The organism is Amycolatopsis suaedae (genome assembly GCF_004214935.1).
Classification (GTDB): Bacteria; Actinomycetota; Actinomycetes; order Mycobacteriales; family Pseudonocardiaceae; genus Amycolatopsis; species Amycolatopsis suaedae.
In genome coordinates this window covers 1-115,343 of record NZ_SFCC01000008.1, presented here as the reverse complement: position 1 = coordinate 115,343, position 115,343 = coordinate 1, and the positions used below count along the sequence as shown (strand labels likewise).

The following is a 115,343-nucleotide window of genomic DNA, read 5'->3' as shown; positions in this document are numbered from 1 at the left end:
GCTGCTGGTCGACGTCCCGCACTCGTACACGCCGTTCGACTTCGTGGCCTGCATCGGCGTGGCGGCGGCGGTGATCGGCGGCTGCCAGCTGCTGGCGGCGCGGTTCCCGGTCGCCGTGCGGCCGCTGGCCGACCTCGGCGGGGTCATCCTGACCGCGTACGCGGCGCACTTCGTCGCCATCTGGCTGCTGTTCGGCGACGAGGAGACCTCGCCGTTCAGCCTCGCGCACTTCCTGTGGTTCGGCGGGGTGGCGCTGGTGGCGGCGATGCTGTGGAAGCGCTGGATCGGGCGGGGCCCGCTGGAGTGGCTGCTGCACGTGGTGTCCCGGCTGCCGGAGCGGCTGCTGTCCGCGGCCGCCATGCCGGTGCGCCGCCTAGCGGCCGCTGCCCGCTCGCCGAGATGACCCTCGCGCCTTCGTTCTGCCTGTCCGGCTCGCCACAAGCGGTGTCGATGCCGTGAAGGGGCCCTCACGGCACTAGGTGCCAGGGCCCCGGCAAAGCCCGGGGTGCGGCGGGGCAAGGTGGGTGGTCCCGAGCGCAGAACTCACGATGTGGATCGGGTTCTCACGTGGTGCCGGTTGCCCGTGTGAACGGTCCGTTCGCGCGAGTCGTCCGTTCCGACCGGGGTAAAGCACGTGAAGGCCACCTTCACCACGTCTCACGTAATGAAGGTGGCCTTCACGTGCTTTGACCGGCCACCGGAACCACATCAGCCACACCAGCCCCACCAGTCACAGGCGTAAGGGAGCAAGGGAGCTTTACTAGCGTCTTAGGGTAGTAAAGCTCCCTTGCTCCCACTTCGGGGCGAGCCGGGCGCGGCGGCTCAGGCGTCCAGCTGTTCCAGTTCGTCGAGGGAGGTCGGTACGGCGAACGGGGGCGTGCTGGTGCCCATGATCCGGTAGCGGTCCCAGGTGTCGGGGTCGGAGATCTCGCCGTCGGCGGCGCCCTCCGGGGTGGTGATCCGCGCGGGCCGCTTCTTGCCGCCTGCCAGCGCGGACAGCTGCTCGTTCGCCGCGATCCGGCCGTACCAGCGGTAGTAGCCGTCGATCGGCTGGAAGTGACCGCGCAGCTCGACCTCGACCGTCAGCTCGGTGCCGTCGACGGACAGCGTCGCGGGCCCGGCGTAGCCGTCCTCGTCGTGCTCGTGCTCGCTCATGTCTCACTCCCGGTTCGCTTCAGCTTGATGACCTTGTTCTCGTCGAGCGGGACGTTCGGGTCGATCACCACGCCCTGCCTGCGCAACAGCCCGTCGATGGCGGCCCAGATCAGCTGGGTCAGGTACTCGACGACGCTGTCCCGGCTCATCGACTGACGCTCCAGCCACCACTCGCCGGTGTTCTGCACCAGTCCGACCACCCCGTACGACCACGGCTCGGCCGCGCCGGAGTCCATGTCGAACCGCCGCATGTAGTCCCCGAGCAGCGCGCTCAGCGCGTTGGCGATGAGTTCCTTGTCCTCGGCGACGACGTCGGACTCGATCGGCTTATCGGCGAACTTGGCCCGCACGAGCAGCCGGTACAGGTTCGGGTGCTCCTCGATGACGCCGAAGTAGGCGTCGACGGCCATCCGGATCCGCGGCAGCGGCGCCAGCTCGGCGTTGATCGCGGGCATCAGCCGGTTCAGCAGCATGTCCGTCCCGCGCTGGCCCAGCGCGAGGAACAGGTCGGCCTTGTCGTCGAAGTGCCGGTACAGCACCGGTTTCGTGACACCGGCCTCCGCGGCGACGTCCTCCATGCCCAGGTCGGGCCCGTGCTTGGCGAGCGCACGCAGCGCCGCCTCGACGAACTCCGCCCTGCGGGCGATCCGGTGCTTACGCCAGCGGTCCCTCCTGGCATCTCCCGCTGGCTCTTCCGTCTGCTTGCTGCGCTTGACACGGCCGACCATGGACCGCATGCTACCAGAGGTAACTGTTACCAATGGTTACAGAGACTTGGCTCACGAAAGGGGTGGTCGGCAATGACGCGGACCCTGAAGGCCGACGGCAGCAGGGAAAAGACCGCGGAGCGGCTGCTCAAGTCATCCGCCGGCAAGTTCTACGACCCCGAGGTGGACATCGACTGGGAAGCGCCGCTCGTCGAGGGTAAGCACTTCATCCCGGAACACCGGTCCACCCTCTACGGCACCCATCTGTGGGACCGGCTGACGCCGGAGCAGCGCATCGAACTGGGCAAGCACGAGGTGGCCAGCGTCGCCACCAACGGCATCTGGTTCGAGGTGCTGCTGATGCAGATGCTGCTCAAGGAGGTCTACAAGGCCGATCCGACGTCCAGCCACGCCCAGTACGCGCTGACCGAGATCGCCGACGAGTGCCGCCACTCCACGATGTTCGCGCGGATGGCCGAGCGCATCGGCTGCCCTGCCTACGGCCCGGTGAAGTGGCGCCGCAGGCTCGGCAAGATCCTGCCGATCATCGGCTACGGCCCCGCACTCTACGGCTCGATCCTCGTCGCCGAGGAGGTCCTCGACCGGCTGCAGCGTGAGCAGATGAACGACCCGGAGATCCAGCCGCTGGTGCGCATGGTCAACCGGATCCACGTGCTGGAGGAGGCGCGGCACGTCACGTTCGCCCGCGAGGAGGTCACCCGCGGGATGGCGAAGCTGAACAAGGCCGAGCTGGCCTACCAGCGGCTGCTGATCGCCATCGTGTCGCACGAGGTGGTGCACAGCCTGGTCAACCCGCGGGTCTACCGGGCGGTCGGCCTGGACCCGCGCGAGGCCTACCAGGTGGCGATCAACAACCCGCACTGGAAGGACACCCTGCGCTACGCCGGTGAGCGGATCATGCCGTTCCTCCAGGAGGCCGGTCTGGTCGGCGGGCCGGGCATGTACTTCTGGCGCAAGGCTCACCTGGTCCCGGCGGCATGACCGCCGTGGCGACGGCGCCTGCGCACAGCAGGGGTGTGCGCAGGCGCCACAGCGTGTTCACCGTCGCCGACGGCACCCGGCTCACCGTGGTGGAGTCCGGGTCCGGGCCCGCCACGGTGGTTCTCGTGCACGGCTGGACGCAGGACCACACCTGCTGGGACCCGGTGGTGCGGCGGCTGGAGGGCGTGCGTGTCCTGCGCTACGACCACCGCGGCCACGGCACGTCCGACCCGGCGAAACCGGGAACGGCCACCATCGAGCAGATCGCCGACGATCTGGCCGAACTGCTCGCCGACCGGGTTCCGGACGGCCCGCTCGTGCTGGCCGGTCACTCGATGGGCGGCATGACGATCATGGCGCTCGCGCAGCGGCATCCCGAGCTGGTCGAGCGGCGGGTGTCCGGCGTCGCGTTCGTCGGCACGTCGTCCGGGCAGATGGACCGCCTCACGCTGGGCCTGCCCGGCGTGGCCGGCCGCGCCGCGCCCCGCGTCGAGCGGATGATCCACGTCCTGCTGGAACGGCGCCGCAAGGACACCCTGCCGGGCAGCCCGGCGTTCCTGGCACCGTTCACCCGGTGGCTGGTGTTCGGCCGCCGCGCCGCGCGGGCCGACGTGCTCGCCGTCGCCGCGCAGGCGCTGCGCGGGCATCCGAACAGCCTGGCCGGCTTCCGCACGTCGATCGCCCAGCACGACCGCAAGGTCGTACTGGGGTCGCTGCGAGGCAAGCCCACGGTCGTGCTCGCCGGCGACCGGGACCGGCTGTGCCCGCTGGCGCACGCGAAGGTGATCGCCGGGGAACTGCCGGACGCGGTGTTCGTCCGCTACCCGGGCGCCGGGCACATGCTCAGCTACGAGCGGCCGGGCGAGGTCGCCGCCCGCATCGCCGGCGTCGTTCAGCTCTGCGGCTGACCCGGCGGGTTCTGCAGCGGGAAGCCACCGCCGATACCGCGCCACGCCAGCGTGGCGGTCAGGTCGACGGCTTCCTCCTTGCTCAGCGCGCTGTGGTGGGCCAGCCAGAAACGGGCGCTGACCTGGCTCAGCCCGACCAGCCCGACGGCCAGCAGCCGTGCCTTGTCCTCGTCGAGCCCGGCGTCGGCGGTGATCGTCTCGGTGATCGCGTCGACGCTGGCCGACGTGGCCCGGTCCACGGCCTGCTGCACGGCCGGCTCGCCGCGCAGGTCCGACTCGAACACCATCCGGAACGCGCCGGCGTCACCGTTGACGAAGTCGAAGAACGCGCCGACCGTCGCCGGGACGCGCTGCTTGTTGTCCGTGGTGGACGCGAGTGCCTCGCGGACCCGGCGGACCAGCTCGTCGACGTGGCTCTCCAGCAGCGCGATGTAGAGATCGAGCTTGCCGGGGAAGTGCTGGTACAGCACCGGTTTGCTGACACCGGCCTGCTCGGCGATCTCGTCCATGGCCGCCGCGTGGTAACCGTTGGCGGCGAAGACGCGCTGGGCGGCGGCCAGCAGCTGTGCCCGCCGTTCGGTCCTCGGCAGCCGCACACCCCGGCCGACCTGCGCCGCTTCCGTCATCCGTCCTCCCACATCTGCTCCACCGCGAACCCCGGGATGGCCGTGCTCGCGGTTGGTACGACATTACTCGTCGGTAGAGCCAGAACGCCATGCGTGGGGCATCCTTGGGGAGTGACTGCGACCGCCTCTTCCCGGGGACCAGCGCTGTCGGAGACGCCGCTGCCACCCCTCGACGGTACGGCCAAGCCGTGGCCGGGCACGCACGAGGTGCTCGGCGGAGTTCGCCTGCACGTGCGCCGCACGCCCGGGCCCGGTGGCGTGCGGGTGGTCTACGTGCACGGCCTCGGTGGCTCGTCCACCAACTGGACCGACCTGGCGGCCCTGCTCGCGCCGTTCGCCGGCGGGGTGGCCCTGGACCTGCCCGGGTTCGGTTTCTCCGAGCCACGCGAGGGCTTCGATTTCAGCCTCGCCGCCCACGCCGCGGTGGTCGCGGACGCGCTCGGCGACCTGGCCGACGGTCCCGTGCATCTCGTCGGCAACTCGATGGGCGGCGCGATCGCACTGCTCGTCGCCGCGCGGCGGCCCGAGCTGGTCCGCACGCTCACGCTGATCTCGCCCGCCATGCCGGACCTGCGGCCGCACCCGGGCAGGCTGTCCGACCCGCGGATGGCGCTGGCCTACCTGCCACTGGTCGGTGGCCGGATCCGGCGTCAGCTGGCCGCCATGGGCGCGCGCGAGCGGGCCCGGCAGGTGATCGCACTGTGCTACGCCGACCCGGGCGCGTTCCCCGAGCACCGGCTGGAGGAACTCACCGAGGAACACGGCGCGCGGGCGAGCCTGGCGTGGGCGGGTCCGGCGATGGGCCGGACCACGTTCGGCATCCTGCGGGCCTGGCTGGCGCGGGGACCGGCGTCGCTGTGGAACGTCGCGCCGCTGGTGCGGGCGCCGTCGCTGGTGGTGTGGGGCGAGCAGGACCGGGTGATCTCGGTGCGCAGGGCCGTGCGAACGGCCCGTTCGCTGCCGGACGCGCGGCTGCTGGTCCTGCCGCGAACCGGGCATGTCGCTCAGATGGAGCAGCCGGTCACGGTCGCCCAGGCGGTGCTGGGTATGTGGGAGGGCGTCGACGCCGGGACGTGGTGAGCCGTTCGGGTGAGTGCAATCAGTCCATGATGCGCCAGTCGCCCGCCGGATAACGTTTTGGATATGGCACCCTGGGTGCGTGGTTGATCGGGCGACGTACAACGCGCGAAGCGGACGGGACCGGGCCGCCGGTTCGTCGTCCGCGCGTCGTTCCCCGCACACCACGCAGAGCCGGGCGTCCCATCTGCAGGGCGACCGCCCGCGCCGGACCACCGCCAGGGCGGGCGACGACCGCTACCGCCCGGGCAGCCGCCGCACGGCCGCGGAGCCGCTGACGGCGTCCTGGCAGCCGACCATCGACGACGACGAGGACGACCGCCCGCGCAAGCGGGGGCGCCTCGCCCGGATGGCCAAGACCTACGGCTGGCGCGTGTACGCGCTGCCGGTCCTGCTGGTGATCACCGGGCTGGTCGTGTTCGACACCGCCACCAAGGAGCCGGAGACCCAGCAGATCGCACAGGAGCAGGCCAGCGGATCGGACGGTTCCGGCGGCGCCGGTGACGCCCCGATCGGCGGCGAGATCGCCGCGCAGCCGGTCAAGCTGGACATCCCGACCGCCGAGCTGCCCGCCGGTGGCGAGTACCCGGACGCGGGCAAGGGCACCTGGCACGTCGTGCCGGTGCCGAAGGACCGGGGCAAGCGGGCCGGTACCGGCGGCAAGCTGTTCACCTACTCGGTGACCGTCGAGGACGGCATCGACCCGAGCGTCTACCAGGGCGACGACCTGTACGCCAACGTCGTGGAGAACACCCTGCGCGACCCGCGCAGCTGGACCGGCTCCGGCGAGCTGAGCCTGCAGCGGGTCGACAACAGCGCGCCCGAGCCGGACTTCACCGTCGCGCTGACCAGCCCCGCGACGACGAAGAAGATCTGCGGCTCGTCCATTCCGTACGAGGCGTCCTGCCGCAAGGGCGACACCAAGCAGGTGGTCATCAACCTGGCCCGCTGGGTGCGGGGTGCCAAGGCGTTCAACGGCCAGATCGGCATCTACCGCGAGTACGCCATCAACCACGAGGTCGGGCACGCGCTGGGGCACGGGCACGTCGGCTGCGAGACCAACGGCGCGCTGGCGCCGGTGATGATGCAGCAGTCGTTCGGGGTCGCCAACAACTACGTGGCGCAGCTGAACAACGTGCCCGGCGGCGACCGCAACAGCGTCCCCGCCGACGGCAAGGTCTGCACCGTCAACGGCTGGCCCAACCCGCAGGGCCAGGCCGGCTGATCGTCCCGCCATGTGGACCCGGGAAGACGGCGCCCGCGCGGTGCGTTAGGCAATAGCGAAGGCACCACCCTCGGATGGAGGATCCCGATGTCAGCCAGCCTGCCGCCGCTCGTCGAGCCGGCCGCCGAGCTCACCAAGGACGAGGTGGCGCGGTACAGCCGGCACCTCATCATCCCGGACGTCGGGATGGACGGGCAGAAGCGGTTGAAGAACGCCAAGGTGCTGGTCGTCGGCGCCGGCGGGCTCGGTAGCCCGGCGCTGCTCTACCTGGCCGCCGCCGGGGTCGGCACGCTCGGCATCGTCGACTTCGACACCGTGGACGAGTCGAACCTGCAGCGGCAGGTGATCCACGGGCAGTCCGACGTCGGCAAGCTGAAGGCCGCGTCGGCGCAGGAGTCGATCGCCGAGGTGAACCCGCACGTCAAAGTGCACCTGCACACCGAGCAGCTGACCAGCGTCAACGCGCTGGACATCTTCCGCGGGTACGACCTGATCCTGGACGGCACCGACAACTTCGCCACCCGCTACCTGGTCAACGACGCCGCCGTGCTGCTGGGTAAGCCGTACGTGTGGGGGTCGATCTTCCGGTTCGAGGGCCAGGTCAGCGTGTTCTGGGAGGACGCGCCGGACGGCCGTGGCCTGAACTACCGCGACCTCTACCCCGAGCCGCCGCCTCCCGGCATGGTCCCGTCCTGTGCGGAGGGCGGCGTGCTGGGCGTGCTGTGCGCGTCGATCGGCTCGATCATGGTCAACGAGGCGATCAAGCTGATCACCGGCATCGGCGAGCCGCTGCTGGGCAGGCTCATCACCTACGACGCGCTGGAGATGCGGTACCGCGAGGTCAAGATCCGCAAGGACCCGGACACGCCGAAGATCACCGAGCTGATCGACTACGAGGCGTTCTGCGGTGTGGTGTCCGACGACGCCCAGAAGGCGGCGAGCGGGCACACGATCACGCCCGGCGAGCTGAAGGCCAAGTTCGACGCCGGTGACAACTTCGAGCTGATCGACGTCCGTGAGCCGCACGAGTACGAGATCGTCAGCATCAAGGGTGCCAAGCTGATCCCGAAGGACCGGATCCTGTCCGGTGAGGCGCTGGCCGAGCTGCCGCAGGATAAGCCGATCGTGCTGCACTGCAAGTCCGGCGCCCGGTCCGCCGAGGCCCTGGCCGCGCTGCACCAGGCCGGCTTCGCTGACGCCACCCACCTCGGCGGCGGCGTCCTCGCCTGGGCCCGCCAGATCGACCCGAGCCTGCCCACCTACTGACCGCCCGGAAAGCGGAGCAAGGGAGCTTTACTAGCGAAGAAGGGTAGTAAAGCTCCCTTGCTCCCTTACGGGAGTGACTGGTGGGACTGATGTGACGGCAGTGACGCGACGGTCGCCGAATGTGAGCCTGCGTGACGGTGGTGGGCGCTACCGTGCTGGACGTGACCCCGAGACGCGAGCCGCCGCCCGAGCACGTGTGTTCCGCATTCGGTGGACGGGCGGCGGACGTGGAGCCACTGCCGGGCAGCGACACGGCGTGGCGCTGCGATTCGGTCGTCCTCAGGCGGGTCACCGACCGGGCCCGCGCGCTGTGGACGGCGCGGACACTGGACAGCGTCAACGTGCCGGATCTGCGGATCGCCAAACCCGTCCGGTCCACCGACGGCCGGTGGATCGTCGCGGGCTGGTCGGCGAACCGGTATCTCAGCGGCACGCCGGAGCACCGTCCGGACGAGGTGGTGCTGGCCGCGGTCAAGCTGCACCAGGCGACGGCCGAGGTGGCCGCGCCGGACTTCCTCACCGGCCGCACCGACGTCTACGCCCGCGCCGACCGCATCGCCTGGGACCACGACGAGGTGGACCTGGACGAGAACCGCGGCGGCCGCTGGTTCGAGGTCCTCGCCGGCGCACGCAGGCCGGTCGCCCAGCCCAGCCAGGTCGTGCACGGCGACCTGTTCGGCACGGTCCTGTTCGACGGCGACGCCCCGCCGGGCATCGTCGACTTCCCGCCGTTCCACCGTCCCGCCGAGTGGGGCGCGGCCATCGCCGCCGTCGACGCGGTGACCTGGGGCGGTGCCGACGCGGGCCTGCTCGCCCGCTGGGCGCACCTGCCGGAATGGCCGCAGATGCTGCTGCGCGCCATGCTCTACCGGCTGGCCGTCAACGCACTCGACCCCCGATCCACCCCCGCGGCGCTCGACGCCCTGCGAGCCACGGCGCGCGAGGTCAGCGCCCTGTTGTAGGAGCACGCCGTGACGGCCCGGCGCCCTCACCGCGACGCGCCCGCATTGCCGGAGCAATGTCAAACGCCTGAAACATTCCGGCACACCCGAGTAACACTCGCTGCTTAGTTTCGGGAACGTCCCCGCCGAAAGGACGTGCCCGTGACGCCCAGCCAGTGCCCCTACTGCGCCCTGCAGTGTGGAATGGACCTGCGCGCCACCGCCGGTGGCGTGCGGATCTCCCCGCGCGCCGGCGGCCTGTGCCAGAAGGGCTGGACCGCGGCGGCCCTGCTGGACTCACCGCGGCGGCTCACCACGCCGCTGATCCGCAGGGACGGCGAGCTGACCCCGGCCGGCTGGGACGAGGCACTGGACCTGGTCGCCGCCGAGCTGATCCGGTTGCGCGGCGAGTCCGGTCCGGACGCCAACGCCGTGTTCGGCGGTGGCGGCCTGACCAATGAGAAGGCCTACCTGCTGGGCAAGTTCGCGCGTGTCGCGCTGGGTACCTCGCAGATCGACTACAACGGCCGGTTCTGCATGTCCTCGGCCGCGGCCGCGGGGAACCGGGCGTTCGGGATCGACCGCGGGCTGCCGTTCCCGCTCGGTGACCTCACCGACGCCGACACCGTGTTGCTCGTCGGGTCGAACCCGGCCGAGACGATGCCCCCGTTCCTGCAGCACCTGCGTTCGGCTGAGCTGATCGTGGTCGACCCGCGGCGGACGGCCACCGCCGAGCGGGCCGCCCGCCACCTCGCCCCCGCGCCGGGCACCGATCTCGCGCTGGCGCTGGGAGTCCTGCACGCCGTCGTGGCCGACGGCCACCTCGACAGGTCCTATGTGGACAGCCGGACCATCGGGTTCGACGCGGTGTGGCGGATCGCCGCGGGCTGGTGGCCGGAACGGGCCGAGCGGGTGACCGGTGTCTCCGCCGCGGACCAGCGCTGGCTGGCCGCCCGGCTCGCCGCCGGAAACGCCTACATCCTCACCGCCAGGGGCACCGAGCAGCACTCCACCGGCGTCGACACGGTCAGTGGCTGGATCAACCTCGCACTCGCGCTCGGTCTGCCCGGCGGGACGCGATCCGGCTACGGCTGCCTGACCGGCCAGGGAAACGGCCAGGGCGGACGTGAGCACGGGCAGAAGGCCGACCAGCTTCCGGGGTACCGCCGGATCGACGATCCCGCCGCCCGCGCGCACGTCGCCCGAGTCTGGGATGTCAGACCCGAGGATCTGCCGGGTCCCGGCCGGTCCGCGTTCGAGCTGCTGGATGCCCTCGGTACCCCGGACGGACCCCGCAGCCTGCTGGTGTTCGGCAGCAATCCGGTGGTCTCCGCACCACACGCGTCTCGGATCTCAGACAGGTTGTCGGCGCTCGACCTCCTGGTGGTCTGTGACCTGGTGCTGTCCGAGACCGCCGCCATGGCCGACGTCGTGTTCCCCGTGACGCAGTGGGCCGAGGAGGACGGCACGATGACCAATCTCGAAGGCCGGGTACTGCTGCGCCGCCGCGCGGTCGATCCGCCGGACGGGGTACGCACGGACCTCGACGTGTTGTCTGGGATCGCAGACAGGCTGGGGCAGCCCGCCCATCGGTTTCCCGCCGACGCCGAGACCGTCTTCGCCGAACTACGGGAAGCCTCCCGCGGCGGGCTCGCCGACTACTCCGGCATCACCTACGAACGGCTTGCGGCGGGCGAACGGCTGCACTGGCCGGTCTTGGATACCAGACACCCGGGCACGCCACGGTTGTTCGCCGACCGGTTCGCCCACCCGGACGGCCGGGCCCGCTTCGTGCCGGTCGACCACACCGGGCCCGCCGAGCCGACGGACGCCGGTTTCCCGTTGCACGCCACCACCGGGCGGGTCCTCACGCAGTACCAGTCCGGAGCGCAGACCCGGCTGGTGACCGAGCTGAACGACGTCGCGCCGGAGGTCTTCGTCGAGGTACATCCGGACACCGCCGCCCGCGCCGGCCTGGCCGACGGGGACCTGGCGAAGGTGACTTCCCGCCGCGGCGAGACCACCGCCAGGGTGCGCTGTGTCGCCACGCTGCGTCCGGACGTGGTGTTCCTGCCCTTCCACTTTCCCGGTGCCGGGCGGGCCAACCTGCTGACCAACCCGGCGCTGGACCCGACCAGCCGGATGCCCGAGTTCAAGACCTGCGCCGTCCGGATCGGAGCCGACCGGTGAGCGCGCGCAGGGTCGTCGTGGTCGGTTACGGCATGGCGGGCGCCAGGCTGGCCGAGGAGATCCGCCGCCGCGACCCGGCCGGTGCCGTCGTCGACCTGACCGTGATCGGAGGTGAGCCGCGGCCTGCGTACAACCGGGTGCTGCTGTCCGCGGTCGTCGCCGGGACGATGACGCCGGACTCGGTCGCGCTGCACGACGAGGACTGGGCCGAACGACACCGCGTGGACCTGCGTCTGGGAACCCAGACAACGGGGATCGACCGGGACAACCGCGTCGTGCACCTGGCCGATGGGTCCACAGTGGACTACGACGTGCTGGTGCTGGCGACCGGCGCACGTCCCTGGCTGCCGCCGGTGGAGGGACTGGCCGACGCCGACGGCGTCGTGGCCTTCCGGAGCCTCGACGACTGCGACCGCATCCTGGCCGCCGCCCGGGTGGGCGCCCCCGTCGCGGTACTCGGTGGCGGACTGCTCGGCCTGGAGGCGGCCAGGGGACTGGCCGGCCGCGGCAACCTGGTCACCGTCGTGCACCCGGTCGGCCACCTGATGGAACGCCAGCTCGATCCCGAGGGCGGCCGGGTGCTCGCCGGAACGCTGGCCCGGCTCGGCATCGAGTTCCGCCTCGGGGTCACCGCGGCCCGTTATCTCCCCGGCGACGGGCTCAAACTCGACGACGGAACCCTGGTTCCCGCCGACCTCGTCGTCGTGTCGGCCGGGGTGCGAGCCGACACCGCACTGGCCGCCGGGGCCGGGCTCGACGTGGACCGCGGCATCCTCGTCGACGACGCCCTGCGCACCAGCGACGGCCGCATCCACGCGCTCGGCGACTGCGCCCAGCACCCCGGCACCGTCTCCGGCCTGGTGCAGCCGGCCTGGGAACAGGCGGCGGTACTGGCCGACCTGCTCACCGGAACCGACACCGCCGCCCGCTACCGCGGCACCCCGGTGGTGACCCGGCTCAAGGCACGCGACATCGACCTGGCCGCGTTCGGTGATCCGCACACCGCCGACCCGGCGGACGAGGTGGTCACGGTCAGCGATCCTGCCCGTGGCCACTACGCCAAGCTCGTCGTCCGCGGTGACCGCGCGGCCGGCGCCATCGTGCTCGGCACGCCGGCCGCGGCGGCGCGGCTGGTCCAGCACTACGACCGTGGCATCCCGCTGCCGGCCGACCGGCTCGGGACGCTGCTCGGCCGGGTCGGCGACGACACGGCACCCACGACCGACAACCCTGCCGACCTGCCCGCGTCGGCGGTGATCTGCCGGTGCAACTCCGTGACCAAGGGCCGTCTCGTGCAGTGCTGGCGCGCCGGTGCGACCGGCGTGTCCGAGCTGGCCGAGGCGACCCGTGCCACCACCGGATGTGGCACCTGTGCCGACACCGTGCGCGGCATCGCGGACTGGCTGGCCGAAACGTCCTGAAGGAGCGAGAACATGAGCAAGCGCTGGATCCAGCACTGGGATCCCGAGGACGAGGGGTTCTGGGAATCGAAGGGCAAGCGGATCGCCACCCGCAACCTGTGGTTCTCCATCCTCGCCGAACATGTCGGGTTCTCCGTCTGGACACTGTGGTCGGTCATGGTCCTGTTCATGGGACCGGAGTACGGGCTCACCGCCGCCGACAAGTTCCTCCTGGTGTCGACGCCGACCGTGGTCGGCGCCCTGATGCGGCTGCCCTACACGTTCGCCGTGGCCCGGTTCGGCGGCCGCAACTGGACGATCATCAGCGCCACGCTGCTGCTGGTCCCGACGGTGGCGGCCGCGATCGTGATGCAGCCGGGCACCTCGCTCGGCACGTTCATGCTGGTGGCCGCGCTCGGCGGCGTCGGAGGCGGCAACTTCGCCTCCTCGATGGCCAACATCAACACCTTCTACCCGGAACGGCTGAAGGGCTGGGCGCTCGGCCTCAACGCCGGCGGCGGCAACCTCGGTGTCGCGGCCGTGCAACTGGTCGGCCTGCTGGTGATCGGCACCGCGGGTGCGTCCGCGCCGCGGGTGGTGCTGTTCGTCTACATCCCGCTGCTGGTGATCGCCGCGGTCTGCGCCGCGCTGTACATGGACAACATCGCCAGCGTCCGCGGTGACACCGGCGCGCTGCGCGAGGTGGTGCGTGAGCCGCACTCCTGGGTCATGTCGCTGCTCTACATCGGGACGTTCGGCTCGTTCATCGGCTACAGCTTCGCGTTCGGCCTGGTGCTGCAGAGCCAGTTCGGCAGCACGCCGCTGCAGGCAGCCGCCGTCACGTTCCTCGGCCCGCTCATCGGATCGCTGATCCGGCCGGTCGGCGGCAGGCTGTCCGACCGCCTGGGCGGTGCCCGGGTCACCTTCGTGACGTTCGCCGGCATGGCCGCGGTGACCGTGGTGGCGATCGTGGCCTCCAACGCCGGTTCGCTCCCGCTGTTCACCGGCGCGTTCATCGCGTTGTTCGTCCTGTCCGGCGTGGGCAACGGGTCGACGTACAAGATGATCCCGGCGATCTTCGTCGCCAAGGCGGCGAACGCGATCGCCGCCGGCGGCGACCGGGAGGCCGAACTGCTCCGCTCGCGCAGGCTGTCCGGTGCGCTGATCGGTCTGGCCGGAGCGATCGGCGCGCTCGGCGGGCTGTTCATCAACCTGGCGTTCCGGACGTCGTTCGGCCAGAGCGGCAGCGGGGTTCCCGCGTTCGCCGGATTCCTGGCGTTCTACGGCCTGTGCGGCGTGCTGACCTGGGTGGTGTACCTGCGCCGCTCGGCGGCGACCGCCGCGACGCCGTCCCGGCTGGCCCTGGCGGGCGCCGATGTCTGAGACACGCAGGCTGGTCGTCGCCGGGCACGGCATGGTCGCGCACCGGCTGGTGGAGACCGTACGCAAGCTCGACACCGACGGGCAGTGGCGGATCACCGTGTTCGCCGAGGAGTCCCGCCCCGCCTACGACCGGGTCGCACTCACGTCCTATGTGGACGGCTGGGATGCCGGTGCGCTGGCCCTGCCCGGCGCCGACTACGCCGGTGACCCGCTGGTCGACCTGCGCCTCGGCGACCCGGTGCTGGCCGTCGACCGGGAGCGGCGGACGGTGCGCTCGGCGTCGCTGGAGCTGGGCTATGACGCACTGGTGCTGGCCACCGGCTCGGTACCGTTCGTCCCGCCGGTGCCCGGGCGCGACCTGCCCGGCTGCTTCACCTACCGCACGATCGACGACCTGGACGCCATCCGCGCCGCCGTCGAGCGGTCCGGCCGTGGCAGGCGGGCGGCACTGGTGGTCGGTGGCGGGCTGCTCGGACTGGAGGCGGCCAAGGCACTGCGGGACCTGGGTTTGTCGCCGCACGTGGTCGAGATGGCGCCGCGGCTGATGCCGCTGCAGGTCGACGACGGTGGCGGGGGACTGCTGAAGGACCTCATCACCGAGCTGGACGTCACCGTCCACACCGCAACGACCACCGAGCGGATCGAGGCCGACGGCGACCGGCTGCTGGCCACCCTGGGCAACGGCACCGAACTCGACCTGGACCTGGTGGTGTTCTCCGCCGGGATCCGGCCGCGCGACGACCTCGCCCGCGGCTGCGGACTCGACGTCGGGCCCAGGGGCGGTGTGCTGGTGGACAGCTCCTGCCGTACCGGGGACGAGGCCGTCTACGCCATCGGTGAGTGCGCCGCCGTCGAGGGATCGGTGTACGGCATCGTGGCCCCCGGCTACGCGATGGCCGAGGCGGTCGCCGCCCAGCTGCTCGGCGGGCAGGCTGCCGTCCAGGAACCGGACACGTCGACGAAGCTGAAACTGCTCGGCGTCGACGTCGCCAGTTTCGGCGACGCGCACGCGAGAACCGAGGGCGCCCGCGAGGTGGTGTTCGCCGACGCCGTCGCCGGCAGCTACCAGAAGCTGGTGGTCGACGCCGACCTGACGCTGCTCGGCGGCGTCTTCGTCGGGGACGCCAGCCGCTACCCACTGCTGCGCACGCTGGTCGGCAAGCCGCTGCCGGGCGACCCGGCATCGCTGCTGGCACCGTCGGGCGGTGGCGGCGTCGGCGTGGACGCACTACCGCCGTCGGCGCAGGTGTGTTCCTGCAACGCGGTCACCAAACAGGACATCACCACGGCGATCCTGGAGAAGGGCTGCTCCGACGTCGCGTCGGTCAAGGCGTGCACCCGTGCGGGCACCGCGTGCGGGTCCTGCGTCCCGATGCTGGGCAAGCTGCTCGACTCCTGCGGCGTTCAGCAGTCGTCGGCGGTGTGCGAGCACTTCGCGTTCTCCCGCAGGGAACTGTTCGAGATCGTCCAGGCCACCCGGATCACGACGTTCGGCGAACTGGTGAGCAAGCACGGCACCGGATCGGGCTGCGCGATCTGCAAGCCCGCGGTGGCCTCGATCCTGGCGACGCTGGGCAACGGCCACATTCTCGACGGCGAGCAGGCCGGGCTGCAGGACACCAACGACCGGTTCCTGGCCAACATCCAGCGCAACGGCAGCTACTCCGTCGTGCCGCGCATTCCCGGCGGGGAGATCACGCCTGCCCGGCTGAAGGTCATCGCCGAGGTGGCCGAGGAGTTCTCGCTGTACACCAAGATCACCGGTGGCCAGCGCATCGACCTGTTCGGCGCGACCGTCGACCAGCTGCCGCTGATCTGGCGCCGCCTGGTCGACGCGGGCTTCGAGTCGGGCCACGCCTACGGCAAGGCGCTGCGCACGGTGAAGTCCTGCGTCGGCTCGACCTGGTGCCGCTACGGCGTGCAGGACAGCGTCGGCATGGCGATCGAGCTGGAACTGCGGTACCGCGGCCTGCGCTCGCCGCACAAGATCAAGGCGGCGGTGTCCGGGTGTGCGCGTGAGTGCGCCGAGGCAAGGGGCAAGGACTTCGGCGTGATCGCCACCGAGTCCGGCTGGAACCTCTACGTCGGCGGCAACGGCGGCACGACACCGCGGCACGCCGAGCTGCTGGTGTCCGATGTGGACAGCGAGACGCTGATCCGCACCATCGACCGGTTCCTGATGTTCTACGTGCGCACGGCCGACCGCCTGCAGCGCACGGCGCCGTGGATCGAGGAACTGGACGGCGGGCTCGATCACCTGCGTGAGGTGATCGTCGACGACCGGCTGGGCATCTGCGAGGAGCTGGACGCGGCGATGGCCAAGCACGTCGACGGCTACGCCGACGAGTGGCGCGGAGTGCTGGAGGACCCGGAGAAGCTGGCGCGGTTCAGCTCGTTCGTCAACGCTCCCGGCACGCCCGACCCGACGATCTCGTTCCGGACCGAACGGGAGCAGCCGGTGCCGGTCCTGCTGGGTGTCCCGGAGGTACGGACATGAACGTCGTCCTGTGCGCGGCCGAGGACGTGCCGGTGGGCACCGGTGTCGCGGCCCTGCTGCCGACCGGTGAACAGGTCGCGGTGTTCCACTACGCCGACGGAGAGTTCTACGGCCTGGCCAACACCGACCCGTTCTCCGGCGCCGCCGTCCTGTCGCGCGGCATTCTCGGCGACCACGCCGGGACACCGGTGGTGGCCTCGCCCATGCACAAGCAGCGGTTCGACCTGCGGACCGGCGAGTGCGTCGACGACCCCGCGGTGCGGGTGCGGACGCATCCCGTCGAGGTCCGCGGCGGGACGCTGTACCTGGCGGGGCCATGACCGAGGTGTCGCCGCTGGCCGGGTACGCCATCGGGATCACCGCCGCGCGCCGCGCGGACGAGCTGGGCGCGCTGCTGGTGCGCCGCGGCGCGACCGTGCGGTACGGGCCGGCGATCCGGATCGTCCCGCTGGCCGACGACACCGAGTTGTACGCGGCCACCCGCAACCTGCTCGACCAGCCGCCGGACGTGGTCGTGGCGACCACCGGGATCGGCTTCCGCGGCTGGATCGAGGCAGCGGAGGGCTGGGGTCTGGGATCCGAGACACTGGCCGCGCTGGGCCGGGCCGCGGTGCTGGCTCGCGGCCCGAAGGCACGTGGTGCGGTGCGGGCGGCCGGCCTGGCCGAGCGGTACTCGCCGGCGTCGGAGAGCAACGCGGAGCTGCTGCAGTACCTGCTGGACTCCGGTGTGGACGGTCTGCGGATCGCGGTGCAGCTGCACGGGGAGCCGCTGCCCTACTTCGCCGAGTCGCTGCGGGCAGCCGGTGCCGAGGTGCTCGAGGTGCCTGTCTACCGCTGGGTCGGGCCAGCCGACCCGGGACCGCTGGACCGGCTGATCGACGCCGTGCTGGAGGGTTCCGTCGACGCGATGCCGTTCACCAGCGCGCCCGCGGCCGCCAGCGTGCTCGCCGTCGCGCGGCGCACCGGCAGGCACGCCGAGCTGGTCGACGCGTTCCGGCACCGGGTGCTGGTGGCCTGCGTCGGTCCGATCTGCGCCGGCCCGCTCGCCGCGCTCGGTATCCCGGTCGTGCAGCCCGAGCGGGCGCGGATCGGGGCGCTGGCCCGCACGCTGACCCAGGCACTGGTGGACCGCTCGCCCCTGCTGCGGGTCGCGGGCAGGCAGGTACAGCTACGCGGGCAGGCGGCCGTCGTCGACGGTGAGCTGTGCGGGGTGGCCCCGGCGCCGATGGCCGTGCTGCGGGCGCTGGCCGCCGAGCCCGGCCGGGTGCTCTCCCGGCGGGAACTGATCGCGGCACTGCCCGCCGGTGGCGAGGAGCACGCGGTGGAGACCGCGGTCGGGCGGCTGCGTACGGCGCTGGGGGAGGGGCGGATGGTGCAGACCGTGGTCAAGCGGGGGTACCGGCTGGCGGTGGAGAAGGAGACGGCGTGATCGTTCTGGTGGCACACGGAACCAGGGACCCGGCGGGCGCCGAGGTCAGCGAGCGGCTGGCCGCGCGGGTGCGGGAGAAGGGCGTACCGGTCCGGCTGGCCTACGCCGACGTGCGCGCGCCCGACGTCACCACGGTCTTGTCCGATGTGGACGGACCGGCGGTGGTCGTCCCGGCGTTCCTGGCCGCCGGCTACCACGTCCGGTCGGACGTTCCCGCTCAGGTCGCCGCGGCCGGCCGGTCCGATGTCTGGGTCTCCAGACACCTCGGCCCGGCGCCCGAGCTGGTGGACGTGCTCGCGCGGCGGCTGCGGCGGGACGGATACCGGCCCGGCGACCGGGTGGTGCTCGGCGCGGCGGGGTCCAGCGACCCGGTCGCGCTGGCCGACGTCGCCGTGGCCGCCCGCTCGCTGGCCGCCTGGCTGGGCACGCCGGTGCGGACGGCCTACGCCGCCACCGCCCGGCCGTCGGTCGCCGACGTGGTGGCCGAGGGCGGCCGGGTCGCGGTGGCGTCCTGGTTGCTGGCGCCGGGCCTGTTCCAGCGGCGGCTGCGGGAGTCCGGGGCCGCCGTGGTCACCGAGCCGCTCGGTGACCATCCGGCTGTGGCCGACCTCGTGCTGCGCCGCTACGCGGAGGCACTCGACGGCCAGCTCACCCGGACGTCGGCATAGCCCCGGGCCGCCGCCACCCGGGCCGCCTCCTCCTCGACGGCGGCGCGAACCCGCTTCGGGACGCTCCACAGTGGCGTGATCTGGAATCCCAGACGCTGCCCGGATGCCTTGGCACGCCAGGTGCCAGCGAGCTCACCATCGGCGAGCACCGCACCGGGGTTGCCGAGAATGCGCCAGATCTCCTTCCGGAAGCCGCGGTCGGGGACCAGCAGGGCACGGTCCTTGGCCTGCAGCAGCGGATCCTGTGGCGGCAGGAGCCGGACCAGGTCGGGTTCGGGCGGGTTCTCCAGCGCGTCGAGCCGGTCGGCGGGCAGGTACCGGCGCTTGCCGTCCACCCTGACCTCGGCGAGGCCGTCCGGCCACATCGCGCCGAGTTCCTGCCGGGTCGTGCCGACGAACCCGGCGGCCTCCGTCTGGCCGGCCGGACCGTGCAGCCGCAGGTAGGCGGCCACGATCGCGGTGGCTGCCACCGGGTCGGGTTCCAGGTCCGGCCGGTGCCCGGCCGGGGCGAGCGTCGCCGGAGTGGCGCCCGGCACCAGCCGCAGCCCGGCGTGCGGTGCGGCGACCCGCATCAGCTGTTCGGAGATGTGGGTGGCGCCGCAGCCGCGGCACCAGCCGGACAGCTCCGGCGGGATCCGCGCGGTGACCTCCGTGCTGGCCGCGCCCTTGGTCATCGGCGCGGTGACGACCTCGCGCAGTGCCTTCGCCGCGGTGGCCAGTGCGTCGGTCGCGCCTGCCTGGGACCGTTGCCAGAGCAGCCGGGCCCTGGCGTCGTCCTCCGACAGCGGTACCAGGCCCGCGACGACCCCGGGGAGGTCGGCGGCGCGGTGCAGGTGTGGTGCGCCTCGGTGCGTCCAGGCCAGCACGAACCGCGGGTCGTCGGCCAGCGCCTGCCCGAGCACGGGCTCGGGCAGGCGTGCCGTCAGCGCCAGCGCGGGCCCGCCGCGCTGGTTGTCCTGCACGCCGAGGTCGAACACCGCCAGGGCGGCCGGGTCCGTCCCGGCGCGGTGCAGGCCGTGCTCGGCGATGCGGTAGGCCAGCACCTGCGCCCTGTCCACGGTGAGCATGCCGCCTCCTGGACCTAGAACGAGTAGTCGAACGTGTACGGCATGTCCTTCTCGCCGTGCGTTCCGCCGATCGTGCCCGTTCCGGACAGCCCGGCCAACTCGCCGGTGCCCGAACCGGACAGCACGGTCCAGCGCCCGGCGATGCCGGTGGCGTCGAAGTCGACCACGTGCCGGATGACGAAGCTGCCCTTGCGGCCTGCCACGCTGCCCTCGATGCGTTCCAGCCCCGGCGACGGGTGGTCGCCGACGTAGCCCGCGCCGCTGTAGAACATCAGGTAGTCGACGGTGGACTCGCCCTCGATGACACCGGTGTAGGCCATGCGAGCCCTGGCGTGGGCGTAGCGGGGGCCGTTCTCCTCGCCGCTGACGACGTTCTCTTCCCAGCTGATCATGCGGTAGGTGTTCTCGCTCATGGGGACCACCATGTCGCCGATACCTGTCAGCCAGTGTCAGGTTTTTGGCGGATAATCGAGAACGTGCGTGCGAGCAGGCTGCTGTCGGTGCTGTTGCTGCTGCAGAACCGCGGCCGGATGACCGCCGACGAGCTGGCGGCCGAGCTGGAGGTCTCCGTCCGGACCGTGTACCGCGACATCGAGGCGCTCTCGGCCGCCGGGGTGCCGGTGTACGCCGACCGTGGCCGGACCGGCGGTTACCAGCTGCTCGGCGGCTACCGCACCCGGCTGACCGGGCTGAGCGAGGAGGAGGCCCGGTCGCTGGCGCTGGCCGGACTCCCCGGCGCCGCCGCCGAGCTGGGCCTCGGGACGGTGCTCGCGGCCGCCCAGCTGAAGCTCTACGCCGCGCTGCCGGAGCGGTTGCGGGAGGGCGCGGGGCAGGTCGCCGAGCGGTTCTACCTCGACGTCCCTGGCTGGCACCGCGGGATCGAGAGCCTGCCGTACCTGTCCGTGGTCTCCTCCGCGGTCTGGGATACCAGACGGCTGCGAGTCCGGTACGTGCGCTGGGGAAACCGCGAGGTGGAGCGCGTGGTCGACCCGCTCGGCCTGATCCTCAAGGCCGGGAACTGGTACCTGGCCGCGCGGTGCGACGGCACCGACCGCACCTACCGGGTGTCTCGGATACGAGACATCAGCGACACGGGCGAGACGTTCGAGCGGCCGGCGGGGTTCGATCTGGGGGAGTACTGGCGCCGGTGGTCCGAGCAGTTCGAGCGGCGGCTGTTCTCCCGGATCGCGGTGATCCGCCTGTCGCCACACGGGCAGGCGCTCGTACCGTTCTACACCGGTGTCGTCGGTGCGCGGGCGCTGCGTGAGTCGGCGGGGCCGCCGGACGCCGACGGCTGGGTACGGCTGGAACTGCCGGTCGAGCCGGGCAGGCAGGCCATCGGTGAGCTGCTGCGGTTCGGTCCGGACCTGGAGGTGCTGGAGCCCGCCGACCTGCGGGCGGAACTGGCCGAGGCGATCGCGGCGATGGGGAGACGGTATGTCTGAGATGCCAGACACGGTGGTCGGCGTGACCGCCGAGCGCCGGGCGGAGGAGTTCATCGCCGCCCTGGAGCGCAACGGCCTGACGGTGTGGCACGCGCCGACCATCCGCATCGTGCCGCTGGCCGGTGACGAGCTGCTGCGGCAGGCGACCGAGCGGCTCGTGGAGCGGCCGCCGGGCCTGCTCGCCGTCACGACCGGCGCCGGGTTCCGCGGCTGGGTGGAGGCGGCGGGCGAGTGGGGCCTCGCCGACAAGCTGCTGGCCGGGTTCGGGCAGGCCCGGGTCCTCGTGCGCGGCCCGAAGGCCCGCGGCGCGGTGCGTGGTCTCGGCCTGCGGGACGACTGGTCGGCGCCGGACGAGACGAACGCGGAGCTGTTCGGCACGCTGGCGTCGATGCTGACCGGCGACGAGCGCGTCGCCGTGCAGTTGCACGGCGTGCCGTTGCCGGAGCACACCGATCCGCTGGTGGCGGCGGGCGCCGACGTGGTCGAGGTGCAGCCCTACCGCTGGCAGTGGCCGGACGACCTGGAGCCCGCGCACCGCCTGCTCGACGGTGTGCTGGACGGGCGGGTGCGGGTACTGGCGTTCACCAGTGCCCCGGCCGCGGCCAACCTGCTCACGCTCGCCGAGCGCCGGGGACTGCTCGACGAGCTGCTGACGGCGTTGCGGGGTGACGGCGTGCTGTGTGCCTGTGTCGGCTCGGTGACCGCCGCGCCGCTGACCGAGCGCGGTGTGCCGACGGTGCAGCCGGAGCGTTCCCGTCTCGGTGCCCTGGTGAAGCTCATCGCCGCCGAGCTGGAGCGGCGCTCCTGAGTTCTCAGCGGGATTCGAGTAATTCGGCCAGCCGGAGGGTGTCCGCGAGGTAGCGCTCGTAGGGAAAGCCTGCCGCCACCAGTGCCGCGCGGAGCTCGTCGTAGAGCGGTTTCCCCGCCGCGTGGAAGGCTTTCCGGCCGGTGCCGGTGAGCTGGACCAGCCGCCGCCGCGCGTGTTCGGGGTCGACCGTGATGCGCACCAGGCCGTCCGATTCGAGCGGTCGCAGCGCCCGGCTGATCGCCGGATCGGACACCGACAGTGCCCTGGCGAGCTGGTGCTGCGTCGCAGGCTCGATGTCCTCCAGCGTGCCCAGCAGCCGTATCTGGCTGTAGGTCAGGCCGCCGAGGCCGTCCGTGCGCCGCCGGGCGGCCTCGCCCAGCAGCATGACCACGCGGTGCAGCAGGTCTGCGAGTTCGTCGTCCACGGCGCCACCTTACCTGAGTGTTGACATGTTAATATTAACTAGGTAAGACTGAAGTCATGGACAACCTCTCCTACCTCGCCCAGTCCGCCTTTCCTCTCGTCTGGATCCTGGTGCCCGCCATCGGGGCGTACCTGCGGGCCCGTCGCGCCCGGTCGCCCCAGGAGTCGCTGGAAATCTGGCAACGCTGGTGGGCCATCGGTGCCATGGGCTTCGGCAGCCTGTGGATGACGGTCGCGTTCCTCGCCTTCCCGGACGTCATGGCCACCGCCATCGGCTTCGACCGGACGCCGTTCATGTTCGAGATCGCCTTCGCCAACCTCGGGCTGGCCGTCATGGGGTTCCGGGCGGCGTCGGCATCGGCGCGCGAGCGCATCACCATCGGGCTCGGCGCCGGGATGTTCCTCTGGGGCGCCCTGGCCGGTCACCTGTACCAGTGGTTCGCCAACGGCGACCACGCCCCCGGCAACACCGGCGGTGTCCTGGTCACCGACCTGCTGATCCCGGCGGTCATGATCATCCTGGCAATGCGGTCCCGCCGCCTGGCGGCCGCGCCCAGGCCGGTCGCCCACGCTGCCTGATCCCGCTCGCCGAAGTGGGAGCGAGGGAGCTTTACGACCCTAAGACGGTAGTAAAGCTCCCTCGCTCCCTTACGGAAGTGGCACGTGGGGCTGGTGTGACCGCTGTGGCTCCGGGACCGCGGCTACGTGGTGTCACGAGGGGCACCTTGGTTGCGAGATTCGCCAGGTTGGTGCCGTTGGCTGCGGGTGTGGGTCTCGTTCGCGGTGACCGGGGTGCTGTTGTGGTGGCTGGGAGGGTGGGCACCCTGGGTTCGGGCGAAGGCCGAATTCTTGTCGTCTGGCGTGATGAAGGTGGCCTTCACGCGCGTCGCGGCCCGGTGTCGCCACCTCGATGAGCACAGCGGGCACAACAGGCACAACAAGCTCAGCAGCCTCACCGGCCACCACGAACGAGACAAGCCACCCGCACCGACTGTGCTGTGAAGGAGTCCTTCACGGCAGAGTCCGCTGGGCGCGCGGGGGTCAGAGGTCGTCGGCGGGCGTTTCGCCTGCCTCGAGCTTGCGGACGTTCTCCCGGCCGGTGTCCTCCTCGCTCTGGCCGACGCGCCAGTAGCCGGTGAACGTGATGGCCCGCTTGTCGACGGACCGTTCGCGCACCAGGTGACGGCGGGCGAGCTTCACCATGCCCGCCTCGCCGGACAGCCAGGCGTACGGCTCGCCCTCGGGGAACTCCAGCTCGCGCAGCGCCTCCAGGACCGCCTCGCCGTGCGGACGGCCCGCTCGGTGCACCCAGGTGACCCGCAGGTCCTTGCAGCGGGTGTCCCAGAGTTGCTCGTCGTCGGCGTCGTCGACCTCGATGAGCGCGCGAACGGGCACCTCGGGCGGCAATTCCTCGATGATCGCGCCGATCGCGGGCACCGCGGTCTCGTCGCCGACGAGCAGCTGCCAGTCCGGCGACGACGGCACGTACAGCGCGTGCGGCGGGTACAGGAACGCGACCTCGTCACCGGGCTGGGCCTGCAACGCCCAGCGTGACGCCGGGCCGGTGTCGCCGTGCAGCACGAAGTCGATGTCGATCTGGCCGTCCTCCGGACGCTGGCCGCGGATCGTGTAGGTACGCATCGGCGGGCGGACGTCGTCGGGCATCGCCAGGTAGGTGCGATACCAGGACAGCACGCCGTCCGGGTCGGCCGGCGGTGGCGTCGTGGGACGTGACTGGCCGGGCAGCGGGAAGAACACCTTGACGTACTGGTCCGGACCCGCCGGGCTGAACGATCGCAGGTCGTCGCTGAGAAAACTGATCCGCGTCATGTGCGGGGTCAGCCGCCGCACGGCTGCCACGTGGATCGGGTGATACGTCATGGTCGCCGTCATCGGCACCCCCAAACTGGCTGATTAGGCAAGGCTAACCAACCCTAACTGCTGCCGGGGTTCCAGCGATAGGTGCGCAAGTTCACTCGCTCGCCGTCGGCGAGCACGCCCTCGGCCCGCAGCAGCTCCAGCTGCCTGCGCCGGATGTGCGGGGCGGGCACTCCGCCTGCCCGCAGGATCCGGTGCCACGGGATGTCGGCGCCGTCCTCCGACAGCACCCGCCCGACCAGGCGCGGGGTCGACGCACCGGCGAGAGCCGCGATGTCACCGTACGTGGCCACCTTGCCCGCCGGTACGGCCGCGACACACTCCCGGATGCGCTCGTGCAGGGCCTCGTCCATGTGGACAACTGTGCACGAACGGTCAACTCGCGCGTAAGGGCGTGGCCCTCCGCGGTGTCGGAGGGTACGCGTGATTCCATCGCACATGTGAGCGGTCGGAGTTCCGGGGTGGTGGGCGCGCGGCTGGTGCGCCGGCCGGTTCACCCCGCGCCCGCACGCGAGTGGCCCGACGGCGCACGCCGGGTGATCGACGGGCCCGCCGGCTTCGTCCGGATCCTCGGCGGCCCGGGCACCGGGAAGACCACCCTGCTCGCCGAGACGGCCGCCGCCCGCGTGCGGTCCGGCGTGGACCCGGAGCGGCTGCTGGTGCTGACCACCTCGCGGCGCGCGGCCGAGTCGCTGCGGGCCGACATCACCGCGCGGGTCGCCACCGACAGCACCATCCGCGAACCCGTCGTGCGCACCGTCCACTCCTACGCCTACGCCATCCTGCGCCTGCAGGCCAGCGCCGACGGCCTCCCGCCGCCGCGGCTGCTGTCCAGTGCCGAGCAGGACGTCGCCGTGCGCGAGCTGCTCGCCGGCGACCTGGAGACCGGCGCCGCCGACTGGCCGGAACAACTGCGGCCGGCGCTGTCCGTCCCCGGCTTCGCCGAGGAGCTGCGGGACCTGCTGCTGCGCGCGGCCGAGCGCGGGCTCGGCCCGGACGACCTGGTCAAGCTGGGCCGTCACCACGGCAGGGAGCAGTGGGTCGCCGCGGGCAAGTTCTGGCGGCAGTACGAGGAGGTCACGCTCCTGCAGGCGGCCGGCGGGCACGCGATGGCCCTGCCCGGCGCCCCCGCCTACGACGCCGCCGAGCTGGTGGCGATGGCCCTGTACGCACTGGACTCCGACCCGAGCCTGCTGGCCAGGGAACACCAGCGCATCCGGCACCTGCTGGTCGACGACGCCCAGCACCTGGACCCGCTGCAGCACCGCCTGCTGCAGCGCATCGGGTCGGCCGCGGACGACTTCCTGCTCGCCGGCGACCCGGACCAGTCCATCTTTTCCTTCCGCGGCGCCGATCCCGGGCTGCTGGCCGACGCCGACCCCGGCGGTGACCGGACGGTCACGCTGCGTACCACGCACCGGCACGCCACGGCTGTGCTCGCCGCACTGTCCCGGATGCGGGCCGGGCTGCCCGGCCCCGCCCGTCCCGTCCTGCTGCCGGCGCGCAACCAGGAGGAGGGCACGGTCAAGGTCCGGCTGCTGCCCACACCGGCCGCCGAGGCGGGCTGGGTGGCCGACCAGCTGCGCCGCGCCCACCTCATCGACGAGGTGCCGTGGTCGGAGATGGCCGTGCTGGTCCGCTCGCCCACCCAGTCGTTCCCGGTGCTGCAGCGGGCCCTGCGCGCGGCCGGGGTCCCGATCGGCTCCACCGCCGAGGAACTGCCGCTGGCCCGCCAGCCCGCCGTCCGGCCGCTGCTGACCCTGCTCGCGGCCGCCGCCGAACCGTCCACACTGGACGCCGACCGCGCCGAGCTGTTGCTGTCCTCGCCACTGGGCGGCGCCGATCCGCTGGCCCTGCGCAGGCTGCGCCGCGGCCTGCGCAGGCTGGAGCTGGCCGCCGGTGGCGAACGGTCCAGTGACGAGCTGCTCGTCGAGGCACTGCTGGGCAACGACGTCCTCGCCGGCCTGGCCGACGCCGAGGCCGCACCGGTCCGCAGGGTCGGCACGCTGCTCGCCACCGCCCGCGAGTCGATCGCCAGGGGCGCGGGCGTCGAGGACGTGCTGTGGGAGATCTGGCAGGGCAGCGGCCTGGAGGCCAGGCTGCTGCGGATGACCGCCCGCGGCGGCTCGCTGGGTGAACGGGCCGACCGCGACCTCGACTCGGTCGTCGCCCTGTTCCATGCGGCCGGGCGATTTGTCGACAGGCTGCCGCGGTCGACCGTCACCGCGTTCACCGAGTACCTGTCCGCCCAGCAGATCGTCGGCGACAGCCTGGCGCCGACCGCGCAGCGTTCCGACGGCGTCGCGCTGCTCACCGCGCACGGTTCGGCCGGCCGGGAGTGGACGGTGGTGGCGGTCGTCGGCGCGCAGGAGGGCAGCTGGCCCGACCTGCGCCTGCGCGGCTCCCTGCTGGGCGTGGAGCGGCTGGTCGACCTGCTGTCCGGAGTGGACGACGACACCACGTCGGCCCGCGCGCCGCTGCTGGCCGAGGAACGCAGGCTGTTCGCCGTCGCGGTCGGCCGTGCCAGGAGAACGTTGCTGGTCAGCGCCGTCGCGGGGGAGGACGAGCAGCCCTCGCGGTTCATCGACGAGGTCGACCCGCGTGGACCCGACGAGTCCGCCGCCGACCCCCGGCTGCGGTCGGAGGGGCGCGGCCTGGTGCTCGCCGAGCTGGTCGGCTCGCTGCGCAAGGCCGTCTGCGACGCCTCGACCGAACCGAAACGCCGCGACCTGGCCGCCCGCCAGCTCGCCCGGCTGGCCGCTGCGGGCGTGCCGGGCGCCCACCCGGACACCTGGTACGGCGTGGTGACGCCGTCCACCGACGTCGCGTTGTTCAGCCCCGGCGAGGTGGTCAGCGTGTCGCCGTCCACCGTCGAGGTGCTGGCCCGCTGCCCGCTGCGCTGGCTGCTGGAACGCCACGGCGGCAGCGATCCCGCCCAGCTCGCCGCCGTCACCGGCACGCTCGTGCACGGCCTGGCGCAGGCGGCCGCCACCGGCATGGGCCACGACGAGCTGCGCCGCGCACTGGACGAGGCGTGGACCCGCGTCGACGCCGGGGCGCCCTGGTTCTCCCGCAGGGAACGCCGCCGGGTCGAGGCCATGCTGGAGAACTTCCTGACCTGGCTGCGGGGCAGCCGTTCCGAGCTGACCCAGGCCGCGGTGGAACGCGACATGTCGGTCGAGCTGCCCGCCGAGAGCGAGGACGAGCTGCGGGTGCGGCTGCGTGGCCGGGTCGACCGGCTGGAGACCGACAACGAGGGCAGGGCGGTGATCGTCGACCTCAAGAGCGGCAAGGTCCCGGTCAGCGCGGCCGACGCCGAGAAACACCCGCAGCTGGCCGCTTACCAGCTGGCCACGCTGCTCGGGGCGTTCGGCGAGGGCGTCGAACCCGGCGGCGCGCGGCTGGTCTACGTCGCCAAGAGCAACAACAAGACCGGGGCCGCCGAGCGCCTGCAGGCGCCGCTGGACGCCGAGTCCGGCCCGCAGTGGCTCGACCTGGTGCGCACGGCGGCGGCGTCGGCGACCGGGCCGGACTACACCGCCACCGAGACGCCGGACTGCCCACGCTGCCCGGCCCGCTCGGCCTGCCCGCTGCGCCCGGAGGGACGGCAGGTGACCGGCCCGTGACGACGCTCGAACGCCCGCAAGTCCAGGTGAGCCCAGCCGAGGTCGCGTCGGCGCTCGGGCTGCACCCGCCGACGCCGGAACAGGCCGCGGTCATCGCCGCGCCCACCGAACCCGCGCTCGTCGTCGCCGGTGCGGGCGCCGGTAAGACCGAGACCATGGCCGCGCGGGTGGTGTGGCTGGTGGCCAACGGCATCGTCACCCCGGAACGCGTGCTGGGCCTGACGTTCACCCGCAAGGCCGCCCGCCAGCTCGGCGAGCGGGTGCGGGCCCGGCTGCGCAGGCTCGCCGGATCCGGGCTGCTGGACCGCGTCGACCCGGGGGGCGGGCTGCGGGCCGCGGTGCTGGCCGGGGAACCGACCGTGCTCACCTACCACGCCTACGCGGGCAGGCTGCTCGGCGAACACGGCCTGCGGCTGCCCGTCCAGCCGGGCGCCCGCATGCTCACCGAGACGGCCTCCTGGCAGCTGGCACACCGCGTCGTGTCCACATGGGACGGTGATTTGGAGACGGACAAGGTGCCGGTCACCATCACCGGGCACCTGCTCGCGCTGGCCGGTGAGCTGGGCGAGCACCTGGTGACGCCGGAACAGCTGACCGCCTACACCGAGCGCCTGTGCGAGATCGTCGAGAACGCGCCCCGCGCCAAGGGGCAGCGGGCCGGGTTGCCGGTGAAGATCCAGGAAATGCTTGCCGCGCAACGGTTCCGGCTGTCACTGCTGCCGCTGGTCGACGGCTACCGGCAACGCAAGCGTGGGGAGGGCGCACTGGACTTCGCCGACCAGATGTCGCTGGCCGCCCAGCTCGCCGAGGCCTACCCCGAGGTCGCCGCCGGTGAGCGGGAACGCTACGGCGCCGTGCTGCTCGACGAGTACCAGGACACCGGTCACGCCCAGCGGGTGCTGCTGCGGTCGCTGTTCGGCATGGGCGGTGAGCCGATGCCGGTGACCGCCGTCGGCGACCCGGCGCAGGCCATCTACGGCTGGCGTGGCGCGAGCGCGGCCAACCTGCCCCGGTTCACCACCGACTTCCCGCGCGCCGGGCGGCGGCCTGCCGCCGAGTACGGCCTGCTCACCAGCTTCCGCAACCCGCCGGAGGTGCTGGCGCTGGCCAACGGCATCGCCGAACCGCTGCGCGCCGCCGGTCTCGGCGTCGAGCGGCTGCGGGCCCGCGACGGCGCGCCGCCCGCGGACATCGAGTGCGCGCTGCTGGCCGACGTGCGCACCGAGCGGACCTGGCTGGCCGACGCGCTGGCCCGGCGCTGGTTCGCCGAGCTGGAGTCGGCCGGGCGGCCGCCGACGGCCGCCGTCCTGGTCCGCAGGCGTGCCGACATGGCACCGATCGCGGCCGAGCTGCGCGATCGCGGCATCCCGGTCGAGGTGGTCGGTCTCGGTGGCCTGCTCGACGAGCCCGAGGTGGCCGACCTGGTCGCCACCCTGCGGGTGCTGGCCGACCCGCTCGCCGGAACGGCCGCCGCCCGGCTGCTCGCCGGAGCCCGGTGGCGCATCGGCGCGGCCGACATCGCCGCGCTGTGGCGCAGGGCCGTCGAACTCGGCGGCGGGCAGCCGCTGCCACCGGCCGACAGCCCGATGCTCGTCACCGAGCGCATCGAGCAGACCGGGCTGGTCGACGCACTGGACGACCTGGGCGACGCGGCGAACTACTCGGCACAGGGCTACCAGCGGATGCGCAAGCTGGCCGCCGAGCTGACCGCGCTGCGGCGCAGGCTCGACCAGTCGCTGCCCGAGCTGGTGGCCGACGTCGAGCGCACCATGCTGCTCGACGTCGAGTCGCTGGCCCGGCCCTACGTCGCCGGCCGGGCGCACCTGGACGCGTTCGCCGACGTGGTCACCGAGTTCGCCGAGTCCTCGCCGACCGCGACGCTGATGTCGTTCCTGGACTACCTGTCCACGGCGGAGCACGCCGAGGACGGCCTGGCGCCCGGCGAGGTCGAGGTGGTTCCGGACCGGGTGCAGATCCTGACCGTGCACTCGGCGAAGGGTCTGGAATGGCAGATCGTCGCCGTGCCGCACCTGGTGCGCGAGGTCTTCCCGAGCAAGCGGCGGTCGTCGTCGTGGCTGCGGACCGTCCAGGACCTGCCCGCCGCGCTGCGTGGTGACTCGGCCGACCTGCCCAGGCTGAACCTGCACGGTGGCGAGGACCGCAAGGAGGTCCTGGCGGAACTGGAGGCACACGAGGCCGGGTTCGCCGAGCGGGAGGCCGGTGAGGAGCGGCGGCTGTGTTACGTCGCGCTGACCAGGTCGGAGAAGTCCCTTTTGGTGTCCGGGCACTGGTGGAACGAGACCAGCGCACAGCCGAAGGGGCCGTCGGAGTTCCTGACCGAGATCGTCGAGCTGATCCGCGAATCCGAACAGGACAGTCCACTGGGGACGATCCCGGAGTGGGCGGAGCAGCCGGGGGAGGACGAGGAGAACCCGCTGACCGCGCAGACCCGGTCCGCCGCCTGGCCCGCCGATCCGCTGGGGGAGCGCCGCGACGCCGTCACCGAGGGCATGGAGCTGGTCCGCGCTGTGCTGGCCGCACCCGCCGAGCAGCTCACGCTCGCCATGGCCGCCGAGCCGGACGAGGAACCCGAGGACGACCCGGACGGCTGGATCGTCGACACCGACGTGCTGCTGGCCGAGCGGGCCAGGGCCGCCGCGCAGACGGTGCGGGTCGAGCTGCCCGGCCAGCTGTCGGTGAGCCAGCTCGTCGAGCTCGCCGCCGACCCGGAGGCGCTGGCCGCCCGCCTGCGGCGGCCGTTGCCCGCGCCGCCGAACATGTTCGCCCGCCGCGGCACCGCGTTCCACGGCTGGCTGGAACGCCGCTTCGGCGCCGACCGGCTGCTCGACTTCGACGACCTGCCCGGCGCGGCCGACACCGACCCGGCCGACGACACCGAGCTGACCCGGCTGCAGGAGGCGTTCGAACTCAGCGAGTGGGCCACCCGCAACCCGCACGACGTCGAGGTTCCCTTCTCCACCGACGTCGGCGGCGTGACCGTGCGCGGCCGGATGGACGCCGTGTTCGCCGACCCCGACGGCGGCTGGACCGTCGTGGACTGGAAGACCGGCGCCGTGCCCGACGCCGACCGGCTGCCCGCGCTGTCGGTGCAGCTGGCCGCCTACCGGCTGGCCTGGTCGGCGCTGGCCGGGGTGCCGCTGGAGCGGGTGCGGGCCGCGTTCCACTACGTCCGGCACAACCACACGGTCGCCCCGGTGAACCTGCTCGACGCCGACGGCCTGCGGGCCCTGCTGGCCGAGGTGCCATCCGGGTAACGGCCGGGTCGACTACGCTTCGGCGCGTGATCAAGCGGCTCCCGTTCGGCGACCGGCTCGCCGAGCAGCCCGACCACGAGCTGGTCGGCGTGATCAGAATGCCGGAGACGACGGTCAGCCCGTTGCGCTCCATCGGCAAGCGCGTCATCGGCGCGATCCTGGCGCTGCTGGCCACCGTGCTGATCGTGTACCTCGACCGCGACGGCTACCGCGACGCCAACGGCGACGGGCTGACGCTGCTCGACGCGTTCTACTACGCCACCGTGTCGCTGTCGACCACCGGCTACGGTGACATCGCACCGGCCACCCAGTCGGCGCGGCTGATCAACATCCTGGTCATCACGCCGCTGCGGGTGCTGTTCCTGATCGTCCTGGTCGGTACCACCCTCGAGGTGCTCACCGAGCGGTCGCGGCAGGCGTTCAAGATCCAGAAGTGGAGGCACAAGGTGCGGGACCACGTGGTGATCGTCGGGTTCGGCACGAAGGGCCGCGCCACGGTCAAGACGCTGCTCGGCGACGAGAAGGTCGAGCCGAACCACATCGTCGTGGTCGACACCAACCAGGAGGCGCTCGACGCCGCGGGCGCGATGGGCCTGGTCACCGTGCACGGGTCGGCCACGCGCAGCGACGTGCTGCGGGTCGCGGGCGCGCAGCGGGCGCGGGCCGTGGTCGTCGCGGCCAACCGCGACGACACCGCCGTGCTGGTCACGCTGACCGCACGGGAGATGGCGCCCAAGGCGCACATCGTGGCGTCGGTGCGGGAGGCGGAGAACGTCCATCTGCTCAAGCAGTCGGGCGCCAACCAGGTGGTGATCTCCAGCGAGACCGCGGGCAGGCTGCTGGGCATGGCGACGTCGACGCCGGTCGTCGTCGACATGGTGGAGGACCTGCTGACGCCGGAGTCCGGGCTGGCCATCGCGGAACGCGACGTGGAGCCGTCCGAGCACGGCGGCTCGCCGCGGCACCTGCCCGACATCGTGCTGGGCCTGGTCCGCGACGGAACTCTCTACCGGGTGGACGCGCCGCAGGCCGACGCCATCGAGCCCGGCGACAAGCTGCTGTACGTGCGCAAGGTGACGCAGGTCGAAGAGGTGAACGGGCAGTAACCGGGCCGTGATCCGCGGCCTGTGCTTTGCCCCGACATTCTGGAACGATTGGCGCCGTGCATGCGAGAGCGGGTGGTCCGGTGCGGCGGGTGACGCTGCACTGGAAGGTGCTCGTCGTGCCCGTGCTGGCCGGGGTCTTCATCGTCGCCGGGGCCTTCTTCGCCGGACCGGGCCTGCTCGGTGCGCCGGCGCAGGCGTCGGACCGGGTCGGCAGGGCGACGGTCGTGCAGGCCGTCCCGTGCAGCAACACCGGCGCGCGGGAGGGCGTCCGGGTCGAGTTCGAGGGCCAGCGCCGCGACGCCACGCTCAGTGCCTGCGGTCACACCGAGGGTGAACAGTTCGACGTGACCGTTCCGGAGAACTTCACCGGGGGCGACACGCCGGAGGTGCGGATCGCCACCGCGGTGACGGAGCCGAGCGGGCTGTTCCGGCCGGTCGGCTTCGGCCTGCTGGCGCTGTCCTGCGCCGCCGGTGGCGTCTACGCCTACCTGGTCCTGCGTGGCCCGCGCCGCCGGGCCGTGCTCATCTAGCCGTCGAGGCATCTGACGTCAGGGCCCCGGCAAAGGCCGGGTGGCGGCCAGGCGAGGTGGCTGGTCTCGAGCGTGGAGCTCGTGTACCGGAACGTAGAACTCGCGTGCCGGAAGGCAGAACTCGCGTGCGTGAGCGCAGAACTCACGATGTGGATCGGGGTTCTCACGTGGTGCCGGTCGCCCGCGTGACCGGTCCGGTCGCGCGAGTCCTCCGTTCCCGACCCGCGAGTCGACCGTTCCGGACCCGCGAGTTGCACGTTCCCGCCGTCCTGGTCCCACTGTCCGGCGCGCCAGTCCAGATCACGGGACGAGCCCCTGTCCTCGGGTGGCCGAACGGGCCGTTCGCGCGACCGCGCCGGGCCGGAGCACGAGTTTCGCGTTCCTGAGCACGTCATTCGCGTTCCCGGACACGACACTCACCATCCAGACCCCGCATCCCAGCCCGTGAACCGTACCCGCGCCACCGGCCATTCACCGCGAGTCTCGTCTTCCGGAACGCGAATGACGCGCTCCGGACCACCCGACTTTGCCGGGGCCTTGACGTGAGACGTGGTGAAGGTGGCCTTCACGTGCTTGGGACGGGTCCGGTCTCTCGCCATCTGGAACCGGCGTGCCGGACAGTGGGACCAGGCGGGCGGGAACGGACAACTCGCGGGTCCGGAACGGACGACTCGCGCCTCAAAACGTAGGACTCGCGCCCCAGAACGGACGACCCGCGCCAACGGACCGTTCACACAGGGGACCGGCACCACGTGAGAACCCGGTTCACATCATGAGTCCTGCGCTCACGCACGCGAGTTCTGCGTTCAGGACCGCGAGTTCTGCGTTCGGGACCACCTACCTTGCCCTGCCGCGCCCCGGACTTCGCCGGGACCGGGACCCTGGCGCCAGATGCCGTGAGGCCGCCTTCACGGCATCAGCGGCATCACCAGCCCCACCAGTCACACCCGTAGGGCAGCAAGGGAGCTTCACTACCCTTCTTCGCTAGTAAAGCTCCCTTGCTCACGCCCCGGCATCAGCTCAGGAGACCTCGCCCGCGGGGGCGGCGAAGGTGTTGCAGTCGACGATGCGGTTGTCCTTGGCGCCCGCGCGCCACCAGGCGGCGTAGTGGGCGTTGCTGCCGTGGTCGCGGCTGCCCGACGTGTTGTCGCCGCGGGTCTCCTGGTCGTTCCACGCCTTGTTGTACATGTCCCGGGTGATCGTGCCGCCGCGGTCGACGTGCGCGCCGAGGAACATCCCGGAGAAGCACTGCGCCTGCAGCTCCTTGCGCCGCGCCATCTCCAGGCCGGCCGGGCTGTTCTGGCCTGCCTCGTAGATCTTCTCCCACGCGGCGTCCATCAGCCCGGAGACCTCCTGGACGTGGTGGCCGTACTCGTGCGCGAACAACGCCAGGTAGACGCCGGGGTTGTTGCCGTACTGGTCGGTCTGCAGCCCGCGGAACGGCACGTACAGGTTGTTCTCGCAGTAGTAGGCGGCCGTGGCGATGCCGACCTGGATCGTCCCGCACTCGGTCTGGAAGCTCGAGCCGGTGGGGAAGTGCAGGTTGGGCGGGCTGAACGGCAGGTTGTAGTACCGCAGGAACGGCCCCCACGCGGCGTCCAGGCAACGGCTGGCCGCGGTGAAGAACGCTTCGGCGGCGGCCTGGTTGCTCTGCCAGCCGGGCAGGTTGCACGCCAGGTTCTTCAGCCCGGCGTCGGGGTTCTGCAGGATCGGGTGATCGGCCAGCTTGAACACCTTCGCCGGGCCCGCGCTGCTCGTCGGGCTGCTCGGGCTCGAGCTGGAGGTCGGTGTCTCCGACGACGTCGAGGTCGGTGTGTCGCTGGTCGTCTCGGTCGGGGTGATCGACGCCCTGGGCACGGAGCCGCCCGCGCTGTCGCTGGAACTGCCCGACGTCGCCACCAGCACCACGACCAGGCTGACCACCAGCAGCCCGGCGACGCCGAGGCAGATGGCGATGATCGGCCCGTTCGACTTCTTCGGCGGCTGCGGGAAACCGCCGAAGCCCGGCTGCGGGGCACCCCAGTGCGGCGGGGGCGACGGGAATCCCGGGCCCGGCGCCGGTGGCGGCAGCGGGCCGGACGGTGGACCCGCCGGCCCCTGTTGGTGCCACGGACCGTGTGGCGGTTGCGTCATCGTGTGCAGTCCCCGTATCGCCGTGCCTGTCCGATGAAGCATAACCAGCGACCGGCGGCCAGGGGTGCCAATCGGGCCAATCGCCACACCCCGGGCGCCTTCGCGGTGGTCAGCCCGGTCTGACACAGTGTGCGCAGCGTGTGGGGATGGGAGAAGAGAGGCCAACCGACATGAGCGACTCGCAGGGGTGGGCGAGCCCCGATTCCTCCGGTGACAAGGCCGACAAGCCGGCCGACCCGCCGCAGCCCGCCCCGCCGCCTCCCGGGCAGGGCGGCTGGAGCCCGCACGGGCTCGGCAAACCCGGTGTCATCCCGCTGCGGCCGCTCGGGCTGACCGAGATCCTCGACGGCTCGATCACCACGATCCGCAGGCACCCGGGCATCATGCTGGGCTTCTCCGCGGTGGTGGTCGCCGTCACCCAGCTGCTCGGCCTGGGTTTCCTGTTCCTGCTGCTGCCCGCCGTCGACGACGTGCCGCTGCCGGACCCGCAGGCCACCCCCGAGCAGATGCTGTCCGCGCTCGGCGACCTCTACGCCAACATCGCCATCACCAACGGGCCGTTCCTGGTGCTGACGTTCATCGCCACGACGTTCCTGTCCGGCGTGCTGACCGTGGTGATCGGCCGCGCCGTGCTGGGCAGGCCGATCAAGTTCGGCGAGGCGCTGGCCGAGGCCCGGTCGCGGTTCCTGCCGCTGCTCGGCCTCAGCGTGCTGTACCTGCTGATGGTGGTCGTCGGCGGGGTCCTCTGCATCATCCCCGGCATCTTCCTGTACGTGTGGTTCGCGCTGGCCACGCCGGCGCTGGTGCTGGAGAAGGGCTCCATCATGGAGTCGTTCCGCCGGTCGACGGTGCTGGTGCGCGGCGCGTGGTGGCGGGTCTTCGGCGTCCTGCTGCTGGCCTGGGTGATCACCAACGCGATCACGTTCGTGATCGGCCTGCCGTTCGGCGCACTGGCCGGGATCAGCACGGTGAGCGACTCGGACAGCCTGGCCGACCTGCTGGCCGTCCAGCTCCTGCCGTCGCTGGGCAGCGTCATCGCCGGCACCATCACACTGCCGTTCACCGCGGCGGTCACCTCGCTGGTGTACATCGACCAGCGGATGCGCCGGGAGGGCATGGACATCCAGCTGGCGCGGTCCGCGGGGATCTAGCCGTGGAGGTCCCGGTTGACGTGGACCGCGACGAGGCCGCCCGGCTGGCACGCGAAGAGCTGACCGACCCCCGGTACGCCGCGGCCGAGCCGTCCTGGCTGCAGCAGGCCGCCGACTGGCTGGGCGAGCGGTTCACCGACCTGCTCACCGGGACGATCCTCGGCCTGGAGGCCGGCTGGTTCTGGCTGCTGGTGCTGGTGGTCGTCCTCGTCGTGGTCCTGGTGGCCGTGCGGCTGCGGGTCGGCCCGCTGCGCGGACGGGCCCGCGTGGCCGCCCCGGTGTACGCCGGGAAGGCCCGCACCGCGGCGGAGCACCGGGCCGCCGCCGAGTCCGCCCTGGCCGCCGGTGACCTGGGAACGGCTGTGCGTGAGCGGTTCCGCGCACTGGTGCGCGGGCTGGAGGAGCGCGGCATCCTGGACGAACGGTCCGGCCGCACGGCCGACGAGGCCGCGCGCGACGCCGCCCGGCTGCTGCCGGACCTGGCTGGCGACCTCGCCGCCGCGGCCCGGCTGTTCGACGAGGTCCACTACGGCGACCGGGCGCCGACCGCCGACGGCTACCGCGAGCTGGCCGCACTCGACGACCGGGCCAGGGCGACCCGGCCGGTGTCCGCATGACCACCATCTCGCCCGGCGCCGTCGCGCTGTGGCGGCGGGTCCGGCTGCCCGCCGCGATCATCACGATCATCCTGGCCGTCAGCCTGCTGGCCGCGTTGCTGAACAGCGGTGACAGCACCGAGGAACTGGCCCCGGAGTCCTACCGGCCCGACGGCGCGCACGCGCTGGCCGAGCTGCTGACCGCGCAGGGCGTGCGGGTCGAGGTCACCCGCACGCTCGCCGACACCGAGCGGGCGCTGGCCGGCGGCCCGCCGGCGACCCTGCTGGTCACCCGGCCCGACCTGGTGCCGGACGGCAGGCTCACCGGGTACACCCGGACGGCCCGCGAACTGGTGCTGGTCGGCGCCGGGCCGGGCACGGTCGCGGCGGTGCTGCCAGAGGTGGCCGTGGCCGGAGCCGCCGAACCCGCGGCGCGGCAGCCGGACTGCGCACTGGAGGCGGGTGTCGCGGCGGGGCAGGCCGACACCGGCGGCCTGCACTACGCGACAACGGATCCGGCCGTCGTCGCCTGCTACGAGGACACCGTCGTACGCCGGATGAACCCACCGGGTGCGGCGGTGACTCTGCTCGGCGACGGGACACCGCTGGTCAACGAGCGCATCGCCGACAACGGCAACGCCGCGCTGGCGATGCGGCTGCTCGGCGGCCAGCCGCGGCTGGTGTGGTACCTGCCCACGCCCGGCGACCCCGACTTGGCCGCCGAGGAGAAGACGGTCACCGGCCTGCTGCCGGACGGGATCGTGTTCGGCGTGATCCAGCTCGCTGTTGCCGTCGTCCTGTTCGGACTGTGGCGGGCACGGCGGCTCGGCCCGGTGGTCACCGAGCCGCTGCCGGTGGTCGTCCGGGCGGCCGAGACGGTCGAGGGCAGGGCCCGCCTGTACCGCCGGTCCGGCGACACCGCCCACGCGGCCGCGGTGCTGCGCGCGGCCGTCGTCGCGCGGCTGGCGCCACGGCTTGGCCTGCCGCCCGACGCCGAGCCGGACGCCGTCGCCGCCGCCGTGGCGGCCCGCACCACCCGGCCGCCGGCCGAGGTGGCCCACCTGCTGTACGGACCGGCCCCGGCCGGCGACGCCGACCTCGTCCGGCTCGCCGCCGGGTTGGACGCACTCGAGACGGAGGTAACCGCATGACCGCCGGGAACACGAAGGCACGGGAGGCGCTGATCGGGCTGCGTGCCGAGGTCGGCAAGGCGGTGGTCGGCAACGACGGCGCCGTCACCGGCCTGATCGTCGCGCTGCTGTGTGGCGGGCACGTGCTGCTGGAGGGTGTGCCGGGGGTGGCGAAGACGCTGCTGGTGCGCACGCTCGCGGCGGCGCTGGACCTGAAGACGGCCCGCGTGCAGTTCACCCCGGACCTGATGCCGGGTGACGTCACCGGATCGCTGGTCTACGACTCGCACACCGCCGACTTCTCCTTCCGCGAGGGGCCGGTGTTCACCAACCTGCTGCTCGCCGACGAGATCAACCGCACCCCGCCCAAGACCCAGTCCTCGCTGCTGGAGGCGATGCAGGAGCATCAGGTGTCGGTGGACGGCACGCCCCGGCAGCTGCCCGCGCCGTTCGTCGTGGTCGCGACGCAGAACCCGGTCGAGTACGAGGGCACCTACCCGCTGCCCGAGGCGCAGCTGGACCGTTTCCTGCTGAAGCTGACCATGCCCGCGCCGTCGCGCGAGGACGAGTGCGCCGTGCTGCGGCGTCACGTCGACGGCTTCGACCCGCAGGATCTGCGGGCGGCCGGGGTTCAGGCCGTGGCGGGTGCCGCCGACCTGGACGCCGGGCGGGCCGCCGTGCGCGAGGTGACCGTTCGCCCCGAGGTGCTGGCCTACATCGTCGACCTGTGCCGGGCCACGCGCAGCTCGCCGTCGGTGCGGCTGGGGGTGTCGCCGCGTGGTGCGACGGCGTTGCTGGCGGCGGCGCGGGCGTGGGCGTGGCTGAGCGGGCGCGACTACCTGACCCCCGACGACGTCAAGGCGCTGGCGGGCCCGGCGCTGCGGCACCGGCTGGCGCTGCGGCCGGAGGCCGAGCTGGAGGGTGCCACCGCCGACGGCGTGCTCGACCGGGTGCTGGCCACCGTGCCGGTGCCGCGCTGAGCCATGGCGCTCACCGGAAGGGCCGGGCTGGTCGCGCTGGCCGGCGTGCTGCTCGTCGGGCTGGTGCTGCCGAGCTGGGCCGGTGTCCTCGCGGTGACCGCGGTGGTGGTGCTCGGCGTCGCCGTCGACCTGCTGCTGGCAGGCGGGGTTCGCGGGCTGGTGCTGAGCCGGGCCGGTGACACCGCCGTACGGCTCGGCGAGACGGCCGAGGTGGTGCTGACCGTGCGCAACCCGGGCAGGCGGCGGGTGCGCGGGATGCTGCGGGACGCGTGGCAGCCCAGCGCCGGCGTCGAGACCGACCGGCACGCCGTCGACGTGCCGCCGGGTGAGGCGAGGCGCATCGTGCTGCGGCTGCGGCCTGTTCGCCGCGGCGACCGGCCGGCGCACCGGGTGACGGTCCGGTCCACCGGGCCGCTCGGGCTGGCCGCACGGCAGGGTTCGCACGCCGTGCCGTGGACGGTGCGCGCGCTGCCGCCGTTCACCAGCCGCAGGCACCTGCCGTCCCGGCTGGCCCGGCTGCGGCAGCTGGACGGGCGGCAGGCCATCCGGGTACGCGGGCAGGGCACGGAGTTCGACTCGCTGCGTGAGTACGTGATCGGCGACGACGTGCGGTCCATCGACTGGCGGGCGTCCGCGCGTGCGACCGACGTGATGGTCCGGACCTGGCAGCCCGAACGCGACCGGCGGCTGGTGGTCGTGCTGGACACCGGCCGTACCTCGGCGGGGCGGGTCGGTGACGCGCCGCGGCTGGACGCGTCGATGGACGCGGCGCTGCTGCTCGGCGCGCTGGCCGCCAGGGCCGGCGACCGCGTCGACCTGCTGGCCTACGACCGGGCGGTGCGGGCGTCGGTGCAAGGTGCGTCGGCGTCGGAGCTGCTGCCCGCGCTGGTCGGCGCGATGGCGACGGTCGAGCCCGCGCTGGTGGAGTCCGACGCGCAGGGGATGGTCGGCGAGGTGCTGCGCCGCGCGGGCAGGCGGTCGCTGGTCGTGTTGCTGACCGGCCTGGACGCCGAGCCGCTGCGGGCCGGGCTGCTGCCGGTGCTGGGTGCGCTCACAGCGCGGCATCAGGTGATCGTCGCCGCCGTCGCCGACCCGCGGGTGGCGGAGCTGGCGGCGGGGCGGGGCGACGGTGCCGCGGTCTACGGCGCGGCGGCCGCCGAGGGTGAGCTGGCCGACCGGCGCGGGGTCACCGCCCTGCTGGCACGCCGCGGCGTGGAGGTCGTGGACGCGGTCCCCGCGGAGCTGGCTCCCGCACTGGCCGACCGTTACCTGGCGCTCAAGGCCGCCGGCCGGCTGTAGCGGAAGGCGTCAGCCCGCGGCCGGGGCGGTGTGGCCCGCCAGGTCGTCGTCCAGATCGGCCCGTTCACCCGCGCGGTGCGCCCGCCTGCCGAGGATGAACACGTAGGCCAGGAAAGCCAGCTCGGCGGCCACGCCGATGCCGACCCGGGCCCAGGTCGGCAGCCCGGACGGGGTCACGAACGCCTCGATGATCCCGGACACCAGCAGCACGCAGGCCAGCCCGAGCGCCATCGCCACCACGGTGCGGCCTTCGACCGCCAGCGCCCGCGCACGGGTCAGCGGTCCCGGGTTCACCACGGTCCAGCCGAGTTTGAGACCGGCCCCCGCGGCGACGAACACCGCCGTCAGCTCCAGCAGCCCGTGCGGGGTGATCAGGCCGAGGAAGATGTCGAACCGGCCGACCGAGGCCATCAGCCCGCCGGACACGCCGACGTTGAGCATGTTCATGAACAGGATGTAGACGACCGGGATGCCGAGCAGCACGCCGAGCAGCAGGCAGCCCGCGGCCACCCAGGCGTTGTTGGTCCACACCCGCGCGGCGAACGAACCGGCGGGATCGCTGCTGTAGTAGCTCTCGAAGTCGCCGCCCGGCTGGGTCAGCCGCCGGATCTCCTCCGGCGCCGCGACGCTCGCCTGCACGTCGGGACTGGCCGCCACCCAGGCCGCGATCGCGCCGCCGACCAGCAGGGAGATCAGCGCGGCCGGTACCCACCAGCGCCAGGACCGGTACAGCGCGGCGGGAAAGCGGCGGGCGAAGAACAGGCCGAACTCCCGCCACGCCGGGGTGTGCGTGCCCGCGATCGCCGCGCGGGCACGGGCGAGCAGGCCGGACAACCGCGCCAGCAGCGCGGGATCGGGAGCGCGGGACCGCAGGATCGACAGGTGGGTTCCGGTGCGCTGGTAGAGCCGCACCAGCTCGTCGGCCTCCCGGCCACGCAGTGTCCGGGCCCTGACCAGTTCGGCGAGGCGATCCCACTCCGCGCGATGTGCCGCGACGAAGACGTCGACGTCCACGGTCACCCCCTGTTCAGGCCGCACCCTACTACCCTTGAGCAGGGGGAGTGCCGGACACGGGATGGAGTGCGATGTCGGACCTGGTGACCGGCGAGGCGGTGGTGCTGGAGCTGCGGCTGGCGAGAGTGCCGTCGCGGTGCCTGGCGTTCCTGCTGGATCTGCTGGTGCAGCTCGCGGCGTTTCTGGTGCTGTTCCTGTTCACCACGATCGCCACCGTCGACGCCGACCAGGCGCTGCGGATCACGCTCACCCTGGTGATCGTCGTGCTGACGCTGGTGGGCTATCCCGTGCTGCTGGAGGGACTGACCGGCGGGCGCACGCTGGGCAAGATGGCGCTCGGGCTGCGTGTGGTGCGCGACGACGGCGGCCCGATCCGGTTCCGGCACGCCCTCACCCGTGGTCTCGCGGGGTTCTTCGTCGACTTCTGGGCGCTGGGCATGGCCGGCGCGGTGGCGACGATCGTGTCGCTGGCGTCGGCGCAGGGCAAGCGTGTCGGTGACTATCTCGCCGGGACGGTCGTGGTCCGTGACCGGGTGCCCGCGGCCGAGTTCGAGGGGGCGGCGCTGTACATGCCGCCGCCGCTGGCGCAGTGGGCCGGGCAGCTCGACCTGTCCGGGCTGACCGACGACCTCGCCCTGTCGGCACGGCAGTTCCTCGGCCGCTGGCACGAACTCAACCCGGACGCGCGAGCGCATCTCGGTGAGCAGCTGGTGACCGAGGTGACCGAACGCATCGGGGCCCAGCCGCCAGCCGGTGCCCCGCCGTGGGCGGTGCTGACCGCGGTGGTCGTCGAACGGCGCAACCGTGCCCACGCCCGGTACGCGCCTCCGCCTCCGGTCACCCTGCCCGGCAGCGAGGTCGCCAGGCGGCCGGGGGACGACCCGTTCGCGCCGCCGTCCTGACCGTCAGGAGACGTCGCCGGCCGACGCGGCCCGCGGCCCAGCGGGGGTGTGACTTCACCGGTTGTGGCCGCAGCATAGCCGCGCGTGGTCTAGGGTCTGACACCGTGCTCAGGAAGGTGGGGGTGTTCGCGGCGGTCGTCACACTGACCGTCCTGACCGGAGCGGCAGCGCATGCTCAGTCGTCCATTCCGGACGGTCCGGAGGGCGGCCCCTCGGTGGAGTCCGCTCCGCCGGATCTGCCGGTGCCCTCGCGTCCGGACGAGGCCGTCGGACGGCAGCCGGCGCCCGGTGGGCTGAGCGTCGACGTCGCGTTCAAGGTCGGGCGGGACGGCACCCTCGCCGTCACCGAGACCATCACCGTGCCGGGCGCACAGCAGCTGGAGCGCACCGCGAACCTGCGTGTCCCCAACGACGACGAGACTGACCGGGTGTACACCGTCCGCGACGTCACCGCCGAGGGCGCCGGAAGTGCCGAGGCCGACGGCGAGACGCTGCGCGTCCGGGCCGGCCAGGGCACCACGACCGTGCGGTACGTCGTGGAGGGCGCCGTCGCCGACACCGCCGGGCAGCAGGAGGTGCGCTGGCCGTCGGTCAGTGGCTGGAACCACGTGCTGCCTGCCGTCACCGGCTCCTTCGTGGCGCCCGTCCAGCAGACCTCCTCGGTGCGCTGCCTTGCCGGGCCGCCGGGCAGCGGCCTGCAGTGCGCGCTCGCCGAGGTCGACCACTCCGGCGTGATCCGGTTCGCCCACAGCGGGCTGGAACCGGGGCAGCGGATCGAGCTCGCGGTCACGCTGCCGGCGGGCACCGCCCCCGCCACCGCCCGGTTCGCGGACGTGCCCGGCCTGGCGAACGCGTTCGACTTCACCGTGCCCGCCGCGATCGGGCTCGGGGTCGCGGCGCTCGGCATCCTTGGCTGGTTCGGCTACCTGCTGGTCGCCCGCAGGCGCGACTCCGGTGCGGTCGCGGCGCCCGCCGCGCGGCTGGAGGTGCTGCTGCGGGAAGGAGACCGGGTCTACTTCGCCTCGCCGGACGGGATCCTGCCCGGTCAGGTGGGCACCGTGATCGACGGCACGGTCGACGTGGTCGACGTCAGCGCCACCGTGGTCGATCTCGCCGTCCGCAACTACCTGTGGGTGGCCCCGGTCCGCGACGCCGACGGTGTCACCGACTGGCGGCTGGCCCGCCGCAACCCGCCCGACGACGACCTGCACCCGTACGAGCGGGCGGTCTACGAGGCGCTGCTGCCCGGCGGTACCGACGCGGTGCTGCTGTCCGAGCTGCGGTCGCGGGGCGTCGACCTGTCCGCTGCCGACACCGCCCTGTACGCCGACGTGGTGCACCGCCGCTGGTTCTCCAGGCACCCCGGCGCGGCCTGGAGCGCGGGCACCTGGATCGGTGCGGCGCTCGCGCTGGCCGGGGTGGCGGCGACGGTCGTGCTCGCGCTCACCGTCGGTCATGCGCTCGCCGGCGTCGCCGTCGTGCTCGCCGGGATCGCCGTTGCCGCGGGCTCGATCCTGCTGCCCGCACGCACTGCCCGGGGCCGGGCGCTGGTGCCCCAGGTGCGTGGGCTCGCCGAGTACCTGCACACGGTGTCCCCCGACGACGTGCCGGCCGCGGACCGGGAACTGGTGTTCTCCCGGTCGCTGCCCTACGCGGTGGTGCTGGGTGAGACGGAGGGCTGGCTCGGCCGGTTCGCCCGGCTCGACCCGACCGCGGACGGGGCGGGAGGGCTGTACTGGTTCGGCGGGCTGGAGAGCGACCGCGACCTGCGGCGGCTCGGCACCCACCTGCCCGCGCTGCTGACCACGCTGGACGGCGTTCTCGCCGAGTCCGCCCACCTGCGTTCACTCCGGTGATCCTGGCTGCCATCGCACTGACGGTGCCGCTGCTCGTGGGCGGCACCGGACCGGGCACGCCGCCGTTGCCGACCCTGTCGCAGAGCGCCGAGGTCGAGCTGCGGGTGGAGCGGGACGGGACGCTGTCGGTCGCCGAGGCGGTGGCCGTACCCGCCGACCGGGAGATGACCAGGGTCCTGCGGCTGCGCGAACCGGCCGGCGGTCACCGCGACCGGCTGTCTGGGATCCGAGACATCAGCATCGAGGGTGCCGGCGAGGCCGAGCTGACCGACGAGACGCTGACCGTACGGCTGCGACCGGGGACATCCATCGTCCGGTACACAGTGGACGGTGCCGTGTCGCGGGGCGCCGGTGGGCCCCGGCTGAACTGGGACGTCGCTTCCGGCTGGGACGCCGAGCTGAAGTTCGTCCGCGCGTCGCTGGCGGCGCCGAAGATCCCCAGCGGAATCCGCTGCGACGCGGCGGGCGGGCCGTGTCTGGCCGCCCAGACAGACCACGCGGGGCTGACCCGGGTCAACCACCGCAACCTGCCGGCCGGGGCGGCGCTGACCGTCGGCGTCGATCTGCCGGACGGCTCGGTGCCGGTCACCGAGCGGCTGGTTCCGGAGGACTCGCTGGCCGGGGCGTTCCTGGCGACGCCGCCGGTCGTCGCGGCGTGGGCCGGGCTCGGCGTGCTGTTGCTGGCCGGGGCCGCGTTCCTTGTCTGGTATCGCAGACAGTCCGGTGCGGGGCCACGATCCGCCGCCGGGACTGGCTGGCGCGCTGGCCACCGGCAGGGTCGACGGGGTCGACGTCGCCCTGACCGTGGCTAACCTGCGCGACCGTGGCCTGGTGGAGGTCACCGGGCACCGCACCGCCGACGGTCTGGCCGACTGGACACTCACCCTGCGCGACGCCGGGGAGCTGACCGGGATCGACCGGGCCGTGGCCGGCGAGGTGTTCGGCTCTGCGCGAACGGTGCGCCTGAGCGAGCTGCGGATCGACCCCGCCCGGCTGGACGCCGCCGCGCTCGCGCGGCTGCGCGAACTGCGGCTGCTGCGCGGACCGCGACTGCGCCGGGCCGGGCTGCGGGTGATCGGGTACGGCGTGTTCCTGACCGTGCTGCTCGCGCTGACCGTCGGGTATGCCCAGCTCGGCGTGGTGCTGGCGGTGGCGGGTGCGGCACTGGCCGCGGGTGCGGCCGGACTGCCCGCCCGAACCCGTCTGGGATCCCAGACGCTGCGGCGGCTGGCGGCGTCCGCCCCGGGCGACCTCGGCGAGTTCGGCACCGCCCTCGCCGGGCGCTCTCTGCGCCGCCACGGCAGGCCGTAAGGCCGTCCTCAGCCCCACCGCCGCCTCAACGGAGACGCTTCGCGTCGCGACTAGGATCGAAGCATGGCCGCACCCGAGCTACACCGATTCACGTTGGACAACGGGCTTCGCGTGGTCGTCGCGCCGGACCCGACCGCACCGGTGGTCGGCGTCAGCGTGCACTACGACGTGGGCTTCCGTTCCGAGCCGGAGGGGCGCACCGGGTTCGCCCACCTCTTCGAACACCTGATGTTCCAGGGCAGCGAGAGCCTGGAGAAGCTCGCGCACTTCCGGCACGTGCAGGGCAGCGGCGGGACGTTCAACGGCTCCACCCACCCGGACTACACCGACTACTACGAGGTGCTGCCTGCCGCGGCGCTGGAGCGGGCGCTGTTCCTCGAGGCCGACCGGATGCGCGCGCCGAAGCTGACCGCCGAGAATCTGGCCAACCAGATCGACGTGGTCAAGGAGGAGATCCGGCTCAACGTGCTCAACCGGCCCTACGGCGGGTTCCCCTGGATCCTGCTGCCGCCGGTGCTGTACAAGACGTTCGCCAACGCCCACAACGGCTACGGCGACTTCGTCGACCTGGAGCAGGCCACCCTCGACGACTGCGCGGCCTTCTTCGACACCTACTACGCCCCGGCCAACGCCGTGCTGACCGTGGCCGGTGACGTCCGGCCCGAGCAGGCCCGGGAGCTGATCGACCGGCATTTCGGCGACGTCCCGGCGCGGCCCGCTCCCGTCCGGCCCTCGTTCGCCGAGCCCCGGCCGACCAGCGAGCAGCGCGGTGAGCACAAGGACCCGCACGCTCCGCTGCCCGCGCTGGCCATCGGCTACCGCATGCCCGACCCGGTCGGCGAGCTGGACGGTTACCTGGCCCACCTGGTGCTGGCCGGAGTGCTGTCCGACGGCGACGGCTCCCGCCTGCAGCAGCGGCTGGTGCACCGCGACGCGATCGTCACCGACGCCGGAGCGGGCGCGGGCCTGTTCGGGCCGTTCGAGGCCCGCGACCCGGACACGTTCAGCATCACCGCCATCCACGCCCCCGACGTCACGCCCGAGCGGGTGCTCGGCGCCGTCGACGAGGAGCTGGAGCGGCTGGCCGCGACCCCGCCAGGCGAGGAGGAGCTGGCCAGGGTGCGGGCCCGCTGGACGGCGAGCCTGCATTCCGAACACGACCGTCTGGTATCCCGGACACTCGCGCTCGGCGCGTTCGAGCTGCTCTACGGCGACCCCGGCCTGGTCTACGGCCTGGCCGACCGGATGGCCGCGGTCACCGCGGCCGACGTCGCCGCCGCGGCCAAGGCGTTGCGCCCCGATTCCCGTGCGGTGCTGGTCGTCCAGCCCGAGAGTGGAGGTTCCCAGTGACGACAGCCCACCGCGGCGCCGAGGAGATCGGCCGCACCGAACGCGGCCCCCGGCCGGTTCCCGAGCTGGGTGAGCACCGGCCTGCCGCCGATCTGTCCTCAGTGGACACGACGCTGGGTAACGGGCTGCGGGTGCTCGCCGTCCGCAAGCCGACCGTTCCCATGGTCGAACTGCGGATGACCATCCCGTTCGCCGGTACCGACCCGCTGCACCCGGCCACCGCCGAGGTGCTGGCCGAATCGCTGGTCACCGGCACCGCCACCCGGGACCGGATCGCCATCGACACCGAGCTGGCGCTGATCGGCGGCGAGCTGGGCACGGTGGTCGACCCCGAATCGCTCTCGATCAGCGCGTCGGCGCTGGCCAGCGGCTTGCCCACGCTGCTCGACGTCCTCGCCGACCTGCTCGTCAACGCGTCCTATATGGACAGTGAGGTGACCAGGGAGTCGGAACGGCTGATCGAACGGCTCGCCATCGCCAGGACGCAGCCGCGCACGATCGCCAGGGAGGCGTTGCAGCGCAAGCGGTACGGCGATCACCCGGTGGCCAGGGAGACGCCCTACGCCGAGGACGTCGCCAAGGTCGTCCCCGAGCGGGTGCGGCTGCTGCACCGCGCGGCCGTGGTGCCGAGGGGGTCGTCGCTGGTGCTGGTCGGCGACATCGACCCGGAGCGTGCCGTCGCCGACCTGGAGAAGGCGTTCGCGGGCTGGGAGTCGCAGCTGTCCGCGAACGTCCTGCCCGAACTGCCCGAGGTGACCGGCGGCGACATCGAGCTGGTGCACCGGGCCGGTGCGGTGCAGTCGCAGATCAGGCTGTCCGCGCGTGGCATTGGCCGGTCCGACCCGCGGTACGCCGCGCTGCAATTGGCGAACCTGGCCTTCGGCGGCTACTTCTCCTCCCGTCTGGTGGAGAACATCCGCGAGGACAAGGGTTACACCTACGGTGCCCGGTCCGGGTTCGAGTTCACCGGTGCCGGAGCGACGCTGGTCGTCGACGCCGACACGGCCAGCGACGTCACCGCCGCCGCGCTGCTGGAGACCCGCTACGAACTGGGCCGCTTCGGCCTGGTGCCGCCGACCGAGGAGGAGCTGGAGTCGGTGCGGCAGTACGCCGTCGGCTCGCTGCTGATCTCGACGGCGTCGCAGACCGGCCTGGCCGGGCAGCTGTCGGCGCTGGTGGACGCGGGCCTGGGGATGGACTGGTTCCTCGGTCACCCGGACCGGGTGGCCGCGGTGACGGCGGAGCAGGTGACCGAGGCGGCGCTGGAGTTCTTCGCGCCCAGCAGGTTCACCGGCGTCGTCGTGGGCGACGCCGACCTGCTCGGCCCGCAGCTGGCCGGTCTCGGCGGTGTCATCGTCGAGCGGTCATGACGGCTCCGTTCCAGCTGAACACGCTGCCGACGCTGTCCCGGTCGACCGCCGACCGGCAGGAGACGCTGCGCACCGACCCGGACCGGCTGCACGCGCGGTGGCCGCAGGCCGCTGTGGTGCTGCTGGACGACCGTGGCCGCATGCCGGTTCCCCGGGACGGCCGGACCCTGGCCACCCGCAAGGCACGCGACTACGGCGAGATCCCGCCGGAGGACGCGGTCTTCCTCGGGCAGTGGGAGGAGACCGACTACTGGGCCCTGCCCGGCGAACCGCCCGAGGACGCCGATCAGGTGCCGATCACCGGAAGCTGGGGCCTGCGCCTGGAGGCGCCACTGGCCGACGGCGAGCTGTGGCTGGACCTGCGTGGTCACGGTGACCTGCTCGACGACACGTCGGCGGGACTGTTCACCACGGCGCTGGCGTTGCGGCACTGGCGCCGTCGCGCGACGTTCTGCGCCGTGTGCGGCGGGCGGACGCGGCTGGTGCAGTTCGGCTGGGCCACGAAGTGCGAGTCGTGCGGCCGCGAGGAGTACCCGCGCACCGACCCGGCGGTGATCTGCCTGGTGCACGACGACGCCGGGGTGAACGGCGAACGGGTCCTGCTCGCGCGGCAGCCGATCTGGCCGCCGGGCAGGTACTCGATCCTCGCCGGGTTCGTCGAGGCGGGGGAGTCGCTGGAAGGCTGCGTCGTGCGGGAGGTCCGCGAGGAGGTCGGCGCCGAGGTCAGCGACGTGCGGTACCTGGGCAGCCAGCCGTGGCCGTTCCCCCGGTCGATCATGCTCGGCTTCGCCGCGCGGGCCGACGCGGACGCCCCGCTGCGCCTGGCCGACGGCGAGATCGAGGCGGCGCGCTGGTACACCAGGGCCGAGGTCGTCGAGGCGCTGGAGGCCGGCCGGGACGGCTACCCGGACCCGGAGGCCCCGGACTTCGACCCGACGCGGCTGGTCATGCCCGGCAACTCCTCGATCGCCCGCGTGATGCTGGAGTCCTGGGCGACGGCGTCTCCCTGACCCGCATGCCGTGAAGGGGGCCTCACGGCGTCTGATGCCAGGGGCCCGGCGAAGTCGTGGGCAGCGCGACGTGGGCAAGGGGCGCTGTGGTTGCGTCTCGCGCAAGTACGGTGCCGTTGCTGGCGGCGGGGTGCGGGGGGTGTTGTCTCGTTCGTGGTGGCTGGTGGGGTGGGTGTGCTGGCTGGTGCCGGTGTGACAGGTGTGCCCGCCTGACGGGTTCGCGTCAGGTACGTGAAGGCCACCTTCATCACGTCTGGCGACAGGAACTCGGCCTTCACGCGAGCCCAGGTGTCCCGTTGGCATCGCAGGCCCCACCAGTCACACCCGTAAGGCAGCGAGGGAGCTTTACTACCCTTCTTCGCCAGTAAAGCTCCCTTGCCCACGCCGACGCCCGACTTTGCCAGGACCCTGGCAGCGGACGCCGTGAGGGCCCCTCACGACGAATCCGGCAGGGACCGCAGCGCCGCCTCGACCAGGTCGGCGGGGGAGCGGGCGATGTCCAGCACCACACCGGCCTCGTCCGGCTGCAGCGGCTCCAGGTCGGCGATCTGCGAGTCGAGCAGCGAGACCGGCATGAAGTGCCCGGACCGCTTCCGCATGCGCTCGGCGATCAGCTCCCGGTCGCCGTGCAGGTGGACGAACCACACGTCGCCCCCGCCACGCAGCACGTCGCGGTAGGACCGCTTCAGCGCCGACGACGTCACCACGCCGCCCGGCCCGGCGTGCCTGCCGATCCAGCGGGCGATGGCGTCCAGCCAGGGCCACCGGTCCTCGTCGGTCAGCGGCGTTCCGGCCGACATCTTGGCGATGTTGGCCTCCGGGTGGAACTCGTCGGCCTCGGCGTAGGGCACCCCCAGCCGCCGCGCCAGCTCGGTGCCGACGGTGGTCTTCCCGGAGCCGGCCACCCCCATCACCACGACGACCGGCATGCCGGCTCCCTTCGAGATCGAACCGTTACCCAGCCCGGCGGGGGACCGGCAACCCCGAAAGGTAGTACACGCGTGCTCGGGGTGCGGGCGGCCCGAGTAGCCTCGGCTCTCGAACCGCGGGGGAGGATGTTTCGTCGACATGGGGAGTCGCAGGTGAGCGCGGGGCGCGCGGTCGGACTGGTACTCGGCTTGGCCGCCGACGGCATCGTCGGCGACCCGAAGAACGGCAGGCCGGTCAACGGCTTCGCCCGGCTGGCCACGGCGCTGCAGCGGCGCCTGCCCGCCGATCACCCGCTGGCCGGGTTCCTGCACGCGGGCGCCCTCGCCGGCGGCGCGGTGCTGGTCGGTGTCCTCACCGAACGGGCCGGTCGCCGCAGCCCGGTCGCCGAGGCGGTCGGGACCGCGGTCACCACCTGGGCGGTACTCGGCGGAGCCGGGCTGGCCCTCGACGGCGCCGAGCTGGCCCGCGACCTGGAGACCGGCAGGCTGGAGACCGCCCGCCACACACTGTCCACCCTGGACCCACGGCACACCGACGGCCTCGACGTCATCGCGCTGTCCCGCGCCTCCGTGGAGACCGTCGCCGAGAACACCTCCGACGCCGTCGTCGCCCCGCTGTTCTGGGGCGCGGTCGCCGGAGCGCCCGGCATGCTCGGCTCGCGCGCGGTGTCCGTGCTGCGCAGGGTCGCGGGCAGGCGTCGCTACGGCTGGTTCGTCGTCCGCCTCGACGAGCTGGTCAACCTGCTGCCCACCCGGCTTGCCGCGCTGCTGACCGTCGGCGGCGCGCCCGTCGTGGGCGGCTCGGCCGGTGGTGCCTGGCGGGCGTGGCGACGCGACGCGTCGGCGCACCCCAGCCCGAACGCCGGCCGTGTCGAGGCCGCGTTCGCCGGGGCGCTGGAGATCCGCCTTGGCGGGCGGACGGTCTATCCGCACGGCGTCGAGGAACTGCCGGTGCTCGGTGACGGCCGCAATCCGGACGCCGGGCACGTCACCCGGGCCGTCGAACTGTCCCGTGTGGTCGGCTGGCTGGCCGGAGCGGGTGCCGCGGTGCTGGCCGTCGGCCTCGGCCTCAGGAACCGCTCCTGACCGGTTCCTCGTCCTCGGCCAGCATCTCGGCCACGGACTTGCGCCGCGTCCGCTCGCGGGTGAGCGCCCCGCCCGGCTTCAGCTCGCGGATCGTGAAGTAGCCCCAGCCGAACAACGCCATCACGCCGAACGCGATCCACTGCAGGGCGTAGGAGAAGAACGGCCCGGCCTCCAGCTTCGGCAGCGGCAGCGGGGACAGCACGCCCGGCTGCCCGGCGTCCAGCTGCAGGTAGCCGGGCTGGATGGGCAGACCGCTGGAGCGCGCCACCACCCGGGAGTCCACCGAGTAGGAGTGCAGGCGCCCGTCGGTCGACTCGTCGGCGAACGCGTCCCGGCCACGCGGGTCGGTCTCGTCGGCCCGGTTGCGGCCGACGATCGTCACCACCCCGGCGGGCGGTGCCGCGTAGGGCGGTACGCGGGTGCGGTCGTCCGGGGCCACCGAGCCGCGGTCGACCAGCACGACCTCGCCCGAGGTCGTGCGCAGCGGGGTGAGGATCTCGAACGCGGGCTCGCCCTGGACGGTCCGCAGGCGCGCGATCACCTCGGCCTGCGGCAGGTAGGTGCCGGTGACCACCGTGCGCGACCACTCCGGGCCCGGCCGCGGGGTCCACGGCGCCGGCTCGGCGACGAACGACGCCTGCAGGGCCGCGTTCTGCGCCTCCCGGTCGGCGTCGCGCTGGAACTGCCAGGGCGCCAGCAGTGTGAAGCAGGAACCGGCGAAGGCGAACACGGCCAGCGTCAACGCCAGCCAGCCAGGTCTGAGCAGGAACCTCCACCGCACCCCTCCACGGTAGAAGGTCGGCGCGGCGGTCAGGCCGGTGCCCCGGCGAACGCCCGAGTCAGCGCGCTCACGCACGCCTCGCTCATGTCGTCGCGGTACACCAGGCTGCCGGGCACCGTGACCTCCGGGTCGAGCGGCACACCGACCACGCTGGACAGCCCGGCGCGGGCGACCTCGCCTGCCGGCAACAGCGTCCACGACCAGCGGTCCGCACCCACCTCGACCAGCGTGCTGCCGATCGTGCCGGTGGGCCTGCCCAGCGTCGGGGTCAGCCCGAGACCGGCGAACGTGGACATCATCGTGGCGTGCAGGGACGGCTCGCAGGACCGGTTGGGGTAGCGCAGCGGGAGCGGGGCGAGGTCGGCGACCCGCACCGACGGCTTCCCGGCGGCGGGATGCTGCACCGACAGCACCGCCACCAGCGGTTCGCTCCAGATCGGGTGCACCCGCAGCCCCGGCGCGTCCACCACGCCGCGGACGAGCGCGAAGCCGACCTCGTGGCGGCGCACGGCCTCCAGCCGCGGCGCCACCGGCAGCTCCACCAGCGTCGCCCGCAGCTGCGGGACGTACTCCCGCAGCAACTCGATCCCGCGCTCGATCCGGGCGGCGAACTCCGGCCCGGTACCGATGCGCAGGTCACCCGGCACCGGCTCGACGGCCACCGCCCGCACCCGGTCGGCCGCGACCAGCGCCTCCCGTGCGGCGTCGAGCACCCGGGTTCCGGCGTCGGTGAGCCGGACACTGCGCCGGGTGCGGTCCAGCAGCCGCACGCCCAGCTCCCGTTCCAGCCGCGCCACCTGCTGGCTGACCGCGGGCTGGACGATGTGCAGCCGCTCGGCGGCCCGGCCGAAGTGCAGTTCCTCGGCGACCGTGACGAAAGCACGGAGTGCCCGCAGCTCCATGGCGTCCACACTAATCACATTTCGTGATCACAGTGCGGGACAGCCGTGCATGGATGGGCGCGGCATCCCGCGCTGACATGGAGGCATGCGTATCGGACCTCTGATCAACCCCGCCGCGACCGCCGCCGACATGGTCGACGCGATCGAAGCCGCGGAGCGCGCCGGTTTCCCCACGGCCTGGACCAACCAGGCCCCCGGGCAGTGGGATCCGCTGGCCGTACTGGCCGCCTCCCGCACCCCGCTGGACGTCGGCACGTCCGTCGTGCCCACCCAGCCACGTCACCCCGTGGTGCTCGCCACCGAGGCCCGCACGGTCCAGTCCCTCATCGGCGGCAGGCTCAGCCTGGGAATCGGGCCCAGCCATGCCTGGTACATCTCCGACCAGCTCGGCCTGCCCTACGACAAGCCCGCCCGGCACACCCGCGAGTACCTGCGGATCCTCGGCCCGCTGCTGCGTGGTGAACCGGTGAAGCACCAGGGCGAGGAGTACACCGTCGACACCCAGCTGGCCATCAAGGGCGAGGCACCGGACCTGCTGCTCGCCGCGACCGGTCCGGTCATGATCAAAATCGCCGCCGAGATGACCGACGGGCTGATCGCCACCTGGGTCCGGCCGGACCTGGTCGACAGCTACCTGGTGCCCCGCCTCGGCCCCGGCCGCCGCGTCATGGTGGGGGCGATGATCTCGGTCACCGACGACCCCGACGGCGTGCGGGCCTGGGCCGCGGAGGCGTTCGCGGGGACCGAGGACATGCCCGCCTACCGCGCGGTGCTCGACCGTGGCGGGCTGAGTGGTCCCGCCGACGCCGTCATCGCCGGGGACGAGGCGACGGTGGCGGCGGAGGTGGCGCGGTTCCGCGACGCCGGGGTGACCGACCTGGGCTTCGTGCCACTGGGCAGTCCCGCCGAGCAGGAGCGCACCGCGGCGGTGTTAGCCGGCTGAGCGGGCGGCGGCCAGCGTCTGTGCGGCGTAGCCGCCGCCGAACAACGTCGTGTGCACCAGCAGCGGGAACAACTGGTGCAGGCCGACGCGGTCGCGCCAGCCGTCGGCGAGCGGCGCGCCCGCGTCGGCGGCCGCCGACGTGTAGGCGTCCAGGATGTGGTCGAGCAGCGGCGTGCCGAACAGTCGCAGCATGGCCAGGTCGGTCTCCCGGTGCCCGCCGTGGGCGGCCGGGTCGATGAGGTGGACCGGGCCGTCGGCGCTCCAGTGCACGTTGCCGCTCCAGGCGTCGCCGTGCAGCCGCGCGGGCGGCTCCGGCGGCCCGGCCAGGTCGGGAAGCCGGTCGCACACCGCGGTGACGACGGCCGCCTGGTCGGCGGTGAACAGGCCCTGGTCACGGGCACTGCGCAGGTACGGCTCGACGCGGTGGGCCGCGTAGAACTCCGCCCACGTGGCACACGGTTCGTTACGCATCGGCGCCAGCCCGATCCAGGCGTCGGCCGGGCCGCCCGGTGGCGGGGCCCCGAACGCGGGCGCGCCCCGCAGGTGCAGTGCGGCCAGCCCGCGGCCGAACGCCTCGGCTGCCGCCACGCTCGGCGCGCCGGGTGCCACGTAGTCGGTGATCACCCATTCGCCGTCGTTGCCGTGCACGGCGGGCAGCGCGACGTCGCCCGGCTCGCGCAGCCAGCGCAGGCCGGCGGCCTCGGCGGCAGCCGCCTCGGTGTGCTTGGCGACCACCTGCCCGCCCCCGGGCAGGCTCACCACGAACACCGAGCTGCCCAGCCGGTAGGCGTGCACGCCCTCGACGCCGAGGTGTTCGCGGACGGCGTCCAGGGCGGTCACAGCCGCTCCCGTACCCAGTCCAGGAGCCCGGCGCTGGAGCGTTCGATCATGCCCAGCACGGTGACGAAGCCGTCGTCACCGCCGTAGTACGGGTCGGGAACCTCGGCGTCCGGCCCGGCCTCGGGATCGAAGTCGCGCAGCAGCCGCACCCGGTCCGAATCGCCGACCTTGCCCCGCAGCACCCGCAGGTGGCCGAGGTCGGCGGCCAGCAGCAGGTCGGCGTCGAGGTGGCTCGCGTCGACCTGGGCAGCGACGTGGGAGGTGGGGTAGCCGGCCGCGGTCAGGGTCGCCTGGGCCCTGGGGTCGGCGGGCTCGCCGACGTGCCACGGCCCGGTTCCGGCGCTGGTCACCCGCACCTGGCCGGCCAGCCCGGCCCGGCGCAGGTGCTCGCCGAACACCAGTGCGGCCATCGGGGAACGGCAGATGTTGCCCGAGCAGACGAAGCAGAGGTGCATGCCGCCAGTGTCCCGTACCGGAAATCCGGTGCGTAAGTCGGTGAGTCCAGGTTTTCGCTGGCAAGGCGCCGGGTCGCCCTCGTACTGGCCGTACTCGGGCGGACCGGCGACGCCGCCAGCGAGAAGCTGGGCCCGGCGAATTACCCAGCGGATTTCCGGTACGGGGCACGGGTGTCTCGTATCACGCATGCGAGGATCACGGCATGTCCGTGACGCTGGCCGAGGTCATCAGGGCCGTCGAGGCCGCCTACCCGCCCGAGCTGGCGGAGTCCTGGGACGCGGTCGGCCTGGTCTGCGGGGATCCGGCCGAGCCGGTGAGCAGGGTGCTGGTCTGTGTCGACGTCGTGGAGGCGACCGTCGACGAGGCCGTCGAGCTGGGCGCGCAGCTGATCCTCGCGCATCACCCGTTGCTGCTGCGTGGCGTGCACGGCGTCGCCGCCGACACGCCGAAGGGGCGGCTGGTGCACCGGCTCATCCGGTCGGGAACGGCCCTGCTGTGTGCGCACACCAACGCCGACTCGGCCAGCCCCGGGGTGTCCGACGCCCTCGCCGAGGCCATCGGCCTGCGGGTGCTGCGCCCGCTCGCGCCGAACGCCGACGGGGTGACCGGCCTGGGCCGGGTCGGTGAGCTGGCCGAGGCCGAGCCGCTCGGGGCGTTCGTCCGCAGGGTCGCCGGTGCCGTGCCCGCCACCGTGCCGGGTGTGGTCGCGTCTGGGGACCCAGATCGTCCAATCAGGACGGTCGCGGTGTCCGGCGGGTCCGGGGATTCCTTCCTCGCGGCGGCCACCGTCGCCGGGGTGGACGCCTACGTCACCGCCGACCTGCGCCACCACCCGGCGGGCGAGCACCTGGAGGCCGGGCAGGCCGTTCCGGCGCTGGTGGGCCTGACCCACTGGGCCAGCGAGTGGCCGTGGTGCGGCCAGGCGGCGGCCGTGATCCGGGCGGCGTTTGCGGGTAACGTCGACGTTCACGTCTCCGCGCGGTGCACCGACCCGTGGAGTCTTCGAGCCGAGGAGACACTGTGAAGGCAGATCCGTCCGTGCAGCGTTCGTTGCTGGACCTGGCCAAGGTGGACGCGGAGCTGTCCAGGCTGGAGCACCGCCGCCGCACGATGCCTGAGCTGGCGCAGATCGAGGAGACCGAGAAGTCGTTGCGCGCCAAGAAGGACGCGCTGGTCTCGGTGCGGACGCAGGTCTCCGACCTGGACCGCGAGGTCACCCGGCAGGAACGTGAGGTCGAGTCGGTGCGGGCCAGGGGCGACCGGGACCGCAAGCTGCTGGAGTCGGGGTCGGTGTCGGCCAAGCAGCTCACCGACCTGGAGCACGAGCTGAACAGCCTGCAGCGGCGGCAGTCGGCGCTGGAGGACGACCTGCTGGAGCTGATGGAGCGCCGGGAGGCGCTGGAACTGGACGCCCAGCGCACCGGCGCCGAGGTCGACAAGGCCGAGCAGGAGCTGGCCGACGCCCGGTCCCGGATGGCCGAGGCACTGACCGACATCGACACCAGCAAGGCCCGCCGGGACGCCGACCGGGCCGCGCTGCTGCCCAGGTTCGGCGATGACCTGCTCGCGCTCTACGAGAAGGTGCGGGCGCAGAAGGGGATCGGCGCCGCGCTGCTGCGGGCCCGCCGGTGCGGTGCCTGCCAGCTCGACATCGACCGCAACGCGATCGCCGAGATCAAGGCGGCGCCCGAGGACGCGGTGATGCGCTGCGAGAACTGCGGCGCGATCCTGGTGCGGACGATGGAGTCCGGCCTGTGAGGGTACGAGTCGAGGCCGACGGCGGCTCCCGGGGAAATCCCGGTCCCGCCGGTTTCGGCGCGGTCGTGTTCGACGCCGGTACCGGCGAGGTGCTGGCGGAGGTCGCCGAGGCGCTCGGCGTCACGACCAACAACGTCGCCGAGTACTCCGGCCTGATCGCCGGGCTGCGGGCGGCCGCGGAACTCGGTGCGTCCACTGTGGACGTCCGGATGGACTCGAAGCTGGTCGTCGAGCAGATGTCCGGCCGGTGGAAGATCAAGCACGAGGCGCTCAAGCCGCTGGCCGAGCGGGCCCGTGAACTGGCGGCCGGGTTCGACGCCGTGCGTTACGAGTGGATCCCGAGGGCGTCCAACGCCCACGCCGACCGGCTGGCCAACGAGGCCATGGACGGTGCGCCTCGCGTGCAGGAACGCAGTTCACCCGCCGGCTGGACGGGCGCGCGCGGCACGCCGACGAAGCTGTTGCTGCTGCGGCACGGGCAGACGGAGATGTCGGTGGACCGCCGGTACTCCGGCCGTGGCGACGTGCCGCTCACCGAGCACGGCCTGACCCAGGTGGCCGCCGCCGCGAAGCGGATCGCCGGCATGGACGGCCTGGCCGGGGCGCCGATCGTGTGCTCGCCGCTGACCCGCACCCGGCAGACCGCGCAGGCCGTCGCCGACGCCCTGGGCGGGCGTCCGGAGACGCTGCCCGGGCTGATCGAGACCGACTTCGGCGAGTGGGAGGGGCTGACGTTCGGCGAGGCCGCCGAGCGCGACCCGGGCCTGCACGCGTCCTGGCTGGCCGACCCGTCCGTCGCCCCGCCCGGCGGGGAGAGCTTCGACGTGGTGCACCGCAGGGTGCGCGGGGTGCGCGACGAGCTGGTCGAGCGGTTCGGCGAGCGGACGGTGGTGGTCGTCAGCCACGTCACGCCGATCAAGTCGCTGTTGCGGCTGGCGCTGGACGCCGGGCCCAGCCTGCTGTTCCGGCTGCACCTGGATCTGGCGTCGCTGTCGATCGTGGAGTTCTACCCCGACGGCAACGCCTCGGTGCGCCTGGTGAACGACATCTCCCACCTGGCGTAGCCGGGCCCGGCGTCAGCTCACCAGGTCACCGGCAGCTCGTGTGCGCCGTAGATGGCCATGTCGGTGCGGAGCTTGACCTCTTCGGCGGGAACGGCCAGCCGCAGGTCCGGGAACGTCCGCAGCAGGGTCGTGTAGCCGATGCGCATCTCGATGCGGGCCAGCTGCTGGCCGAGGCACTGGTGGATCCCGTGGCCGAACGCCAGGTGCCCGGAGGCTCCCCGGTCGACCCGCAGCTCGTCGGCGGTGCCGAAGCGTTCCGGATCGCGGTTGGCGCCCTGCAGGTGCAGCACGGTGACCTCGCCCGCCTTGATCCGCACGCCGCCGATCTCGACGTCCTCGGTCGGGATGCGCTGGGTGCCGAGGTGGACGATGGTGAGGTACCGCAGCAGTTCCTCGACCGCGCCGTCCATCAGTGACTCGTCGGCACGCAGCTTCGCCAGCTGCTCCGGGTTGCGCAGCAGCGTGTAGGTGCCCAGCGAGAGCATGTTGGCCGTCGTCTCGTGACCGGCGATCAGCAGCAGGAAACCCACCCCGGCCAGCTCACCGTCGTCCAGCACGCCCGCTTCGATGAGCCCGCTGAGCAGGTCGTCGGCGGGCTCGGACTTCTTGCGCTGCACCAGTTCGGCGAGGAACCCGTACACCGAGGCGATCGACGCGGCGGCTTCCTCGGCGCCGGTGTCCAGCTTGAGCATCCTGGCCGAGTCGCGCTGGAACCGTTCGCGGTCGGCGTACGGGACGCCGAGCAGCTCGCAGATCACCAGCGACGGGATCGGCAGCGCGAAGTCCCGCACCAGGTCCGCCGGCGGGCCGTTGCGGAGCATGGCCTGGGCGTGGTCGTTCGCGATCTGTTCGATGCGCGGTGCGAGCTGCTTCATCCGGCGGACGGTGAACTGGCCGGTGAGCTGCTTGCGCAGGCGGGTGTGGTCCGGCGGGTCCATGTGCAGGAACATCCCCGGCGGCAGCTCCCGCGTCATGCCTTCCTTGAACCGCGGGGTCGGGATGGCCGGCCGCTTCAGGTGACCGTTGGAGCTGAACCGCGGGTCGCCCATGATCTGCCGTGTCTCCGCGTACCCGGTGACGAGCCAGCCGAGGTGCCCGTCGGGGAAGCGCAGCCGGGCGACCGGCTGATCCTCGCGGACCTGGGTGATCGCGTCGGGCGGGTCGAGTGGCCGCTCGCGCTCGATGGGAAGGCCGTCGAAGACGGGCGTGGTGGTCTCGGTCAACTCGGACTCCTTCGTGAGGAAGTGAGGGACGCGAGTTCCACATTACCGATTTTCACAACTCTGTGAAGTTGCTGACGCGTATGAATTACGGAAGTATCCGGCGGTGTGGCGCTTCCCCACGCGCCGCCGCGTGCCCCAAGCTCGTGAAGGCCACCTTCACGGCAAAGTCGGGTTCGACCGGCGCAAGTGAGGTGCCGTTGGCTGCGCGGGTGTGAAGGCCGAGTTTCTGTCGTCTCATGTGATGAAGGTGGCCTTCATGAACTCCCCGTCCCGGGGTCGCGGCCCCAGCAGTCACACCCGGCTCAACAGACCCAGCCGTCACCACGAAAGAGACCCAGCAACCTCCCCCAATGTGGCATTGGGGAACTTGAACTCCCCCAATGCCACATTGGGGGCGCGCAGCACCCCGACTTCGCCGGGGCCCTGACGTCACACCTGTTGAAGGTGGCCTTCACGTGCTTGGGTGGGTATCAGTCGAGCAGGGCGGTGCTCAGGTCGGCGCGGCCGGAGATGCCGAGCTTGCGGTAGGCGCCGGACAGGTGCAGCTCCACCGTGCGCCTGGTCAGGTGCAGCGCGTCGGCGATCTGCCGATTGGTCAGGCCGCGCGCGGCCATGCCGGCGATGCGCGTCTCCTGCTTGGTCAGTCCGTGCACGGTGTCGCGGCCGGGCCGCAGCGTGCCCTCGGCCGCGCGCAGCTCGTCGGCCGCCATGCGGGCCAGCGGCTTGGCCGCGCACCGGGCCGCCAGCTCGACGGCGCGCCGCAGGTGCGGGACGGCGTCCTCGGGACGTCCACGCCTGCGCAGCAGCGTGCCCAGCTCGGCCGAGGCCTCGGCGTAGTGCTGCCGTGCCCGCGACGCGGCCAGCGCCTCGACGGCCTCGGCCAGCGCGCGCTCGGCCTCCAGGGTGTCCTCAGTGGACAGTCCGACGGCCAGCAGCGCCAGCCCGACCGTCCGTGGCGTGCCCCAGCGCCGGGCCGCCCGCAGCCCTTCCTTCGCCAGCTTCGCGGCCGGTTCGCGCATGTCCAGTGCGAGGTAGGCACGCACCGCGTGCCCCCGCCAGTCCAGGATCGCCGGGTTGACGACACCGCGTGCGCGCAGCCGCCTGCCGCATTCCAGCAGGTCGGCCAGTCCCGCCTTCGGGTCGCCGTCGGCCAGCCGCAGCCTGCCCCTGGCGTGTAGCAGCAACGCGTGCGGGAAGACCTCCGGCAGCACGCCGGTCAGCGCGTTGCGTTCCAGCAGTTCGGCCGCGTCCTCGGGACGGCCCAGGTCGACCAGCACCTCGACGAGCCAGGCCAGGCACAGCGTGGCCATCGGGCATTCGGCGACCGCGCCCATGTCCTCGAACGTGCGCAGCGGTGCCTCCAGGAACGCCCGCGCCTTCGGCAGGTCGCCCCGCGTCTGCGCGATCGCGCCCTCGGCGATCGACGACGCGGTGCCCTTGCGCAGGTGGTGGTCCCGGGGCGCGGTGTCGCTGCCGACCTGCTGGCAGAACCGGTCGGCCTGGTCGGGCTGGTCGGCCAGCAGCGGGACGAACAACGCGAACGGGTAGGACAGGCTGATCGCCGGGATCGGCTCGCCGCCGAGTGCCTCGGCGACGCGGCGCAGGGCCTCGCCCGCCGAGTCGCCGGACCGCAGGTGGCCGACGGCGGTCAGCACCGCCCGCGCCCGGCGTAGCCGCGGGTCGCCCGGCTCCTCCGCGCACAGCTCGTCGTACACCCGTGCGGCACAGCCTGACGAACTCGGGTCACCGCCCGCCGCGGCCAGGTAGGTCAGGTAACGCAGGCCCTGCGCCAGGTCGTGGTCGACAGCGCCGAGCCGGGCCACCACCTGGATGGCCACCGACAACGCCAGCCGGATTCCGGCGATCCCGCACGAGCGCAGCACCATCGCCTCGGTGACGGCGGCCGCGCCGGTGGGGTCCTCGGCCTTGCCCAGCGCCTCCCGCAGTCGCGCCTTGCCCGCCGTCCGGTCGATGCCGTACTCGACGTGGCCGAGTTCGAGCCGGACCGCGAGCGCCTGGTCCGGCGGCATCGGCTCGTCCAGCGCCCTGGCCAGGCATCGCCTGGCGAACTCGGCCCTGCCGTCGGGAACGGCCTCGCGCGCGGCTTTCCGCAGCACCTCGACCCCCCACGGCAGCCGGATCGGCCCCGCCGCGAGCAGGTGACCGGCCACCCTGCGGCAGGCGACGCCTGCGTCGTGCAGCAGCTTGGCGGCGTGCGCGTGGTTGGCTGCCCGCTCGGCGACGCACATGTCGGCCAGCATCGTGTTGCGCAGGTACGGATAGGTGTAGGCGGGCGGGTAGCTGTCGGCAAGGATGCGCAGCCGCACCAGCGTCTCGACCGCTCGCAGGGTGGCGCGCTGGTCCAGGCCGGCCAGCTCGGCGATGGCGTCGAGCGTCGCGTCCTGCCCGAGCACCGCGACCGCCCTGGCCACCCGCGCCGCGCCGGGATGTGGCCGCAGCCGGACCCGCAGAACCTCACCCAGCGACGCGTCACCCAGCTCGCGCAGCTCGTCGATGCCTAGCTCCGCCGGTGAGCCGAACCGGCGGCGGACCACGCCGACCAGTGACCGCAGCAGGTACGGGTTGCCGCCGGTCATCTCCCGGCACGCGGCGGTGAACGCCGGGTCGCGGTGCCCGGTCGTGGTCGCGACCAGGTCGGCGACCCCGCACTCGGGCAGGCCGGTCAGGTCCACCGTGCGCGGCCCGCACCCCGTGACGTCCGGCAGCGTCACTTCGCCGTGCGGCGGCTGGCCGCGGTTGATCGTCAGCAGGGCCAGGATCGGCAGATCCGCCACGCGCACGCGGGTGTAGGCCAGGCAGCGCAGCGACCACGGGTCGGCGAGGTGGGCGTCGTCGATGGCCAGCAGCAGCGGTCCTCGTCCGGCCGCGTCGCGGACCAGCGCGTGGAAGGCGGCCAGCGCGTCGGACTCCTGGTCACCCTCGGGTTCGGTGGCCGGGTGCGCGGGACCGGGCTCGCCGATCAGCCGCCGCAGCCCGTCCGACAACTGGTTGACCAGCCCGCCCGGCAACCGGGTCTCCAGCGGCATGCCCTTTCCGGTGACCACGGCGAATCCGTCCGCGCGCGCACGCGTGGCCGCGGCGTCCAGCAGTGCGGACTTCCCGGCGCCGAACTCGCCGGTGACCAGTACGACCTGCGCCCTGCGGTCGCCGACGGCACGCGTCGCCTGTACCCGCAGCAGATCCAGCTCCGCTTCGCGGCCGAACAGGGGTGCGGTGCCGCCGGCGCTCCTGGGTCTGCGCACCGCCACAGGGTGGGCCGCCACGTACGACGAGGCTGTCATTTCCCAGTCTCCGATCCGCGGCTGCCGATGCCGCTCTCGGTAACCCTGGCCATGAACCAAGGCACGGGATCCGGAGGATGCCCCATCCGAACGAGTGTTGTCCAGAGCACGCTGAGTGACATCGGCGAGCGGTACCGAAGGGGGGCCGAGCGGGTGCACATCGTTTTCTTCGGTGCCCTCCGTAGAGACCACGGGCCCGTCATACGCAAGACTTGGGCCAGCCAGGTGAACGAGACGGAGGCGACGGTGACGGAATGGGACCCGCTCGGCACGGTTATCGCCCCGTTACCAACAGGAACGCCCGGCGTAGCCGGTCGTAGCAAGACGGCTTCGCCGGAGCCGGCTCGGGCTGCCGCTGGGTAGGTATCCAGTCCGGAGCGGAGAACAGGCCGAGTTCGGCCGCGTATTCCAGTGCCATGCGCACCGGAACGAGTTCTCTTATTTCACATTGGCATTTTTGACATGCCGCCAAATGTTTCTCGAATTCTGTGGCCGCGTCGTCGTCCAGTGCCCCGATGACGTATGCGGCCACCTCGTTGTGCGGTGTTCTCATGATCTGCCCCGATGATCGTTCCGGTCAGTTCCAGTCCTGTAGTGCCCGGCGGATCAGCCGCATCGCCTTGTGCAGCCGCGACTTGACCGTCCCCTCGGGCACGCCGAGGATGGTCGCCGCCTCGCGCACCGTGTGGCCGAGCACGTAGGTCTGGTAGATGGCCGCGCGCTGGTCGGGGCCGAGCCTGCCGACCGCCTCGACCAGCACCATCGCCGAGAGCGCGCGGTCGGTCTCGTCGGCCGCCCCGGCGATGTCCGGCCTGGTCAGCTCGACCTCCTTGGGTCTGGCCTGCTTGCTGCGCCAGCCGTCGATGACGATCCGCTTGGCGACGGTGAGCAGCCAGCCGCGCAGCATCCCGGGTTCCCTGGTCAGGTTCGCCGAGTTCTGCCAGGCCCTGATGAGCGTCTCCTGGACGACGTCCTCGGTCCACTGGCGGTCGTAGTTGGTCAGCCGCAGGACATGGGTGAACAGCACGCCGCGGAGCTGGCCGTACAGCATCGTGGCCAGGTCCTCGTCCCAACCCTTACCGGTCATCTCCATCGAACGCCGACCTCCTAGAGCGCGGAGAAAAGTGTTCGCCGCGCGAGTACGCGTCGCGATAACGCGTCAAGAGCGAATGAATGCGGCGGCGGCAGATCTGTCCGCGCACGCTTGATCACCGGAGTCCACCGGCGGCTTTTCGCGTTCGCTACCCTACTGGAGTAGGTAGTCCGGTTCCAAGTATTGAATGCGGATTTGTCAAAACCCTTCGGCAAGAACCGTAGTTGTGATCCAGATCACACCAGCGTCGTGATCGTTTCGTGAACCGGAGACGACGTGTCCCCGTACCTCTCCGTGAAGCTCCGGCCGTCTCGGGACCGGCCGTTTTCGAGCCTGCGAAAGTCGAACTCTGGCGAAGGGCTGCGGTGCGATGTCCAGTCGATGTGCCCGGTTGCTCCGGGCAGCCACCGGTGGGGTGACGGCGGCACTGATGGTGATGACGCTGGGGGCCGGCTCCTCGGCGGCACAGGGCGATGCCCTGACCGCCGACGACGAGGACCTGCTGGTCAAGGTCCGCCTGGCCGGGCTGTGGGAGGGGCCGATCAGCGCGTTGATCGCGCAGCGCACGCGCAACGAGAAGGTGCGCGAGGCCGGCGGGCACCTCTCCATGGAGCACGCCGCGCTCGACGGCGCGGTGCAGAAGGCCGCCGCGCAGCTGGGCGTCAGCCTGCCCAACGAGCCCACGGCGCAGCAGAAGGGCTGGATGGACGACATCTCCGGCAGGTCCGGCGAGGACGCCGACCGTACCTACGCCAACCTCGCGCGGGCGGCGCACGGCACCGTGTTCAGCCTGTGCGCCAAGGTGCGGGCGGGTACCCGCAACGACATCGTGCGCACGTTCGCCCAGCAGGCGGTCAACGCCGTGATGCGGCACATGACGCTGCTGGAGAGCACCGGGCTGGTGCGCTCCACCTCGCTGCTGGTCGCCCCCGCCGCCAACCCGGTCGACCCGGCGTCGGAGGGCAACTCCGTCGGCGGCGTGACCGTCGTGTTCGGCCTGCTGCTCGGGGTCGCGGCGGTCGTCGGCACGTTCGCCGCGCTGCGCTGGCTCGGTTCCTACCGGCGTCGCGGGAGCCGTACGTGACGGTCGTGCTCGCCCAGGCCGCCACCCACGACGACGGAATCCGCAAGATCGCCGCGCTGTCGGCCCGGCTGGCCTACGTGGCCATGTGCCTCACGCTCTGCTGGGGCGTGCTGACCGCGACCGGCTGGGTGCGCAGGCTCACCGGTCACCACGCGCTGCGCACCGGGCACGCGATGCTCGCGGTGTTCACGCTGGCCACCGGGTTCATCCACGCCGCGGCGTTCGCGTTCCTCGACGACCCGTTCTTCACCGTGCTGAAGCTGATCGTGCCGCTCGCGGACGGCGGGACGGTGCGGCACGCGCTGGGCATCGCCGGGTTCGAGCTGATGCTGGCGATCGCGGTCACCGCCGGCCTGAGCCGGAGTTTCAAGTACCTCAGCTGGCTGCGGTTCCACCAGCTCGCCTACGTCGCCGTGGGCCTGACGGTGGTCCACTCGTGGATCGGCGCCATGGCCAACGGGCATCTCGCGGTGGTGTGGATCGCCGGCATCACGGTGCTGGCGCCGACGGTCACGCTGGCGATCCTGCGCTGGCTGCCGCCGCACCGGCTGATCCGGATCGGCCTGCTGGACGCCACCCCGGTCGGCCCGCCGCGGCAGGGGCACACGCTGACCATGCGGGTCAGCGTCGACAACCAGCGGTGCCGCCGGTACGGGATCTGCCAGTCCGAGGCGCCCGAGGTGTTCCGGCTGCAGGAGGACGGGCGGCTGCAGTACAGCCGCAGCCCCGACCCGGGCCTGACCGAGCAGGTGCAGGCGGCGGCGCGGGCGTGCCCGATGCGGGCCATCCAGTTGCAGGGTGTCGAGCAAGGAGTCGATCGTTGAGAGAGCCCGAACGCATTGTCATCGCGGGCGCCGGACTGGCCGGCCTGCGTGCCGCGGAGCGCCTGCGTGAGCTCCGCTTCGACGGTGAGATCGTGCTCGTCGGCGGCGAGACCCGCCGGCCGTACCACCGGCCCGCGCTGTCCAAGCAGCTGCTCACCGGCGCGCTCACCCCGCGCGACATCGAACTGGAGCAGTACCAGGAGATCGGCGCCATCTGGCGGCTGGGCACCACGGTGCGCGGGCTGGACCCGGGCAGGCGGGTGGTCCACCTGCCCGGCGGCGAGGAACTGCGCTACCACGGCCTGATCGTGGCCACCGGCGTCGAGGCCCGCCGGGTCACCGGCGCCCCGCACGGGCACCCGCGCGTGGTGGTGCTGCGTGACCTCGGCGACGCGCTCGCCCTGCAACGCAACCTGGCGGGCACCCGCGGCATGGTCGCGGTGGTCGGCGGCGGGTTCACCGGCTGCGAGATCGCGTCGAGCCTGCGGGACATGGACCGCGAGGTGACGATCGTCGGCCGGTCACCGGATCTGCTCGGCAGCGTTCTCGGCAGCGAGCTGGGCGCGCAGCTGACCGAGCTGCACCGGGCCCACGGCGTGCGGCTGGCGCTGGGGGTCACGGTGCGGGAGTGGCTGCCCGGGCCGACCGGGGTGGGCCTGCGGCTGTCCGACGGCGGGGTCGTCGACGCCGCCTGCGTGGTGGTGGCCGCGGGGACGGTGCCGATGACCGGATGGCTGCGTGGTTCCGGGGTGCGGCTCGACGACGGCGTGCTGTGCGAGGAGACCTGCCACGTGAGCGGTCTCGCCGACGTCGTGGCCGCCGGCGACGTCGCGCAGTGGCCCAACCTGCGCTTCGACCACACGCCACGGCGGGTGGAGCACTGGATCAACGCCGTCGAGATGGGCCGGGCCGCGGCGGAGAGCCTGCTGGCCGGGCCGGGTGACGCGAAGCCGTTCACGCCGATCCCGCGGTTCTGGTCCGAGCAGCACGGCGTGCGGATCCAGGCGGCCGGGGTGCCCCGGCTCGGCACCGACACCGTCGCGCTCAGCCCGCCTGCCGGTGGCGGCCGGTCGGTCACCGGGTACGTGCGGGACGGGCGGCTGCTGGGGGTCGTCGGCATGAACAGCCCGTCGGCCGCGCTGGCCTGGCAGGCGGACCTGGAACGGCAGTGCCCGGTCCCGGACCGGCCCGCGCCGAGCTCCGGACGGCACCGCAGCGCGGCCGATTCGCTCACCGTGGCCGACATCCTCGCGGCGAGATAGGAGGGACCATGTCGAAGATGCAGGTGGTCGCGGCGGTGCTGTCGGCGCTGGCGCTGCTGGCGGTAGTCGCGGCCTGGGACGTGGGACCGGCGGAGCAGGCCCTGCCGGTGGCCGGCCCGGAACTGGCGGCCAACGACCCGAACGCGGGCGACCCGGCGGCGTCGCAGGGCCGGATCGTCGCGGCGCCGGAGACCGAGGAGTCCTCGCCCGCTCCGGCGGCCCCCGGTGTAGGCAGGGCGACGCTGGTGGCGTCGACGGCCGGCCGGGCCGGGGCGGTGGTCACCGACGCGTCCGGCAGGTTGCTGTACCGGTTCGACCGGGACGTGCCCGAGGGTGGCGGGCCGGCGAGGTCGACGTGTGCCGGTGAGTGCGCGCGGGTCTGGCCGCCGGTGCTGACCAGCGAGCAGGCGCTGGTCGAGGGGATCTCGCCGCAGCTGGTCGGCGCGGTGCGGCGGCCTGACGGCGGCTACCAGGTCACGCTGGCCGGCTGGCCGCTGTACCGCTACTCCGGCGACCGCGTCGCGGGGGAGTGGCGGGGACAGGCGGTCAGCGGCACCTGGTTCCTGGTCCGGCCGGACGGGGAGAAGAACACCACCAGGGTCGCCACGTGACGTCTTCAGCCCGCTGAAGACGCCTCCCGGCACCGCACCGGTCGGGCCCCGGCGGCGTCTGGACTGACGAGCCCCAAAGCTCGCGCAGCGAGCGACGGGCGAGGAGGGAAGACGCCGACTGAGGGGGCCCGACCGCGCCCGCGGCGAAGCAAGGGCAAAATAGACACGGACGAGCTGGCAGGGCGATCGCGGGGCGTGAGCCTCGAGGAAAGTCCGGACTCCGCAGGGCAGGGTGGTTGCTAACGGCAACCCGGGGTGACCCGCGGGACAGTGCCACAGAAAACAGACCGCTCCCGCGCGAGCGGGGGTAAGGGTGAAACGGTGGTGTAAGAGACCACCAGCGCCCCGGGTGACCGGGGCGGCTTGGTAAACCCCACCCGGAGCAAGGTCAAGAGGGAGCGCGAGCTCCTGCGCAGGCGTTCGAGGGCGGCCCGCCCGATGCCTGCGGGTAGACCGCTAGAGCCCGCCGGCGACGGCGGGCCCAGATGGATGGTCGCCCACCGCGCGGCCGCGAGGCGGCGTGGGGACAGGATCCGGCTTACATGCCAGCTCGTCCACCTCTCGCCAGGCGAGGCTACCGCTCGGTAGTGTCGCGGGCATGGATGCCCAGGTTGTGTACCGCTGTCACCGCGTGCTGGAACCGATCCACGCCATGTCCTACTTCGCCCCCGAGGTCACCGACGGCCTGGTGGCGGCCGGGCTGCGGCCGGGCCGGATGGGCTACTTCGCCTCGCGGTCGGCGCCGTTCGGGCCGGTGGGGCCCGAGGTGGTGGCCGCGACGTTCTACAACTTCAACCCCGAGCTGATCGCCAGGATGATCCCGGAGGCGTGGACGCTGGCCGAGCCCGCGCGGATCCTCGAGGCCCGCTTCGAGGGGGCAGGCAAGGCGCTGCGGCGGCTGCTGGGTGACGAGCTGGCGGCGTCGGACGCGCTGGCCGAGGCGGCGGCGCTGGTCCGCGAGGCGGCCGAGGGCTGTGACGTCGAGGGCCGTTCGCTCTACGCCGCGCACGCCGGGCTGGACTGGCCCGACGATCCGCTGCTCGTCCTGTGGCACGGCGCGACGCTGATGCGGGAACACCGCGGCGACGGGCACATCGGCGCGCTGGTGGCGTTCGGGCTGAGCGGGATCGAGGCGCTGGTGAGCCACACGGCCACCGGCAAGGGTTTCGTGGCTCCCGCGGCGCAGAAGAGCCGGGGCTGGTCGGACGAGCAGTGGGCGGCGGCGACGGAGTCGCTGCGGGCCGACGGCGTCCTGGACGCCGACGGTGAGCTGACCGAGCAGGGCAACGCGTTGCGGCAGCGGATCGAGGACGCGACCAACGTGGCCGCCGCGCGCCCGTGGCGCAGGCTCGGTGCCGACAAGGCCGCGCGGCTGCTGGAGGTGACCCGCCCGCTGGCCAAGGCGGTGGTCGGCAACGGCGCGTTCCCCGACGGTGTTTTCGCGGCCCGTTCGGAGAAGCGCGGCGAGTAGTCACCCCAGTTCGATGCCGTTGCGGTCGAGGGCGTTGTAGACGGTCACCCTGCCGCCGGTCAGCTCGAAGCTGACCGCGGCCGCGCCGTCGGCGGCGTACAGGCGCAGTTCGGCCGAACGCACGGTCTGGCCGTGCAGTGCGGCCAGTCCCGGGTGGGCGCCCTCGCGCCACTCGAGGTTGAACTCGTTGGCGGTCCACGCCGACGGCCGGGTGGGGTCGACGCTGTTCCAGGTGATGGACAGCTTGTCGAACTGCTCGTGGTTGATCTCGGCACGGTGCCCGTCGAAATCCAGCACGACCGGGCAGTCGGCCAGCCAGCTGTCAGTGTCGAGGTCCCACACGAGCCAGGTGCGGGTGAGCGTGCGCCCGGTCAGCGAGCGCAGCCGGTCGCCGTGCGCGGCCTCGGCCGCGGCGAGGCTGTCGAGCCAGCGGGGTTCGTAGCCCCGGATGCCGAAGAAGTGCACCAGCGGATTCTGCCGTCTCGGTATCGTCCGGGTGAATCGGCACCGACGACGAGGAGCGCCCATGACGGCCCCTGCCCAGTTGCATGTCAGTGCGGAGTTCCCCGCGGTGCTCGAACGAATCGACGCGCTCGGCGGTGTCATCGACTCGAACGCGGACGCGGCCGAGCGGCTGGGCAGGCTCACCGACGACGTCGCGGGGCCGCTGCTGGCCGCCGGGGTCGTCCGTGCCGGGCTGCCCGCGAACCTCGGGGGCTACGAGTTCTCCCCGCGTCAGGTGATCGAGATGGTCGAGCGGATCAGCTACTACGACGCCTCCGCGGGCTGGACGATGATGGCGCTGCAGATGGTCACCGGCACCACGGCGGCCTACCTCGGCACCGTCGCGGCGAACGACCTGTTCCCCGACGTGGCCGGCGGCAACCACGCGTTGCTGGCCGGGCACGGCACCCGGCCCGGCCGGGCCGTCCCCGCCGAGGGCGGCTTCCTGGTGAGCGGAAGCTGGCAGTTCGCCTCCGGGATGGCGCAGGCCACCCACATCCACAGCGCGATCCAGGTCGAGGGCACCGGCGAGGTGCGGGTGCTGGCCATGCCGAAGGAGCAGGTCACGCTCGTCGACAACTGGGACGTGCTCGGGCTGCGTGCGACGAACAGCATCGACTACCACTGCACCGGCGTGTTCGTCCCGGCGACGCACACCTACCAGGCGGTGACGACCACACCGGCCAACGGCGGCGCGATGTACCGCGTCGGCCTGGTCAACATGGCGGCCATCGGGCACACCGGCTGGGCGCTCGGCGTCGGCAGGCGCCTGCTCAACGAGCTGAAACGGTACGCGGCGGCCAAATCGGGCACGCCCGGCGCCATCGTCGACACGGCGCAGTTCCACGCCGAGTACGCCACCGCCGAGGCGAAGCTCCGCTCGGCGCGGGCCTGGGCGATGCAGGTGTGGCAGTCCAATGAGGACACCCTGGCCACCGGCGAACTACTGAGCACCGAACAGGACACGCTGATCAGGCTGGCCCTCAACCACGCGACGTGGACGGTGGCCGACATCGGCCAGACGGTGCACAAGTGGGCCGCGACGACGGCGATCCGGCGCGGGCCGATCGACCGCTTCCTGCGTGATCTGGGCACCGGTACCCAGCACATCACGTCCAGCCCGATGGTGCTGCAGGGCTGCGGCAAGTGGCTGTCCGGCGCCCAGCCGGAGGCGCGCTGGGTGTTCCTCGACCTCGTGCCATGATCACTTACTAGGGAAAACACCGGAGTTTTCCGGGTATGTGTTGACCACCCCCTGGACTGAAGCGGAAGTAGGGAAATGTCTGCCGGCTATGAGGTACGCACCGATGACCTCACCGCTCACGCGAGTCACCTCGACGGTCTGGTGGACCGGCTGGAGACCGCTTCCGACGCGGCGAAAACGGTCAGCATGTCCGATCAGGCGTACGGCCTGATCTGCCAGTTCGTCCCGCCCTTCGTGAACCCGATGGAGGAGAAGGGCATGGAGGTGATCAAGGCGGCGTCCGAGGGAGTCCAGGCTCTCGCGGAGAACGTGCGCGCGGCGGTCACCGTCTACGACGAGCAGGAGACCGGCTACCGCAAGGTCTTCGACAAGACTCTCGTCGACGGCTCCGGACCGGCAGGGAAGTAGGGCAGGTGGCGAACCCGCTGGTCGCCGAGACCAAGGACGAGACCAAGGCGTACTCCGGCATGCCACTGGCCGAGAGCGCCGCCGACCTGAAGGCCGCGATCGAGAGCGGCGACTGGGCCGCCGTGGCGATGGGCGCGGTCGGCACGGCGCTGGACACGCTGGGCGCTGTACTGGACCCGTTCGCCGCGATCATCTCCAACGGCGTGGGCTGGCTGCTGGAACACGTCGGCCCGCTGAAGGAAGCCCTCGACGCGCTCGCGGGCGACCCCGAGGAGATCAAGGCCCACTCCGAGACGTGGAAGAACGTGGCCACCGAGCTGGCCGCCGTCGGGCAGGACCTGACGGGAATGGCTACCAACGAGACCGCGGGCTGGCAGGGCCCGGCCGCGGACACCTACCGGCAGCGCGCCACCGACACGGTCAACCTGATCACCGCGGCGCAGAACGGCGCGGAGGGCGCGTCCAGCGGGATCCAGACGGCGGGTGAGGTGGTCGCCGCCGTCCGCGGGCTGGTCCGCGACATCATCGCCGACCTCGTCGGCAGCCTGATCAGCTGGGCACTGCAGGTCCTGTTCACGCTGGGCATCGGGATGGCCTGGGTCGTGCCGAAGGTCGTCCTGAAGGTCGCCGAGGTCACGGCGAAGATCGCCGATGTGATGAAGCGGCTGGTCCAGGCGCTCAAGAAGTTCGTGCCGCTGGTGAAGAAGGCGACCGACCTGTTCGACGACGCCAAGAAGGCGCTGAAGAACATCAAGCAGTCCAAACCGGACACTCCGGACCGCCCGAAGGACATCGAGGGCGGCCCACGGTCGGTCGACAAGCCAGGCTCGGACTCGACGTCGGCGAGCGGTGCGTCCGGTGGCGGCGGCAACCGGGGGCCGGGCGGTTCGGACGGCACCGGGCCGTCGGGTTCGCCCGGGTCGTCCGGTTCGCCGGGGGACGGCCCGGGTCCCGGCCCGGCCGGTTCCCGTGGTGGTGGCGACAGCACGTCGGCGTCGGGGTCGCGGGGCGGGAACAACGGGTCGCTGCGCGACGAGAAGCCGAACCCGCGCTCCCCGGACAACGTGCGTGGCTGCAAGGACCCGATCGACGTCGCCACCGGGCAGATGGTGCTCGGTCAGACCGACGCGGAGTTCCTCGGCGTGCTTCCGCTGGTGTTCGAGCGCACCCACTTCTCGTCCTACCAGGCCGGCCGGTGGTTCGGCCGTGCCTGGGTGTCCACAGTGGACCAGCGGCTGGAGGTGGACGGTTCCGGCGTGACCTTCGCCGCCGCCGACGGCACCGTCCAGCACTACCCGCACCCCGCGCCCGGCGCGCCGGTGACCAGCGACCAGGGCCCTGCCCGGACGCTGCGCCGTGCCGAGGACGGTGGTTACCTCATCGAGGAGCGGTCGGAGACGCTGTACTTCGCGCCGGGATCCTCGGTGCTGCCGCTGACGTCGGTCACCGACCGCAACGGCAACCGGATCGAGTTCGGCTACGACAACGGCGCGCCCAGCGAGATCACGCACAGCGCGGGTTACCGGATCCGGATCGAGACCACCGACCGGCTGGTCACCGCACTGCACTCGGTGGCCGCCGACGGCGGTGAGACCGAGCTGATGCGCTACGGCTACCGCGCGGGCAGGCTCACCGAGGTGGTCAACGCGTCCGGGCAGGCGCTGCGGTTCGACTACGACCAGGCGGGCCGGATCACGGCGTGGACCGACCGCAACGGCGAGTGGTACCGCTACACCTACGACGCGGCGGGGCGCTGCGTGCGTACGGAGGGGTCGGGCGGCTTCCTGACCGGCACGATGGAATACGGCGACCACGTCACCTGCTCCGTCGACTCGCTGGGCCACCGCACCGAGTTCCACCTCAACGACCTGGGTCAGGTGATCAGGGAGGTCGATCCGCTCGGCAACGTGGTCGTGTCCGAGTGGGACCGGTTCGACCGGCTGCTCCGGCGGACCGACCCGCTGGGCCGGACCACGGGCTACACCTACGACGACGCGGGCAACCTCACCGCCGTCACCCTGCCGGACGGTACCGGGACCCGGTTCGAGTACGGCGAGCTCGGGCTGCCGGTCACGGTCGTCCAGCCGGACGGGACGGTGATCCGCCGGGAGTACGACGAGCGTGGCAACATCGCCCGGATCACCGATCCGGCGGGCGCGGTCACGGCGTTCACCCACGACGAGCACGGCCGCCTCACCGGGGTCACCGACGCGCTGCACAACACCTGGCGGGTCGGCACCGATCCGGCGGGCCTGCCGGTGCTGCTCACCGATCCGCTCGGCGGCACCGTCCGGTACGAGCGCGACGCGTTCGGCAGGGTGGCCGCCGTCACCGATCCGCTCGGCGAGCGGACGGCACTGGGCTGGACCCCGGATGGCAAGCCAGCCTGGCGGGAGTTCCCGGACGGGACCACCGAGCGGTGGACCTACGACGGCGAGGGAAACCTGACCGCCTACACCGACCGGCTCGGGCAGACGACCCGGATCGAGGTCACCCACTTCGATCTCCCGTCCGTGCAGACCCGCCCGGACGGCACGCGACTGAGTTTCGGCTACGACACCGAGCTGCGACTGACCAGCGTCACGAACGAGCAGGGACTGGTCTGGCGGTACGAGTACGACGCCGCGGGGAGTCTGGTCACCGAGACAGACTTCAACGGCCGCACGATCACCTACCGGCACGACGCCGCCGGGCAGCTGGTCGAGCGCACCAACGGGGCGGGCGAGACCACCCGGTTCGTGCGGGACGCGCTGGGCAACGTCGTCGAGCGGCACAGCCCCGCGGCGACCGCGACGTTCCGGTACGACCTGATGGGCAGGCTCGTCGAGGCGGCCGACGCCGCGACGCACGTCGGTCTGGAACGGGACGCGAACGGGCGGGTCGTCGCGGAGACCGTCGACGGACGGACCGTCGCGTCGGCCTACGACGCGCTGGGACGGCGGGTGCGGCGGCGCACCCCGTCCGGGGTGGAGTCGGTGTGGGAGTTCGACGCGGCCGGGCGGCCGGTCACGCTCGGCGCCGCGGGCCGGACGCTGCGGTTCGGCCACGACGCCGCCGGGCAGGAGATTCAGCGTGCGTTCGGCGACCAGGTCCTGCTCGCGCAGGCATGGGACGGCCAGCACCGTCTGCAATCCCAGACACTGACCGGGGCTGGTGGAAACCTGCTGCAGCAGCGGTCCTACGACTACGATCCGGCCGGCCGGCTCACCGGCCTGCACGACCAGCTCACCGGACCGCGGGCGTTCACGCTCGATCCGGCGGACCGGGTGACCGGGGTCGCCGGGCCGAACTGGTCCGAGCAGTACGCCTACGACGCGGCGGGCAACGTCGCCACCGCGGCCTGGCCGTCGGCACCCGGGCAGGCTCCCGCCGAGGAGACCGGCGAGCGGGAGTACCGGGGGACGCTGCTGCTGCGCGCCGGCAACGTCCGATATGGACACGACGCCCAGGGCAGGATGGTGCTGCGGCAGCGGAAACGGCTGTCTCGGATACCAGACACCTGGCAGTACTTCTGGGATGCCGACGACCGGCTGACCGGGGTGCGTACCCCGGACGGCACCCAGTGGCGCTACCGCTACGACCCGCTGGGCAGGCGGGCGGCCAAGCAGCGGCTGAATCCGGACGGGTCGGTCGCCGAGCAGATCGACTTCGTCTGGGACGGCGAGGTCGTGGCCGAGCAGGCGCACAGCGCCGCGGGCGGAGACACCCGGGTGACGGCGTGGGACTACGAGCCGGGAACGTTCCGGCCGCTGCTGCAGCACGAGCGTTCGCTGCTGCGGCACGCCCCGCAGCAGTGGGTGGACGAGCGGTTCTACGGGATCGTGACCGACCTGGTCGGCACGCCCACCGAGATGATCGGTGAACAGGGCGGCGTCGCCTGGTTCCGGCGGACCAACCTGTGGGGCGAGACCGTCGACCACAGCAGCGCGGGCGCGTACACGCCGCTGCGGTTCCCCGGCCAGTACCACGATCCGGAGACCGGGCTCGACTACAACTTCCACCGGCACTACGACCCGTCGACCGGGCGCTACGGCAGCGCCGATCCGCTGGGGCTGGCCGGTGGGTTCCGGCCGCACGGTTATGTGGACAACCCGCACGCCTTCACCGACCCGCTGGGCCTGACGCCGTGTCCGGCGGGGCGGCTGAACAACGCGCTGGGACGGTACGGCGGGGTGCCGCACACCTCCGGTGCCGGCGCGCAGGGGTACATGTTCCCCAACCGCCGGTCCGCGCGTCAGGCCGCGGCGGAGTACGTCGGCCAGATGGGCCACGGCGCGCAGCCGATCCGGATGAGCGACTTCCGGGGTGACCAGTGGATGCGGCCCGACGGTGTCATCGGACGGCAGAGCGCGGACGGCAGCGTCGGGTGGCGTGATGACAGGATGGGGCACACTTTCAACCAGGACGGCCGAACGGAAGTAGTGGGGCCACATGTCAACGTCTGGGGACCGGGAGTCAATCACCGGATTCACTTCTTCTACCCCGGCAGCAACCGGACGCCCTACCGCCCGCACGGCTGACGCCGCCTGGTGGCAGATGCGGTGCGAGGACAGCCATGCCTGGTGGCGGCTCGTCGACGGGCCCGGCGAGCCGCCCGCCGGGGAGATGCTGTGCCCGGAGGACGGCGGCGAGGCCGTCGTCGCCATGCGTCACCCGCTGGCGGACCGGGTGACGGTCACGCTCGTGCCCGCCGCCTGGGAGCGGGAGGGCACGATCGGCTTCCGTGACGAGTACTTCGTCGAGATCTCCAGTCACCGGCACGCCGAAACCCTGCGCTCGGCCCGGACTTACTCCTGGGAGACGGCCCAGGAGCGCCTGGCCTGGTTCAAGGACATCGACTGGGAAGCCGCGAAACGCCGCTGGACCCGAGGCGATTTCACGAAACCGGCCTGACTCCCTCACCACCCCGCCGCCGAAGCCGGAGCAAGGGAGCTTTACTAGCGAAGAAGGGTAGTAAAGCTCCCTTGCTACCTTACGGAAGTGACGCATGGGGCACGTGTGGCTGATGTGGCGGCGGGTCTGCGCGAACGGTCCGCTCGCGTCGCCCGGCCGACCCTCGAAGCACGTGAAGGCCACCATCACCACGTCACACGTAATGAAGGTGGCCTTCACGAGCTTGACCTCAGGCCCACGCCTCGCGAGCGGGCCGTTCACGCGGGGCGACCGGGCAGTACGTGAGAACCCGGTCCACATCGTGAGTTCTGCACTCACGCACGCGAGTTCTGCGTTCCCGCACGCGAACTCTGCGCTCGGGACCACCACCCACCCGCTGCACACCGACTTTGCCGGGGCCCTGACGTCTCACGTAATGAAGGTGGCCTTCACGTGCCTGGCGAGCACGAGGACCGGGACAGAGAACCGCCCCCGGGATATCGGGGTCCCGGGGGCGGCATTCTTCTCGGGGGATGGGGTCACTCTTTACACGTTCGGTTGGAGTTCACGCAGTCGACCAAGCGGTCCATGATCTCTTCCGACATCACGTTGGCGAAGTCGTCGTGATCCGAGAGCGGGTTGTGATCCTCCTCGGGGAATGAGTCCACTTTGTACTGACCCGCGAGCTGTACCTCCCGCGGGATGTCGTAGGTCAGGCTGATCCGCAGCTGCGGCACGGCCGTGAAGCCGTCCTCGCACTCACCACGCTCGTTCGGGTACACGATGTGGTCCCGGTGGTTCTCGCTGTCGGTGTTCTCCCCGTCCCAGCAAGACGGGAAGTCGTGGATCCGCTTGACGTCGCTGCCCTCCGGGCACACGACATAGGTCTCGAGGAGCACTTCGTCCTCGAACCCGGTGCACGTCCACGACGCCCGGGCGTTCGCCGGGCCGTTCGTGGAGACCTTGGCGTCGCCGTAGAGCACGCGCAGGAACCGTGGCATCGGCTCGACGTCACCCACCGGACTGCCGCGGAAGGTGAGGTCGACCTCGGCGGGGCGCTGGATCTCGCCCTCGTTGCCCGGCAGCTCGCCCTCGGCGTCCTGGCCCGCCAGGTCGCCGGCGGAGTCCTGCCTGCCGTCGCGGTTCTGCCTGCCCTGCTTGCCTTTGCTCTCTGCTTCGGATTCCCTGGCGTTGTCCCGTTCGCGTTCCTCCTTTTCCTCGCCCGCGTCCTCGGTGTCGATGCGCACGACCGGCCAGAAGTAGGTCGACTGGTCACCGTTGCGGCAGGTGGTGCCCGCCGCGGCGAGGCTCTCGTCGTCCGAGTCGGCGTCGGTGGACAGGTTGCCCACGTAGTCGTGCAGATGCTGCGCCCCGTTGCGGACCCCCGGCTGGGCGATGAAGTTGTCCGGGTTGAAGTGGCCGTTCTCGTTGCGGCCGCAGTCCACGGTGAACGTCCCGGTGGAGGCGCCCCGGCGCTGCCTCGGCAGGTCGACGTTGGGCTCCACGGTGGTGATGTCCACGAACTGCGAGCGGTCGGGGTTGTCCGCGCTCGCCGTTCCCGGGGCGCCGGCCGTCGTGGTGACGACCACGGCGCCCACGGCCACAGCGAGTGCGACACCTCCGATGCTGAACGTTGCTCTGCGGGAGATGCGGTGTCGCCCCTTGTAGCGATATCGGGCCATCGACTGTCTCACCTCGTTGTCGGCGGAAGGGTCGGGGGATGGCGCGCCGACCGGGGATACGGGGATCGCGCCGGGCTCGGCCGAACAGTGCCCGGTTCGTTATGTTTTCGTTATAAACAAGGAGCGACTGGCATTGGCCACCGGGAAACTCACCGGAACGGGAAACCTGTCACTCAACGTCGCCGAAATGGGGTCGGAAATCCCCCAGATCCTGGGCGATGTTCCCCGTGAAACCCTCGTTAAGGTGATCGTGTGCGGCCCCCGGGGTGGTCAGTGGCCTGTACCGGCGATTACCGGCCGGACTCGCGAAGCGGCCGTCCGGGGCATGCCACACTGGACGCGGCCCGACCGGCCCTCCGCATTACTCCACCCAGCGTGACGACGCCTCTCGCGTTCGGGTGAGTCCGTCCGCACACTAGGAAATACGGGTGGCCGGGGTTAATCCTGAGCACGGTGACAACGATGATGGAGAGCGACCAGTACCAGTGAGATGGGGCGTGACGTGCCTCGGGGCCGGCAACACAGAGCGATGACAGCGACAGAGCGCGCCTCGACGGCTACCCCTCGTGACAGCATGAGAATGTCGGCGCACACTATGTTCGACACCGACGGCGGAGTCCGTGGAAGTGGGCTCTGCCCGGCCACGCTCCGCGCACCCTGGAGTTTGCGATGACCACCTTGACCACCCTCGCCGATCTTGCTCAGAACGGCGAGCTCAACACCCGCGGCGTCCGCAGCTGGATCCTGGACAACATCATCCCGCTGGTGCTGCTGGCGGTGGCGTTGCTGCTGCTGTGGCTCGGTGGTGGCCGGGGAGACAACGCGGGCGTGATGCGCAGGCTCGCCGGTGTGGTGATCGCGCTGGCGATCATCGGCCTCGCGGTGAGCGGCCTCGGTGTGAACGTCGGCGAATGGCTCGCCGGCCTGTTCACCGGCTGAGCTGGGCGGGGCCGGAGTGCGCATCAGGACCGACGACGAGGTCTACCGGGTCGACGCCGTCTGGCTCGGCCCGCCGAAGGCGACTTTCCCCTGGCGGGCGCGGTACGTGGCATGGGGCGTCGGGATCCCCCTGTTCCTCGTGCTGCTGGCCGTCAAGCGGCAGCTGGGCTTCGGGTTCGCCGACTGGTCGACCGCGTTCCTCGTCCCGATCACCATCTTCCTCACGAGGCTGATCACCGCCAAGATCAGTCATGAGCGCCCGCTGGGCGCGGTCATGACGATGTGGCTGCGAGAACTGAACACTCCGCGTGAGCGCACCACCGGGACGGGTGGCGCGGTCTCCGCCGGGAAGGTGCGGGTGCGTGCGCAGCGGCCGCGCCCCAAGCGGCGGCGCGGTACAAGTGAAGGCACACGAGCACGTCGCGGCCAGGCGGCCGCGGCAGGGAGGTAGGCGTTGTTGGGGCGCGGCGGCGGCCGGGACACGCGGGGAACGCGCAAGCAGCGCTCCGCGACGGCCAAGCAGGGGCGGGGTCGCAGGCTGCCCGGGGAACAGGCGGTACCCGCCTACACCCCGTCCATCGCGGCCCGCAGCATCGACGGCCACCTGCTGCGCACGGGCAACGAGGTCTACGCCTGGTACCGGCTGGCGCCGCAGCGCTGGTCGTTCCGCTCCGACTCGCAGCGCCGCGACCTCATCGCCGCCATCGCCGGCCAGTACGCCGAGCTGCAGGGCCGCTGGCTGCACCTGCGGGTGACCAACCGGCCCTACCCGATCCGCATGTGGGCCGAGGCCCACGTGCACAACGCCCACAACCGGCCCAAGGACGTCTCCGGCGCGCTGTCCTTCGACGACTACCTGATCGGCGAGCAGCAGCAGCTGATGGGCCATTCGATGGCCGAGAAGGAGGTCTACCTCGGCGTCCAGGTGCAGACCCGCCGGGTGGTCGACCGCGCCGTCGAGCGGGCCGCGCCGCTGCTGCGCAAGATCCTGCCCGAGGCCGTCGACGCCGAGCTGGCCGCGCTCGACTCCGAGATCGAGCACCTCGACCAGGTCATCGGCTCGGCCGGGCTGGAGGGCAGGCCGGCGCACGCCGACGAGATGTCCTGGCTGATGCACCGCTCCTGCTCGCTGGGCCTGCCGGCACCACGCAACATGCCCGCCGTCCCCGGGGCGGCCTGGGAGCCGGAGGACCTGGCCAGCTTCACCGACGCCGCCGACTTCCACGCCGAGCCCTACGCCCCGACGCTGACCGTCCGCGGCCGCACCGGCTCCAACGCCGGCGTCGCGCGCCAGCTGGTGGTGCTCACCGTCGGCCAGATGCACGGCCTGCAGATCCCCGAGGTCGACGACCCGTGGGTGCAGCACGCCGACCGCCTGCCCGCCGCCGTCGAGTGGTCCGCCCGCATCTACGTGCGCAGGCCGGAGGAGGTCGCGGGCGAGCTGCAGCGGCAGATGAGCAAGGTCCGCTCGCAGGTCAAGCACTACACCGACGAACACGAGCTGGAGCCGCCGCAGTCGCTGGCCCGGCAGGCGTCGCGGGTGCTGGAGATCGACGACGAGATGACCTCCGGCTTCACCGCGCTGGCCACCCGGGTGCGGTCCTGGTGGCGGCTGGCGGTGTCCGGGCCGACCGAGCGCGACGCCCTGCGCCTGGCCCAGCAGCTGCTCGACCTGTACAAGCCGAAGATCGCCATCGAGCATCCCGAGGCGCAGTACGCCATGGCCAGGGAGTTCATCCCCGGCGAGCCGCTGGCCTCCGGCGCCTACATGCGGCGCGGCTCGGTCGTCTGGGCCGCCGCCGCGGTGCCCACGGCGACCGCCGAGGTCGGCGACCGGCGCGGCATCCTGCTCGGCGAGACCTGCACCGCGACCCGCCGCCCGGTGGCCTGGGACCCGTGGATGGCGCAGGAGATCCGGGACGGCTCCGGCCTGACGGCCATGGTCGCCGGGCTGGGTGGCGGCAAGTCGTTCCTCGGCGGCGGCATCGTCTACAAGACGTTCCGCGCCGGGGCGCACTGGACGATCCTCGACCCGTCCGGCCCGCTGTCGCGGCTGTGCGACCTGCCCGAGGTCCGCCCGTACGCGCGGCCGATCAACCTGCTCAACGCCCAGCCGGGCATCCTCAACCCGTACCGGGTGGTCGGCGAGCCGCTGCTCGAGCACTTCATGGACGAGGACGACCCGGAGCGGGCGTGGCGCAGGGAGAAGGCGCTGGCCGGCGCGACCCGGCGGCGCCTGGTGCTCGACGTGCTCACCGGCGTGCTGCCCTACGAGGTCGCCCGTATGCCGCAGAGCCGCATCGTGCTGCTGCGGGCCGTGCGGGCGGTCGGCGGCCGGTTCGACGCCGACCCCGGCCAGGTCATCGACGCGCTGCGGCGTGACGCCAGCGAGCACCACGAGCACGCGGTCGTCGTCGCCGACTTCCTCGACGAGATGCGCGAGCGCATGTCGCTGCTCATCCCGGAGACCGACGCCGACCCGTACTCCGAGACCCGCGACGACCGGCTGACCGTGCTCACCATGGCCGGGCTGACCCTGCCCAAGGACGGCGTCGGCCGGGAGCACTGGACCGACGCCGAGGCACTCGGCGTGGAGATGCTCAACCTGGCGGCGTGGCTGACCCAGCGGTCGGTCTACGAGCGGCCCAAGGACCTGCGCAAGGGCGTCTGGATCGACGAGGCGTTCTTCCTGTCCGAGGTGCCGACCGGGCGCGTGCTGATGAACCGGTTCGCCCGCGACTCCCGTAAGTGGAACGTCCGCGTGCTGCTGTCCTCGCAGATCCCGGCGGACTTCCTGAAGATCCAGGGCTTCGTCGCGCTGCTGGACTCGGTGTTCGTCGGCAGGCTCGACGACGACGACGCGCAGGCCGACGCGCTGCGCCTGCTGAAGGTCCCGGTCGGTGTCGGCTACGAGCAGGTCGTGTCGGCGCTGGGCAGGCGGCCGGGCGCGCAGCGCGGCACCGAACGCGACCGTGAGCCGAGGCAGTTCATCTTCGCCGACGGTGCCGGTGGCGTGGAGCGGATCCGGGCCGACTTCTCCGGGCCGCACCTGGACCACCTGCGGGCGGTCATGGACACCACGCCGGGTGCGACCGCTCCGCAGGAGGGTTCGCAGGAACCGGCCCCCAGGGCTCCGGAGCCACGTATCCCGGTGCCGCCGGCCGACGACAGCGAGCTGGAGCAGGACCTGGAGCGGGCGGCGGAGCTGGAGGTCGGCCTCACCGAGGAGCAGGTGCTCGGCGAGGAGATCCCGGGAACCGCCTCCGCCGAGACCAACGGAGCCGGTGGTGAGCCGGTCCGCAGCGGAGGACGCAAGGGCGGCGGCACGGGCAGGGATGCCGCGTGAGCGGCTCAGGTGATCCCGGGCTGAGCACACTGCTGGCGGTCCTGGCAGTGGCCGGTGCCTGGTACCTGCTGCGGCGTGGCCGCCGCCGGAAAAGACCTCCCGAGCAGCGCCGCCGCCGGATGGCGATGCTCGCGGCGATCGCCGTGGTCACGCTGCAGGCCGTGGTCACCGCACCGCAGGCGGCCGCGGCCGAGTGTGGCGCGGCACCCAACCCGGAGCGGCCCGGTTCGGGCATGGTCGGCGCGCTCGACCCCGCGCAGGGGCACGGCGCCGCGGGCAGCCCGTACGTCGACTACAGCTACGCCGGCATGGTCTGGAACGTCTACCAGACCAACTGCGGGCCGTTGTCGGGCATCACCGACCCGAACTCCACGATCGACACGTGGGGCGGCAACCAGCTGTTCAACATCGGCAAGAACATCGTCGGTGCCACGAACTCGCTGCACTACACCGTGATGGAGGGCGGGCTGCTCAGCCCGCTGTACAACGCGGTCAAGTCGGGCGCGGAGAAGGTCTACAACAACATCTACGCCCAGCTGTTCGGTCTCGCCGCGCTGCTGCTGGCCATCGTGCTGTTCCGCAACATCTGGCGGGGCGACCTGTCGACGGTCAGCAAACGTGCCCTGTTCGCGCTGGCCGCGGTGTGGCTGGCGGCGTCGTCGTTCGCGATGCTGCGTTACTACGACCAGATCGACCGGGTCATCGTGCAGACCACCACGAACATCCAGGCGGGGTTCGTGGACGAGTCGCAGGACCAGGTGGTGCGGCACGTGCTGCCGACCACGCTGCACACCCAGGTCGTCTACAACAACTGGCTGCGTGGTGAGTTCGGCGCGCCGGATGCCCAGCAGGCCAAGGACTTCGGGCCGCGGCTGCTCGACGCGCAGGCGTTCACCTGGGCCCAGCTGCGTGCGGGCGACGACGCCAAGCAGGAGGTCGTCGACGCGAAGAAGGCCGAGTTCAAGGCCATCGCCACGCAGCTCGGCCCGGCCACCGGCTACTTCACCGGCGAGGACGGCAGCCGCACCGGCGCCGGGTTCCTCGCGTTCCTGCAGAGCCTGGTGTACTCGCTGTTCCAGCTGTTCGCGAAGGCCGCCGTGCTGCTGGCGCAGGTGCTGGTGCGGCTGTTCACGCTCACCGCGCCGTTGATCGGCCTGGTGGCGTTGCTGCACCACGACATCCTGCGGCGGGTGGCGAAGGTGATCGCCGCGGTGGCGTTCAACCTGGTGATCCTGTCCGTGCTCGCCGGTGTGCACGCGCTGATCCTGCAGGCCATTTTCGCCGAGGGCAGCGCGTTGTCGATGCTGGTGCAGATGGCGCTGGCCGGCCTGGTGACCATCCTGCTGTTCCTGGTCGGCAAGCCGACGCGGCGCCTGTGGCAGATGGTGGAGATGTCGGTCAGCATGGTCGGTTCGGCCGTGCCGACCCCGCGGGGCGGGCTGTTCTCCAGGTTCCGCAAGCAGCCGGACGGCCCGACGCCGCAGGACGAGTTCTGGCAGAACGTGCGCGACACCGACGACACGCCGGTGGAGAACCGCGGCCCGGTCGGCGCGCTGGGCGGCCGGTTCCGTCCCGAGGCTTCCGTGTTCGCCACGGCACAGCGGCTCGACGGCGCCGGCTCGATGCACGCCCGGCCCGCCGCGGCGTGGTCCGGTGCGCCGTGGCCGGGTGGCGGGGGCGCGACCGCGATCGGCGGAGCTGACGACGTGCCCGCGTTGCCCGCCGGTGGCGGCGGGCTGGCCGCGTTCGGCGGATTCGTGCCCGGTGCGCGGCCCGGTGACCAGCTGGGACTGCCCGCGCCGCCGCCGAGCAGGCGGGTCGACACCGCGCCGGTGTCGGACCGCCGCTGGGACCGCGGTGACGACGCGGAACCGGTCGTGGTGCCCTCGCGGATGGATCCGCCGGTGACGTCGGCGAACCGGAGCGAGCCGGTGCCCGCGCCCCGTACCCCGCCGCGCCGGGTCGACCCCGAGGTGGTCGGCGGCAAGTCCGTGTTCGTGCTCTACCGGCCCTCCCGGGGACTGGAGGTCGCCGATTCCCGCGACACCGACCACGCGGTGAGGTGAGCAGATGCCGATTCGAACCAACCGCGGCCGCGCGGCCGTCTACCGCAGGATCTGGGGCTGGCCGCTGAGGTCCACCACCCACCTGGTGGTCGCGATCGTCGTGTTCGTCGGTCTCGTGGTGGCGACCGGCATCCTGGTGCCCAAGCTCGCCGGTGACAAGCCGCCCGCGACGCCGTCGGTGGCCGGTCAGCAGAGCACCACCAGCAGTTCGCGGCCGGACGGCAAGGGGCCGGGCGCCCCGGCCAGCCCGCTGCCGACCAGGCTCAGCGAGCCGCTGCGCACCCCGACCACGGCGCCGCCCGCGCCGGAGGCGCTCGCGCTGATCAAGCAGTGGGCGACCACCTGGACCAACCACCCCGACGGCATGACACCGCAGCAGTGGCTGGACAACCTGCGGCCGCTGACCACCGAGGAGTACCTGCCGACGCTGGCCACGGTCGACCTGGCCAACATCCCGGCGTCGAAGGTGACCGGGGAACCGGCCACGACCGAGTCGTTCACGACGTCGGTCGAGGCGGAGATCGCCACGGACGGACCGAAACTCAAGATCACCGCGGTGAAGACGAACGTGGGCTGGCGGGTATCGGCCTACGACCGGGTGGGCTGAGCCGTGCGCATCGGTGTGCTCGTCGGCGTCATCGTCGCCGTGTTGTTCGCCGCGGTGGTCACCACCGGAACCGTCGCCACCGTGGTCACCGAGCAGGCCGAGCAGGAGGCCCGCGGGATCTCCAACGTCAGTTGCGACGCGGCGGTCGGCCCGACGCAGCCCGGCGAGCAGGACTCGGCGGCCGAGGCGGCGTCGAAGCTGGACGAGGAGCAGCTCGGGCACGTGCAGCTGATCATCCAGATCGGCAAGCAGCGCAACCTGTCGCCGCGGGCGTGGCAGATCGCCATCCAGGCGGGCATGACCGAGTCGAAGCTGCGCAACCTCAACTACGGCGACCGCGACTCGCTGGGCATCTTCCAGATGCGGCCGTCGATGGGCTGGGGCACGGTCGCGCAGGTGACCGACCCGCCGTACCAGGTCAACAAGTTCTACGACGTGCTGGAGAAGGTGCCGGACTGGGACAAGCGCCGTCCCGGTGACGTGGCGCAGGCCGTCGAGCGGTCGGGCTTCCCGGACCGCTACCACAACTGGGAGCCGATGGCGGTCCACCTGGTGGAGAACGTCGGCCAGGTCGTCGACGCCGCGGGCTGTGGCGAGGGCACCGGCACGCTGCTGCCGCCGAGCCAGACGGCGGCAGCGGCCATCCAGTTCGCCTTGGGGGAGCAGGGAAAGCCGTACGTGTGGGGGGCGACCGGGCCGAACTCCTACGACTGCTCGGGCCTGATGCTGCGGGCGTACGAGGCGGCCGGCGTCACCCTGCCGAGGGTTTCCCGGGACCAGTACAAGGCCGGCGCGATGCTGCCGGTGCGTGACGCGCAGCCCGGTGACCTGCTGTTCTGGGCCTACGACCCGTCCAACCCGCGCACCATCCACCACGTGGCGATGTACCTGGGTGATGGGAAAATGGTGGAGGCGCAGCAGACCGGGGTTCCGGTGCACACCAGGAACGTCTCGTGGGACGAGGACGAGCTGGTCCCGCAGGCCGTCCGGCCCGGCGTTTAGGAGATCGAGTGGGCAAGAAGTTCGGCAAGCGATCCAAGAAGGCGCAGGACCCGAGGGATCTGTTCGGTCCGCCCGCGCCGCGGCACGGCGGTCCGCCGGCGTCGAGCACCCCGCTGGCCGACTACCTCAACCAGGGGCTGCCCGGCGTCGACGGCGGTTACGTCGTGCTGCCGCGGTCGCTGGCCGAGTCGATGTCGCTGCCGTGGCAGCAGCAGTTGGTGGGGTTGCTGGCGCAGTTCCACGGTGCGTACCGCGGGGTGTCCTGGCCGACCTACCGGGTGGTGCCCTCGCGGTACGAGCGGCTGGTCGACCTCGACGAGGAGCAGCTCGCCGAGGCGGGCTACCTGGTGGAGATCGACAGCGAAGGCGAGATGGTCTACCGCGAGCGCAGCGGGCGCCGGGTGACCGACCCGGCCAACACCACGGTGCTGGTGTCTACTTTGGACCCGATCGTGCGGGGTGGCCGGTCCGCGCCGCCCCCGGCCGCTCCGGCCCCCGCCGTACCGATCAACCTGCCACCGGCGCCGGTGTGGAAGACCGTGCCGACCCCGCCCGGCGGGGAGCGCGTGCCACCGTTCCCCGCGCCGCCGCCGGTGGCCGACGCGGCCAAGGAGCCGCCGCCCGCCGAGCCGGCCCGTGCCGAGCCGCCGCCTGCCGAACCGCCCGCGCCGCCGCCTGCCGCCGAGCCGCCGCCCGAGCCGGCGTCGACGGTGACCTCGTCCCCGCCCGCGCCCGCCGAGCAACCGGCGGAGACGGCGTCGGGCAAGCTGCCGCTGCCGCCGACGGCCCGGCCGGTCACCGACCTGGACGAGCCGTTCGCGGTCCCGCCCACCCCGCCCCGTGGGACCCCGGCGGCGTCCCGCGGCTGGTTCGACGAACTGGGCGAGAACGCCCAGCCGAAGCGGGAGGGCGGGTTCGGCCCCACCGGCGAGGAGTCGACCGAGATCCCGTACCGCTACCGGCGCTGAGCGTCGTCGTACTCGATCCGCGGGCCGGCGGGGACGTCGACCGCGGGCGGGTTGCGCCACAGCAACCGCGGGCTGGACGGCCGGAAGCCGTGGTGGACCTGGTACTGCCGCTTGACGTCCGGCCGCCGTACGCCGTCCATGGCCGGCGCGAACGTGCCGACGAGGACCAGGCCGATCACCGGCGCCGCCAGCGCGATGCCGAGCAGGGGACCGAGGTAGGCCTCCAGGCCGCCGAGGTCGAGGTCGTCGATCCGGGTGACCAGCAGGACGAGCCCGGCCAGTACGACGGCCGAGACCACCCCCGCCGCGATCAGCCACCGGCGGCGGGCGCGGGTCGACGCCGCGTCGCGGATCTCGAATTTCACCCAGGTGCCGCATTCGGCGCAGCGCACCCGCCCGGTCCGGACGCCCTCGGCCGGCCGGTCCGCCCACACGATCTGCACCGTGTACCGGGTGATGGTCTGGTTGGCGCGGGCCTCGATGCCGGTGACGTGAACCAGCCGCATCCCGACCCGGTCCCCGATCCACATCCGCCGCTCCCGCCCGCCGTGCTCGCCGGTGGCGACGGTAGCGCTCCCGGCCGGGGACCGGTCCCGCGTGCGCTGTCCCACCAGCCCCACGGGCCCCACCAGCCACTCCCGTAAGGGAGCAAGGGAGCTTTACTACCCTTCTTCGCTAGTAAAGCTCCCTTGCTCAACTCCGGGGCCTGCGCCGCCGTCGACCCCGAAGCCTGGCGCTCACCGACCATTGATTGGACTAGACCAATAGGGCGACGTCAAGGGTCTAGACCAAATCCCATCGAATGGCGCAACCCGGCCGGACGGTGCGACGCTGGACGCATGACCGACGACAGGGACCCCAGCCCCGACGAGGGCTGGTACTACAACACCCGCACCAACCAGGTCGAGCACCACGAGCGCTCCCGCGGCGTGGACCTGCTCGGCCCGTACCCGGACGAGGCCACCGCACGCCGCGCACTGGAGATCGCCAGGGAGCGGACCCGTCAGGCCGACGCCGAGGACGCCGCCTGGGACTAAGCTCGACCGCGTGGCCCCGCCAGGACATCAGGTCCACCCGGCCGGCGGAGACTTCGTCCGGGTGCGGACCGAACTCGCCCTCCCGGACGGTTTCCCGCCGGACGTCCTGGCCGAGGCCGAGGCCGTGGTCATGGACCCGCCGCAGTCCGCCGACCGCGAGGACGCCACCGCCCTGCCGCTGGTCACCATCGACCCGCCGGGCGCGAAGGACCTGGACCAGGCACTGCACGTCGAGCGTGCCGGGGACGGCTTCCGCGTCCACTACGCCATCGCCGACGTCGCCTGCTTCGTCGCACCCGGCGGGGCGATCGACCGGGAGGCCCGCCGCCGCGGCCAGACGCTGTACCTGCCCGACGGCAACGTCCCGCTCCACCCGCCGGTGCTGTCGGAGGGTGCCGCCAGCCTGCTGCCCGGCGAGGTCCGTCCCGCCGTGCTGTGGACGATCGGCACCGACTCCGGCGCCAGGCCGGTGTCGGTGCGCGTGCGCCGGGCCCTGGTCCGCTCGGTCGAGCAGTTCGACTACGACGGCGTGCAGGCCGCGTTCGACGCCGGACGGCCGCACCCGTCGGTCGCCGCCCTGCCCGAGGTGGGCAGGCTGCGTCGCGAGCTGGCCGTCCAGCGCGGGGCGCTGGAACCGCAGCTGCCCGAGCAGGAGATCACCGCCGGGCCGGGCGGCTGGGAGCTGGCCCGCCGCCCGCGTAACGACGTCGACGCGTGGAACGCCGAGATCTCCCTGCTCACCGGCATGGCCGCGGCGTCGATCATGACCGAGGCAGGCGTCGGCGTGCTGCGGACCCTGCCCGCCGCCGACGACGGTGCCGTCGGCTGGCTGCGCCGGTCGGCCGCCGCGCTGCGCATCGACTGGCCCGAGGGTCACACCGTGGCCGAACTCCTCGCCGGACTCGACCCGGCGCGGCCCGAGTCGATGGCTCTCTACGCCGACTCCACCCGGCTGCTGCGCGGCGCGGGCTACACGGCGTTCGACGGCACGCCACCGGAGATCACCACGCACGCCGGGATCGGCGGGCCGTACGCGCACGTCACCGCGCCGATCCGCAGGCTGGTCGACCGGTTCGCCACCGAGGTCTGCCTCGCCGTCACCGCGGGCAGGCCGGTCCCGGGCTGGGTCCGGGACGCCCTCGCCGAGCTGCCGGCGCTGATGAGTGCGTCGGACACCCTGGCCGGCCGGGTCGAACGGGCCTGCCTTGACCAGGTGGAGGCGTGGACGCTGGCCGGCCGCATCGGCGGCACGTTCGGCGCCGTCGTCCTGCGTGCCGAGGACAACCGCGCCGAGGTTCTGGTCGAGGACCCGCCGGTGCTGACCAAGGCCGCCGGCGCCGGTTTCGTCGAGGGCGCCCGGGTCACGGTGCGGCTGACCGCGGTCGACGTCGAGCGGCGCCGCGTGTCCTTCGAGCGGGTGGCGGACGCGTGACCCCGGCCGACGACCTCGGCGAGCCGGTCCCGCTGCGTGGCGATCCGGTGCGCGTGGTGTCGCTGGTGCCCGCGCTGACCGAGGCGGTCGAGGAGTCGGCCCCCGGCCGGATCGCCGGAGCCACCGACTACTGCACCCATCCGTCCACACTGGACGTTCCGCGCGTCGGCGGGTCCAAGTACCCCAAGGTTTCCGAGGTGCTGGCCCTGGAGCCGGACCTGGTGCTGGCCAACTCCGAGGAGAACCGGCCGGAGGACGTCGAGCGGCTGCGGGGCGACGGCGTGCCGGTGTGGGTGATGGAGGCGCCCGCCTCGGTACCCGCCGCGCTCGGGTCGCTGCGCAGGCTGCTCACCCAGGCCTTCGGCCTGGACGAGCCGGACTGGCTGGTCCAGGCCGAGGACCTGTGGCGGGACGTGCCGCCGGTGCGGGCGCGGGCGGTCGTGCCGGTGTGGCGCAAGCCGTGGGTGGTGCTGGGCCGCGACACGTTCGGCGGCGACGTGCTGCGGCGGCTCGGTGTCGACATGCCCTACGCCACGCACGCCGACCGGTACCCGCGGCCGAAGCTGGCCGAGCTGACCGCGCGGTTCGCCGACGGCGAGGCCGATCTGCTCGTCCTGCCCGACGAGCCGTACGAGTTCACCGACGACGACGGCCCGGAGGCGTTTCCCGGCGTGCCCTACGTACTGGTGTCCGGGCGTTACCTCACCTGGTACGGGCCGTCGCTCGTCGCCGCCCATGCCGCGCTCACAGCGGCAGTCCGGTCAGGACGGTGACCTTCTCCTCGGTGAGGTCGGCGATGGCCGCCGCCGGGCCCTCCCGGCCGGTGCCGGAGTCCTTGACCCCGCCGTAGGGCATCTGGTCGGCCCGGTAGCTCGGCACGTCACCGACCACCACGCCACCCACGGCCAGCTCCGCCGACGCGCGGAACGCCGTGCCGACGTCCCTGGTGAACACCCCGGCCTGCAGGCCGAACCGGGAGGCGTTGACCCTGGCGAACGCCTCCTCGACCGAGTCGACCGGGTTGACCGTCACGACCGGCCCGAACACCTCGTCGGCCATGACCCGCGCGTCCTCCGGCACGCCGGTGAGCACGGTGGGCGCCAGCGTGGTGCCGTCGCGCTCGCCACCGGTCCGCAGCGTGCCACCGGCGCCGACCGCCTCGCGGATCCACGACTCGACCCGTTCGGCCGCCGCGACGTTGATGAGCGGGCCGACCGCGGTGGTTTCCCGCCACGGGTCACCGGTCCCGAGTGCCTCGACGGCGGCGACGACCCGGTCGGTGAGTTCGCCTGCCAGCTCGCGCGGGGCGTAGACCCGCTGCACGGAAATGCACGACTGGCCGGCCTGGTACATGGCGAACGTGGCGATCCGCGCCGCCGCGTGGTCGAGGTCGGTCCAGTCCGGGCACACGACGACCGCCGCGTTGCCGCCCAGTTCCAGCGCGACGTGCTTGCGTGGCACGGAATCGGCGATGCCCCAGCCGACCGGGACCGAGCCGGTGAACGACACCACCGGCAGCCGCGGGTCGGCAACCAGGGTGGCGGCGACGTCGTTGCCGGTGGGCAGCACCGACCAGCTGCCGGCGGGCAGGCCGGTCTCGGCGAGCAGCTCGCCCAGCGCGAGCGCGGTCAGCGGGGTCGCCGGGGCGGGTTTCAGCACGATCGGCGCACCGGCCGCGATGGCGGGCGCGACCTTGTGTGCCACCAGGTTCAGCGGGAAGTTGAACGGCGTGATGCCCAGCACCGGCCCCTTCGGGACGCGGCGCACCAGCGCCAGCCTGCCGGTGCCGCCCGGGTCGGTGTCCAGCCGCTGCAGCTCGCCGGACAGGCGGCGGGCCTCCTCGGCGGCCCAGCGGAACGTCGACGCGCCGCGGGCGACCTCGGCGCGGGCCCAGGTGATCGGCTTCGCCGACTCCGCGGTGATACGTTCGGCGAACTCGTCCGCGCGCTCGGTCAGCGACCGTGCGACGTGGTCCAGCGCGGCGGCCCGGACGTGCGCCGGGGTCGCCGCGGTCTCGGCCCTGCCCTCGTCGGCCGCGCGGACGGCGTCCTCGACGTCGGCGGCCGAGGGCACCCCGTGCTCCCCGGCGACGGCGCCGTCCCACGGGCTGTGCACGACCTGGGTGTGCTCGCCGGTGCGGGGCTTGCCTGCGATCCAGAACGGCGTGGTCACCGCGCGGCCTCCACAACGGCGTCTTCCAGTACGGACAGTCCCTCGTCGAGCAGGTCGTGCGAGAGGGACAGCGGCGGCAGCAGGCGGACGACGTTGCCGTAGGTGCCGCAGGTGAGCACGACGACGCCGGCCGCGTGACAGGCGGCGGCGACCCGCTTGGTGATGTCCGGGTCCGGTTCGGTGGTGCCCGGGCGGACGAACTCGGCGGCCAGCATCGCGCCGCGGCCGCGGACGTCGCCGATCACGCCGGTACGCGTGGCGAGGTCCCGCAGGCGGGGCAGCACGACGTCGGCGATGCCGCGGGCGGCCCGCGTCAGGTTCTCCTGCCGCATGGTCTCGATGGCGCCCAGCGCGGCGGCGCAGGCGACCGGGTTGCCGCCGTAGGTTCCGCCGAGGCCGCCCGGCGGGACCGCGTCGAGCAGCTCGGCCCTGCCGGTGACCGCGGCCAGCGGCAGGCCGGCCGCGATGCCCTTCGCGGTGGCCACCAGGTCGGGGACGACGCCCTCGTGGTCGCTGGCGAACCAGTCGCCGGTGCGGCAGAAGCCGGTCTGTACCTCGTCGGCGACGAACACGATGCCGTTGTCCCGGCACCAGGCGGCCAGCGCCGGCAGGAACCCGGGCGCCGGATCGACGAAGCCGCCCTCGCCCTGGATGGGCTCGACCACGACGGCGGCGACCTGGTCGGCGCCGATCTGCTTGTCCACCCGGTCGATCGCCGCGGCCGCGGCCTGCTCACCGGACAGGCCGTCGCGGTAGGGGTAGGAGCCGGGCACCCGGTAGATCTCCGGCGCGAACGGGCCGAATCCGTGCTTGTAGGGCACCGACTTGGCCGTCAGCGCCATCGTCAGGTTGGTGCGGCCGTGGTAGGCGTGGTCGAGGACGACGATCGCCTGGCGGCCGGTGGCGGCCCTGGCGATCTTGACCGCGTTCTCCACCGCCTCGGCGCCGGAGTTGAGCAGCACGGACCGCTTCTCGTGGTCGCCGGGGGTGAGGTCGTTGAGCTGCTCGCAGACCTCCACGTAGCCCTCGTACGGCGTGACCATGAAGCAGGTGTGGGTGAACCAGCACGCCTGCTTGCGGACGCGGTCGACGACGGCGGGCGCCGAGTGCCCGACGTTGGTCACCGCGATGCCGGAGCCGAGGTCGATCAGCGTGTTGCCGTCGGCGTCGGTGAGCAGGCCGCCGCTGGCCGAGGTGATGTAGGCGGGCAGCACGGAGCTGAGCCCGGCGGCGACGGCGCCGGCGCGACGCTGCTGGAGCGCCCGGGACGCGGGGCCGGGGATCTCGGTGCGCAGCCGGCTGGAAAGACGCGGTCGGGTCTGGGTCACGCTGCCTCCTGGGATCGGTTCCGGTCCCAGCGTGCGGCGGCGTGGGTGGTGAGTCAGCTGTACATTCTGGTGTATTCGAAGGCTGGAGTTGGACATTATGGCACTCACGGTGGGCGGGCTGGTGGCCATCGAGTCGCTGCGGCTGCGGGTGCTGGCCGGCCACGGGGCGCTGGACCGGCCGATCGGCTGGGTGCACTCGACCGAGCTGGCCGACCCGACGGCGTTCCTCGACGGCGGCGAACTGCTGCTGACCACCGGCCTGGCACCGGCCCGGGACGCGGACGGCTACGTGCGCAGGCTGGTCGGCGCCGGGGTGGCCGGGATCGGGTTCGGCAGCGGGATCAACCACGACGAGGTGCCCGCGGCACTGGTCGAGGCGGCGGAGGCGGCCGGGCTGCCGCTGTTCGACGTGCCGAGGCGGACGCCGTTCATCGCCATCACCAAGGCGGTGTCGGCGGCGGTGGCCGCGGACGAGTACGCGGCACTGATCCGCACCGGCAGGGCCCAGCGGAGGCTGACCCGCGCGGCCGTGGGCAGGTCCGGGCCGAGTGCGACCGTGCGGGCGCTGGCCGGGGAGGTGGACGGCTGGGTGCTGCTGCTCGACACCGAGGGCCGGCCCGTTCACGCGAGCCCCGCTGCGTCGCGGGACCGTTCGCGGAGCCTGGAGCCGCTGCTGGCGCGGCTGCGGTCGGGGACCCGGCTGGGCAGCGTGGTGGACACCGTCGGGGAGGACGAGGTGTTCGTCCAGGCCCTGGCGACCCGGTCGCGGAGTTTCCTGGCGGTGGGCCGTCCGGCCACGCTGGAGCCCGCGGACCGGACGATCGTGAACACCGCCGCGTCGCTGCTGGCGCTCGCGCTGGAGGGTGACCAGGCGTCCGGCCGGGCCGTGCGCCGGTTGCGTGGCGCGATCCTGGACCTGCTGCTGGCGGGCCGGACGGAGGCGGCGCTGGCGGCCTGGCGCGAGCTGCCCGGCGCGGTGCCCGCGCAGCCGTGGACCGTGGTGGCGCTGCTGGGCCCGCCGCGGTTGCGGGCGGCTGTCGTCGACGCCGTGGACACGTTCGAGGGCGCGCGGCTGGCGGGGGAGCGCGACGGTGCGGCGCTGCTGCTGATGCCGGCCACGGTGCCGCCGCAGGGGATGGACGGGATGCACGCCGGGGTGTCCGAGCCGGTGCCGCCCGGCCGCCTGGCCGAGGCCTGGGACCAGGCGCGGCAGGCCGCCGCGGCCGCCCGCGCGGCGGGCGAGCCGTTGCTGCGCTTCGCCGACCACGCCGGTGTCGGCCTGCTGTCCCTGTTGCCCGCCGACGCCGCGGAAGGCTTCGCCAACGGCCTGCTCGCCCCGTTGCGCGCACACGACCTGACCGGTCGCGGCGACCTGGTCGAGTCGCTGCGCTGCTGGCTGTCCGAGCACGGCCACTGGGACGCCGCCGCCGAGCGCCTCGGCGTGCACCGCCACACCCTGCGCAATCGCATGCGTAAAATCGAGGAGCTGACCGGCCGCTCCCTGAACGCCCCCGGCGTCCGTGCCGAACTGTGGCTGGCTCTGAACCTCCCCCGCCCCTCGAAGTGGGAGCAAGGGAGGTTTACTAGCGAAGAAGGGTAGTAAAGCTCCCTTGCTCCCTTACGGAAGTGACACGTGGGACAGGTGGGGCTGCTGTGGTCAGGCGGGGCGCAGGTGCGTCACCGGGAGGCCGTGCCCGGCGTGCAGGCGCCCCGCCACCAGCGAACGGTGACACGCCTGCGGGTCACGCTCGACGCAGAACAACGCCGTCACCCCCGGCGGCAGCCCGGCCACGAGCCCGCCCAGATCGAACGGGTCGAGGATCTCCCGGGTGTAGCGCTCGGCGTACTCGGCCGCCAGCGTGATCCGGTTGCGCTTGCCCACGCCCTGGCGGTCGTCCTCGCGGTACTGGAGTTCGCGCAGCTCGGTCGTCGGCGCCAGGTCCCGCACGTGCCGGTAGCCGATGCCCGCGTCGGCGAGCAGGCGCCGCAGCCGCGCCGCGTTCGCCCACGTGTACTCGGGCCCCCGGACGCCGCGGCGCTGGCGGAGGTCGAGCAGCAGCCCGGCCTCCGCACCGGCGAGCGCCGCGACGAACGTCCCGGCCGTGAACCCGTAGACGCCGATCGTCGCGATGCGCCGCACTACGGCACGAGCGCCGGCTGATCCACGGCCCACAGCCAGGACCCGTCCGGCTGGCGACGGGCGATCTCCACGGTCATCTCCCCGGTGGTCAGCGTGGACACGGTGAGCGCCAGGTCGCCGCTGACCAGCGCCGGATGCTGCCTGCCCGGCGTGAGCACCGGCGCCGCTGCGACGAATCCCTCGTAGACCTTGCGGATCTCCGCGTGCCCGGTCGCCAGGTTGCCCGGCGGGAAGGCCAGCACGGCGTCCGGCTCGTACAACGCCACCAGCCCGTCGACGTCGCCCGCGTTGGCGCGCTCGATGAAGTACCTGCCCAGATCGTTCGGCTCGGTGGCCGCAGTCCTGCTTGTCATGCGGAAAGCCTCGCGCACAAAACACGACATCCTGTGTCGTGTATTCCGGTAACGTTTTCGCATGCGCGCGGACCGGTTGGTGTCGCTGGTACTGCTGCTGCGCCGGCACGGCCGGCTGTCCGCGGCGGCGCTCGCCCGCGAGCTGGAGGTGTCCACCCGCACGGTGCTGCGGGACATCGACGCGCTGTCCGCGGCGGGCGTCCCGGTGTACGCCGAACGCGGCCGCAACGGCGGGTTCGCCCTGCTCCCCGGCTTCCGGACCGAGCTCACCGGACTGAACCACGACGAGGCCCTCGCCCTGCTGGTCGCCGGATCGCGGCGCGGCGCCCAGGCGTTCGGGCTCGGCGGCGCGCTCGCCTCGGCCATGCACAAGGTGGTCGACGCACTGCCGGAAAGCCACCGGGCCACCGCGGCCGGCGCCGTCGAGCGACTGCTCATCGACCCGGAGACCGACCTGCTCGCGCGCCGGCTGACCGACGAGGAGGTGCCCGACGCCGTGCTGGCCGAGGTGCGGCGCGCGGTGTTCGCCGGGCACCGGCTGCGCATCCACTACGCGGCTGCCGGCCAGGCTCCGAAGTGGCGCACGGTGGACCCGATCGGCCTAGTCACCGTGCGCGGCCAGGGTTACCTGCTGGCCACCAGGTCCGGCGCGGACCGCACCTACCGGCTGTCCCGGATCCTGGCCGCCGAGGAACTCGCCGAACCGGCCCGGCGACCGGAGCGGGTCGACCTGGACCGGATCTGGCAGGAACGCAGCACGCGGTTCCGCACCGGCGGCGACCAGGTCACCGTGCTCCTCCGGGTGCATCCGGCGCGGCGCGCGGAACTCGCCGGTACAGCCCTGTCCGTCCACGCCGGGGAGACCGGCGCGGACGGCTGGCCCCGGCTGGAGGCCACCTTCCAGGATGCGCGGCACGCCGTCTGGGCACTGTGGCAGCTCGCCACGAACGCGGAAGTCCTTGCCCCGCAATGGTTACGCACGTCCCTGCGGGACCGCGCGGCCGCGGTCGCCGCCGGCTACTCCCGGAAGCCGTCGGTGGCCTGACGCAGGTGACGCAGCATGCCGGGGTCGGTGACCGCGTGACCCGCGGGCAGCAGGTGCAGGCGCGAGTCCGGCCAGGCCCGGTGCAGTTCGTACGCCGTCACCGGCGGGCAGACGACGTCGTAACGACCCTGGACGATCACCCCGGGGATACCGGCGAGCTTGCCCGCGTCACGGATCAGCTGCCCGGGCTCCAGCCACGCGCCGTGCGTGAAGTAGTGCAGCGCCAGCCGCGCGAACGGCACCGCGAACGCCGGATCGGCGTAGGTCTCGTGGTATCCGCGCTGCGGCAGCAGCGACACGATCGCGCCCTCCCAGGCGCTCCATGCCAGCGCGGCGCGGTCCCGGGTGCCGGGATCGTCGATCAGGTCCGCGTACCCGCCCAGCGGATCCGCGTGCCGGTCCGCCGGCAGTGGCGCGAGGAAGTCGGCCCACGCCTCGGGGAACAGCATCCCGGCACCGCCGCGGTAGATCCAGTCCAGTTCGGACTGACGGCAGGTGAACACCCCGCGCAGCACGATTTCCGAGACCCGCTCGGGATGGGTCTGCGCGTAGGCCAGCGCCAGCGTCGCACCCCACGACCCGCCGAACAGCTGCCACCGCTCGATCCCGAGATGGTCGCGCAGCCGCTCCAGGTCGTCGACGAGGTGCCAGGTGGTGTTGGCCGAGAGGTCCAGCCGCGGTTCGCTGTGCCCGGCACCGCGCTGGTCGACCAGGACGACCCGGTAGGCGTCCGGATCGAAGTGCCGCCGGGACATCGGCGCGAGCCCGGCGCCCGGGCCGCCGTGCAGCACGACGGCGGGCTTGCCTGCCGGGTTACCCGCTGTCTCCCAGTAGATCCGGTGGCCGTCGCCGACGTCGAGCAGTCCCGAGCCGGTGGCCGCCGTCGGCGGATAGAGATCCTCCATGCGCACCACCTTGCCTGTGATGGTGCGCATGGAGGAGGTTGGGGGTTCGCTCCCGCCGCCAGACTGAACGAACCCCCGGTCGGTGGGGAAAGGGGTCAGCAGCCTGCCGGTCTCGGAGGTCGCGTGGCGTTGTCACACGGGTGCGGCGCGGTTACGCGCATCGAACTCCTCCTCGTTGAGGACCGGGGGCGGTGCGTAAACGCTAAGACACTTTCCGACAAGGCGTCAAGTATGTGATGTGTATTCACAAACATGAACGCTAGTGGAAGGTGTGCTCCGGCGCCGGGAACTGACCACCTCGCACGTCCTCCGCGAACGAACGGGCCGCCTGCGACAGAACATCCGCCAGATCGGCGTAACGCTTGACAAAGCGGGGAGCCTTGCCCCGGCGCAGCCCGGCCATGTCCTGCCAGACCAGCACCTGCGCGTCGCAGTCGGGTCCCGCGCCGATCCCGACGGTCGGGATCCGCAGCTCCGCGGTGATCCGCTTGGCGGCCTCGGCCGGAACCATCTCCATCACCACGGCGAACGCCCCGGCGTCCTGCAGGGCCGTGGCGTCGGCGAGCAGTTGCTCGGCCGCGTCACCGCGGCCCTGGACCCGGTAGCCGCCCAGGTTGTGCTCGGACTGGGGAGTGAACCCGATGTGGCCCATCACCGGCACGCCTGCCGAGGTGATCGCCTCGACGTGCGGGGCGAACCGCCGTCCGCCCTCCAGCTTGACGGCGTGTGCCCTGCCCTCCTTCATGAACCGCACCGACGTCGCCAGCGCCTGTTCCGGCGACAGCTGGTAGGACCCGAACGGCAGATCCGCCACGACCAGGGCGCGGTTCACCGACCGGGTGACACCGCGGACCAGCGGCAGCAACTCGTCCACTGTGACAGGAAGCGACGTGTCGTAACCGAACACGTTGTTGGCGGCGGAGTCGCCGACGAGCAGCACGGGAATCCCGGCCTCGTCGAACAGTTCCGCGGTGTACATGTCGTACGCGGTGAGCATCGGCCAGGTCTCGCCGCGCTCCTTCATCTCACGCAGGTGATGGATGCGGACCTTCTTGCGCGGCTTGTCCTGCGCCTGCGCGGAGGGACCGGATCCGTACGGGGCGGCGAGTTCGCCGCTGGACACGTTCTCGGACACCATTGTCGACCGTCCTTGCCTCGAGGCCCGCCGAGCGGGTCCCCGGGTAGTGGAATCTGGACATACCCAGCGTCGCACCGCGGCCCAGCCGTCCCAAGGCGCTGCGACTAGCCTCACACGCGATCGAGCCCGCCGGAGCGACTCAACCTCTCGGTTGATGCCCGCGTAGCCGGGTTCGGGGTTAGCTGGGGCAGTAGGCAGGAGGGTGCATGGAGCGGCCCAGTGCGGTGACCGGCCGGCCGGTCCCGGTCTGGAAGGCGAGGGCGGCGGGGCTCATCGCCACCTTCGTGCAGCTCGGCGCCCTCGTGTCGGTGCTGCTGCTGCTCGCGGGCGACGTCCGCTGGCTCGGCCGGGTCATCGCCGGCCTGTTCTGGGTGCTCAGCATCCCCGCCGACGCGAACCTGGTCATCGCACTGATCCTCACCCTGCTCGGCGCCGCGCTGCGCAGGCGCAAGCGTGCCGCGCTCTACACCCTCGTCCTGTTCCAGATCGTCGGCATCGTGATCGGGGGACTGACCCAGTTCGTGCTCGTGGCCGCGCCGGAGGAGGTACTGGCCACCGACCCGCACCACCTGGCCGACATCCCGCGGGTGCTCTGGACGATCGGTGTCTCGCAGGGAGTCTCGCTGGTGTTCATCGGGCTGCTGCTGCGCCTGCGGCCCGCGTTCCCCGCCCGGCTCGCGCCCGGCGCATGGCGGCACGGGCTGACCGTGCTGATCGGCGGCATGGCCCTGGTGACCGCGGTCGGCTGGATGCTGGTCGAGATGTTCCCCGGGACGCTGGCCGACACCGCGGCGCGGTTCTCCTGGGCACTCAACCACTCCACCGGCGAGCTGTTCCCGCTGGGCAGGCTCCGCGTCGGGCACGGGCCGGCCTGGCTGGACGTCCTGCTCGACATCGGCGGCGCGCTCGCCGTCGCCTCGGCGCTGTTCGTGTTCTTCCGCGGCGTGCGGACCCGCAGGCTGCGCACCGACGACGAGGAACTGCGGCTGCGCGCCCTGCTGGCCGAGCACGGCGAACCCGACTCGCTGGGCTACTTCGCCACCCGCCGCGACAAGAGCGTCGTGTTCGCGCCGAACGGGCGTGCCGCGGTCACCTACCGGGTCTTCGGCGGGACCAGCATCGCCAGCGCCGACCCGGTCGGCGATCCGGAGGCGTGGGCGCCTGCGGTGCGGGAATGGCTGGCCGAGGCCCGTACCTACGGGTGGACACCGGGCGTGCTCGGCGCGAGCGAACGTGGCGCGAAGGTCTACGCCGCCGCCGGGTTGAAGGCACTGGAGATCGGCGACGAGGCGATCCTCGACGTCCGTGAGTTCAGCCTCGCCGGCCCGGACCGCCGCACCGTGCGGCAGGCGGTGAGCCGCGTCGAACGGGCCGGCTACACCAGCCGGGTACGGCGGCACTCAGAGATCTCCGCCGAGGAGATGGCGGAACTGCTCGACAAGGCCCAGCACTGGCGCGGCGCGGGCGACGAGCGCGGCTTCTCCATGGCGCTGGGACGGCTCGGCGACCCGACCGACGGCCGGTGCGTGATGGTGGAGGCGTTCGACGCCGACGGCACGCTGCGTGGCCTGCTCTCGTTCGTCCCGTGGGGACGTCGCGGGCTGTCGCTCGACCTCATGCGCCGCGACCGGGAGGCGTCCAACGGGCTCAACGAGTACATGCTGGCCAAGCTCGTCGAGGAATGCGGAAGGCTCGGCGCGCAACACATCTCGCTCAACTTCGCGATGTTCCGCGCGGTGTTCGAGGAGGGCGAGAAGATCGGCGCGGGCCCGGTGCTGCGGGCCTGGCGCGCGGTACTGAGCGTGTTCTCCCGGTTCTTCCAGCTGGAGTCGCTGTACCGCTCGAACGCCAAGTACAGCCCGGAGTGGGAGCCGCGGTTCCTGTGCTACGCCTCGGCGCGGCGGCTGCCGAAGGTGGGCATCGTGGCCGGTGCGCTGGAGGGTTTCGTGCCCACGTTCGGCGCCACCAGGGGACTGCGGCTGGAGACGGTCACCGGCGAGTTCGCGGCGCGGGTGGCCGAGATCGAGGCTGCGGCCGCCCCGGCGCCGAAGACCCTGCGCAGGCCGGAACAGGTCCGGGTCCGGCTGGCCAAGCTGGACCGGCTGCGGGAGTCCGGAGTGGACCCGTACCCGGTGGGCTTCGAGCGGGACATGCTGCTCGGCGACGTCACGGCGAAGTTCGCCGGGCTGGGACCGGACGCGGACACGGGGGAGCGGGTACGGGTCGCCGGCCGGGTGGTCGCCATCCGCGACCTCGGCGGGCTGGTGTTCGTCCGCCTGCGGGACTTCTCCGGCGAGCTGCAGCTGATGCTGCCCGCCGACGGCGTCGAACTCGCCGGCTGGCGGTCCGGTGTGGACCTGGGCGACCACGTCGGTGTCCGGGGCAGGGTGGTGACGTCGCGCCGCGGTGAGCTGTCCGTGCTCGTCGACGAGTGGACGGTCACCGCGAAGTGCCTGCATCCCTTGCCGGACAAGCGAAAGGGCCTCACCGATCCGGAGACCCGGGTGCGTCAGCGTTACCTCGACCTAGTGGTCAACCCGGAGTCGGCGACCATGCTGCGGCTGCGGTCCACAGTGGTCCGGGCGCTGCGGGACCGCTTGCACCAGCGGGACTTCCTCGAGGTTGAGACGCCGATGCTGCAGACCGTGCACGGCGGGGCGAACGCGCGTCCGTTCATCACCCACATCAACGCCTACGACATGCGGATGTACCTGCGGATCGCGCCGGAGCTGTACCTGAAGCGGTTGTGCGTCGCGGGCGTCGAGCGGGTGTTCGAGCTGAACCGCAGCTTCCGCAACGAGGGCGTCGACGCGACGCACAACCCCGAGTTCACCATGCTGGAGGCGTACCAGGCCTACGCCGACTACGGCACGATGCGCACGCTGACCAGGGAACTGGTGCAGCACGCCGCCGAGGCGGCGCACGGCGCGCAGGTCGCCCGCCGTCCGGACGGGGAGTACGACATCTCCGGCGACTGGCCGGTCGTGACCGTGCACGACGCGGTGTCCGAGGTGCTGGGCGAGCGGGTCGACGCCGGCACGCCGGCCCACGTGCTGCGTGGGCTGTGCCGGCGCGCGGGTGTCGCGGCGCCGGACGACGCGGGACGCGACGCGCTCGTGCTGGAGGCCTACGAGCAGCTCGTCGAGCCCGCGACGGTGCTGCCCACGTTCTACACCGACTTCCCGACCGGCTCGTCGCCGCTGACCCGGCAGCACCGCGCCGACCCGCGGCTGGCCGAGCGCTGGGACCTGGTGGCGTTCGGGTCGGAGATCGGTACCGCCTACAGCGAGCTGACCGACCCGGTCGAGCAGCGGCGCAGGCTGGAGGCGCAGTCGCTGCGGGCGGCCAGCGGTGACATCGAGGCCATGGAACTCGACGAGGACTTCCTGCTCGCGCTGGAACACGGCATGCCGCCGACCGGCGGGCTCGGCATGGGGGTCGACCGGGTGCTGATGATGCTGACCGGGGCGTCGATCCGGCAGACCGTGCTGTTCCCGTTCGCCCGGCCGCGAGTGACCGGCCCGTGAGCCCGGGGGTCGGTTCGGCCCGGACGCTCGGCCTGGCGGTGCTCGGAGCCGCGATCGTCGCGTACTCGGGCTGGCTGCTGCAGTTCGTGCTGCCCACCGGGCTCGACCTGCTGCACGCGCGCCCCGACGAGGCGAGCGCCGCCGGGCAGCCGTACGCCCCGGTGCTGCGGGGGATCGAGGTGGCCGCGGGTGCCTGTTTCGTGTTGTCCGCGCCGCTGCTGTCCCGGTTGTCGCCCGCCTACTTGCTGGCCCGGCTGTCGGTGGCGGCGTCCTGCCTGTTCGGCCTGCTGCTGGTGACGCACGCGCTGGTGCCGCTGGACTGCGCGGAGTCGGCGAGCGAGGTGTGCAGGCAGCGGATCGAGGCGGGCCAGGTGTCCGGCGGGCACCGCACGCACCGCGTGATCGACGTGCTGCTGGACGCGATCTTCCTGAGCGGCACCGCGACCCTGGTGCTGTGGTGGCCGCCGAGGTGGCGGGCGTTCGCCGCCGCGGGGTTCGCGGCCGGGCTGGCGACGCAGGTGGGCACCCTGCTCACCACGATGGCCGGCACCGGTGCCCTGTCCGGCCTGTTCGAGCGCCTGGAGATGGCGACCATGAGCGCCGTGATGACCGCGGGCCTGTTCTACCTCGCGCGATCGGTCCGTTCACCTACCTGAAAACCCGGACATCTCGGGCATTTTCGTGGAGCAAGGGAGCTTTACTACCCTAAGACGAGAGTAAAGCTCCCTTGCTCCCGCTACCGGAGTTGACAGGGCGGGCCGCGCGGGGTTAGTGGGTCTCGCGCCAGGCGTTGGTCATCGGCAGACGGCGGTCGCGGCCGAACGCCTTGAACGTGATCTTCGTGCCCGGCGGGTACTGCCGCCGCTTGTACTCGGCCCGGTCGACCATCCGCACCACGCGGTCCACCACCTCGGCGTCGAACCCGGCGGCGATCAGGTCGGCGAAGCCGCGGTCACCCTCCACGTAGTCGTCGAGGATGTCGTCGAGCAGCGGGTAGTCGGGCAGCGAGTCGGTGTCGACCTGGTCGGGCCGCAGCTCCGCGGACGGTGGCTTGCTGATCGAGTTCTCCGGGATCGGCGGCGTCTCCCCGCGCTTCTCGGCCTCGGAGTTACGCCACCGCGCCAGCTCCCACACGTGGGTCTTGAACACGTCCTTGATCGGCGCGAACCCGCCGACGGCGTCGCCGTAGATCGTCGAGTACCCCACCGCCAGCTCGGACTTGTTCCCGGTGGCCAGCACCAGGTGACCCTCCTGGTTGGACAGCGCCATCACCAGCATGCCGCGCACCCTGGCCTGGATGTTCTCCTCGGCGAGCCCGGACAGCCCCAGCTGGTCGACGTACACCCGCACCATGTCGGCCACCGGCTCCTCCCGGAAGTGGCACCCCAGCCGCCGCGCCAGCTCCGCCGCGTCGGAACGCGAGTGCTCCGAGGAGTACCGGGACGGCATCGACACGCCGTACACGGCGTCCGGCCCGAGCGCGTCGACGGCCAGCGCCGCGGTCAGCGCCGAGTCGATGCCGCCGGAGAAGCCGAACGTCACCGACCGGAAGCCGTTCTTGTGCACGTAGTCGCGCAGCCCGACGACCAGGGCCGACCACACCTCGGCCTCGTCGGACAGCGGTTCGCTGATCGGCGGCTGCGCCACCGGCTCGTAGGCGGGCAGCGGGTTGTCGCCGAGCACCCGGTGACGCACCCGCAGCCCGGCGTGCGTGCCCTCGACCGTGCCGCTGCCCGCCGGCAGGTCGAGGTCGAGCACGAGCAGGTGCTCGGTGAACTGGGGGGCCCGCGCCAGCAGTTCGCCGTCCGCGCCGACGACGATCGAGTCGCCGTCGAAGACCAAGTCGTCCTGGCCGCCGACCAGGTTGGTGTACACCAGCGGCGCACCGGCCTCGGCGGCCCGCCGGGCCACCAGCGGCAGGCGGATGTCGTCCTTGGACCGTTCGTACGGCGAGGCGTTGGGCGCGACGACGAGGTCCACCCCGGCGGCGCCGAGCGCCGAGACCGGGCCGCCGTCCTGCCAGATGTCCTCGCAGATCACCATGCCGATGTCGAGGCCGTGCAGGCGCAGCACGTCCAGCGTCTCACCGGCGGAGAACCAGCGGTGCTCGTCGAACACGCCGTAGTTGGGCAGGTGGTGCTTGAATTGCCGGGCGACGACCTCGCCGCCGTAGAGTGCCGCCGCCGCGTCCCGCGGGCCGGCGTCGTCGAGGTCGAGGTAGCCGACGTAGGTGAGCACGTCGCCGCAGCCGGCGTCGGCGAGCCGGGCCGCCAGCTCGGTCACCTTCGCCTTGGACGCCTCGGCGAACGTCTTGCGCAGGGACAGGTCCTCCACCGGATAGCCGGTGAGTGACATCTCCGGGAAGACCACCACGTGCGCACCCGCCTGGGCCGCCTTCCGGGTCCATTCGACGGTCAGCTCTGCGTTGCCTTCCAGAGCGCCGACGGTGGTGTTGACCTGGGCCAGTGCGATGCGCAGTTGCGGCATGGCGTCATTCTCGCACCGACGGCCTCCTTTCGTCGGGAGTTCATCCGCCACATCTGGTTGTGAATTGTCTCGCTCCGTAACGTCTCGTGTGTTCCCCACCACCCACCGAGATCGACGGAGGTCTTCGCGTGAAGAGACGGAACTTCCTGCGTGCGGCCGTGGTCGGCGCCGGAGTCACCGCGTTCGGCAACACGCTCACCTCAGGCGCACTGGCTGCCCCCGCCCAGAACGGACCCAGTCCCTACGGGCCGCTGCGCCCCCCGGACGCCAACGGCATCGCGCTGCCGGAAGGCTTCACCAGCCGGGTGGTCGCCCGGTCGCGGCAGCGGGTCGCGGGCTACGTCTGGCACGACGCCCCCGACGGCGGCGCGGTGTTCGCCGACGGAACGGGCTGGATCTACGTGTCGAACTCCGAGATCGCGCCGGGCGGCGGCGCCAGCGCGCTGCGGTTCGACGCGAACGGCACCATCACCAGCGCGTACCGGATTCTCGCCGACACCAGGCGGAACTGCGCCGGCGGCGCGATGCCGTGGGGTACCTGGGTGTCCTGCGAGGAGGTCGACGGCGGCTACGCCTACGAGTGCAACCCGCGCGGGCCGGCGTCGGCCGCGGTACGCCGGCCTGCCATGGGCCGGTTCACGCACGAGGCCGCCGCGGCCGACCCGGTGCGCAAGGCGGTCTACCAGACCGAGGACATCTCGGACGGCTGCTTCTACCGCTTCCTGCCCACCACCTGGGGTGACTTGTCCTCGGGCACGCTGGAGGTGCTGGTGGCCGGGTCCGCCACGAGCGGCCCGTTCACCTGGGCCAAGGTGCCCGACCCGGACGGCAGCCCGGTCGCCACCCGCAACCAGGTACGCGGCGCGAAGCGGTTCAGCAGCGGCGAGGGCCTGCACTACGCCAACGACACGGCGTGGTTCACCACCAAGGGCGACAACCGGGTGTGGCAGGTCAACCTGCTGAACAACACCTACGAGCTGGCCTACGACGACTCGCTGGTCAACCCCGGCACCCCGCCGCTGACCGGCGTCGACAACATCACCGGGTCCGGCTCGGGTGACCTGTTCGTCGCCGAGGACGGCGGCAACATGGAGATCTGCATCATCACGCCGGACGACATCGTGGCGCCCTTCCTGCGGATCAGCGGGCAGAGCTCGTCGGAGATCTGCGGCCCGGCCTTCACCCCCGCCGGCGACCGGCTGTACTTCTCGTCCCAGCGCGGCACCACCGGCTCCTCCTCCGGTGGCATCACCTACGAGGTCACCGGCCCCTTCCGCCGCTGACCCCCGAAGCGAGAGCAAGGGAGCTTTACGACCCTTAAACGGTAGTAAAGCTCCCTTGCTCCGCTAAAACGCCCGAGATGTCCGGTTCAGCTCTTCTTCTTGCGGAGCATGCCGCGGACCTTCTTCAGCGCTTCCTCGGCGTCGGAGTCGAACGGGTTGTCGTGCACCAGGTAGGTCCAGGTCGACGACGCGCGCCGCACCCCGGACGCCGCCAGGTCGATCCCGTTCTCGGTGATCTCCCCGTCCTCCAGCGTCTTCACCGACCGCGCCTCCACCTCGCCGATGATCTTGTGGAACTCGGGGATCGCGGCCCGGTGGAACTCGTCGAGCGGCGTCTCCTTGGCCAGCGCGCGCAGGTGGATGCTCTCCCGCACGTCGGCGAGGTAGGCCAGGTGATCCGACCACAGCTCGTCGAGGTGGAACAACGCGATCTCCCGGCACGCCTGCACCAGCTCATCGCCTGTGCCCCCCAACGCCTCGGCCAGCTCCTTGTACCGGTCCGGCGCACCCTTCTCCAGCAGCTCGGCGGCCAGTTCGGTGTGCAGCAGCTTGTCCCGGTGCTCCAGCAGGTCGGTGCGCTGCCGCTCGATCAGCCGGGTGTAGCGCCACGTGTTGCGGTGGATCTCCAGGTCGACGCCCTCGGCCACGCGCTGCGCGTGGTTGATCTGCCGGTGCGCGACGTCGGCGGTGATCTCGCCGGTCTCGTCGTCGGACGCGATCCCCTCCGGTACGTCCGGCGCGTGCGAGAGCACCAGGTCGTCGTTGAGGCTGGCGAAGAACACCGAGCTGCCCGGGTCGCCCTGGCGGCCCGCGCGGCCACGCAGCTGGTCGTCGAGCCTGCTCGACGGGTACCGGGCCGTGCCGATCACGTGCAGCCCGCCCAGCTCGGCGACCCGCTCGCGGTCGGCGCCGTCGGCCCCGCCGAGACGGATGTCGGTACCGCGCCCGGCCATCTGCGTGGACACGGTCACCGCGCCGTGCTTGCCCGCCTCGGCGATGATCGCCGCCTCCTCGGCGTCGTTGCGGGCGTTGAGCACCACGCAGGACACCCCGAACTTCTCCAGCTTCTCGGCCAGCTCCTCGGACTCGGCGACGTCCTGCGTCCCGACCAGGATCGGCCGTCCGGTCTCGTGGACCGAGCGGATCTCCTCCTGGATGGCACGCAGCTTCTGCGACGGCGACGCGAAGATGCGGTCCTGCTGGTCCTCCCGGATGTTCTCCGCATTCGGCGGGATGACCGCGACCTCGAGCTTGTAGAACTCACGCAGCGGCTCGGCCACCGCGACCGCGGTACCGGTCATGCCCGCGACCTGCGGGTAACGGGCCAGCAACGCCTGCACGGTGATCGAGTCGAGGATCTCGCCCCGGTCGGACGGCGGCACCTGCTCCTTGGCCTCGACCGCGGCCTGCAGGCCGTCCGGCCACCGCTGCAGCTCCGCGACCCGGCCCCGGGAGGCGTTGATCAGCCGCACCTTGCCGTCGCGGACCAGGTAGTCGACGTCGCGTTCGAGCAGCGCGTGCGCGTGCAGGGCGACGTTGACCGCGGCCAGCCGGTCCGACGTGCCCTCCTCGTGCTCGCCGTAGAGGTCGATGCCGAGCGACTTCTCCACCACCGACGAACCGGCGGGCGTCAGCCACGCGTTGCGGCCGTCGGTGTCGGTCTCGTAGTGCAGGCCCAGCCGCAGCCGCCGCACGACGTTGGCGACCTCCTCGTCGGCCATCCCGGCGTCGACCGAGCCCGCCATCACCAGCGGAACCCTCGCCTCGTCGACGAGCACCGAGTCGGCCTCGTCGATGATGGCCACCTCGGGCTTGGGCTGCACGAGGTCGTCCGGCCTGGTCACCAGCCGGTCGCGGAGCACGTCGAACCCGATCTCGCTGACCGCGCCGTAGGTGATGTCGCGGTGGTAGGCCTCGCGCCGCTCCTCACGGGTGCGCGACGGCTCGACCCAGCCGACGGACACGCCCAGCAGGTCGTGCACCGGCCGCATCCAGTCCGCGTCGCGGCGGGCCAGGTAGTCGTTGACGGTGACGACGTGCACGTGCTTGCCCTGCATGGCGTAGCCAGCCGCGGCCAGCGCGCCGGCGAGCGTCTTGCCCTCACCGGTCGCCATCTGCACGACGTGCCCGGTCAGCAGGCCCATCGTGCCCAGCAACTGCACGTCGAACGCCCGCTCGCCGAGAGCCCGGCGGGCGGCCTCCCTGCCGAGGGCGCACAACTCGACCAGCTGGTCGTTGCCGAAGGTGGAGAACTCACGCAGCGCCTTGGCGGCCTCGGTCAGCTCGGTGTCGGAGAGCTTCTCGACCTCCGCCTCACGTGCCCCGATGGCAGGCAACAGCGCCTCGTACTTGGTCAGCTCCACACTGGCCGGGCGCTGGATGATCCTGCGCAACCGCTTCATCAACGCTGCCACCCGTGGTCTCCTTCAATCTCTCGTCGACGGCCGGCCCGTTCGCACAACGAGAGTGAGCCACCGGACAGTTCCGGCTGCCACCACTTCGTCGGCGAATGGCACGATCGTCGTCGTGCCGCGCTTCGAACGCTACCGCCTCGCGGGTGTGCTGGCTGTCATCAGCCTGCTGGCCGCCTGCACGTCCGCCCCACCGGCCCAGCCGGGCCCGGTCACCGAGACGAACGGGCCGGCCGGCCCTGTCCCCGGCGGGCTGGAACGGTTCTACGGACAGCCGCTGACCTGGGGCGACTGCGTCCCGTTCGCCACCAGCGACAGCACCCGGTCGGCCTTCGGCGCGCCCGGCCTGCAGTGCACGCGACTGTCCGTCCCACTCGACTACGCGCGTCCGGACGGCCCGTCGATCACGCTCGGCGTGCTGCGGCAGAAGGCGTCCGGGGACAGGATCGGCTCGCTGGTGGTCAACCCCGGCGGGCCGGGGGCCTCCGGGATGGCGTCGGCGGCGAGCCAGGCCGAGACGGTGGCCTCGGGTGAGCTGGGGCAGCGGTTCGACCTGGTCGGCTTCGACCCGCGCGGCGTCGGCGCCAGCCAGCCGGCCGTGCGGTGCCTGACCGACGCCGAACGCGACGCCGACCGGTCCGACGACTCCGAGTCCGACGGCTCGCCGCAGGGCGTGACCAGGCAGGAGACCGAGTCGAAGCAGCTGGGGGAGAAGTGCGTGCAGCGCACCGAGCACGGTGCGGCGATGCTGGCCAACATCGGCACCCGCGACGTCGTGCGGGACCTGGACGTGCTGCGCTCCGCGCTCGGTGACGAGAAGCTGACCTACCTCGGCTACTCCTACGGCACCCGGATCGGCTACAGCTACGCCGAGGCGTTCCCCGGCAACGTCCGCGCGCTGGTCCTGGACGGCGCGCTGGACCCGGAGCAGGACTCGATCGACTCGCTGGTCGCGCAGGGCGCGGGCTTCGGCAAGGCGTTCGGCGAGTTCACCCGCTGGTGCGTCGCCCAGCAGGACTGTGCGCTGGGCACCGATCCGGATGCCGCGATCGGAGCGTTCCAGCAGCTCGTCCGCCCGCTGATCGACAACCCGGCGCAGGCGGGCGAGCGGCGCCTGTCGTTCGAGGACGCGACCACCGGCGCGGTGCAGGCGCTGTACTCCCAACAGCTGTGGGACGTGCTGAACACCGGCCTGAACGAGCTGAAGCGCCAGCAGGGCAACACCCTGCTGAAGCTGGCCGACGCCTACAACGAGCGGGGCGCCGACGGCAGCTACTCCACCACCCAGGACGCGTTCCTCGCCGTGCGCTGCGTCGACGACCCCAGGGTCACCGACCGCGCCGCCGTCGCCGAGGCGCACCGCCGCTACGCCGAGGTGGCGCCGTTCCTCGACGACGGCCGCTCCGGCGGCGCCGCGCTGGACGCGTGCGCGTTCTGGCCGGTACCGAACACCTCGCAGCCGCACACGCCGAAGGTCGGCGGCCTGCCGCCGGTGCTGGTGGTGTCGACGACCGGCGATCCGGCCACCCCGTACGCCGCCGGGGTGAACCTGGCCAAGGCCCTCGGCGGGAAGCTGGTCACGTTCGAGGGCACCCAGCACACCGTGTTCCTGCAGGGCAACAGGTGCGTCGACAAGGCGGGCACGGACTACCTGGTCGACGGCACACTACCGGCCGAGAACACCCGCTGCTCAGGCTCGAAGTGAGAGCAAGGGAGCTTTACTAGCGAAGAAGGGTAGTAAAGCTCCCTCGCTCTCACCCGGGACGGGCGCACGGGCTGCGGCGCCGCCGACCCGGTGGCACCATCTGCCCGTGCCCCGCATGCCCTTTGTTGTTGTGGCGGCTGCTGCGCTGGTCAGCAGCCTGGTGGCCTGCGCGGACGACCCGCCGGCGCCGCCGAAGCCGACCGTGGTGCAGTCCGAGCCACCCCCGCCGCCGCCACCCCCCGCCGACCCGCTGGAGCAGTTCCACACGCAGAAACTCACCTGGGGACCGTGTGGCCCGTTCGCCGACTCAGCGGAGGCGAGAGAGGCGTTCGGCGGACAGAACCTGGAGTGCGCGCGGCTGATGGTCCCGCTGGACTACGCCCAGCCTGCCGGCGCCCGGATCACCATCGGCGTCCTGCGGCACAAGGCAGCGGGCGAGCGGATCGGGTCGCTGGTGATCAACCCCGGCGGCCCCGGCGCGTCCGGCATGGTCGCGGCCGCGAGCCTCGCCGGCCAGGCGGGCGGGTCGCCGCTCGGGCAGCGATTCGACCTGGTCGGATTCGACCCGAGGGGCGTCGGCGCCAGTCGTCCCGCCGTGCGATGCCTGACCGACGCCGAACGCGACGCCGACCGCGCCGACGACTCGGAGACCGACGGCACGCCGCAGGGCGTGGCCCGCCAGGAAGCCGAGGCCCGCGACTTCGGCAGCCGCTGCGTGCAGCGCACCGAGCACGGCGCGGCGATGCTCGCCAACCTGGGCACCCGCGACGTCGCCAGGGACCTCGACATCCTCCGCGCCGCACTCGGCGACGCCAAGCTCAGCTACCTGGGCTACTCCTACGGCACCCAGATCGGCTACACCTACGCCGAGGCGTTCCCGGACAAGGTGCGCGCGATGGTCCTCGACGGTGCGGTCGACCCTGAGCAGGACCCGCTGGAGAGCGCGCTGGCCCAGCAGGAGGGTTTCGCCAAGGCGTTCGGCGAGTTCGTGACGTGGTGCGGCAAGCAGGGCAAGTGCCCGCTCGGCACCGACGCGACCGCCGCCACCAAGGCGTACCAGGACCTGGTCCGGCCGCTGATCGACAAGCCGGTGAAGGTCGGCGACCGCAAGCTGTCCTACGAGGACGCCACCATCGCCACCATCCAGGCGCTGTACTCCCAGCAGTTCTGGCAGCAGCTCAGCCAGGGGCTGACCGAACTCGACGAGGGCCGCGGCGAGACACTGCTGAAGCTCGCCGACGCCTACAACGGCCGCGGCCAGGACGGCCGCTACACCGGGGTGCAGGACTCGTTCACCGCGATCGGCTGCGTGGACAACCCGCGCATCACCGACAAGGCCCGCATCGCCGACATGCAGCGACGGGCCGCGCAGGCCGCCCCGTTCCTCGACGACGGCAAGCCGGACGGCGCCGCGCTGGACACCTGCGCGTTCTGGCCGGTCCCCAACACCTCTCAGCCGCACCTGCCCAAGGTCGAGGGCGTCCCGCCGGTGCTGGTCGTCTCCACCACCGGTGACCCGTCGACGCCGTACCAGGCGGGGGTGAACCTGGCGAAGGCGATGAAGGGCGCGCTGCTGACGTTCGAGGGCACCCAGCACACGGTGTTCCTGCAGGGCAACACCTGCGTCGACGAGGCGGGCACCGCCTACCTGGTCGACGGCAAACTCCCCGCCGAGGGCACCCGCTGCTCGCCGTAGAAGTGGAGCAAGGGAGCTTTACTACCCTTCTTCGCTAGTAAAGCTCCCTTGATCCCACTTGAGGGCCAGCTCGAGCATCACGGCGGCGCCCTGGCCGCGCTCCGGCGGAGGCACCTGCAGCCACACCCGGACCAGCTCCCGCGACGGCGCCTCGCTGATCCAGAACTTGACGTCCACCTCGGTGTTCACCGCGGGCAGCACCGCCGTCACGACGTCGGCGGGCACCTTCGCGGTGACCCGGTAAGCCGGCACGTTCTCCAGCTTCTCCTTCGCCTCGGTCCGCGCCCGCGCCGCACCGCTCAGCAGCCGCGGCAGCCCGCGCGCCGGGTCCCGCAGCGACGCCGGCGTCAGACTGGGCAGCGGTGCCCGGGTCGCCAGCCCGCTCTCGTCGGCCAGCATCAGCGTGTCGCCGGACAGCTCGAAGCCGAGCGTCACCTGGTCGGTCGGCCGCTGCAGCGCCACCGTCCCCTTGGCCCAGCCGTGCGGCCCGTCTGCGGGTCGCGCCTGTCCCTCGGCGGAGTTGACCAGCATTCCCGGCAGCACCCCGCTCGCCCCGTAGGTGAACCGGACCGGCCGCGGCACCGACAGCGACCGCGCGGCCGCCGCGGTCAGCTCCGCCGCGCCGGGCATCGGCTCACTGGTGTCCGGCGCCGAGGCGCACCCGGACACCAGCAGCAGGACGACCACAATCCGCGACATGGACCGCATGCCGGTCACGGTAGCGGCGCCCCCTCGGAAAACGTCCGCCGGTAGGCCAGCGGCGAGACCCCGATCGTGGCGTTGAGGTGCTGGCGCAGCGAGGCCGCCGTGCCCAGCCCGGACTCTGCCGCGACCTGGTCCACCGGCAGCCGGGTGGTTTCCAGCAGGTGCCGCGCGTGCCGGATCCGCTGCTGGATCAGCCACGCCCGCGGTGACAGGCCGGTCTCCGCGCGGAACCGCCGGGAGAACGTCCGCACGCTCATCCGCGCCTGCGCGGCCATCGCCGCCAGGTCCAGTGGCTCGCCGAGCCGTCGCAGCGCCCAGTCGCGGGTCGCCGCCGTACTGCCCTCGTCGGCGGGCAGCGGCCGGTCGATGTACTGCGACTGCCCGCCGTCCCGCCACGGCGGCACGACGCAGTGCCTGGCGGCCACGTTGGCGACCTCGCTGCCGTGATCGGACCGCAGCACGTGCAGGCACAGGTCGACACCGGCCGCGAGACCGGCCGAGGTGAGCACGTCGCCGTCGTCGACGAACAGCACGTTCTCGTCCAGGTCGACCTTCGGGTAAAGCTGCCGGAACTCCTCCGCGTAGGCCCAGTGCGTCGTCGCGCGCCGTCCGTCCAGCAGGCCGGCGGCGCCGAGCACGAACGCCCCGGTGCAGATCGACATGATGCGAGCATCCGCCGGAATAAGCTCGATCGCCGCCGCGAGCGGGCCGTCCAGCGTGCCGTGCCGGCGCGGACCGGCCACTCGCGTGCCCGGGATGACCACCGTGTCGGCCTCGGCCAGCACCTCTGGACCGTGGTCGAGCACGGCCGTGTAGCCGGCGCTGACCCGCACCGGCCGGTCGTCGACCCCGCAGACCCGCACCCGGTACAGCCGCTCACCGTTCTTGCGAGCCGTGCCGAACAGCTGCGGCGGGATGTTCAGGTCGTACCCGACGACCTCGTCGACGGCCAGCACCACCACCTCATGCATGGCCAGATTCTTTCACATATTGACCTTCTGGCCACTCGTCCGGGCGGCGACACTGCACCAGGCTTGCCGGGTGACCGAACTGCAGGACCGCGCGCCCGCCCGTACCCGACGGCCGCATCGCGCCTGGATCGTCGCTGTCATCGCGTTCGTGACGCTGATCGGCGCCGCGGGTTTCCGCTCCGTTCCCGGCGTGCTCATCGACCCGCTGCATCAGGAGTTCGGCTGGTCCCGGGGCACGATCTCGGCTGCCGTGTCGATCAACCTCATCCTGTACGGCCTGATCTCACCGTTCGCGGCCGCGTTGATGGACCGCCTCGGCATGCGCCGCGTGGTCGTCGGCGCGCTGGTGCTGGTCGCCGCGGGCAGCGGCCTGACGGTGTTCATGACCAGCAGCTGGCAGCTCCTGCTCAGCTGGGGTGTCCTCGTGGGCGTCGGCACCGGGTCGATGGCGATGACGTTCGTGGCCACCGTCACCGGCCGCTGGTTCGTCCGCCACCGCGGCCTGGTCAGCGGCATCCTGACCGCGGCCGGTGCCACCGGTCAGCTGATCTTCCTGCCGCTGGTCGCGTCGCTGGCCACCGACTACGGCTGGCGCACACCGTCGATCGTGGTCGCCCTCGCCGCGCTCGCGGTCGTCCCGCTCGTACTGCTGTTTCTGCACGACTGGCCCGCCGACGTCGGCACGACGCCCTACGGCGGCGAGGCGCAGCCCCGTCCCGCGGCGGCCGCGGGCAGCAGCGCGCTGCGGGCTCTGCGCACCCTGCGCGACGCCGCACGCAGGCCGGTGTTCTGGCTGCTCGCCGGCGGTTTCGCCATCTGCGGCGCGTCCACGAACGGGCTCGTCGGCACCCACTTCGTCCCCGCGGCACACGACCACGGGATGCCGTCGACGACGGCGGCGTCGCTGCTCGCGCTGGTCGGCCTGTTCGACGTGGCAGGCACGATCCTGTCCGGCTGGCTCACCGACCGCGTGGACTCCCGTATCCTGTTGGGTGCTTATTACGCCCTACGGGGTGCATCTCTGATGATCCTGCCGTCACTGTTCGCGCCGGAGACTCAGCCGAGCATGTGGGTGTTCATCATCTTCTACGGGCTGGACTGGATCGCCACCGTGCCGCCGACCGTCGCACTGTGCCGGGAACACTTCGGCGACGCCGGCCCGATCGTCTTCGGCTGGGTGTTCGCCTCGCATCAGGTGGGCGCCGCGTTCGCCGCGTTCGGCGCCGGGCTGACCCGCGACCTGCTCGGCGCGTACGACCTGGCCTGGTACGTCGCGGGCGGTCTGTGTGTGATCGCCGCGGCCCTGTCGGTGGGCATCCCCAGGGCGGAAACACGGCGTTAACACGCCCCGCATAGGGTGCGGCCATGGATCGCCAGCAGGAGTTCGTGCTGCGCACGCTGGAAGAACGCGACATCCGCTTCGTGCGGCTCTGGTTCACCGACGTCCTCGGTTTCCTCAAGTCGGTGGCGGTCGCGCCGGCCGAGCTGGAGGGGGCCTTCGGCGAGGGAATCGGCTTCGACGGTTCCGCCATCGAGGGCTTCGCCAGGGTCTACGAGTCGGACATGGTCGCCAAGCCCGACCCCGCCACGTTCCAGGTGCTGCCGTGGGAGACCCCGGAGGGCGGCCACTACTCGGCCCGGATGTTCTGCGACATCGCCATGCCGGACGGTTCGCCGTCCTGGGCCGACCCTCGGCACGTGCTGCGCAGGCAGCTGTCCAAGGCGGGCGAGGCCGGGTTCACCTGCTACGTCCACCCGGAGATCGAGTTCTTCCTGCTGGCCAACCTGCCCGACGACGGCACCGAGCCCGAGCCCGCCGACAACGGCGGCTACTTCGACCAGGCCAGCCACGCCACCGCCACGCACTTCCGGCGGCACGCCATCGAGACGCTCGAGGCGATGGGCATCTCGGTCGAGTTCAGCCACCACGAAGGCGCGCCCGGCCAGCAGGAGATCGACCTGCGTTACGCCGACGCCCTGACCATGGCCGACAACGTGATGACGTTCCGCTACGTCGTCAAGGAGGTCGCGCTGACCCAGGGGGTCCGGGCCACCTTCATGCCCAAGCCGTTCACCAACCAGCCGGGCTCGGGCATGCACACGCACGTCAGCCTGTTCGAGGGCGACCGCAACGCCTTCTACGACCCGGAGGACCCGCACGAGCTGTCCGGGACAGGCAAGGCGTTCGTCGCCGGGGTGCTGCGGCACGCCAGGGAGATCTCCGCGGTGACCAACCAATGGGTGAACTCCTACAAACGCCTGATCAGCGGAGGGGAAGCCCCGACGACCGTGTCCTGGGGCCGGGCGAACCGGTCCGCGCTGGTCCGGGTGCCGATGTACTCGCCGGGCAAGGCGTCCTCGCGCCGGGTCGAGATCCGCACGCTGGACTCGGCGTGCAACCCGTACCTGGCCTACTCGGTCATCCTCGCCGCCGGGCTGAAGGGCATCGAGGAGGGCTACGAGCTGCCGCCGCCCGCGGAGGACAACATCTGGTCGCTGTCGGACTCCGAGCGCCGTGCCTCGGGGTACGCCAACCTGCCGCAGAACCTGGGCGAGGCGCTGACCGAGATGGAGCGGTCGGAGCTGCTGCCCGAGGCGCTCGGGGAGCACGTGTACGACTTCTTCCTCCGCAACAAGCGGGTCGAGTGGGACAACTACCGCAGCTCGGTGACGCCCTACGAGCTGAGGACCCTGCTTCCTGTGCTCTGACCAGCGGTTTCGCTGTTAAGGGACCCCCCTGTTTCGAGGGGGTTGGAGGGCATGTAATCTTCTCTTCGTCGCCAGGGAGACCCGGGCCGGCGGGCGAAAGCCCGGTGGGACGGACCCTGACGGACTCGGGTCGAGCGGGTTGACACCGCGAACCGAACCGAGTAACGTAATGCGACGGCCCCGAGGTGGGGCACCAATCCCTTCGAGAAGTTTTCGATAAGATTGCGTGTCGCCTTGGGCGCGATGTGCCAGACAAATCGGCGTGTTGCTTGAGAACTCAACAGTGTGCTAGTGAACTAAGCCAGTAGAGCTTTATGTTGAAACCCCTCGTCAGGGGT

97 protein-coding genes and 1 other RNA gene (1 of these 98 running past the window's edge) are annotated in these 115,343 nt (G+C 72.3%); 67 read left to right on the top strand and 31 right to left on the bottom strand.

The genetic code is table 11. The features are described 5' to 3' along the window. Nucleotides 1-403: the end of a heparan-alpha-glucosaminide N-acetyltransferase domain-containing protein gene (locus EWH70_RS16880; protein ID WP_240687028.1), read on the top strand. 863 nt of this gene lie to the left of the window's left edge; the window shows 403 of its 1,266 coding nt (coding positions 864-1,266); its start codon lies off the left edge, out of view; its stop codon occupies nt 401-403. A gap of 419 nt (nt 404-822) precedes the next feature. Here EWH70_RS16880 and EWH70_RS16875 read toward each other — a convergent pair whose 3' ends face one another. Further along, a complete protein-coding gene (locus EWH70_RS16875; protein WP_130476376.1) occupies nt 823-1,155 on the bottom strand; it encodes a DUF4873 domain-containing protein in 333 nt (110 codons plus the stop codon). Next, nucleotides 1,152-1,892: a TetR/AcrR family transcriptional regulator gene (locus EWH70_RS16870; protein WP_130476375.1), complete on the bottom strand. Its 741-nt coding sequence runs from the start codon at nt 1,890-1,892 to the stop codon at nt 1,152-1,154. Before EWH70_RS16870 ends, EWH70_RS16875 begins: the two co-directional genes overlap by 4 nt. A gap of 63 nt (nt 1,893-1,955) precedes the next feature. On the opposite strand from EWH70_RS16870, the gene EWH70_RS16865 reads away from it, so the two are divergent. Both EWH70_RS16865 and EWH70_RS16860 read left to right on the top strand, forming a co-directional pair. Then, on the top strand, nt 1,956-2,864 hold the full coding sequence (locus EWH70_RS16865) for an AurF N-oxygenase family protein (RefSeq protein WP_130476374.1): 909 nt from the start codon (nt 1,956-1,958) through the stop codon (nt 2,862-2,864). Further along, nucleotides 2,861-3,772, top strand: a complete 912-nt coding sequence (locus EWH70_RS16860; RefSeq protein WP_130476373.1) for an alpha/beta fold hydrolase — start codon at nt 2,861-2,863, stop codon at nt 3,770-3,772. The genes EWH70_RS16865 and EWH70_RS16860 overlap by 4 nt, the downstream gene beginning before the upstream one ends. On the opposite strand, the gene EWH70_RS16855 is transcribed toward EWH70_RS16860, so the two are convergent. Beyond that, the gene (locus EWH70_RS16855; protein ID WP_130476372.1) at nt 3,757-4,398 is read right to left on the bottom strand and encodes a TetR/AcrR family transcriptional regulator; all 642 of its coding nucleotides are present in this window, start codon (nt 4,396-4,398) and stop codon (nt 3,757-3,759) included. The two genes, EWH70_RS16860 and EWH70_RS16855, sit on opposite strands and share 16 nt — an antisense overlap. 111 nt (nt 4,399-4,509) lie before the next feature. Between EWH70_RS16855 and EWH70_RS16850 the strand changes: the two genes are divergently transcribed. The 11 genes from EWH70_RS16850 (at nt 4,510) to EWH70_RS16800 (ending at nt 18,474) form a co-directional block, all read left to right on the top strand. Continuing rightward, complete coding sequence (locus EWH70_RS16850; RefSeq protein WP_240687027.1) at nt 4,510-5,478, top strand: alpha/beta fold hydrolase; 969 nt, start codon at nt 4,510-4,512, stop codon at nt 5,476-5,478. 79 nt (nt 5,479-5,557) lie between these two features. Then, nucleotides 5,558-6,700 (top strand): DUF3152 domain-containing protein, encoded by a 1,143-nt coding sequence (locus EWH70_RS16845; protein WP_130476370.1) that lies wholly within the window; start codon nt 5,558-5,560, stop codon nt 6,698-6,700. A gap of 87 nt (nt 6,701-6,787) precedes the next feature. Beyond that, nucleotides 6,788-7,966 carry an adenylyltransferase/sulfurtransferase MoeZ gene (moeZ, locus tag EWH70_RS16840; protein WP_130476369.1) on the top strand — a complete coding sequence of 393 codons (1,179 nt, stop codon included), beginning with the start codon at nt 6,788-6,790 and terminating at the stop codon, nt 7,964-7,966. A 161-nt stretch (nt 7,967-8,127) separates the two neighbouring features. Next, nucleotides 8,128-8,928 carry a TIGR02569 family protein gene (locus EWH70_RS16835; protein WP_130476368.1) on the top strand — a complete coding sequence of 267 codons (801 nt, stop codon included), beginning with the start codon at nt 8,128-8,130 and terminating at the stop codon, nt 8,926-8,928. A 183-nt stretch (nt 8,929-9,111) separates the two neighbouring features. Next, nucleotides 9,112-11,097, top strand: a complete 1,986-nt coding sequence (locus EWH70_RS16830; RefSeq protein ID WP_130476611.1) for a molybdopterin oxidoreductase family protein — start codon at nt 9,112-9,114, stop codon at nt 11,095-11,097. Beyond that, nucleotides 11,094-12,518: an FAD-dependent oxidoreductase gene (locus EWH70_RS16825; protein ID WP_130476367.1), complete on the top strand. Its 1,425-nt coding sequence runs from the start codon at nt 11,094-11,096 to the stop codon at nt 12,516-12,518. The genes EWH70_RS16830 and EWH70_RS16825 overlap by 4 nt, the downstream gene beginning before the upstream one ends. 12 nt (nt 12,519-12,530) lie before the next feature. Then, nucleotides 12,531-13,880: a nitrate/nitrite transporter gene (locus EWH70_RS16820; protein ID WP_130476366.1), complete on the top strand. Its 1,350-nt coding sequence runs from the start codon at nt 12,531-12,533 to the stop codon at nt 13,878-13,880. Further along, on the top strand, nt 13,873-16,377 hold the full coding sequence (gene nirB / locus EWH70_RS16815) for a nitrite reductase large subunit NirB (RefSeq protein WP_130476365.1): 2,505 nt from the start codon (nt 13,873-13,875) through the stop codon (nt 16,375-16,377). The genes EWH70_RS16820 and nirB overlap by 8 nt, the downstream gene beginning before the upstream one ends. Continuing rightward, nucleotides 16,374-16,697, top strand: coding sequence for a nitrite reductase small subunit NirD (gene nirD / locus EWH70_RS16810; protein WP_130476364.1), 324 nt, complete (start codon nt 16,374-16,376; stop codon nt 16,695-16,697). The genes nirB and nirD overlap by 4 nt, the downstream gene beginning before the upstream one ends. Beyond that, entirely contained in the window at nt 16,694-17,806 is a 1,113-nt protein-coding gene (locus EWH70_RS16805) for a uroporphyrinogen-III synthase (RefSeq protein WP_130476363.1), read from the top strand. The genes nirD and EWH70_RS16805 overlap by 4 nt, the downstream gene beginning before the upstream one ends. Beyond that, nucleotides 17,803-18,474 carry a sirohydrochlorin chelatase gene (locus tag EWH70_RS16800; protein ID WP_130476362.1) on the top strand — a complete coding sequence of 224 codons (672 nt, stop codon included), beginning with the start codon at nt 17,803-17,805 and terminating at the stop codon, nt 18,472-18,474. The genes EWH70_RS16805 and EWH70_RS16800 overlap by 4 nt, the downstream gene beginning before the upstream one ends. On the opposite strand, the gene EWH70_RS16795 is transcribed toward EWH70_RS16800, so the two are convergent. After that, nucleotides 18,429-19,541, bottom strand: coding sequence for a DNA glycosylase AlkZ-like family protein (locus EWH70_RS16795; protein ID WP_130476361.1), 1,113 nt, complete (start codon nt 19,539-19,541; stop codon nt 18,429-18,431). The two genes, EWH70_RS16800 and EWH70_RS16795, sit on opposite strands and share 46 nt — an antisense overlap. A gap of 14 nt (nt 19,542-19,555) precedes the next feature. Further along, nucleotides 19,556-19,954 (bottom strand): DUF3224 domain-containing protein, encoded by a 399-nt coding sequence (locus EWH70_RS16790; RefSeq protein WP_130476360.1) that lies wholly within the window; start codon nt 19,952-19,954, stop codon nt 19,556-19,558. A gap of 63 nt (nt 19,955-20,017) precedes the next feature. On the opposite strand from EWH70_RS16790, the gene EWH70_RS16785 reads away from it, so the two are divergent. Continuing rightward, entirely contained in the window at nt 20,018-20,986 is a 969-nt protein-coding gene (locus EWH70_RS16785; protein ID WP_130476359.1) for a helix-turn-helix transcriptional regulator, read from the top strand. After that, nucleotides 20,979-21,794, top strand: coding sequence for a uroporphyrinogen-III synthase (locus tag EWH70_RS16780; RefSeq protein WP_130476358.1), 816 nt, complete (start codon nt 20,979-20,981; stop codon nt 21,792-21,794). Before EWH70_RS16785 ends, EWH70_RS16780 begins: the two co-directional genes overlap by 8 nt. Before the next feature lie 4 nt (nt 21,795-21,798). Here the strand turns inward: EWH70_RS16780 and EWH70_RS16775 are convergent, their stop codons facing one another. Next, on the bottom strand, nt 21,799-22,218 hold the full coding sequence (locus EWH70_RS16775) for a MarR family winged helix-turn-helix transcriptional regulator (RefSeq protein ID WP_130476357.1): 420 nt from the start codon (nt 22,216-22,218) through the stop codon (nt 21,799-21,801). Between the two features lie 56 nt (nt 22,219-22,274). On the opposite strand from EWH70_RS16775, the gene EWH70_RS16770 reads away from it, so the two are divergent. Further along, entirely contained in the window at nt 22,275-22,796 is a 522-nt protein-coding gene (locus tag EWH70_RS16770; RefSeq protein ID WP_130476356.1) for a DUF6790 family protein, read from the top strand. Nucleotides 22,797-23,258: 462 nt separating this feature from the next. Here EWH70_RS16770 and EWH70_RS16765 read toward each other — a convergent pair whose 3' ends face one another. Continuing rightward, on the bottom strand, nt 23,259-24,110 hold the full coding sequence (locus tag EWH70_RS16765) for a siderophore-interacting protein (protein ID WP_240687026.1): 852 nt from the start codon (nt 24,108-24,110) through the stop codon (nt 23,259-23,261). Nucleotides 24,111-24,151: 41 nt separating this feature from the next. After that, nucleotides 24,152-24,448 carry an MGMT family protein gene (locus tag EWH70_RS16760; RefSeq protein WP_130476355.1) on the bottom strand — a complete coding sequence of 99 codons (297 nt, stop codon included), beginning with the start codon at nt 24,446-24,448 and terminating at the stop codon, nt 24,152-24,154. A gap of 87 nt (nt 24,449-24,535) precedes the next feature. Here EWH70_RS16760 and EWH70_RS16755 point away from each other — a divergent pair, with 87 nt between their 5' ends. From EWH70_RS16755 to EWH70_RS16740, 4 genes are all read left to right on the top strand, one after another. Next, entirely contained in the window at nt 24,536-27,721 is a 3,186-nt protein-coding gene (locus EWH70_RS16755) for an ATP-dependent helicase (protein WP_420809069.1), read from the top strand. Continuing rightward, a complete protein-coding gene (locus tag EWH70_RS16750) occupies nt 27,718-30,996 on the top strand; it encodes an ATP-dependent helicase (protein WP_240687025.1) in 3,279 nt (1,092 codons plus the stop codon). The genes EWH70_RS16755 and EWH70_RS16750 overlap by 4 nt, the downstream gene beginning before the upstream one ends. Before the next feature lie 98 nt (nt 30,997-31,094). Then, nucleotides 31,095-32,102 carry a potassium channel family protein gene (locus EWH70_RS16745; RefSeq protein WP_240687045.1) on the top strand — a complete coding sequence of 336 codons (1,008 nt, stop codon included), beginning with the start codon at nt 31,095-31,097 and terminating at the stop codon, nt 32,100-32,102. A gap of 56 nt (nt 32,103-32,158) precedes the next feature. Then, the gene (locus EWH70_RS16740; protein ID WP_130476354.1) at nt 32,159-32,632 is read left to right on the top strand and encodes a hypothetical protein; all 474 of its coding nucleotides are present in this window, start codon (nt 32,159-32,161) and stop codon (nt 32,630-32,632) included. 1,020 nt (nt 32,633-33,652) lie between these two features. On the opposite strand, the gene EWH70_RS16735 is transcribed toward EWH70_RS16740, so the two are convergent. After that, a complete protein-coding gene (locus EWH70_RS16735) occupies nt 33,653-34,765 on the bottom strand; it encodes a neutral zinc metallopeptidase (protein ID WP_130476353.1) in 1,113 nt (370 codons plus the stop codon). A gap of 170 nt (nt 34,766-34,935) precedes the next feature. On the opposite strand from EWH70_RS16735, the gene EWH70_RS16730 reads away from it, so the two are divergent. The 5 genes from EWH70_RS16730 to EWH70_RS16710 are packed head-to-tail and all read left to right on the top strand — an operon-like array spanning nt 34,936 to nt 39,921. Then, complete coding sequence (locus EWH70_RS16730; protein ID WP_130476352.1) at nt 34,936-35,916, top strand: DUF7847 domain-containing protein; 981 nt, start codon at nt 34,936-34,938, stop codon at nt 35,914-35,916. Nucleotides 35,917-35,918: 2 nt separating this feature from the next. Next, entirely contained in the window at nt 35,919-36,533 is a 615-nt protein-coding gene (locus tag EWH70_RS16725) for a DUF4129 domain-containing protein (RefSeq protein ID WP_130476351.1), read from the top strand. Next, nucleotides 36,530-37,663 carry a DUF4350 domain-containing protein gene (locus EWH70_RS16720; protein ID WP_130476350.1) on the top strand — a complete coding sequence of 378 codons (1,134 nt, stop codon included), beginning with the start codon at nt 36,530-36,532 and terminating at the stop codon, nt 37,661-37,663. The genes EWH70_RS16725 and EWH70_RS16720 overlap by 4 nt, the downstream gene beginning before the upstream one ends. Then, nucleotides 37,660-38,622, top strand: a complete 963-nt coding sequence (locus tag EWH70_RS16715; protein WP_130476349.1) for an AAA family ATPase — start codon at nt 37,660-37,662, stop codon at nt 38,620-38,622. The genes EWH70_RS16720 and EWH70_RS16715 overlap by 4 nt, the downstream gene beginning before the upstream one ends. Before the next feature lie 3 nt (nt 38,623-38,625). Further along, the gene (locus EWH70_RS16710) at nt 38,626-39,921 is read left to right on the top strand and encodes a DUF58 domain-containing protein (RefSeq protein ID WP_130476348.1); all 1,296 of its coding nucleotides are present in this window, start codon (nt 38,626-38,628) and stop codon (nt 39,919-39,921) included. 9 nt (nt 39,922-39,930) lie between these two features. Here EWH70_RS16710 and EWH70_RS16705 read toward each other — a convergent pair whose 3' ends face one another. Next, nucleotides 39,931-40,935 carry a stage II sporulation protein M gene (locus tag EWH70_RS16705; protein WP_130476606.1) on the bottom strand — a complete coding sequence of 335 codons (1,005 nt, stop codon included), beginning with the start codon at nt 40,933-40,935 and terminating at the stop codon, nt 39,931-39,933. Between the two features lie 71 nt (nt 40,936-41,006). On the opposite strand from EWH70_RS16705, the gene EWH70_RS16700 reads away from it, so the two are divergent. The 7 genes from EWH70_RS16700 to nudC all read left to right on the top strand — a co-directional run bounded on the left by EWH70_RS16700 (nt 41,007) and on the right by nudC (nt 48,734). Next, the gene (locus tag EWH70_RS16700; RefSeq protein ID WP_130476347.1) at nt 41,007-41,837 is read left to right on the top strand and encodes an RDD family protein; all 831 of its coding nucleotides are present in this window, start codon (nt 41,007-41,009) and stop codon (nt 41,835-41,837) included. A gap of 104 nt (nt 41,838-41,941) precedes the next feature. Continuing rightward, nucleotides 41,942-43,693: a DUF2207 domain-containing protein gene (locus tag EWH70_RS16695; RefSeq protein WP_240687024.1), complete on the top strand. Its 1,752-nt coding sequence runs from the start codon at nt 41,942-41,944 to the stop codon at nt 43,691-43,693. Continuing rightward, nucleotides 43,690-44,505 (top strand): DUF2207 domain-containing protein, encoded by an 816-nt coding sequence (locus EWH70_RS16690; protein ID WP_130476346.1) that lies wholly within the window; start codon nt 43,690-43,692, stop codon nt 44,503-44,505. Before EWH70_RS16695 ends, EWH70_RS16690 begins: the two co-directional genes overlap by 4 nt. Then, nucleotides 44,498-45,004, top strand: coding sequence for a hypothetical protein (locus EWH70_RS16685; RefSeq protein ID WP_165436301.1), 507 nt, complete (start codon nt 44,498-44,500; stop codon nt 45,002-45,004). The genes EWH70_RS16690 and EWH70_RS16685 overlap by 8 nt, the downstream gene beginning before the upstream one ends. A 63-nt stretch (nt 45,005-45,067) precedes the next feature. Then, nucleotides 45,068-46,354, top strand: coding sequence for a M16 family metallopeptidase (locus EWH70_RS16680; protein WP_130476344.1), 1,287 nt, complete (start codon nt 45,068-45,070; stop codon nt 46,352-46,354). Further along, on the top strand, nt 46,351-47,724 hold the full coding sequence (locus EWH70_RS16675) for a M16 family metallopeptidase (protein ID WP_130476343.1): 1,374 nt from the start codon (nt 46,351-46,353) through the stop codon (nt 47,722-47,724). The genes EWH70_RS16680 and EWH70_RS16675 overlap by 4 nt, the downstream gene beginning before the upstream one ends. Further along, entirely contained in the window at nt 47,721-48,734 is a 1,014-nt protein-coding gene (gene nudC, locus EWH70_RS16670) for an NAD(+) diphosphatase (RefSeq protein ID WP_130476342.1), read from the top strand. The genes EWH70_RS16675 and nudC overlap by 4 nt, the downstream gene beginning before the upstream one ends. Nucleotides 48,735-49,168: 434 nt before the next feature. Here the strand turns inward: nudC and EWH70_RS16665 are convergent, their stop codons facing one another. Further along, entirely contained in the window at nt 49,169-49,663 is a 495-nt protein-coding gene (locus EWH70_RS16665; protein ID WP_130476341.1) for a gluconokinase, read from the bottom strand. 153 nt (nt 49,664-49,816) lie between these two features. Here EWH70_RS16665 and EWH70_RS16660 point away from each other — a divergent pair, with 153 nt between their 5' ends. Then, nucleotides 49,817-50,749 carry a cobalamin biosynthesis protein CobD/CbiB gene (locus EWH70_RS16660; protein WP_130476340.1) on the top strand — a complete coding sequence of 311 codons (933 nt, stop codon included), beginning with the start codon at nt 49,817-49,819 and terminating at the stop codon, nt 50,747-50,749. On the opposite strand, the gene EWH70_RS16655 is transcribed toward EWH70_RS16660, so the two are convergent. Further along, nucleotides 50,733-51,530, bottom strand: coding sequence for an SURF1 family cytochrome oxidase biogenesis protein (locus EWH70_RS16655; protein WP_130476339.1), 798 nt, complete (start codon nt 51,528-51,530; stop codon nt 50,733-50,735). The genes EWH70_RS16660 and EWH70_RS16655 overlap by 17 nt on opposite strands. Before the next feature lie 29 nt (nt 51,531-51,559). Beyond that, nucleotides 51,560-52,432 (bottom strand): LysR family transcriptional regulator, encoded by an 873-nt coding sequence (locus EWH70_RS16650; protein ID WP_130476604.1) that lies wholly within the window; start codon nt 52,430-52,432, stop codon nt 51,560-51,562. Between the two features lie 85 nt (nt 52,433-52,517). Between EWH70_RS16650 and EWH70_RS16645 the strand changes: the two genes are divergently transcribed. Further along, nucleotides 52,518-53,375, top strand: coding sequence for a TIGR03564 family F420-dependent LLM class oxidoreductase (locus tag EWH70_RS16645; RefSeq protein WP_130476338.1), 858 nt, complete (start codon nt 52,518-52,520; stop codon nt 53,373-53,375). On the opposite strand, the gene EWH70_RS16640 is transcribed toward EWH70_RS16645, so the two are convergent. Further along, on the bottom strand, nt 53,364-54,215 hold the full coding sequence (locus tag EWH70_RS16640) for a fructosamine kinase family protein (protein WP_205669148.1): 852 nt from the start codon (nt 54,213-54,215) through the stop codon (nt 53,364-53,366). The genes EWH70_RS16645 and EWH70_RS16640 overlap by 12 nt on opposite strands. After that, the gene (locus EWH70_RS16635; protein WP_130476336.1) at nt 54,212-54,670 is read right to left on the bottom strand and encodes a low molecular weight protein-tyrosine-phosphatase; all 459 of its coding nucleotides are present in this window, start codon (nt 54,668-54,670) and stop codon (nt 54,212-54,214) included. The genes EWH70_RS16640 and EWH70_RS16635 overlap by 4 nt, the downstream gene beginning before the upstream one ends. A gap of 203 nt (nt 54,671-54,873) precedes the next feature. Here EWH70_RS16635 and EWH70_RS16630 point away from each other — a divergent pair, with 203 nt between their 5' ends. Genes EWH70_RS16630 through EWH70_RS16620 form a run of 3 tightly spaced genes read left to right on the top strand, consistent with a single transcriptional unit; the run spans nt 54,874 to nt 57,493 of the window. Next, on the top strand, nt 54,874-55,695 hold the full coding sequence (locus tag EWH70_RS16630) for a Nif3-like dinuclear metal center hexameric protein (protein WP_130476335.1): 822 nt from the start codon (nt 54,874-54,876) through the stop codon (nt 55,693-55,695). After that, nucleotides 55,692-56,429, top strand: coding sequence for a zinc ribbon domain-containing protein (locus EWH70_RS16625; protein ID WP_130476334.1), 738 nt, complete (start codon nt 55,692-55,694; stop codon nt 56,427-56,429). The genes EWH70_RS16630 and EWH70_RS16625 overlap by 4 nt, the downstream gene beginning before the upstream one ends. After that, nucleotides 56,426-57,493, top strand: a complete 1,068-nt coding sequence (locus EWH70_RS16620) for a bifunctional RNase H/acid phosphatase (RefSeq protein ID WP_130476333.1) — start codon at nt 56,426-56,428, stop codon at nt 57,491-57,493. The genes EWH70_RS16625 and EWH70_RS16620 overlap by 4 nt, the downstream gene beginning before the upstream one ends. Before the next feature lie 17 nt (nt 57,494-57,510). Here the strand turns inward: EWH70_RS16620 and EWH70_RS16615 are convergent, their stop codons facing one another. The 3 genes from EWH70_RS16615 to EWH70_RS16605 form a co-directional block, all read right to left on the bottom strand. Further along, nucleotides 57,511-58,716, bottom strand: a complete 1,206-nt coding sequence (locus EWH70_RS16615; RefSeq protein WP_130476332.1) for a cytochrome P450 — start codon at nt 58,714-58,716, stop codon at nt 57,511-57,513. Nucleotides 58,717-59,186: 470 nt separating this feature from the next. After that, the gene (locus EWH70_RS16610; RefSeq protein WP_165436300.1) at nt 59,187-61,979 is read right to left on the bottom strand and encodes a helix-turn-helix transcriptional regulator; all 2,793 of its coding nucleotides are present in this window, start codon (nt 61,977-61,979) and stop codon (nt 59,187-59,189) included. A gap of 616 nt (nt 61,980-62,595) precedes the next feature. Further along, complete coding sequence (locus tag EWH70_RS16605; RefSeq protein WP_130476330.1) at nt 62,596-63,111, bottom strand: sigma-70 family RNA polymerase sigma factor; 516 nt, start codon at nt 63,109-63,111, stop codon at nt 62,596-62,598. A 391-nt stretch (nt 63,112-63,502) separates the two neighbouring features. Here EWH70_RS16605 and EWH70_RS16600 point away from each other — a divergent pair, with 391 nt between their 5' ends. The 6 genes from EWH70_RS16600 (at nt 63,503) to EWH70_RS16575 (ending at nt 68,363) form a co-directional block, all read left to right on the top strand. After that, nucleotides 63,503-64,195 carry a DUF4142 domain-containing protein gene (locus tag EWH70_RS16600; protein ID WP_205669147.1) on the top strand — a complete coding sequence of 231 codons (693 nt, stop codon included), beginning with the start codon at nt 63,503-63,505 and terminating at the stop codon, nt 64,193-64,195. Continuing rightward, a complete protein-coding gene (locus tag EWH70_RS16595; protein ID WP_240687023.1) occupies nt 64,192-65,019 on the top strand; it encodes a 4Fe-4S domain-containing protein in 828 nt (275 codons plus the stop codon). Before EWH70_RS16600 ends, EWH70_RS16595 begins: the two co-directional genes overlap by 4 nt. Beyond that, nucleotides 65,016-66,281: an NAD(P)/FAD-dependent oxidoreductase gene (locus EWH70_RS16590; protein WP_130476328.1), complete on the top strand. Its 1,266-nt coding sequence runs from the start codon at nt 65,016-65,018 to the stop codon at nt 66,279-66,281. The genes EWH70_RS16595 and EWH70_RS16590 overlap by 4 nt, the downstream gene beginning before the upstream one ends. An 8-nt stretch (nt 66,282-66,289) precedes the next feature. Further along, entirely contained in the window at nt 66,290-66,892 is a 603-nt protein-coding gene (locus EWH70_RS16585) for a hypothetical protein (protein ID WP_130476327.1), read from the top strand. Between the two features lie 170 nt (nt 66,893-67,062). Continuing rightward, an RNA gene (gene rnpB, locus EWH70_RS16580) (RNase P RNA component class A) lies at nt 67,063-67,449 on the top strand. A gap of 41 nt (nt 67,450-67,490) precedes the next feature. Beyond that, nucleotides 67,491-68,363: an SCO6745 family protein gene (locus EWH70_RS16575; protein WP_130476326.1), complete on the top strand. Its 873-nt coding sequence runs from the start codon at nt 67,491-67,493 to the stop codon at nt 68,361-68,363. Here EWH70_RS16575 and EWH70_RS16570 read toward each other — a convergent pair whose 3' ends face one another. Beyond that, nucleotides 68,364-68,828, bottom strand: coding sequence for a hypothetical protein (locus EWH70_RS16570; protein ID WP_130476325.1), 465 nt, complete (start codon nt 68,826-68,828; stop codon nt 68,364-68,366). A gap of 61 nt (nt 68,829-68,889) precedes the next feature. Between EWH70_RS16570 and EWH70_RS16565 the strand changes: the two genes are divergently transcribed. The 4 genes from EWH70_RS16565 to EWH70_RS16550 all read left to right on the top strand — a co-directional run bounded on the left by EWH70_RS16565 (nt 68,890) and on the right by EWH70_RS16550 (nt 75,372). Then, nucleotides 68,890-70,071, top strand: a complete 1,182-nt coding sequence (locus EWH70_RS16565; RefSeq protein WP_130476324.1) for an acyl-CoA dehydrogenase family protein — start codon at nt 68,890-68,892, stop codon at nt 70,069-70,071. Between the two features lie 75 nt (nt 70,072-70,146). Next, nucleotides 70,147-70,479, top strand: a complete 333-nt coding sequence (locus tag EWH70_RS16560) for a type VII secretion target (RefSeq protein WP_130476323.1) — start codon at nt 70,147-70,149, stop codon at nt 70,477-70,479. A 5-nt stretch (nt 70,480-70,484) separates the two neighbouring features. Then, nucleotides 70,485-74,999 carry a DUF6531 domain-containing protein gene (locus EWH70_RS16555; protein WP_240687022.1) on the top strand — a complete coding sequence of 1,505 codons (4,515 nt, stop codon included), beginning with the start codon at nt 70,485-70,487 and terminating at the stop codon, nt 74,997-74,999. Nucleotides 75,000-75,015: 16 nt separating this feature from the next. Next, nucleotides 75,016-75,372 (top strand): hypothetical protein, encoded by a 357-nt coding sequence (locus EWH70_RS16550; protein ID WP_130476322.1) that lies wholly within the window; start codon nt 75,016-75,018, stop codon nt 75,370-75,372. Nucleotides 75,373-75,890: 518 nt separating this feature from the next. On the opposite strand, the gene EWH70_RS16545 is transcribed toward EWH70_RS16550, so the two are convergent. Continuing rightward, complete coding sequence (locus EWH70_RS16545) at nt 75,891-77,033, bottom strand: DUF1996 domain-containing protein (RefSeq protein ID WP_130476321.1); 1,143 nt, start codon at nt 77,031-77,033, stop codon at nt 75,891-75,893. 669 nt (nt 77,034-77,702) lie between these two features. On the opposite strand from EWH70_RS16545, the gene EWH70_RS16540 reads away from it, so the two are divergent. From EWH70_RS16540 to EWH70_RS35825, 7 genes are read left to right on the top strand one after another with little or no spacing between them, the layout of a single operon-like run. Further along, the gene (locus EWH70_RS16540) at nt 77,703-77,972 is read left to right on the top strand and encodes a hypothetical protein (RefSeq protein WP_130476320.1); all 270 of its coding nucleotides are present in this window, start codon (nt 77,703-77,705) and stop codon (nt 77,970-77,972) included. 16 nt (nt 77,973-77,988) lie between these two features. Further along, nucleotides 77,989-78,423: a hypothetical protein gene (locus EWH70_RS16535; RefSeq protein WP_130476319.1), complete on the top strand. Its 435-nt coding sequence runs from the start codon at nt 77,989-77,991 to the stop codon at nt 78,421-78,423. Between the two features lie 3 nt (nt 78,424-78,426). Further along, nucleotides 78,427-81,318 (top strand): ATP-binding protein, encoded by a 2,892-nt coding sequence (locus EWH70_RS16530; RefSeq protein ID WP_420809068.1) that lies wholly within the window; start codon nt 78,427-78,429, stop codon nt 81,316-81,318. Beyond that, nucleotides 81,315-83,384 carry a magnesium transporter gene (locus tag EWH70_RS16525; protein ID WP_240687021.1) on the top strand — a complete coding sequence of 690 codons (2,070 nt, stop codon included), beginning with the start codon at nt 81,315-81,317 and terminating at the stop codon, nt 83,382-83,384. Before EWH70_RS16530 ends, EWH70_RS16525 begins: the two co-directional genes overlap by 4 nt. Nucleotides 83,385-83,388: 4 nt before the next feature. Further along, a complete protein-coding gene (locus EWH70_RS16520; protein WP_130476318.1) occupies nt 83,389-83,991 on the top strand; it encodes a hypothetical protein in 603 nt (200 codons plus the stop codon). 3 nt (nt 83,992-83,994) lie between these two features. Then, the gene (locus tag EWH70_RS16515; RefSeq protein ID WP_130476317.1) at nt 83,995-84,993 is read left to right on the top strand and encodes a C40 family peptidase; all 999 of its coding nucleotides are present in this window, start codon (nt 83,995-83,997) and stop codon (nt 84,991-84,993) included. 8 nt (nt 84,994-85,001) lie between these two features. Beyond that, on the top strand, nt 85,002-85,961 hold the full coding sequence (locus tag EWH70_RS35825) for a hypothetical protein (RefSeq protein WP_130476316.1): 960 nt from the start codon (nt 85,002-85,004) through the stop codon (nt 85,959-85,961). Here EWH70_RS35825 and EWH70_RS16505 read toward each other — a convergent pair. After that, entirely contained in the window at nt 85,949-86,590 is a 642-nt protein-coding gene (locus tag EWH70_RS16505) for a hypothetical protein (RefSeq protein ID WP_130476315.1), read from the bottom strand. The two genes, EWH70_RS35825 and EWH70_RS16505, sit on opposite strands and share 13 nt — an antisense overlap. A 210-nt stretch (nt 86,591-86,800) precedes the next feature. Between EWH70_RS16505 and EWH70_RS16500 the strand changes: the two genes are divergently transcribed. From EWH70_RS16500 to EWH70_RS16490, 3 genes are read left to right on the top strand one after another with little or no spacing between them, the layout of a single operon-like run. Further along, nucleotides 86,801-86,998: a hypothetical protein gene (locus tag EWH70_RS16500; protein WP_130476314.1), complete on the top strand. Its 198-nt coding sequence runs from the start codon at nt 86,801-86,803 to the stop codon at nt 86,996-86,998. A gap of 10 nt (nt 86,999-87,008) precedes the next feature. Further along, nucleotides 87,009-88,430: an RNB domain-containing ribonuclease gene (locus tag EWH70_RS16495; protein ID WP_130476313.1), complete on the top strand. Its 1,422-nt coding sequence runs from the start codon at nt 87,009-87,011 to the stop codon at nt 88,428-88,430. Beyond that, on the top strand, nt 88,427-89,203 hold the full coding sequence (locus EWH70_RS16490) for a helical backbone metal receptor (RefSeq protein WP_130476312.1): 777 nt from the start codon (nt 88,427-88,429) through the stop codon (nt 89,201-89,203). The genes EWH70_RS16495 and EWH70_RS16490 overlap by 4 nt, the downstream gene beginning before the upstream one ends. Here EWH70_RS16490 and EWH70_RS16485 read toward each other — a convergent pair. Further along, on the bottom strand, nt 89,175-90,602 hold the full coding sequence (locus tag EWH70_RS16485) for an aldehyde dehydrogenase family protein (RefSeq protein WP_130476311.1): 1,428 nt from the start codon (nt 90,600-90,602) through the stop codon (nt 89,175-89,177). The genes EWH70_RS16490 and EWH70_RS16485 overlap by 29 nt on opposite strands. Continuing rightward, on the bottom strand, nt 90,599-91,930 hold the full coding sequence (gene gabT, locus EWH70_RS16480) for a 4-aminobutyrate--2-oxoglutarate transaminase (RefSeq protein ID WP_240687020.1): 1,332 nt from the start codon (nt 91,928-91,930) through the stop codon (nt 90,599-90,601). The genes EWH70_RS16485 and gabT overlap by 4 nt, the downstream gene beginning before the upstream one ends. 97 nt (nt 91,931-92,027) lie before the next feature. Here gabT and EWH70_RS16475 point away from each other — a divergent pair, with 97 nt between their 5' ends. After that, nucleotides 92,028-93,530 (top strand): PucR family transcriptional regulator, encoded by a 1,503-nt coding sequence (locus tag EWH70_RS16475; protein ID WP_130476309.1) that lies wholly within the window; start codon nt 92,028-92,030, stop codon nt 93,528-93,530. 57 nt (nt 93,531-93,587) lie between these two features. Here EWH70_RS16475 and EWH70_RS16470 read toward each other — a convergent pair whose 3' ends face one another. Next, the gene (locus EWH70_RS16470) at nt 93,588-94,070 is read right to left on the bottom strand and encodes a DUF488 domain-containing protein (RefSeq protein WP_130476308.1); all 483 of its coding nucleotides are present in this window, start codon (nt 94,068-94,070) and stop codon (nt 93,588-93,590) included. Continuing rightward, complete coding sequence (locus EWH70_RS16465; protein ID WP_130476307.1) at nt 94,070-94,423, bottom strand: YybH family protein; 354 nt, start codon at nt 94,421-94,423, stop codon at nt 94,070-94,072. The genes EWH70_RS16470 and EWH70_RS16465 overlap by 1 nt, the downstream gene beginning before the upstream one ends. A 61-nt stretch (nt 94,424-94,484) precedes the next feature. Between EWH70_RS16465 and EWH70_RS16460 the strand changes: the two genes are divergently transcribed. After that, nucleotides 94,485-95,468, top strand: a complete 984-nt coding sequence (locus tag EWH70_RS16460; RefSeq protein ID WP_130476306.1) for a helix-turn-helix transcriptional regulator — start codon at nt 94,485-94,487, stop codon at nt 95,466-95,468. Here EWH70_RS16460 and pip read toward each other — a convergent pair. Both pip and panB read right to left on the bottom strand, forming a co-directional pair. Next, nucleotides 95,441-96,373 (bottom strand): prolyl aminopeptidase, encoded by a 933-nt coding sequence (gene pip / locus EWH70_RS16455; RefSeq protein ID WP_130476599.1) that lies wholly within the window; start codon nt 96,371-96,373, stop codon nt 95,441-95,443. The two genes, EWH70_RS16460 and pip, sit on opposite strands and share 28 nt — an antisense overlap. Nucleotides 96,374-96,632: 259 nt before the next feature. Then, entirely contained in the window at nt 96,633-97,511 is an 879-nt protein-coding gene (panB, locus tag EWH70_RS16450) for a 3-methyl-2-oxobutanoate hydroxymethyltransferase (RefSeq protein ID WP_130476305.1), read from the bottom strand. A gap of 206 nt (nt 97,512-97,717) precedes the next feature. On the opposite strand from panB, the gene lysX reads away from it, so the two are divergent. Next, entirely contained in the window at nt 97,718-101,038 is a 3,321-nt protein-coding gene (gene lysX, locus EWH70_RS16445) for a bifunctional lysylphosphatidylglycerol synthetase/lysine--tRNA ligase LysX (protein WP_130476304.1), read from the top strand. Continuing rightward, nucleotides 101,035-101,694 carry a DUF998 domain-containing protein gene (locus tag EWH70_RS16440; RefSeq protein ID WP_130476303.1) on the top strand — a complete coding sequence of 220 codons (660 nt, stop codon included), beginning with the start codon at nt 101,035-101,037 and terminating at the stop codon, nt 101,692-101,694. The genes lysX and EWH70_RS16440 overlap by 4 nt, the downstream gene beginning before the upstream one ends. A 112-nt stretch (nt 101,695-101,806) precedes the next feature. On the opposite strand, the gene EWH70_RS16435 is transcribed toward EWH70_RS16440, so the two are convergent. Further along, a complete protein-coding gene (locus tag EWH70_RS16435) occupies nt 101,807-103,525 on the bottom strand; it encodes an NAD+ synthase (protein ID WP_130476302.1) in 1,719 nt (572 codons plus the stop codon). Nucleotides 103,526-103,653: 128 nt separating this feature from the next. On the opposite strand from EWH70_RS16435, the gene EWH70_RS16430 reads away from it, so the two are divergent. Then, nucleotides 103,654-104,808 (top strand): alkaline phosphatase PhoX, encoded by a 1,155-nt coding sequence (locus tag EWH70_RS16430; protein ID WP_130476301.1) that lies wholly within the window; start codon nt 103,654-103,656, stop codon nt 104,806-104,808. 86 nt (nt 104,809-104,894) lie between these two features. On the opposite strand, the gene secA2 is transcribed toward EWH70_RS16430, so the two are convergent. Beyond that, nucleotides 104,895-107,210: an accessory Sec system translocase SecA2 gene (gene secA2, locus EWH70_RS16425; protein ID WP_420809072.1), complete on the bottom strand. Its 2,316-nt coding sequence runs from the start codon at nt 107,208-107,210 to the stop codon at nt 104,895-104,897. 124 nt (nt 107,211-107,334) lie between these two features. Between secA2 and EWH70_RS16420 the strand changes: the two genes are divergently transcribed. Then, nucleotides 107,335-108,924 (top strand): alpha/beta hydrolase, encoded by a 1,590-nt coding sequence (locus EWH70_RS16420; protein ID WP_420809067.1) that lies wholly within the window; start codon nt 107,335-107,337, stop codon nt 108,922-108,924. A gap of 115 nt (nt 108,925-109,039) precedes the next feature. Then, nucleotides 109,040-110,620: an alpha/beta hydrolase gene (locus EWH70_RS16415; RefSeq protein WP_130476598.1), complete on the top strand. Its 1,581-nt coding sequence runs from the start codon at nt 109,040-109,042 to the stop codon at nt 110,618-110,620. 21 nt (nt 110,621-110,641) lie between these two features. On the opposite strand, the gene EWH70_RS16410 is transcribed toward EWH70_RS16415, so the two are convergent. Both EWH70_RS16410 and EWH70_RS16405 read right to left on the bottom strand, forming a co-directional pair. Next, nucleotides 110,642-111,328 (bottom strand): LppX_LprAFG lipoprotein, encoded by a 687-nt coding sequence (locus EWH70_RS16410; RefSeq protein WP_130476298.1) that lies wholly within the window; start codon nt 111,326-111,328, stop codon nt 110,642-110,644. Nucleotides 111,329-111,333: 5 nt separating this feature from the next. Beyond that, complete coding sequence (locus EWH70_RS16405) at nt 111,334-112,296, bottom strand: GlxA family transcriptional regulator (protein ID WP_130476297.1); 963 nt, start codon at nt 112,294-112,296, stop codon at nt 111,334-111,336. A gap of 79 nt (nt 112,297-112,375) precedes the next feature. On the opposite strand from EWH70_RS16405, the gene EWH70_RS16400 reads away from it, so the two are divergent. Beyond that, the gene (locus EWH70_RS16400; protein ID WP_420809071.1) at nt 112,376-113,638 is read left to right on the top strand and encodes an MFS transporter; all 1,263 of its coding nucleotides are present in this window, start codon (nt 112,376-112,378) and stop codon (nt 113,636-113,638) included. Nucleotides 113,639-113,661: 23 nt separating this feature from the next. After that, nucleotides 113,662-115,005, top strand: coding sequence for a type I glutamate--ammonia ligase (glnA, locus tag EWH70_RS16395; RefSeq protein WP_130476295.1), 1,344 nt, complete (start codon nt 113,662-113,664; stop codon nt 115,003-115,005). Nucleotides 115,006-115,343 lie beyond the last annotated feature (338 nt).

What these genes read in the sequence shown, in the direction of transcription:
- EWH70_RS16875 (WP_130476376.1), bottom strand. Translation starts at nt 1,155, where the DNA reads ATGAGCGAGCACGAGCACGACGAGGACGGCTACGCCGGGCCCGCGACG.
- EWH70_RS16870 (WP_130476375.1), bottom strand. Translation starts at nt 1,892, where the DNA reads ATGCGGTCCATGGTCGGCCGTGTCAAGCGCAGCAAGCAGACGGAAGAG.
- EWH70_RS16865 (WP_130476374.1), top strand. Translation starts at nt 1,956, where the DNA reads ATGACGCGGACCCTGAAGGCCGACGGCAGCAGGGAAAAGACCGCGGAG.
- EWH70_RS16860 (WP_130476373.1), top strand. Translation starts at nt 2,861, where the DNA reads ATGACCGCCGTGGCGACGGCGCCTGCGCACAGCAGGGGTGTGCGCAGG.
- EWH70_RS16855 (WP_130476372.1), bottom strand. Translation starts at nt 4,398, where the DNA reads ATGACGGAAGCGGCGCAGGTCGGCCGGGGTGTGCGGCTGCCGAGGACC.
- moeZ (WP_130476369.1), top strand. Translation starts at nt 6,788, where the DNA reads ATGTCAGCCAGCCTGCCGCCGCTCGTCGAGCCGGCCGCCGAGCTCACC.
- EWH70_RS16830 (WP_130476611.1), top strand. Translation starts at nt 9,112, where the DNA reads ATGGACCTGCGCGCCACCGCCGGTGGCGTGCGGATCTCCCCGCGCGCC.
- EWH70_RS16820 (WP_130476366.1), top strand. Translation starts at nt 12,531, where the DNA reads ATGAGCAAGCGCTGGATCCAGCACTGGGATCCCGAGGACGAGGGGTTC.
- nirB (WP_130476365.1), top strand. Translation starts at nt 13,873, where the DNA reads ATGTCTGAGACACGCAGGCTGGTCGTCGCCGGGCACGGCATGGTCGCG.
- nirD (WP_130476364.1), top strand. Translation starts at nt 16,374, where the DNA reads ATGAACGTCGTCCTGTGCGCGGCCGAGGACGTGCCGGTGGGCACCGGT.
- EWH70_RS16805 (WP_130476363.1), top strand. Translation starts at nt 16,694, where the DNA reads ATGACCGAGGTGTCGCCGCTGGCCGGGTACGCCATCGGGATCACCGCC.
- EWH70_RS16795 (WP_130476361.1), bottom strand. Translation starts at nt 19,541, where the DNA reads ATGCTCACCGTGGACAGGGCGCAGGTGCTGGCCTACCGCATCGCCGAG.
- EWH70_RS16790 (WP_130476360.1), bottom strand. Translation starts at nt 19,954, where the DNA reads ATGAGCGAGAACACCTACCGCATGATCAGCTGGGAAGAGAACGTCGTC.
- EWH70_RS16780 (WP_130476358.1), top strand. Translation starts at nt 20,979, where the DNA reads ATGTCTGAGATGCCAGACACGGTGGTCGGCGTGACCGCCGAGCGCCGG.
- EWH70_RS16770 (WP_130476356.1), top strand. Translation starts at nt 22,275, where the DNA reads ATGGACAACCTCTCCTACCTCGCCCAGTCCGCCTTTCCTCTCGTCTGG.
- EWH70_RS16765 (WP_240687026.1), bottom strand. Translation starts at nt 24,110, where the DNA reads ATGACGGCGACCATGACGTATCACCCGATCCACGTGGCAGCCGTGCGG.
- EWH70_RS16760 (WP_130476355.1), bottom strand. Translation starts at nt 24,448, where the DNA reads ATGGACGAGGCCCTGCACGAGCGCATCCGGGAGTGTGTCGCGGCCGTA.
- EWH70_RS16745 (WP_240687045.1), top strand. Translation starts at nt 31,095, where the DNA reads ATGCCGGAGACGACGGTCAGCCCGTTGCGCTCCATCGGCAAGCGCGTC.
- EWH70_RS16735 (WP_130476353.1), bottom strand. Translation starts at nt 34,765, where the DNA reads ATGACGCAACCGCCACACGGTCCGTGGCACCAACAGGGGCCGGCGGGT.
- EWH70_RS16730 (WP_130476352.1), top strand. Translation starts at nt 34,936, where the DNA reads ATGAGCGACTCGCAGGGGTGGGCGAGCCCCGATTCCTCCGGTGACAAG.
- EWH70_RS16720 (WP_130476350.1), top strand. Translation starts at nt 36,530, where the DNA reads ATGACCACCATCTCGCCCGGCGCCGTCGCGCTGTGGCGGCGGGTCCGG.
- EWH70_RS16715 (WP_130476349.1), top strand. Translation starts at nt 37,660, where the DNA reads ATGACCGCCGGGAACACGAAGGCACGGGAGGCGCTGATCGGGCTGCGT.
- EWH70_RS16710 (WP_130476348.1), top strand. Translation starts at nt 38,626, where the DNA reads ATGGCGCTCACCGGAAGGGCCGGGCTGGTCGCGCTGGCCGGCGTGCTG.
- EWH70_RS16700 (WP_130476347.1), top strand. Translation starts at nt 41,007, where the DNA reads ATGTCGGACCTGGTGACCGGCGAGGCGGTGGTGCTGGAGCTGCGGCTG.
- EWH70_RS16680 (WP_130476344.1), top strand. Translation starts at nt 45,068, where the DNA reads ATGGCCGCACCCGAGCTACACCGATTCACGTTGGACAACGGGCTTCGC.
- nudC (WP_130476342.1), top strand. Translation starts at nt 47,721, where the DNA reads ATGACGGCTCCGTTCCAGCTGAACACGCTGCCGACGCTGTCCCGGTCG.
- EWH70_RS16665 (WP_130476341.1), bottom strand. Translation starts at nt 49,663, where the DNA reads ATGCCGGTCGTCGTGGTGATGGGGGTGGCCGGCTCCGGGAAGACCACC.
- EWH70_RS16650 (WP_130476604.1), bottom strand. Translation starts at nt 52,432, where the DNA reads ATGGAGCTGCGGGCACTCCGTGCTTTCGTCACGGTCGCCGAGGAACTG.
- EWH70_RS16645 (WP_130476338.1), top strand. Translation starts at nt 52,518, where the DNA reads ATGCGTATCGGACCTCTGATCAACCCCGCCGCGACCGCCGCCGACATG.
- EWH70_RS16635 (WP_130476336.1), bottom strand. Translation starts at nt 54,670, where the DNA reads ATGCACCTCTGCTTCGTCTGCTCGGGCAACATCTGCCGTTCCCCGATG.
- EWH70_RS16630 (WP_130476335.1), top strand. Translation starts at nt 54,874, where the DNA reads ATGTCCGTGACGCTGGCCGAGGTCATCAGGGCCGTCGAGGCCGCCTAC.
- EWH70_RS16605 (WP_130476330.1), bottom strand. Translation starts at nt 63,111, where the DNA reads ATGGAGATGACCGGTAAGGGTTGGGACGAGGACCTGGCCACGATGCTG.
- EWH70_RS16585 (WP_130476327.1), top strand. Translation starts at nt 66,290, where the DNA reads ATGTCGAAGATGCAGGTGGTCGCGGCGGTGCTGTCGGCGCTGGCGCTG.
- EWH70_RS16575 (WP_130476326.1), top strand. Translation starts at nt 67,491, where the DNA reads ATGGATGCCCAGGTTGTGTACCGCTGTCACCGCGTGCTGGAACCGATC.
- EWH70_RS16565 (WP_130476324.1), top strand. Translation starts at nt 68,890, where the DNA reads ATGACGGCCCCTGCCCAGTTGCATGTCAGTGCGGAGTTCCCCGCGGTG.
- EWH70_RS16560 (WP_130476323.1), top strand. Translation starts at nt 70,147, where the DNA reads ATGTCTGCCGGCTATGAGGTACGCACCGATGACCTCACCGCTCACGCG.
- EWH70_RS16550 (WP_130476322.1), top strand. Translation starts at nt 75,016, where the DNA reads ATGCGGTGCGAGGACAGCCATGCCTGGTGGCGGCTCGTCGACGGGCCC.
- EWH70_RS16545 (WP_130476321.1), bottom strand. Translation starts at nt 77,033, where the DNA reads ATGGCCCGATATCGCTACAAGGGGCGACACCGCATCTCCCGCAGAGCA.
- EWH70_RS16540 (WP_130476320.1), top strand. Translation starts at nt 77,703, where the DNA reads ATGACCACCTTGACCACCCTCGCCGATCTTGCTCAGAACGGCGAGCTC.
- EWH70_RS16520 (WP_130476318.1), top strand. Translation starts at nt 83,389, where the DNA reads ATGCCGATTCGAACCAACCGCGGCCGCGCGGCCGTCTACCGCAGGATC.
- EWH70_RS16500 (WP_130476314.1), top strand. Translation starts at nt 86,801, where the DNA reads ATGACCGACGACAGGGACCCCAGCCCCGACGAGGGCTGGTACTACAAC.
- EWH70_RS16475 (WP_130476309.1), top strand. Translation starts at nt 92,028, where the DNA reads ATGGCACTCACGGTGGGCGGGCTGGTGGCCATCGAGTCGCTGCGGCTG.
- EWH70_RS16465 (WP_130476307.1), bottom strand. Translation starts at nt 94,423, where the DNA reads ATGACAAGCAGGACTGCGGCCACCGAGCCGAACGATCTGGGCAGGTAC.
- EWH70_RS16460 (WP_130476306.1), top strand. Translation starts at nt 94,485, where the DNA reads ATGCGCGCGGACCGGTTGGTGTCGCTGGTACTGCTGCTGCGCCGGCAC.
- pip (WP_130476599.1), bottom strand. Translation starts at nt 96,373, where the DNA reads ATGGAGGATCTCTATCCGCCGACGGCGGCCACCGGCTCGGGACTGCTC.
- panB (WP_130476305.1), bottom strand. Translation starts at nt 97,511, where the DNA reads ATGGTGTCCGAGAACGTGTCCAGCGGCGAACTCGCCGCCCCGTACGGA.
- lysX (WP_130476304.1), top strand. Translation starts at nt 97,718, where the DNA reads ATGGAGCGGCCCAGTGCGGTGACCGGCCGGCCGGTCCCGGTCTGGAAG.
- EWH70_RS16435 (WP_130476302.1), bottom strand. Translation starts at nt 103,525, where the DNA reads ATGCCGCAACTGCGCATCGCACTGGCCCAGGTCAACACCACCGTCGGC.
- secA2 (WP_420809072.1), bottom strand. Translation starts at nt 107,210, where the DNA reads ATGAAGCGGTTGCGCAGGATCATCCAGCGCCCGGCCAGTGTGGAGCTG.
- EWH70_RS16415 (WP_130476598.1), top strand. Translation starts at nt 109,040, where the DNA reads ATGCCCTTTGTTGTTGTGGCGGCTGCTGCGCTGGTCAGCAGCCTGGTG.
- EWH70_RS16410 (WP_130476298.1), bottom strand. Translation starts at nt 111,328, where the DNA reads ATGCGGTCCATGTCGCGGATTGTGGTCGTCCTGCTGCTGGTGTCCGGG.
- EWH70_RS16405 (WP_130476297.1), bottom strand. Translation starts at nt 112,296, where the DNA reads ATGCATGAGGTGGTGGTGCTGGCCGTCGACGAGGTCGTCGGGTACGAC.
- glnA (WP_130476295.1), top strand. Translation starts at nt 113,662, where the DNA reads ATGGATCGCCAGCAGGAGTTCGTGCTGCGCACGCTGGAAGAACGCGAC.